The 113982-nt window shown below is 67.6% G+C and carries 96 protein-coding genes and 2 tRNA genes (2 of these 98 cut by a window edge); 48 read left to right on the forward strand and 50 right to left on the reverse strand.

Features of this window, described 5'->3' with window-relative positions; translation table 11 throughout:
• Positions 1-633, reverse strand: the 5' portion of a protein-coding gene (locus LQ564_RS12730; protein ID WP_231058463.1) for a translocation/assembly module TamB domain-containing protein. It extends 3804 nt beyond the left edge of the window; 633 of the gene's 4437 nt are visible here — the first part of the coding sequence; the start codon lies at positions 631-633; its stop codon lies beyond the left edge, outside the window.
• Positions 633-2483 (reverse strand): autotransporter assembly complex protein TamA, encoded by a 1851-nt coding sequence (locus tag LQ564_RS12735; RefSeq protein ID WP_231058464.1) that lies wholly within the window; start codon positions 2481-2483, stop codon positions 633-635. Before LQ564_RS12735 ends, LQ564_RS12730 begins: the two co-directional genes overlap by 1 nt.
• A 147-nt stretch (positions 2484-2630) precedes the next feature.
• Between LQ564_RS12735 and queC the strand changes: the two genes are divergently transcribed.
• Positions 2631-3347, forward strand: a complete 717-nt coding sequence (queC, locus tag LQ564_RS12740) for a 7-cyano-7-deazaguanine synthase QueC (protein ID WP_231058465.1) — start codon at positions 2631-2633, stop codon at positions 3345-3347.
• Here queC and LQ564_RS12745 read toward each other — a convergent pair.
• Positions 3344-3742, reverse strand: coding sequence for a RidA family protein (locus LQ564_RS12745; protein ID WP_231058466.1), 399 nt, complete (start codon positions 3740-3742; stop codon positions 3344-3346). The two genes, queC and LQ564_RS12745, sit on opposite strands and share 4 nt — an antisense overlap.
• A 109-nt stretch (positions 3743-3851) precedes the next feature.
• Between LQ564_RS12745 and LQ564_RS12750 the strand changes: the two genes are divergently transcribed.
• Positions 3852-4766, forward strand: coding sequence for a LysR family transcriptional regulator (locus LQ564_RS12750; RefSeq protein WP_231058467.1), 915 nt, complete (start codon positions 3852-3854; stop codon positions 4764-4766).
• Here the strand turns inward: LQ564_RS12750 and LQ564_RS12755 are convergent.
• Together LQ564_RS12755 and LQ564_RS12760 are read right to left on the reverse strand one after the other, a co-directional pair.
• Positions 4763-7408: a bifunctional diguanylate cyclase/phosphodiesterase gene (locus LQ564_RS12755; RefSeq protein ID WP_231058468.1), complete on the reverse strand. Its 2646-nt coding sequence runs from the start codon at positions 7406-7408 to the stop codon at positions 4763-4765. The two genes, LQ564_RS12750 and LQ564_RS12755, sit on opposite strands and share 4 nt — an antisense overlap.
• A 114-nt stretch (positions 7409-7522) precedes the next feature.
• Positions 7523-7906, reverse strand: coding sequence for a hypothetical protein (locus tag LQ564_RS12760; protein WP_231058469.1), 384 nt, complete (start codon positions 7904-7906; stop codon positions 7523-7525).
• A gap of 247 nt (positions 7907-8153) precedes the next feature.
• On the opposite strand from LQ564_RS12760, the gene LQ564_RS12765 reads away from it, so the two are divergent.
• A complete protein-coding gene (locus tag LQ564_RS12765) occupies positions 8154-8336 on the forward strand; it encodes a hypothetical protein (protein WP_231058470.1) in 183 nt (60 codons plus the stop codon).
• Between the two features lie 57 nt (positions 8337-8393).
• On the opposite strand, the gene LQ564_RS12770 is transcribed toward LQ564_RS12765, so the two are convergent.
• Positions 8394-9350, reverse strand: a complete 957-nt coding sequence (locus LQ564_RS12770) for an IS1595 family transposase (RefSeq protein ID WP_231058471.1) — start codon at positions 9348-9350, stop codon at positions 8394-8396.
• A 155-nt stretch (positions 9351-9505) separates the two neighbouring features.
• On the opposite strand from LQ564_RS12770, the gene LQ564_RS12775 reads away from it, so the two are divergent.
• Complete coding sequence (locus LQ564_RS12775; RefSeq protein WP_231058472.1) at positions 9506-10012, forward strand: hypothetical protein; 507 nt, start codon at positions 9506-9508, stop codon at positions 10010-10012.
• A gap of 91 nt (positions 10013-10103) precedes the next feature.
• Positions 10104-12041, forward strand: coding sequence for a GAF domain-containing sensor histidine kinase (locus tag LQ564_RS12780; protein WP_231058473.1), 1938 nt, complete (start codon positions 10104-10106; stop codon positions 12039-12041).
• 119 nt (positions 12042-12160) lie between these two features.
• Here LQ564_RS12780 and LQ564_RS12785 read toward each other — a convergent pair whose 3' ends face one another.
• Positions 12161-13663 (reverse strand): HD domain-containing phosphohydrolase, encoded by a 1503-nt coding sequence (locus tag LQ564_RS12785; protein ID WP_231058474.1) that lies wholly within the window; start codon positions 13661-13663, stop codon positions 12161-12163.
• A gap of 186 nt (positions 13664-13849) precedes the next feature.
• Positions 13850-14590, reverse strand: a complete 741-nt coding sequence (locus tag LQ564_RS12790) for a DNA-formamidopyrimidine glycosylase family protein (protein ID WP_231058475.1) — start codon at positions 14588-14590, stop codon at positions 13850-13852.
• Positions 14591-14740: 150 nt separating this feature from the next.
• On the opposite strand from LQ564_RS12790, the gene LQ564_RS12795 reads away from it, so the two are divergent.
• Together LQ564_RS12795 and LQ564_RS12800 are read left to right on the forward strand one after the other, a co-directional pair.
• A complete protein-coding gene (locus tag LQ564_RS12795; RefSeq protein ID WP_231058476.1) occupies positions 14741-15226 on the forward strand; it encodes a DUF3016 domain-containing protein in 486 nt (161 codons plus the stop codon).
• A 169-nt stretch (positions 15227-15395) separates the two neighbouring features.
• Positions 15396-15887 (forward strand): DUF3016 domain-containing protein, encoded by a 492-nt coding sequence (locus LQ564_RS12800; protein ID WP_231058477.1) that lies wholly within the window; start codon positions 15396-15398, stop codon positions 15885-15887.
• Between the two features lie 68 nt (positions 15888-15955).
• On the opposite strand, the gene LQ564_RS12805 is transcribed toward LQ564_RS12800, so the two are convergent.
• From LQ564_RS12805 to LQ564_RS12815, 3 genes are read right to left on the reverse strand one after another with little or no spacing between them, the layout of a single operon-like run.
• Positions 15956-17017 (reverse strand): hypothetical protein, encoded by a 1062-nt coding sequence (locus tag LQ564_RS12805; RefSeq protein ID WP_231058478.1) that lies wholly within the window; start codon positions 17015-17017, stop codon positions 15956-15958.
• Positions 17018-17049: 32 nt separating this feature from the next.
• The gene (locus tag LQ564_RS12810) at positions 17050-17547 is read right to left on the reverse strand and encodes a hypothetical protein (protein ID WP_231058479.1); all 498 of its coding nucleotides are present in this window, start codon (positions 17545-17547) and stop codon (positions 17050-17052) included.
• A 10-nt stretch (positions 17548-17557) separates the two neighbouring features.
• Positions 17558-18172, reverse strand: coding sequence for an RNA polymerase sigma factor (locus LQ564_RS12815; protein ID WP_231058480.1), 615 nt, complete (start codon positions 18170-18172; stop codon positions 17558-17560).
• 144 nt (positions 18173-18316) lie between these two features.
• On the opposite strand from LQ564_RS12815, the gene LQ564_RS12820 reads away from it, so the two are divergent.
• Positions 18317-18775, forward strand: coding sequence for a hypothetical protein (locus LQ564_RS12820; RefSeq protein WP_231058481.1), 459 nt, complete (start codon positions 18317-18319; stop codon positions 18773-18775).
• A gap of 40 nt (positions 18776-18815) precedes the next feature.
• Positions 18816-19247, forward strand: a complete 432-nt coding sequence (locus tag LQ564_RS12825; protein WP_231058482.1) for a hypothetical protein — start codon at positions 18816-18818, stop codon at positions 19245-19247.
• A 44-nt stretch (positions 19248-19291) separates the two neighbouring features.
• Here LQ564_RS12825 and LQ564_RS12830 read toward each other — a convergent pair whose 3' ends face one another.
• From LQ564_RS12830 to mepK, 6 genes are all read right to left on the reverse strand, one after another.
• Complete coding sequence (locus LQ564_RS12830; protein ID WP_231058483.1) at positions 19292-19735, reverse strand: thioesterase family protein; 444 nt, start codon at positions 19733-19735, stop codon at positions 19292-19294.
• Positions 19736-19751: 16 nt separating this feature from the next.
• A complete protein-coding gene (locus LQ564_RS12835) occupies positions 19752-21221 on the reverse strand; it encodes a PQQ-dependent sugar dehydrogenase (protein WP_231058484.1) in 1470 nt (489 codons plus the stop codon).
• A 68-nt stretch (positions 21222-21289) separates the two neighbouring features.
• Positions 21290-22585: a M20/M25/M40 family metallo-hydrolase gene (locus LQ564_RS12840; RefSeq protein ID WP_231058485.1), complete on the reverse strand. Its 1296-nt coding sequence runs from the start codon at positions 22583-22585 to the stop codon at positions 21290-21292.
• A 47-nt stretch (positions 22586-22632) separates the two neighbouring features.
• On the reverse strand, positions 22633-22929 hold the full coding sequence (locus tag LQ564_RS12845) for a hypothetical protein (RefSeq protein ID WP_231058486.1): 297 nt from the start codon (positions 22927-22929) through the stop codon (positions 22633-22635).
• A complete protein-coding gene (locus LQ564_RS12850) occupies positions 22926-23729 on the reverse strand; it encodes a hypothetical protein (protein ID WP_231058487.1) in 804 nt (267 codons plus the stop codon). Before LQ564_RS12850 ends, LQ564_RS12845 begins: the two co-directional genes overlap by 4 nt.
• Positions 23730-23733: 4 nt before the next feature.
• Positions 23734-24273: a peptidoglycan L,D-endopeptidase MepK gene (gene mepK / locus LQ564_RS12855; RefSeq protein ID WP_231058488.1), complete on the reverse strand. Its 540-nt coding sequence runs from the start codon at positions 24271-24273 to the stop codon at positions 23734-23736.
• Between the two features lie 135 nt (positions 24274-24408).
• Here mepK and LQ564_RS12860 point away from each other — a divergent pair, with 135 nt between their 5' ends.
• Complete coding sequence (locus tag LQ564_RS12860) at positions 24409-25575, forward strand: PQQ-dependent sugar dehydrogenase (RefSeq protein WP_231058489.1); 1167 nt, start codon at positions 24409-24411, stop codon at positions 25573-25575.
• A gap of 145 nt (positions 25576-25720) precedes the next feature.
• Complete coding sequence (locus tag LQ564_RS12865; protein WP_231058490.1) at positions 25721-28498, forward strand: M16 family metallopeptidase; 2778 nt, start codon at positions 25721-25723, stop codon at positions 28496-28498.
• Between the two features lie 43 nt (positions 28499-28541).
• Here the strand turns inward: LQ564_RS12865 and LQ564_RS12870 are convergent, their stop codons facing one another.
• On the reverse strand, positions 28542-29597 hold the full coding sequence (locus LQ564_RS12870; protein WP_231058491.1) for a serine hydrolase domain-containing protein: 1056 nt from the start codon (positions 29595-29597) through the stop codon (positions 28542-28544).
• 108 nt (positions 29598-29705) lie between these two features.
• Between LQ564_RS12870 and LQ564_RS12875 the strand changes: the two genes are divergently transcribed.
• Entirely contained in the window at positions 29706-30296 is a 591-nt protein-coding gene (locus tag LQ564_RS12875) for an isochorismatase family protein (RefSeq protein WP_231058492.1), read from the forward strand.
• Between the two features lie 137 nt (positions 30297-30433).
• On the opposite strand, the gene LQ564_RS12880 is transcribed toward LQ564_RS12875, so the two are convergent.
• Positions 30434-31420 carry an LLM class flavin-dependent oxidoreductase gene (locus tag LQ564_RS12880; RefSeq protein WP_231058493.1) on the reverse strand — a complete coding sequence of 329 codons (987 nt, stop codon included), beginning with the start codon at positions 31418-31420 and terminating at the stop codon, positions 30434-30436.
• A gap of 135 nt (positions 31421-31555) precedes the next feature.
• On the opposite strand from LQ564_RS12880, the gene LQ564_RS12885 reads away from it, so the two are divergent.
• The 3 genes from LQ564_RS12885 to LQ564_RS12895 all read left to right on the forward strand — a co-directional run bounded on the left by LQ564_RS12885 (position 31556) and on the right by LQ564_RS12895 (position 35242).
• Entirely contained in the window at positions 31556-32773 is a 1218-nt protein-coding gene (locus LQ564_RS12885; protein ID WP_231058494.1) for a serine hydrolase domain-containing protein, read from the forward strand.
• Between the two features lie 131 nt (positions 32774-32904).
• Complete coding sequence (locus tag LQ564_RS12890) at positions 32905-33519, forward strand: hypothetical protein (protein ID WP_231058495.1); 615 nt, start codon at positions 32905-32907, stop codon at positions 33517-33519.
• A gap of 346 nt (positions 33520-33865) precedes the next feature.
• Entirely contained in the window at positions 33866-35242 is a 1377-nt protein-coding gene (locus tag LQ564_RS12895) for an HD-GYP domain-containing protein (RefSeq protein ID WP_231058496.1), read from the forward strand.
• A 1-nt stretch (position 35243) separates the two neighbouring features.
• Here LQ564_RS12895 and LQ564_RS12900 read toward each other — a convergent pair whose 3' ends face one another.
• Complete coding sequence (locus LQ564_RS12900; RefSeq protein WP_231058497.1) at positions 35244-35891, reverse strand: choice-of-anchor J family PEP-CTERM protein; 648 nt, start codon at positions 35889-35891, stop codon at positions 35244-35246.
• Positions 35892-36211: 320 nt separating this feature from the next.
• On the opposite strand from LQ564_RS12900, the gene LQ564_RS12905 reads away from it, so the two are divergent.
• The 3 genes from LQ564_RS12905 to LQ564_RS12915 are packed head-to-tail and all read left to right on the forward strand — an operon-like array spanning position 36212 to position 42662.
• Positions 36212-38851, forward strand: coding sequence for a TonB-dependent receptor (locus LQ564_RS12905; RefSeq protein ID WP_231058498.1), 2640 nt, complete (start codon positions 36212-36214; stop codon positions 38849-38851).
• 59 nt (positions 38852-38910) lie between these two features.
• Positions 38911-41367, forward strand: coding sequence for a family 20 glycosylhydrolase (locus LQ564_RS12910; protein ID WP_231058499.1), 2457 nt, complete (start codon positions 38911-38913; stop codon positions 41365-41367).
• Positions 41364-42662 carry an MFS transporter gene (locus LQ564_RS12915; RefSeq protein WP_231058500.1) on the forward strand — a complete coding sequence of 433 codons (1299 nt, stop codon included), beginning with the start codon at positions 41364-41366 and terminating at the stop codon, positions 42660-42662. Before LQ564_RS12910 ends, LQ564_RS12915 begins: the two co-directional genes overlap by 4 nt.
• Here LQ564_RS12915 and LQ564_RS12920 read toward each other — a convergent pair.
• From LQ564_RS12920 to LQ564_RS12930, 3 genes are all read right to left on the reverse strand, one after another.
• The gene (locus tag LQ564_RS12920) at positions 42649-43572 is read right to left on the reverse strand and encodes a helix-turn-helix domain-containing protein (protein ID WP_231058501.1); all 924 of its coding nucleotides are present in this window, start codon (positions 43570-43572) and stop codon (positions 42649-42651) included. The genes LQ564_RS12915 and LQ564_RS12920 overlap by 14 nt on opposite strands.
• Before the next feature lie 156 nt (positions 43573-43728).
• Entirely contained in the window at positions 43729-48957 is a 5229-nt protein-coding gene (locus tag LQ564_RS12925; RefSeq protein WP_231058502.1) for a DUF4214 domain-containing protein, read from the reverse strand.
• A gap of 98 nt (positions 48958-49055) precedes the next feature.
• Positions 49056-52961, reverse strand: coding sequence for a DUF4214 domain-containing protein (locus tag LQ564_RS12930; protein ID WP_231058503.1), 3906 nt, complete (start codon positions 52959-52961; stop codon positions 49056-49058).
• Between the two features lie 193 nt (positions 52962-53154).
• On the opposite strand from LQ564_RS12930, the gene LQ564_RS12935 reads away from it, so the two are divergent.
• From LQ564_RS12935 to LQ564_RS12950, 4 genes are all read left to right on the forward strand, one after another.
• Positions 53155-53706, forward strand: coding sequence for a DUF2058 domain-containing protein (locus LQ564_RS12935; RefSeq protein ID WP_231058504.1), 552 nt, complete (start codon positions 53155-53157; stop codon positions 53704-53706).
• A 164-nt stretch (positions 53707-53870) separates the two neighbouring features.
• Positions 53871-54854 carry a MerR family transcriptional regulator gene (locus LQ564_RS12940; protein WP_231058505.1) on the forward strand — a complete coding sequence of 328 codons (984 nt, stop codon included), beginning with the start codon at positions 53871-53873 and terminating at the stop codon, positions 54852-54854.
• A gap of 256 nt (positions 54855-55110) precedes the next feature.
• Complete coding sequence (locus LQ564_RS12945; RefSeq protein ID WP_231058506.1) at positions 55111-57102, forward strand: PKD domain-containing protein; 1992 nt, start codon at positions 55111-55113, stop codon at positions 57100-57102.
• Positions 57103-57313: 211 nt separating this feature from the next.
• The gene (locus tag LQ564_RS12950; RefSeq protein WP_231058507.1) at positions 57314-57523 is read left to right on the forward strand and encodes a hypervirulence associated TUDOR domain-containing protein; all 210 of its coding nucleotides are present in this window, start codon (positions 57314-57316) and stop codon (positions 57521-57523) included.
• A 118-nt stretch (positions 57524-57641) separates the two neighbouring features.
• On the opposite strand, the gene LQ564_RS12955 is transcribed toward LQ564_RS12950, so the two are convergent.
• The 7 genes from LQ564_RS12955 to LQ564_RS12985 all read right to left on the reverse strand — a co-directional run bounded on the left by LQ564_RS12955 (position 57642) and on the right by LQ564_RS12985 (position 64066).
• Complete coding sequence (locus LQ564_RS12955; protein ID WP_231058508.1) at positions 57642-59162, reverse strand: efflux transporter outer membrane subunit; 1521 nt, start codon at positions 59160-59162, stop codon at positions 57642-57644.
• Between the two features lie 9 nt (positions 59163-59171).
• A complete protein-coding gene (locus tag LQ564_RS12960; protein ID WP_231058509.1) occupies positions 59172-60125 on the reverse strand; it encodes an efflux RND transporter periplasmic adaptor subunit in 954 nt (317 codons plus the stop codon).
• 1 nt (position 60126) lies between these two features.
• On the reverse strand, positions 60127-60333 hold the full coding sequence (locus tag LQ564_RS12965; RefSeq protein WP_231058510.1) for a DUF1656 domain-containing protein: 207 nt from the start codon (positions 60331-60333) through the stop codon (positions 60127-60129).
• Positions 60330-62387, reverse strand: a complete 2058-nt coding sequence (locus tag LQ564_RS12970) for an FUSC family protein (protein ID WP_231058511.1) — start codon at positions 62385-62387, stop codon at positions 60330-60332. The genes LQ564_RS12965 and LQ564_RS12970 overlap by 4 nt, the downstream gene beginning before the upstream one ends.
• Positions 62388-62389: 2 nt before the next feature.
• Complete coding sequence (locus tag LQ564_RS12975) at positions 62390-62854, reverse strand: MarR family winged helix-turn-helix transcriptional regulator (protein ID WP_231058512.1); 465 nt, start codon at positions 62852-62854, stop codon at positions 62390-62392.
• 85 nt (positions 62855-62939) lie between these two features.
• The gene (locus tag LQ564_RS12980; RefSeq protein ID WP_231058513.1) at positions 62940-63089 is read right to left on the reverse strand and encodes a DUF2256 domain-containing protein; all 150 of its coding nucleotides are present in this window, start codon (positions 63087-63089) and stop codon (positions 62940-62942) included.
• On the reverse strand, positions 63086-64066 hold the full coding sequence (locus LQ564_RS12985) for a helix-turn-helix transcriptional regulator (RefSeq protein ID WP_231058514.1): 981 nt from the start codon (positions 64064-64066) through the stop codon (positions 63086-63088). The genes LQ564_RS12980 and LQ564_RS12985 overlap by 4 nt, the downstream gene beginning before the upstream one ends.
• A gap of 113 nt (positions 64067-64179) precedes the next feature.
• Between LQ564_RS12985 and LQ564_RS12990 the strand changes: the two genes are divergently transcribed.
• Complete coding sequence (locus LQ564_RS12990; RefSeq protein ID WP_231058515.1) at positions 64180-64821, forward strand: glutathione S-transferase family protein; 642 nt, start codon at positions 64180-64182, stop codon at positions 64819-64821.
• Between the two features lie 4 nt (positions 64822-64825).
• Here the strand turns inward: LQ564_RS12990 and LQ564_RS12995 are convergent, their stop codons facing one another.
• Positions 64826-65545: a hypothetical protein gene (locus tag LQ564_RS12995; RefSeq protein ID WP_231058516.1), complete on the reverse strand. Its 720-nt coding sequence runs from the start codon at positions 65543-65545 to the stop codon at positions 64826-64828.
• Between the two features lie 178 nt (positions 65546-65723).
• Between LQ564_RS12995 and LQ564_RS13000 the strand changes: the two genes are divergently transcribed.
• Both LQ564_RS13000 and LQ564_RS13005 read left to right on the forward strand, forming a co-directional pair.
• Positions 65724-66872, forward strand: coding sequence for an MGDG synthase family glycosyltransferase (locus LQ564_RS13000; protein ID WP_443094012.1), 1149 nt, complete (start codon positions 65724-65726; stop codon positions 66870-66872).
• Positions 66872-67339: a hypothetical protein gene (locus LQ564_RS13005; protein ID WP_231058518.1), complete on the forward strand. Its 468-nt coding sequence runs from the start codon at positions 66872-66874 to the stop codon at positions 67337-67339. Before LQ564_RS13000 ends, LQ564_RS13005 begins: the two co-directional genes overlap by 1 nt.
• Here LQ564_RS13005 and LQ564_RS13010 read toward each other — a convergent pair.
• Together LQ564_RS13010 and LQ564_RS13015 are read right to left on the reverse strand one after the other, a co-directional pair.
• Entirely contained in the window at positions 67288-68028 is a 741-nt protein-coding gene (locus tag LQ564_RS13010) for an HAD family hydrolase (RefSeq protein ID WP_231058519.1), read from the reverse strand. The two genes, LQ564_RS13005 and LQ564_RS13010, sit on opposite strands and share 52 nt — an antisense overlap.
• 501 nt (positions 68029-68529) lie before the next feature.
• Entirely contained in the window at positions 68530-69372 is an 843-nt protein-coding gene (locus tag LQ564_RS13015) for a DMT family transporter (RefSeq protein WP_231058520.1), read from the reverse strand.
• 126 nt (positions 69373-69498) lie between these two features.
• On the opposite strand from LQ564_RS13015, the gene LQ564_RS13020 reads away from it, so the two are divergent.
• From LQ564_RS13020 to LQ564_RS13030, 3 genes are read left to right on the forward strand one after another with little or no spacing between them, the layout of a single operon-like run.
• Positions 69499-70632, forward strand: a complete 1134-nt coding sequence (locus LQ564_RS13020) for a toxic anion resistance protein (protein ID WP_231058521.1) — start codon at positions 69499-69501, stop codon at positions 70630-70632.
• A gap of 28 nt (positions 70633-70660) precedes the next feature.
• Positions 70661-71251 carry a TerD family protein gene (locus LQ564_RS13025; protein ID WP_231058522.1) on the forward strand — a complete coding sequence of 197 codons (591 nt, stop codon included), beginning with the start codon at positions 70661-70663 and terminating at the stop codon, positions 71249-71251.
• Between the two features lie 31 nt (positions 71252-71282).
• Positions 71283-72095, forward strand: a complete 813-nt coding sequence (locus LQ564_RS13030; RefSeq protein ID WP_231058523.1) for a hypothetical protein — start codon at positions 71283-71285, stop codon at positions 72093-72095.
• Positions 72096-72111: 16 nt separating this feature from the next.
• Here LQ564_RS13030 and LQ564_RS13035 read toward each other — a convergent pair whose 3' ends face one another.
• Positions 72112-72348: a hypothetical protein gene (locus LQ564_RS13035; protein WP_231058582.1), complete on the reverse strand. Its 237-nt coding sequence runs from the start codon at positions 72346-72348 to the stop codon at positions 72112-72114.
• Positions 72349-72468: 120 nt separating this feature from the next.
• On the opposite strand from LQ564_RS13035, the gene LQ564_RS13040 reads away from it, so the two are divergent.
• Positions 72469-73851: an aminotransferase-like domain-containing protein gene (locus LQ564_RS13040; protein WP_371873483.1), complete on the forward strand. Its 1383-nt coding sequence runs from the start codon at positions 72469-72471 to the stop codon at positions 73849-73851.
• Here the strand turns inward: LQ564_RS13040 and LQ564_RS13045 are convergent.
• Positions 73848-74768 (reverse strand): transglutaminase family protein, encoded by a 921-nt coding sequence (locus LQ564_RS13045; RefSeq protein ID WP_231058525.1) that lies wholly within the window; start codon positions 74766-74768, stop codon positions 73848-73850. The genes LQ564_RS13040 and LQ564_RS13045 overlap by 4 nt on opposite strands.
• Positions 74765-77260: a circularly permuted type 2 ATP-grasp protein gene (locus LQ564_RS13050; protein WP_231058526.1), complete on the reverse strand. Its 2496-nt coding sequence runs from the start codon at positions 77258-77260 to the stop codon at positions 74765-74767. Before LQ564_RS13050 ends, LQ564_RS13045 begins: the two co-directional genes overlap by 4 nt.
• A gap of 170 nt (positions 77261-77430) precedes the next feature.
• On the opposite strand from LQ564_RS13050, the gene LQ564_RS13055 reads away from it, so the two are divergent.
• Positions 77431-78843 carry a circularly permuted type 2 ATP-grasp protein gene (locus tag LQ564_RS13055; protein ID WP_231058527.1) on the forward strand — a complete coding sequence of 471 codons (1413 nt, stop codon included), beginning with the start codon at positions 77431-77433 and terminating at the stop codon, positions 78841-78843.
• 1 nt (position 78844) lies between these two features.
• On the forward strand, positions 78845-79855 hold the full coding sequence (locus LQ564_RS13060) for an alpha-E domain-containing protein (protein ID WP_231058528.1): 1011 nt from the start codon (positions 78845-78847) through the stop codon (positions 79853-79855).
• Positions 79856-79897: 42 nt separating this feature from the next.
• On the opposite strand, the gene LQ564_RS13065 is transcribed toward LQ564_RS13060, so the two are convergent.
• Entirely contained in the window at positions 79898-80965 is a 1068-nt protein-coding gene (locus LQ564_RS13065; RefSeq protein WP_231058529.1) for a zinc-binding metallopeptidase family protein, read from the reverse strand.
• 255 nt (positions 80966-81220) lie between these two features.
• On the opposite strand from LQ564_RS13065, the gene LQ564_RS13070 reads away from it, so the two are divergent.
• Positions 81221-82402 carry a hypothetical protein gene (locus LQ564_RS13070; protein WP_231058530.1) on the forward strand — a complete coding sequence of 394 codons (1182 nt, stop codon included), beginning with the start codon at positions 81221-81223 and terminating at the stop codon, positions 82400-82402.
• 134 nt (positions 82403-82536) lie between these two features.
• On the opposite strand, the gene LQ564_RS13075 is transcribed toward LQ564_RS13070, so the two are convergent.
• The 4 genes from LQ564_RS13075 to LQ564_RS13090 all read right to left on the reverse strand — a co-directional run bounded on the left by LQ564_RS13075 (position 82537) and on the right by LQ564_RS13090 (position 84335).
• Positions 82537-82881: a zinc ribbon domain-containing protein YjdM gene (locus LQ564_RS13075; protein WP_231058531.1), complete on the reverse strand. Its 345-nt coding sequence runs from the start codon at positions 82879-82881 to the stop codon at positions 82537-82539.
• A 203-nt stretch (positions 82882-83084) separates the two neighbouring features.
• Positions 83085-83160 (reverse strand) — tRNA-Phe (locus LQ564_RS13080).
• Positions 83161-83217: 57 nt separating this feature from the next.
• Positions 83218-83760: a lipocalin family protein gene (locus LQ564_RS13085; RefSeq protein WP_231058532.1), complete on the reverse strand. Its 543-nt coding sequence runs from the start codon at positions 83758-83760 to the stop codon at positions 83218-83220.
• An 89-nt stretch (positions 83761-83849) separates the two neighbouring features.
• On the reverse strand, positions 83850-84335 hold the full coding sequence (locus tag LQ564_RS13090) for an acyl-CoA thioesterase (RefSeq protein WP_231058533.1): 486 nt from the start codon (positions 84333-84335) through the stop codon (positions 83850-83852).
• A gap of 153 nt (positions 84336-84488) precedes the next feature.
• Between LQ564_RS13090 and epsC the strand changes: the two genes are divergently transcribed.
• Positions 84489-85406 (forward strand): serine O-acetyltransferase EpsC, encoded by a 918-nt coding sequence (gene epsC / locus LQ564_RS13095; RefSeq protein ID WP_231058534.1) that lies wholly within the window; start codon positions 84489-84491, stop codon positions 85404-85406.
• 42 nt (positions 85407-85448) lie between these two features.
• Positions 85449-86147, forward strand: a complete 699-nt coding sequence (locus tag LQ564_RS13100) for an alpha/beta fold hydrolase (RefSeq protein ID WP_231058535.1) — start codon at positions 85449-85451, stop codon at positions 86145-86147.
• Positions 86148-86234: 87 nt separating this feature from the next.
• Here the strand turns inward: LQ564_RS13100 and LQ564_RS13105 are convergent, their stop codons facing one another.
• The 3 genes from LQ564_RS13105 to LQ564_RS13115 form a co-directional block, all read right to left on the reverse strand.
• Positions 86235-87131: an apurinic/apyrimidinic endonuclease family protein gene (locus tag LQ564_RS13105; RefSeq protein ID WP_231058536.1), complete on the reverse strand. Its 897-nt coding sequence runs from the start codon at positions 87129-87131 to the stop codon at positions 86235-86237.
• Between the two features lie 115 nt (positions 87132-87246).
• Positions 87247-88104 (reverse strand): CAP domain-containing protein, encoded by an 858-nt coding sequence (locus tag LQ564_RS13110; protein WP_231058537.1) that lies wholly within the window; start codon positions 88102-88104, stop codon positions 87247-87249.
• A gap of 206 nt (positions 88105-88310) precedes the next feature.
• Complete coding sequence (locus LQ564_RS13115; RefSeq protein ID WP_231058538.1) at positions 88311-90212, reverse strand: hypothetical protein; 1902 nt, start codon at positions 90210-90212, stop codon at positions 88311-88313.
• Positions 90213-90474: 262 nt separating this feature from the next.
• Between LQ564_RS13115 and LQ564_RS13120 the strand changes: the two genes are divergently transcribed.
• Complete coding sequence (locus LQ564_RS13120) at positions 90475-91782, forward strand: GGDEF domain-containing protein (RefSeq protein WP_231058539.1); 1308 nt, start codon at positions 90475-90477, stop codon at positions 91780-91782.
• A gap of 55 nt (positions 91783-91837) precedes the next feature.
• Here the strand turns inward: LQ564_RS13120 and LQ564_RS13125 are convergent, their stop codons facing one another.
• Complete coding sequence (locus tag LQ564_RS13125; RefSeq protein ID WP_231058540.1) at positions 91838-92344, reverse strand: host attachment protein; 507 nt, start codon at positions 92342-92344, stop codon at positions 91838-91840.
• 193 nt (positions 92345-92537) lie between these two features.
• Here LQ564_RS13125 and LQ564_RS13130 point away from each other — a divergent pair, with 193 nt between their 5' ends.
• From LQ564_RS13130 to LQ564_RS13150, 5 genes are all read left to right on the forward strand, one after another.
• On the forward strand, positions 92538-93413 hold the full coding sequence (locus tag LQ564_RS13130) for a class I SAM-dependent methyltransferase (protein WP_231058541.1): 876 nt from the start codon (positions 92538-92540) through the stop codon (positions 93411-93413).
• A 112-nt stretch (positions 93414-93525) separates the two neighbouring features.
• Positions 93526-94659, forward strand: a complete 1134-nt coding sequence (locus LQ564_RS13135; protein ID WP_231058542.1) for a branched-chain amino acid ABC transporter substrate-binding protein — start codon at positions 93526-93528, stop codon at positions 94657-94659.
• A 112-nt stretch (positions 94660-94771) separates the two neighbouring features.
• Complete coding sequence (locus LQ564_RS13140) at positions 94772-96844, forward strand: M13 family metallopeptidase (RefSeq protein ID WP_231058543.1); 2073 nt, start codon at positions 94772-94774, stop codon at positions 96842-96844.
• Between the two features lie 149 nt (positions 96845-96993).
• On the forward strand, positions 96994-98064 hold the full coding sequence (locus LQ564_RS13145) for a hypothetical protein (RefSeq protein WP_231058544.1): 1071 nt from the start codon (positions 96994-96996) through the stop codon (positions 98062-98064).
• A 69-nt stretch (positions 98065-98133) separates the two neighbouring features.
• On the forward strand, positions 98134-101418 hold the full coding sequence (locus LQ564_RS13150; RefSeq protein WP_231058545.1) for a DEAD/DEAH box helicase: 3285 nt from the start codon (positions 98134-98136) through the stop codon (positions 101416-101418).
• A gap of 7 nt (positions 101419-101425) precedes the next feature.
• Here the strand turns inward: LQ564_RS13150 and LQ564_RS13155 are convergent, their stop codons facing one another.
• The gene (locus LQ564_RS13155; RefSeq protein WP_231058546.1) at positions 101426-101791 is read right to left on the reverse strand and encodes a VOC family protein; all 366 of its coding nucleotides are present in this window, start codon (positions 101789-101791) and stop codon (positions 101426-101428) included.
• Positions 101792-101907: 116 nt separating this feature from the next.
• Here LQ564_RS13155 and LQ564_RS13160 point away from each other — a divergent pair, with 116 nt between their 5' ends.
• Complete coding sequence (locus LQ564_RS13160; protein ID WP_231058547.1) at positions 101908-103557, forward strand: M28 family metallopeptidase; 1650 nt, start codon at positions 101908-101910, stop codon at positions 103555-103557.
• 77 nt (positions 103558-103634) lie between these two features.
• Here LQ564_RS13160 and LQ564_RS13165 read toward each other — a convergent pair whose 3' ends face one another.
• From LQ564_RS13165 to LQ564_RS13175, 3 genes are read right to left on the reverse strand one after another with little or no spacing between them, the layout of a single operon-like run.
• Positions 103635-105092 (reverse strand): PA domain-containing protein, encoded by a 1458-nt coding sequence (locus tag LQ564_RS13165; protein ID WP_231058548.1) that lies wholly within the window; start codon positions 105090-105092, stop codon positions 103635-103637.
• 2 nt (positions 105093-105094) lie between these two features.
• Positions 105095-105535 (reverse strand): post-PEP-CTERM-1 domain-containing protein, encoded by a 441-nt coding sequence (locus LQ564_RS13170; RefSeq protein ID WP_231058549.1) that lies wholly within the window; start codon positions 105533-105535, stop codon positions 105095-105097.
• A 58-nt stretch (positions 105536-105593) separates the two neighbouring features.
• Complete coding sequence (locus LQ564_RS13175; RefSeq protein WP_231058550.1) at positions 105594-106232, reverse strand: choice-of-anchor J family PEP-CTERM protein; 639 nt, start codon at positions 106230-106232, stop codon at positions 105594-105596.
• Positions 106233-106629: 397 nt separating this feature from the next.
• Here LQ564_RS13175 and LQ564_RS13180 point away from each other — a divergent pair, with 397 nt between their 5' ends.
• Positions 106630-107217, forward strand: a complete 588-nt coding sequence (locus LQ564_RS13180; protein ID WP_231058551.1) for a hypothetical protein — start codon at positions 106630-106632, stop codon at positions 107215-107217.
• Between the two features lie 81 nt (positions 107218-107298).
• Here LQ564_RS13180 and LQ564_RS13185 read toward each other — a convergent pair.
• Positions 107299-107374, reverse strand: a tRNA-Phe gene (locus LQ564_RS13185).
• 206 nt (positions 107375-107580) lie between these two features.
• Here LQ564_RS13185 and LQ564_RS13190 point away from each other — a divergent pair.
• The 6 genes from LQ564_RS13190 to LQ564_RS13215 all read left to right on the forward strand — a co-directional run.
• A complete protein-coding gene (locus LQ564_RS13190) occupies positions 107581-108798 on the forward strand; it encodes an FAD-dependent monooxygenase (protein ID WP_231058552.1) in 1218 nt (405 codons plus the stop codon).
• 18 nt (positions 108799-108816) lie between these two features.
• Entirely contained in the window at positions 108817-109533 is a 717-nt protein-coding gene (locus LQ564_RS13195) for a DsbC family protein (RefSeq protein ID WP_231058553.1), read from the forward strand.
• 64 nt (positions 109534-109597) lie between these two features.
• Entirely contained in the window at positions 109598-110056 is a 459-nt protein-coding gene (locus tag LQ564_RS13200; RefSeq protein WP_231058554.1) for a (2Fe-2S)-binding protein, read from the forward strand.
• 9 nt (positions 110057-110065) lie between these two features.
• Complete coding sequence (locus tag LQ564_RS13205) at positions 110066-112282, forward strand: xanthine dehydrogenase family protein molybdopterin-binding subunit (protein ID WP_231058555.1); 2217 nt, start codon at positions 110066-110068, stop codon at positions 112280-112282.
• A gap of 3 nt (positions 112283-112285) precedes the next feature.
• Positions 112286-112861, forward strand: coding sequence for a nucleotidyltransferase family protein (locus LQ564_RS13210; protein ID WP_231058556.1), 576 nt, complete (start codon positions 112286-112288; stop codon positions 112859-112861).
• 78 nt (positions 112862-112939) lie between these two features.
• Positions 112940-113982, forward strand: partial view of a M61 family metallopeptidase gene (locus LQ564_RS13215; protein WP_231058557.1) — the 5' portion only. It continues 787 nt past the right edge of the window; only the first 1043 of its 1830 coding nucleotides appear in the window; the start codon lies at positions 112940-112942; its stop codon lies beyond the right edge, outside the window.

Below are 113982 nucleotides of genomic sequence, written 5' to 3' on the forward strand. Positions count from 1 at the left end.
GGCGGTGGCGTCGAGCTTGAACGGGCGCTGGGCGCCGATGCTGCCGGTGGCCGCCACATCGCCCCAGGGCGTCGCGGCGGCGGCGTTGCGCACTTCCCAGCGCTGCTTGTTGCCTTCCACCCGCAGGCGGATATTGTCGATGCGGGTTTCGGCGCCTTTCGAGACGAACACCGCCTTCGTTAGGCGCGCGTCGTCGATCGAGACGGTGAACGGCGGCGCCAGCTTGGTCGGCATGGTGCTCTTCTCGTCGGACTCCTTGAGCGTCTCCATGCGCAGGTCGGCCGCGCGCAGTTCGTCGACCAGGATGCCGCGCGAGACGATCTGCCCGGGCGACCAGCGCAGGTCGATGTCGTTGGCCACGACCAGCTGCTCGTCGGTGCGCCAGACGATGCGGTCGATGTGCATGGCGCCGTACAGCGAGCCGCGCACACCGGTGAGGGTCAGCTTGCCGCCGGTGGAAGCCGCGACCTTTTGCGCGATCATCTGCAAGGTGGTCTCGCGGCCGAGGTACCAGAGCGTGCCGCCGATGACGGCGCCGGTCACGACGACGCCGATGGCGACGCGGCGCGGCCAGCGCCGCGGTTTGGCGACGGGCGCCGGCGTCTGGTCCGGAGTGGTGTCGTTCGTATCCATCAGAAGGTGAATCCCAGGGAGAAGTGCAGGCGCGCCTTTTTGACCGCGTGGCCATAGGCCAGGTCGACGTTGATCGGGCCGACCGGGCTGCGCCAGCGCGCACCGATGCCGTAGCCGGATTTCGGCTCCAGGTCGCCGACCTTGTCGGCGGCGTTGCCGGCGTCGTAGAAGAAGGCCACGCCCCATGGTGGACGGAACCAGTACTGGTACTCGGCGCTCGCGGTGATCATGTACTTGCCGCCGACGATGGCGTCGCCCTCGCGCACGCCCAGCTCGCGGTAGCCGTAGCCGCGCACCGACTGGTCGCCGCCGGCGCGGAACAGGAAGGTGCTCGGCACGCCCAGCTTTTCCTTGGCCGCGACGCCGCCGAATTCGCCGCGCAGCACCAGGGTGCCGGATTCGCCGAGCGGCTTGAACATCTGGCCGCGCAAATACAGGCGCAGGAATTTTTCGTCGGTCAGGATCGGCAGCAGCGCGCCGCCCAGCTGGCCCTGCACCACGTAGCCGTTGGTCGGCTGGATCAGGCTGTCGAGCTGGCGCTTGGTGATGCTGTAGGTGAGCGGCAGGCTGCGGGTGGTGGTTGGCTCCGCCGGTGGCACCTCGCGTTTCTCGGCCAGCGCTTCCAGCGTCAGGCTGCGCTCGAGCAGCGGCGTGCCCCACTGGCGCCGCGCGGCCACGGTGGCCAGCGTGGTGATCTCGCCGCGCACGTCGTTGCGCTCGACGCCGGCGCCGACGCTGTCGTTGTAACCCTTCGGCGTGGTCGGCCAGTAGAAGTCGACGCGCGCCGTCTGCCGCTTCTGTTCGTAGATGACGTCGCTCTTCATGCGCTTGCCGAACACGTTCAGGTCGTCGTAGCTGGCCTGGGCGCGCGCCCCGGTATCGGTCGAGAAGCCGAGACCCACCTCGACGTTCTTGCGCTTGTTTTCGGTCACGCGCACCAGCACCGGCAGCACCGTGGGGCCGGTGGTCGGCTCGGGCGTGGCCGGGTTGCCGTCGCTGTCGTCGTCGCCGTCCTTCAGGTCCTGGATCTCGGCATTGAGCACGGCGCGCAGGTCGGCGCTGACTTCCACGCTGCTGAAGTAGCCGGTGTCCTGCAGCCGCGATTGCAGGGCCTGCAGGGCGGCCTCGCTGTACTCGTCGCCCGGCTTGATCTGGTTCAGGTTGGTGATGACTTCGCGCGGATAGCGCTTCAGGCCGCGGATGCGCAGCTCGCCGAAGTGCATCTCGGGGCCGCTGTCGATCACCACGTGGAGCAGGGCGCGGCGCTGTTCCGGGTCGACCGTGGCGCTGGTCTCGACCAGGCGCGCGCGCGGGAAGCGGGTCTGCGCGACGTCGCGCAGCAGGGCGTTCTTGGCGCCTTCCCAGTCGGCCTGGCGGAAGCGCGCGCCCACCGGCAGCTGCCAGCGCTGGCGCAGGGCGCCGGCGTCGAAGGGCGCCGCGCCCTTGTCGATCGGGGCGAAGCCCTGCAGCACCAGGTCGACGTCGCCGACCACGGTCGGCTCGCCCGGGTCGACGATCACGCGCGCGACGGGACGGCTGCCGCTGGTATCCAGGCCGGCGGAGATCTTCGGCGAGTAGTAGCCCTCGGTGGCGATGTAGGTCTTGGCCTGGGCCGGGGCTTCCTTGACCAGGCGCTGCAGCTGTTCCATGTCCACGCGCGGGTTGCCGCGCCAGCGCATCAGGTCGAGGTTTTCCTCCAGCATGTTCTCCAGCTGGCGCGGGGCGTCGATGCGGACCTGGTAGTCGATGCCCTGGGCGTGCAGGGCGGTCGCGAACAGCAAGGCGCCTATGCCGGCGAGGAGACGGGACAGGGGACGCAGGCGGCAGGGGATCGATCTGGCAGGAAACATGGCACTCCGACGGAAAAATTCATGGCAATCTTAGCGGATTGGCAAAAATGACGACGGACGGCTGAGTTATCCGTGCGCCACAGGTGCTGCACGATTGACCCGGTTTTATGCCAGAATGCGCGGTTCTCCCGTCTTATTTTTCGGAACATGACCATGCTCGCGCCAGATACCGCCCTCGTCCTCTTCAGCGGAGGCCAGGACTCCACCACCTGCCTGGCCTGGGCGTTGCAGCGCTATGCCCGTGTCGAGACCATCGGCTTCGACTACGGCCAGCGCCACGCGATCGAGCTGGAAGTGCGTCCGACCCTGCTTTCTAAAATGCGCGCACTGAATCCGGAATGGGATGCGCGCCTGGGCGAGGATCACATGATCGATCTCGGCCTGATCTCGACGATTTCGGATACGGCGCTGACCAGCAACGTGGCCATCGCGATGCAGGAGAACGGGCTGCCGAATACCTTCGTCCCGGGGCGCAACCTCTTGTTCATGACGGTGGCGGCCACCGTCGCCTACCGCCGCGGCCTCAACGTGCTGGTGGGCGGCATGTGCGAGACCGATTTCTCCGGCTATCCGGACTGTCGCGACGACACCATGAAGGCGCTGCAGGTGGCGCTGAACCTGGGGATGGCGACCCGCCTGAAGGTCGAGACGCCGCTGATGTGGATCGACAAGGCGCAGACCTGGCAGCTGGCCGAGGATTGCGGCGGGTCGGCGCTGGTGGACCTGATCCGCTTCGATACCCATACCTGCTACCTGGGCGAACGCGGCGCGGCCCACGCCTGGGGCCACGGCTGCGGCACCTGCCCGGCCTGCGCGCTGCGGGCGCGCGGCTACGAGCAGTACGTGGCGGGTAAAACCGCTTAAACCGCGGCGGGCAGCCTGGCCACTACCTTGATCTCGAACTGGAAGCCGTACAGCCAGGTCACCCCGACCGCGGTCGCGTTCGGGTAGGGCGCCTCGCCCCAGTATTCCCGCGCCACCTCCCGGATCCGCTCGAAATGCTGCTGCGGATCGACGATGAAGACCGTCACGTCGACCACGTCGTCGAAGGTGCAGCCGGCCGCCTCCAGCACCGCGTTCAGGTTCTGGAAGGCGCGCCGCACCTGGGCGTCGAGTTCCGGCTCGGGCGAGCCGTCCTCGCGGCTGCCCACCTGGCCGGACACGAACAGGAAGCCGCCGGATTTCACCGCCGGCGAATAGCGGTTCTGTTCATAGAGGGCCTGGCGGCCCGGGGGAAATACCACGTCGCGTTTTGTCATCGCAATCTCCTGTGAATGGGTGGAAGAAGCTTAGTCGCGCCCATTGTGCAAATAAACTGACAATTCACGTCAGGACTGTTTGTACAATCCAAATAATCAAGGAGGAGACATGGACAGGTTCGATGCGATGCGCGCCTTCGTGCGGGTGGTGGAGGCGGGCAGTTTCACCAAGGCGGCCGAGACGCTGCACATGAGCCGTACCAGCGTCACCCAGCTGGTGCAGCAGCTCGAAGCCCACCTGCGCGTGAAGCTGCTGAACCGCACCACGCGCAAGGTCAACGTCACCGAGGACGGCGCGGTCTATTACGAGCGGGTGGCGCGCCTGCTGTCCGAACTGGAGGACGTCGAGATCGGGCTGCCCGGCGCCTCCGGCATCCCGCGCGGCCAGCTGCGGGTCGACGTGCCGAGCCCCTTCGCGAACATGGTGCTGGTGCCGGCGCTGCCGGCTTTCCACGCGGAGTACCCGGAAATCCAGTTCGAGATGGGCGCCAGCGACCGCAAGGTCGACCTGATCGGCGAGAACGTCGATTGCGTGGTGCGCGGGGGGGAAGTCACCGAGGGATGGCTGGTCGCGCGCAAGGTGGGCGAGCTGCGCCTGGGCGTCTACGCGGCGCCCGACTACCTCGCGCGCGCCGGCATGCCGGAGCATCCGGACCAACTGCTCGACTCGCACCACCGCATCGTGCGCTTCCGCTGGCTGGGCGGTAATGGCGGCTTCCCCTACGCCATGCGCCGGGGCGAAGAGAGGGCCAGGGTCGGCGGCCGCCACATCCTGTCGATCGACGATGGCAACGCCTATCTTACCGCCGGCCTGGCGGGCCTGGGCGTGCTGTGGCTGCCGGACTACATGGCGCGCGAGCACGTGGCGGCCGGGCGCCTGGTGCTCCTGTTCGAGGACTGGCGCATCGATCCGATGCCGCTGCACATCGCTTACGCGCAGAACCGCCACCCGAGCCGCAAGCTGCGCGTGTTCATCGACTGGGTGGTGGCGCTGATGGCGCAACACGCGCCCCTGCCCGACTAGCTCCGCATGCCGTCGAACAGCGCCGGCACCGCCTCGCGCTCGAGCGGTTTGCTGAACAGGAAGCCCTGGTATTCGTCGCAGCCCATCCCGCGCAGCACGGCGAGCTGGGTCTCGGTCTCCACGCCTTCGGCCACCACCTTGAGCTTCAGTCCACGCGCGAGGTTGACGATCGACAGCGCGATGGCGGCGCTGTCCTCGTCGCGTCCGAGGTCGCGCACGAAGGCGCGGTCGACTTTCAGGCGCGAGACCGGAAAGCGCTTCAGGTAGGCCAGGCTGGAGTAGCCGGTGCCGAAATCGTCGATCGCCAGATCGACCCCGAGCGCACGGATATCGTGCATCAGGACGTCGACTTCTTCCTCGCGGCTCATCAGGGCCGATTCGGTGATTTCCAGCTCGAGGCAGCCGCGCTCGATCCCGTACCGCGCCAGGCAGCGCCGCACCGTGTCGAGCAGCGACTTCTGGTACAGCTGGCGCGGCGCCAGGTTGACCGCCACCCTGACCTGGCGGCCGAGGCGCGCGTTCCATTCGGCCATCTGGCGGCAGGCTTCTTCCAGCGCCCAGGCGCCGATCGCGACGATCAGGCCGGTGCGCTCGGCGATCGGGATGAATTCGGCCGGCGATACCCCGCCCAGTTCCGGGCTGGTCCAGCGCAGCAGGGCCTCGAAGCCGACCACCCGCTGCTCGCTGACCGTGACCTTGGGCTGGTACACCAGGCGCAGTTCGCCGAGCTCGAGGGCGCGCCGCAGGTGCGCTTCGATGGTGAGGCGCCGGCCCAGCTCCGTGTGCGCATCGGTCGAGAAAAAGCGCACCGCCTGTTCGAGTTCGATACCGGCGCCGCTGGCGGCGCCCTGCGCATTGCGATGCAGTTCGTCGGCGCAGGCGCCGTCCTGCGGGAACAGGGCCAGGCCCAGGCGCGGTCCGAGGTAGAAGTCGCGCCCGTCGAGACGCAGCGGGCCCGACAGCAGGGCATGCAGTTCGGTGGCGAAGCGCTCCACCGCCGCCCGGCCGCCGGCGGCGTCGAGCACGAAGGCGAATTCCGCGCCGCGCACATGGGCGGGCACGACGGCATCGCCGCAGGACGCGCGCAACAGCTCGGCCACCTGGCGCAGGGCGCGGTTGCCGGCCTCGTGGCCGAGCAGGTCGACGATCTCGTGCAGGCGGTCGAGCACCAGGGTGGCGACCGCCAGCTCGCGCCCGGCCGCCGCCGCGATACGGGCCTGCAGGAGGCGCCAGAACTGGGTCTGGTTGGGCAGGCCCGTCACCGGGTCGAACTCGGCGAGCCAGGCCAGGCGCGCCTCGGCGCGTTCGCGCTCGGTGATGTCGGTCAGCACGTTGACCAGGTGGGCGGCGCCGTCCTCGCCGGCGAGGCGGCTGGTCAGCTGGATCACGGTGCGGGTTTCGCCGCTGCCGTCGCGCACCGAGCCGGCCGCATCCTGGCTGGACCCGCTGGCCAGCACCTGTGCGTAGCGGCGCTCGCGCTCGCCATCGCCGCCTTCGAACACCGCGTGCTCTTCCATGCCCTGCAGGGTGTCGCGCGGACGTCCCACCAGGCGCGCGAAGGCCTCGTTGGCGAGCACGATGCGGCGCGCGCCGTCGAGCACCCAGACCGGGGCGCCGATCGCGTTCACGAGCGCGGACAGGTAATCGAAGCGCTTGGCCAGCCGCGCCTCGCTGGCCGACACCATGTCCAGCAGGCGCGACTGGCGGCGCGCGTCGCGCGCCACGCGCCAGGCCAGCAGTGCCAGCACGGCCGACAGCAGCAGGTAGAAGCCGAGGGCGGTCCACAGGCGGCCGTACCAGCCGTCCAGGGCGATGTCGCGCGCCATGCCGGTGATGATGACCAGGTCCGCGCCCTCGACCACGTCATAGCCGTACAGGCCGGGGGCGCCGTCGATCGGGCTGGCCGCCTGGAAGGCGCCGCGGCTGGCGCGCGGCAGCTGCTCGCGGAACAGCAGAGTCTGGGTGAAGGAACGGCCGACGCCGGCTGGGTAGGCTGGCCCGCGCACCAGCATGGTGCCGTCGCGGTGCAGCAGGGTGACCGAGCCGCCGGGGCCGAGTTCGACCAGGTTATAGAGGCGCTCGAAGCGGCGCGAGTCCACCTGGGCCACCACGGTGCCCGCCAGGCGGCCGGCACGGTCGCGCACCGGGTGCGTGCAGTTCAGTACCGCGCGGCCGGTGACCCGGTCGATGTCGGACACGGTAATCCGGCGCGCCGGGTCGCCACTGGGCGGCGCCGGAAAGCCGGGCATGTCGATGCTGCCGGCGCCAGGCGTGACGGACCCGGCGAGGTGGCCGGCGGCGTCGAACAGCACCAGGCGCAGCAGGTAGGGGTGGGCCGCCTGGGCCTGCGCGTCCTCGAGGGTGGCTGCCTGCGTCCCTGTGGGGCGCGCCAGCAGCATGCGCGCCGCGGCTTGCGCCGCGCCCTCGATGCCCTGGGCCACGCCGGCCGTTTGCGCCGCGAACGCGACCGCCACGTTGCGCAGCGTCACCTGTTGTTCACGTAGCGCATCCTGGTAGCTGGCGTACAGCATCGCGGCGGTCACGAAGCCCAGCGCCGCGATCAGTCCCGCGGTCACGACCACGAGACGGGCCAGCGGATACGGCCGGACCGGCTTCAGTCGGGGAGGTGGAAGTGCTTGCATGCGCGCCGTGTCGGTGGGAGGGGGCCATGGCCTGATTCTACAGGTCGGCTCCGGAATCGCCGCGCAAAGAAAAACGGCCGGATGCGCCGGCCGTTCGTCGCAAGAGGGACTAACTCAGGCCGGCGTCTTTTCCAGCACCACGCGGTCCTTGCGCGAGCGCGCCACCAGGTACCAGATGATCGCCACCGGGATCAGCAGCGGCAGCATCAGCGGCGCGAGCGCCAGCAGCACCGCACCTGCCGCGAAGCCCAGCGCGCCGACCACGATCACGCCGACGCCGGTGAACACCACGGCCAGCAGCAGGCCCACGAACAGCATCACGATCGTGGCGATCAGCATGCCGCCGCCGGCGAACACCAGACCGACCAGCCACCCGAGCGGCCCGCCGATTTCCTCGCCATCGATGTTCACCGTCATGAAGTCGGTGGCGTCGGCGAAGACGTTCAGCAGCAGCAGGGCAAACAGGAACAGGATGATGATCTTGGCGGTCGTTTTCATGGCGGTCCTCTTGGGGTTAATGGTCAAGCGCTTGCGCGATGATTGAAGATTAAGCGCGCACGTCTGCACGCACCACGGGATTGCGACAGGCTGCATTTTTCGGCCGCCGAGCCGTGTCCGCGTACGATGAATGGTGGAAGTGAGTGGAAGAAACGTGAACGCTTTGGCATTGCTTTCGCGCCTGAGCCTCCTATACTGGCAGTCTGCTCTGTCACAGGGGGAGCCCATGCATCAGTTCATCGACACAATGGGGGACCACGCAGCCGGCAACGGTCCCAAAGGCCCACCATCGGCGCCGCCGGCGATCCCGCCGATCATCATCAACCCGTTTAATCGGGAGGCGCCCCTGCCCAGCGGCGACCCGACGCCGCGGCGGCCACCGCTGCGCCAGCCGCCCACCCCGGGCTGGCGCGTGCCGCGCATCGCCTGACGCACGTCGTCCAAAGTAAAGGCTGTGTTCGCATTAATTATGTATTCGCAGCCCCCTTCACTGAACTTGTCGTACCGCAGCACATAGCCACTGTGCTGGTGTACGCAAGGCTTGCGCGTCCAAGAGCCGGTGCCACCCGGAATAGTTCGCCAGGTAGCGGCTGGCCACGCCCTTGAAGCGCACCAGCCAGTTCTTGAAGCGGCTGTGCCAGCCGTTCACGTTCTGGATGTGGATCGCGCCGCGTGCGCGCCGGCCCGCCCGCACGTTGATGGATTCGTGCATGATTCCGGCGTCAAGGGCAAACCGGACATAGGCCGCAGCGCCATCGCTGATGAGCAGCCCGTCGCCCGGCAGCACCGGCCGCAGGCAGGTGCGCAGTTGCGCAGCGGTCACGGGACCACGTCCGGTATGGAAGTCCAGCGTCGTGCCGATGCGGTCACGCGCCACCAGCAGGCAATCATGCTCGCGGTTGATGCCGCGCCGCCGGGCCGCGCCACCACGCTTGCGCGGCGAGCGCGTCAAGGTGCGCGAACCCTTCTGTGATTCGAGGCGGTAGGTTTCGTCGGCCTCCACGATTCCCGTCAATGCTGCGGGCCGGTGCCGGGCGGCGCCCGGCGCGAATCGGTGGCGCCAGCGAAAACTCGTCGTGCGATGCACGCCGGTAACGAGCGCCGCCTCGCGCACGGTGCGTGATTCCGGCAAGCACTTGATATAAGGCAGCCAGCACTCGCGCTTGCGCAGCCGGGCCAGCGGCGTGCCGGTCAGCGCATTGAAGGAGCGGCGACAACCCAGGCAGCGATAACGCTGCAGGCCGCTGGCGAAGCCGGAGCGGTGCAAGCGCGCGCAAGCACAATGCGGACAGGGCCGGCCTGCCGCGGCCGCTTCGATGAGCGCCAGGCATTCGGCCGGGTCGCGGATGCTGTCGAGCCAGTCGCGCAGTCGGGCCAGATCAGCGCTGGACAATGGCGCAGCGGTCAGAAAAGCGAACAATTCGTCGAAGCGCAGGCCTTGCATCGTCACTCCAGATGAGTTAACTCGACGATGCGTAAGACTTCGACAACGCGATTTGGTTCACCCAGCGATCGCGAACACAGCCAAAGTAAATCGCGCTTCTTCCTGTGGTCGGTTTCCTCTATGATCTGTGCTTTGAAGCACAAGGAAACACGACCATGAACGACCATATCGACCACGACGACCACGAGGGCGAGGAAGAGGCGCTGGTGCAGGAACCGCGCCTGTGGCAAGGCAACGGCTGGACCGCGAAGGTGATCAAGAACGACGACGACGAAGGCTGGGCGGTCGCCATGTACAAGGAGGGCGAACGCGAGCCCGCGCTGGTTGGTCCCTGGACCATGGGCCGCGACAAGAAGAACCCGAAGCCGCTCGACGTCAACGCCTTCAACACCCTGATCAAGACCGCGTCCGAAGTCATCCGCCGCCACGAGCAGCACCTGCATGCCATCCTGCACAAGAACACGACCATCTCGACCGAGCAGGGCGAGCTGAAGGTCACGCTCGACATCGTGCCGGACGACGACGATCCCTATGCGATCCTGGCCGCCACCGACGAGATGGGCGAGCAGGTGGCCAAGGTGCGCGTGTCGGCCGGCTTCAAGCTGACCCCTGCCTCGGCACATGCCTGGGCCGAAAGCGGCTTCCGCGCGCCGCGCGCATAGCAGTTAAGCCACACCCTGTCATAAACCGCTTCGGCCGGCGGGAACGAACTGTTAATATTTCCCAGTTGCATTAATTACTCTTGGGGAAGCAATGGAACGTCTCGCCCGGCTGGAAGCTGTCCAGTCGATGCTGCTCGAAATCGGTGAACTCTCGACGAGCTGCAGCGACATCGTCGATTTCATCGGCGCGGTGCACCGCGCGCTCGGCCGCATCATGTATGCGGCCAACTTTTATGTGGCGCTGTCCGACCGCGAAGAGGGCACCGTGCGCTTCGTCTACTTCGTCGACGAGGCGGACGAGGGCCCCGACCCGGAACAGCCGATCCGCCTGGCCTCGCCCGACCAGTCGCCCACCGCCTGGGTGCTGCTGAACCGCCAGCACCTGACGCTCACCGCCGCCGACTTCCGGGCCAGGGCCGCCGACGGCATCCAGTGGGGCCACGGCAGCACCGCCGAACACTGGATGGGCGCGCCGCTGCTCGACCGCCACCAGCAGGCACTGGGCGCGATGGTCATCCAGAGCTATACCGAAGGCGTCACCTACAGCGCGGAAGACGAGGCGCTGTTCCTGCAGATCGCGAATCACGTCTCGAATGCGCTGCAGGGCCTGCAAAGCGTCGACCGGCTCGAGCGCGCCGTGCAGGAACGTACCGCGGCGCTGGCGCACGAAGTCGCCGAGCGCAGCCGCGCCGAGCAGGTGCAGCACGCGCTGTACCAGATCGCCAACCTCTCCGCCCAGGCGCTCGACACCGGGGCGCTGTCGGCCAGCCTGCACGAGATCATCGGCGAGCTGATGGTAGCAAAGAACTTCCTGATCGGCCTGTATCACCCGGACACCCGGGAAATCAGCATTCCCTATTTCGTCGACGAGAAGGACGCCGAGGCGCCGGTCACGCGCTTCCCCTTCGGGAAGGCGATGTGCTCCTATGTCCTGGCCAGCAAGCAGGCGCAGCTCCACGATGCGACGAGCTTCCGCCACCTGGTCGACAACGGCCTGGTCGAGGAGCCGCTGGGGAACCTCGACATCGCCAGCTGGATGGGCGCGCCGATGCTGGTGCACGAGCAGCCCTACGGCGTGCTGATCGTGCAGAGCTACGACCCCGCGACCCTGTACACCAAGGCCGACCTCGACCTGCTCGCCTTCATGGCCAGCCACGTCGCGGTGGCGATCGCACGCATGCAGGCCGACCGCAAGATCCGCAAGACCAAGGAGGCGCTGGAAGCCCAGAACGCGGCGCTGGAAGAAGCGCTGAGCCGGCTGCAGGTGGCGCAGTCGGAACTGGTGCGCCAGGAGAAGCTCGCCTCGCTCGGCGGCCTGGTGGCCGGCGTCGCGCACGAGATCAACACCCCGCTCGGCATCTGCGTCACCGCCACCAGCCACCTGGTGCAGGAACTGAAACTCACGCGCGAGGAACTGGCGGCGGGCGAGATGACCGAGGACAGCTTGAACAGCTTCCTCGACATCGTCGACCAGTCGCTGCGCATCATGACCACCAACACCCAGCGCGCGGCCAGCCTGGTGCGCAGCTTCAAGCAGGTGGCGGTCGACCAGTCCTCGGACGACATCCGCCACTTCAACCTGCGCTCCTACCTGAACGAGGTGCTGCTGTCGCTGCAGCCCAAGCTCAAGGGGCGGCCGGTGAAGGTCAACGTCGACTGCCCGCCGGACCTGGTGCTGGACAGCTTCCCGGGCGCGGTGTCGCAGGTCGTCACCAATATGGTGGTGAACTCGCTGGTGCACGGCTTCGAGCGCGAGCAGGCCGGGACCATCGCGATCACGGTGAAGGAGGCGGACGGGGAAGTGGTGTTCGACTACGCGGACGACGGCATCGGCATGGACCAGGAATCGCTGGACAAGCTGTTCGATCCCTTCTTTACCACCAAGCGCGGGAGCGGGGGGAGCGGGCTGGGGGCGCACATCCTGTTCAACCTGGTGACGGGGGCGCTGGGGGGGGCGGTGCGGGTGGAGAGTGAGCCTGGCAGAGGCTTGCGTTATCACCTGACGTTCCCGCGCTCGCGCAAGAAGTAAAACGAGGCGCCGCAGCGGCGCCTCATCATTTCTTCGTCAGCTTGTAAACGTCATCCCGGCGCAGGCCGGGATGACGGATCAGACGGTAACAATGGAAGGAGTGGAGCGAATGTGCTCCTTCAGTCCGGCCACGCCTCGTTGATCGCCAGCGCCTTGTCCATATTCTTGATGAGCAGATCCACATAGTGCGGATCCAGGTGGTGCCCCGCCACCTCGCGCAGATGTTCGGTCACCTTCGCGGCCGGCCAGGCGTCCTTGTAGCAGCGCTTGTGGCTCAGCGCGTCGAACACGTCGGCCACCGCGACGATGCGCGCGTACGGGTGGATCGCCTCGCCCTTCAAGCCCTGCGGATAGCCGGTGCCATCGTACTTCTCGTGGTGCTGGTGGGCGATCACGGCGGCGGCCTTCAGGATCGGGCGCTGGGAGCCGTCGAGGATCTGCAGCCCCACGGTCGGGTGCTGCTTCATGATTTCCCACTCGTCCTCGGTCAGCTTGCCGGGTTTGAGCAGCACCGCGTCCGGGGTGGCGATCTTGCCGACGTCGTGCATCGGCGCGGCGTGCATCAGGGTCGCGACTTCGTCTTCCGGCATGCCGGCCGCCTGGGCCAGCATGTAGCAGACCTGGGACATGCGGCGCACGTGGTTGCCGGCCTCGTAGGAGCGCGATTCGACCACGTCGCCCAAACGCAGGATCAGTTCCGCCTGGGTGTCCGTGATTTCCTGGTTCAGCAGGATGTTGTCGAAGGCGATCGCCACGCCCGAGCAGAACACCTCGAGCAGCTGGGCGTCGATCTCTGCGATCTCGTCCACGCCTTTCAGCACCAGCAGCGAAGCCTTGCCGCTGCTGTTCGGGAAGTAGCCGACATAGGTGTCGCCGTGCAGGCGCGAGATGCGGTTGTGGCGCGCGTCGTCCAGTTGCGCCACCAGTTCCGGACCGATCTCGCCGGCCAGGTCGCCGATCTGGGCCAGCACCTCGTACTGGCTCTCGCCGGTGATCACGCTGGCGCCCTTCAGGCGCAGCAGCATGCTCTGGTCGAGGCGCAGCAGCGCCACCACCTGCTGCAGCAGGCCGTTGGCGAAATCCTTCAGGTTACGCTGCTGGAAGATGTGGGTGGAGGCGGCGATCACGCGCTCCAGGCCTTCGCGGTAGGTCTGCTGGGCGCGACGCGCATCCTCGACCTTCATGATGTCGCGGTAGGCGCGCAGGGCGGCGAAGGTGGTGGTGAACAGCTTGGTGCGATCGAGCTCGGTCTTTTCCTTGTAGTCGTTGATGTCGTAGTCGACGATCACGCGCTCTTCCGGGGCCTGGCCCGGCTGGCCGGTGCGCAGCACGATGCGGGTGAACTGGTTGTCCAGGTCCTGGCGCATCCAGCGCGCGACTTCCAGGCCGCTGTCCTCGTTCTCCATCACCACGTCGAGGAACACCAGCGCGATGTCCTTTTCGCGCGCCAGCACTTCCTTGGCCTCGGCGCCGCTGTAGGCGTGCACGAAGGAGAGCGCACGGCCGTCGAGGCGGAAACGCGACAGGGTCAGCTTGGTGATGTCATGGATATCCGGTTCGTCATCGACGAGCAGCACTTTCCATGGCGCCAGCTTGGGCGCGGCGGAGGACAGGAAGGACATACGGGTTCCGTTACCTTGGTTGATCTCACTTCAGCGGCAGGTATCCAGAAAAAAGTAGCCGCAAGTCAAGTCGATTGTAGTACGGCTATTGAGGCTTAACAACAAGCAACATGAAAAGTGTTGGTTAACGATGTCATGCAGCCGCAGGCTGTGAAATCTGCATACGGCCCTGGTGCAGCGATGCACTCAGTTGTAGCGTTTCTGGCAGCGTTCGCACCAGAAACTGCGCCGGTTGCTGCGGCCGAGGTTGGCCTTGTGGAAGGGGATGTCGCAGCGCGGGCAGATGCGTTTTGCATGGGCCAGCCAGTGCTGCTTGAGGACGTACTGGCGCTTCCATTCCAGGAAGTCGAAGCTGTACTGGCGCGCCTCATCCACCAGCGCGCGCAGCTTGGGCGCACTGAGGGCGCCGACCGTGGACAGCGGGTGCACGCGGATGCGGAACAGCACTTCGTTCTTGATGATGTTGCCGACGCCGGAAAAGATGTCCTGGTCGAGCAGGGCGTCGCAGGCCAGCATGTCGGGCTGGGCGCGCAGCTTTTTGCGCGCCTTTTTCGGGTCCCAGGCATCCGACATGACGTCGGCGCTGAAGTCATAGGCTTCGTAGGTGGCGCGGTCGATTTCCTTGATGGCGCAGGCGTACAGGTTGAGTTCGTCACCCTTGGCGGTCTCGATCGACAGGCGCGGGGTCTTGTCCGGGCGCCGTTCGTTGATCCGGTAAGTCCCGAACAGCAGGAAGTGCACGCGCAGCACCAGGTCCGGCATCTCGATCAGCAGGTGCTTGCCCCAGGTGTGGATGGCCAGGATGCGCTGCCCTGGCAGGCGCGCCGGGTCGATGGCGCGCACATTGCCGTCGGCGCGCACGATGTCCTGGCCGCTGAATTCGGTCAGCAGTTCCTTGAGGATATAGAGAGAGGGTCCTTCGGGCATGGGTATCTCCTGCCGCCATTGTCTGCCGAGCCCGCCGATACGCCGGTGCGGGGCCTAACACAGGCGTACCGACCCTGACTAAAGTGATAGTAGACAGCTGTCACAAAAGGCGTATATTTCACAAAGGTAAATTTTTATAAAGGGAGAGACATGAAATCCATGGTGGGTAAAGCGGCCATTGCAGCCGTCCTCGCATTCGCAGCGAATGCCGCATCGGCTGAAGTACTGGTCAATTACATCAATCCGGAGAAGTTTGCCGACCTGCCGCAGGATGACCACCAGCGCAAGAAAACCCTGGAAGACATTGCCGCCTATTTCGTGAAACTGGGCGAAGACATGCCGAAGGACCGGGTCCTGAAACTGGATATCTACAATATCGACCTGTCCGGACAGGAAGTGCGCGGCAGCCGCGCGGGCGGGGACATCCGTTCCCGCGACGGCAAGAATGACTGGCCCCTGATCGAGCTGCAGTACAGCCTCAGCGCCAACGGCCAGGTGCTCGACAGCGGCGACGCCAAGATCAGCGACGTCGCCTATCTGCAGCGCATCATGAAACGCGCCTACGAGATGGACGAGCTGCGTTTCGAGAAGCGCATGATCCAGGAGTGGTTCAAGAAGACCATCCTCAAGAAGTAATCGTTCCGTCGCCACGCCGGAACGGGAAACGACGGCGCCGCGTGGCGCCGTCGTCGTTTTTCGCGGCTAACATCTGGATACAAAACTTCGACAAAACGGGGCTGGAAACGCGGCAGAGAGGGCGTATATTCAAAGCATGAGACCATCTGGAACAACGAAAGGGAATGCGATGAACTCCTTGATCGGCAAAGCGGCCTTCGCGGCCGTGCTCGCGCTGGGTGCCGCCGGCGCCGCCTCTGCGGGCGTGACCGTCAATTACGTGCAGTCCGACAAGTTTACGGACCTGCCGTTTACCTCTTGGGAGCGCGACGACGTGCTGCGCACCCTGTCCGAGCATTTCGCCAAGCTGGGCAAGGACTTGCCTGCCGGTCAGGAACTGACCGTGAACGTCACCGATATCGACCTGGCCGGCCGCGAATACCCGAACCGCCGCGGCGGCGAGCTGCGCGTCCTGCAGGGCAGCGCCGACTGGCCGCGCATCGAGCTGAACTACACCCTGAGCGCCAACGGCCAGGTGGTCGACAGCGGCAAGGTGCGCCTGGCCGACATGAGTTATCTGCAGCGTCCGGTGCGCGGTTTCGATACCGACGCGCTGCGCTACGAGAAGCGCATGCTCGACGAGTGGTTCAACAAGACCATCCTGCAGAAAAAGGCCAGCTGATCCGGCTGTCGCAGTGAAAATGGCGCCTCGCGAGGCGCCATTTTTTTGGGTGCCGCCGGGCTGGAACCTTACGGCGCCTTCTTCTCGATCCGGCTCGCGGCTGCGGCGAGCGGGTCGCGCACCGTGTAGTCGGACGGCACGGTGAACAGCGCGGCGGCCGGTTCCTCGCGCTTCAGCTCTTCCAGGCGCAGCACGTTGTCGCCGGCGCGCGGGTCGCTGCGCTTCTGGTAGACCACGACCTGCAGCTCGGGCGAGGTCCAGGTCTCGGTGCTGACCACGATCGGGTGGCGGTTGCCGATCTCGCCGGCCGGGATCTCGTAGCTGCGTTCGCTGCCATTCGCCTTCACGCCGTTGAATTCGCGGGTGCCCAGGTCCTTGGTTTCCCACTTGCGCTTGTCGAGGGAGCTCTCGAGCGCCGGTCCGAGCTGGGTGGCGAGCAGGGGGCCGAGGCCGGGCTGGGCGATGCGGATGCTGATGTCCCTGGACTCGCCGTCGGCGCCGCCGCTGCGCTCGATCCGCTTGACGATCACGCGTTCGCCATCGGCCAGCTTGCCGTCCCGGCGCAGCGTCTCGACATGAACGCGCGCCCCTTCGGCGGCGACCCGTGCCTGGGCCCCGGCCGCCCGCGCCGCGCCGGCGGCCACGCGCGCTTCGCCGGACGCCTCGCGCGCCTGCAGGCGGGCCGCGATCGCGGCCGCGTTCGGCGCCGCAATCCTGGTGGCGCGCTTGTCGCGCGGACGCAGGATGTAGCGCACGCCCGCGACCGGGTCGTTGATGATCACGCTCACTACCTCATTCTTGGCATTGCGGGTTTCGGTCCGGGTGCGGCCGGCGCTGTCGCGGTAGCTCATCGAGGTGGTCTTGTTGACGATCTGGTTGCCGTCGCCGAGCGTCTGGGTACGCTCGGACACCATCTCGGCGCTGTAGGGCGCATTCTTGACCAGCTTGCCCGAGCCCAGGTGCAGGAAGGCGGCGTTGCCGTCGAGGCTGATGATGTGTTCGGGCTGCAGCCCGTCGGTGCTGCGCGTCACGATACGCTGCACCTGTTCGCCGATCTCCAGCTCCTCGGCCAGGGCCGGCGCGAAGGCGCAGGCCAGCAGTACTGCAATCAGGATCTTCTTGCTTGTCATGGTTTCCTCTCGTGGGTGGGCGTTACAGGGTGTCAGTTGATCGAGCTGAGCCGCACGGCCAGCGGCTGGCCGTCGGCGGCGACCAGCATCTCGGCGCGCACGGTGTCGGCCGCGTTATCGGGGCTGAGCGGCAGGCCCAGCGGGGCCAGCGCCGTGCGCGGCACCTCGGCCTCGACCAGGCGCGCGTCCGGCTCGGCCTCGATGCGTTCGAGCGAGTCGAGGGCGACGAAGGCGCCGCCGCCCTCGATGCCGCCGATGCCGATGACTGGGGGGCCGCTGACCTCGATGGCCTGGTGCGGCGACAGCGCCAGCAGCACGGCCACCACCGTCAGCGAGCACAGCGCGCCGGCGGCGCCCCATTGCGGCAGGCTGAGAAAACCGTGCCAGGGCCGCTTCGGCGGGAACTGGCGCCCGAAGGCCTGCATCAGCTCCTTTTCGACGCAGCGCGGGGTATCGAGGCCGGCCAGTTCATCGCGCAGCGCAGCGAAGCAGGGCGCGAGCGGGTCGGGAATATTGTCCTTGGTGTCCATATCGTTTCCTTCAATGCGTGAGGCATGGCGGCCGCGCCGCGGGGGCGTGCGCCTGGAGGCGCCTGGCCAGGGCAGCGCGGCCGCGCGACAGGCGCGAGCGCACGGTGCCGATGTCGACCTGGCAGATCGCGGCGATCTCCAGGTAGGACAGCTCATGCAGTTCGAACAGGATGACCACGTCGCGGTAGTGCGGCGCCAGCTGGGCCAGCGCGCGCCGCACCTCCTCGGCGGTCTCGTTGCCGAGCAGGCGCGCCAGCGGCTCGGCGCCTTCGCAGGGCAGGTCGCGTTCCACACCTTCGCCGTCGTCCTCGCCCGGATCGGGCAAGGCCACGTGGCGTCCGCGGCCTTCTTCGACCTTCAGGATCAGCTTGCGGGCCACGCCGAACAGGAAGTGCTGCAACTGCCCGCGCAGCGGGTCGAAGTGCAGGCGCCCGGTGAGCAGGCCCATGAAGGCTTCCTGCACCACGTCGGCGGCCGTGTCGCTCGAGCCGCAGCGCATCAGGGCGTAGCGGAAGAGCGGGCCCTGGTGGCGCCGGTACAGCGCCGTGAAGGCATCGGCGCGGCCGGCATGCATCCGCTGCAGCAGTTCGGTGTCGAGGGGTTCGGTGGTGGTCATGGTCGTCATCTTTACCTGTATTCCGGCGAGACGAGCGAAAAGTTCCAGGAATGTTGAAGGACACCACCGGTGGGGGAAGTGACGGTCCACCCGTATCGCGCGCAGCGGAAGCTTTCTATACTTTTTTCTTTATAGAAATGAGTGAGTGAGATCATGACCTATCTGTGCAAGACCATCGCCGCCCTGTTGCTTTCCCTTGGCGCCACTGCCTGGGCCGGGACGGCGGATGCCCATTTCCTCCTGAGCCCGGCCCTGGTGCAGAAAACCAAGGCCGCCTATGCCACACTGGAACAGGCCGGCCTGGCGGAGCAGAGCGAGGAAGAGGAGGCGGAAGACGCCCGCTACCGCAAGAACGGCGAACTGCCGGTGGAACGGTTCATCCAGTCGGTCGAAAAACGTCCTGGCGCCAAAAGTATCGTTGCCAGGCACGGCCTGTCGACCAAGGAATTCGGCCTGGCGACCTATGCCTTGATCGACGCCTCGCTCTACCTGGCGATCGAGAAGATGTCGAGCCAGGTCGAGGCCGCCAAGACCCTGAGCAAGATGACCCGCGAGCAGCAGGCGAACATCGTGCTGGTGCGCAAGCTCGGCCCGGCGGCAGCGATGCGCTGACCGGCTCCCTCTGACAATCGATGAATGGAAACTATCAGCTATGAAATATCTTCAATGGATACTGTTGGCCCTGTGCGGATTTTTCGCCCAGCAGGAGGCCGAGGCGCAATCGCTGGAGCAGCTGCGCAGCCTGGGGAACCTGGCAAGCGGGATGGGTGGCGTGAAAGTGCCGGGCCTGGGTAGGGTGGGACGCTCGACCGCGAACAGCGCCAGCGACCCGATCTTCGGCAAGGCGCGCATCGAGGCGCGCGGCTACCTGGAAGAGGCGCCGGAATATTGGCCGTGGAAAGTGACGGACGGGTATATTGCGCGCGACAAGACCGGCTGCCCCTTCTTTTACGCGAACGGCGAGTCGCGCTTTGTGTACAGCATGGACCGCTTCGAAGAGAAGGTCGATGGCAGGTGGGTGGAGCTGGACAAGAAGAAGCTCGCGGCTGAGGTGCCGCGGCATTGCACGGGCGGTGGCGGCTGAGGTACGGGGCGCTGGGCAGATCAAGCACTGCGGCGGGTGCGGCCTCAGTCGATCCAGTTGACGCGGTCGAACTTGTTCTGGAAATCTTCCGGCATCGCCACGACCTGGCTCGACTTGTAGTTGAAGAACACGAAGCCGGACTTGGCCATCGCGATCAGCTTGCGGTCGCGCGGGCGGGTGATGCGGAAGATGATGTCGCCGCCGTACTTGTTGAAATCCATGACGCCGACTTCGAACAGCAGCTGGTCGCGCGCATGCGCTTCGGCTTTATAGGTGGTGGCCAGGTCGGTCACGATGATGCCGGTGCCGTCGCGCTCGGTCTCGGCGACGCCGAACTCGAACAGGAACCGCGCCCGCGCCTCGGAGATCATCGAGATCATCGAGTCGTTGCCGAGGTGATTCGCGGCATTGATGTCGGTGACCCGCACCGACATCGGGGTGGAGTAATAGAACTGGTCTTCGGGGAAGGAGAGCTGTAAGCGTGCCATCCCGCCATTCTAAACGCTATGGCGCGGCGCGCACGATTTTATGGACGCTGCCGCGCGAGCTCAGCAGATACAGCTCTCCCTGGCCGTCCCGCCCGAAGGAAACGACGTTGCCGATGGCGCCGATGTCCCAGTCGCGCTGCTCGGTGATGTTGCCGCCGCTGGCGAGGAAGCTCTTCAGGTAGCCGCGGCAGTAATCCGAATAGAAGTACCTGCCGGCCAGGCCGGGGATCGCGCTGCCGCGGTAGACGAAGCCGCCCGTGATCGAGCAGCCGTTGGCGTCGTTCGCGCCGTGGTCGTATTCGAAGACGGGCAGCGTAAGGCCAGTGCGGTCGCAGGTCGCCGCGTTGTAGCACAGCGTGCCCTCCATCGTGTTCCAGCCATAGTTCAGGCCTGCCGCGTCGGCACCCTGCACGTTGACCTCTTCGCGCCGGTCCTGGCCGACGTCGCTGAGGTAGAGCTGGCTGCCGTCGAAGCTGAAGCGCCACGGGTTGCGCAGGCCCGACGCCCAGATCTCGGCGCGCCGTCCGGGCTGGTTCGCATACGGGTTGCCGGCCGGGATGGCGTAGGGTTGGCCGGGGGCGGCGCCGCGCACGTCGATGCGCAGGAGTTTGCCCAGCAGCGCGTTCAGGTTCTGGCCGTTGCCGGACGGGTCGCCGGCGCCGCCCCCATCACCCGTGCCCAGGTAGAGGTAGCCGTCCGGGCCGAAGGTGACCTGCCCGCCGAAGTGGTTGGTGAAGTTCGGGTGGGCGACGCGCAGGATCACCAGGCCGGACGTCGGGTCGGCCAGGTTCGGGTTGCTGCCGGCAGTGAAGCGCTCGATGACGATGTTCTGCTGCTGGTCGGTGTAGTAGAGGTAGAAGTAGCCGTTGCTGGCGAACTGCGGGTCGAAGGCCATCGACAGCAGGCCGCCTTCGCCGCCGGTGAACACGCGCGCGCCGATGTCGAGGAAGGGAATGGCCAGGGTGCTGCCGTTCTCGACGATGCGCACGCGCCCGGGGCGCTCGAGCACGAACAGGCGCGTGTCGCCCGTGGGCGCGGTGAGCCAGGTTGGGTTGTCGAGGTTGGCCACGACTTCGCTCAGCGCGATGTTCACGTCCACGCTGCCGTAGCTGACGCTGGCGCTGACGGTGCCGCCCGCAGTGACGACCGCGCTCTGGGTGGCGGGCGAGGGCGAGTAGACGACCCGGCCGACGGTCACTGGCGCGGCGGCGACGCTATAGGTGCCGGCGGCCAGGTTCGCCAGGGTTTGCGAGCCGGTCAGGTCTTGCTGGTAGTTGTTGGGGCCGGTGACGCGGATCGAGGGCGTGGCGCCGGCAGGCAGGCCGCTGGCGACGACGGCCAGGTTGCCGGTGGTGGCTGCCGGCGGCGTGGGCGCCGGGCCGGGTGTGCCGGGGCTGCCGCCACCGCCGCCGCAGGCGGACAGCAGGGCAAGGAGCGCCAGCATCGGCACGACGATCAAGACATTGCGCATACGTTCGGACAGCATCCCGGCCTCCATCGCGTTCAACTTGTCAGGCTATTCTGCCAGCGAAGTCGTGCGCATGCACGCACGGCTCAGCGGGTCAGGCGATAGATCAGCAAGGCTGCGCGAATGGCGGAACTTTCCAGGGATTTGAGGTCCACGCGCTCGTCCGGTCCGTGGGCGCCGCTGCCGCCCGCGCCCAGGCCGTCCAGGCTGTCGATCAGCGGCGCGACGAACTGGATGTCGCCGGCGCCGCGCGATTCCGGCGGGACCATGCCCACCATACCCAGCCCGGCATCCACGCTGGCTTGCGAATACCGGGCAAGCAGCGCGAGATTCCCGGGCGTGACCGCCATCGGTGGATAGGAATCGCGGAAAGTGATCTTCGCGTCGGTCCCCGGCAGGTGCTGCTCGACGATCGCGCGCATGCGCGCCTGGGCGCGGTCGCGCTGGGCATAGTCGAGGTAGCGCAGGTCGGCGCGCACAGTGACACGGTTGGCGATGACGTTGGTCTTGCCGGCGGCCGTGCCGCTGGCATTGGCCTCGTCGAAGGCGACCTCGGTGCCGCCCAGGATCACGCCCGGGTTGAAGGTCAGGCCCGGTTCCACCACCTCGCGCCGGAAGCCGTCGAGGATGCGCGCGGCCTCGTAAATGGCGCCATAGCCGTTGACGCCGAAAACCGACATCGAATGGCCCTGGCGGCCGGTGATGTCCAGGTCGAAGCCGGCGGTGGCGCGGCGGCCGACGGTGGCCATCGGCTGGCCATCCTTGCCGAGCGCGGCTTCGAAGCTGAGGGCGACGTCGCTGCGCTTGGCCAGTTCGACCATGTCGCGCCGCGAGACTTCGCGCGGGTAGCCGGCGTCTTCCTCGTCGCCGGTGAACAGGATCGAGATCGTGGTGTCCTCGAGTAGCCCGGCCCGCTGCAGGGCGCGCAGGGCCGCGATCACGATCACGTTGCCGCCCTTCATGTCGCTGACGCCCTGGCCGCGCGCGCTGTCGCCCTCGCGCTGCCACAGCGGGCCGGGGGCGCTGCGCTCGAACACGGTGTCGAGGTGGCCGAGCAGCAGCAGGCGCTTGCCCTTCTTGCCCGTGCGCGTCGCGACCAGGTGGCCGGCGCGCCCCATCTCCTTCGGCATGTCGATCCAGGCGGTCTTGAAGCCGAGCTTGTCGAGTTCCGCGCGGAACACGTCGCCGGTGGCGCGCACGCCGGCCAGGTTCAGGGTGCCGCTGTTGATGCGGGCGCTGCGCTCGAGCAGCTCGATCGCCTGCGGCTGCCAGGCCTGGACGCCCGCCGTGATGCGCTGCTCGGTGGGCGACAGATTCTGCGCCTGTGCAGCGGCGCACAAGACAGTACTCAGGAGCAGAGGGAGGGCAAGCTTGCGCAGCATGTCGGCATCCTTGGCAATGAAGAATGCACAACTCTACTACGGATGAGTCAGGGCAGGGCGGGAGCGCGCATGCGGGTCTTGGCGACGATGCCGGCCGGATCGATCAGCACGACGAACTCGCTGAACCGGCCACCGCCGGCCGGCGCCTGGTAAACCCAGGCCTCGTAGCCGCTGTCGAACACCACGCTCTTGGTCGGCCCGAAGGCGGCCAGCAATTGCGCTTTGGTGGTCGCGCCGGCCACCACGCCCTGCTGCAAGCGTTCGAGCACCACCTGCGTGCCAGGTGGCGCCGGCGTGCTGGCGCAGCCGGCCAGCAGGAGCAAGGCGAACAGGGCGCGCTTCATTTCCCATCCTCCATATACTCGAACTCGACCAGGGTGTCGTCCGGCCAGGACGCATCCCAGATCGGCGCGTAGAAGGTGCGGTCGAGCATCACCTGGCAGTCGCAGTATTGCAGGTCGGTCTTCGACTGCTCGCCGCCGGCGTACAGCATGTTGAAGGGCAGGGTCTCGACCCGCCCGGTCTTCGCGTCGTGCAGGCGCACCGCGAAGAGCGGGCGGTCGGCGAAGTACAGGTAGTTGCCGTTCGGGCTGCCGCAGACCTGCTCGGGCGAGGTGAGGGCGTTGTTGATCCAGGCGAACAGCGGCGAGCTGTTCGATACCAGCCCGGCCTCGACGCCGACCCGGCACTCGAGGCGCATGTCGCCCAGGCGCCGGGTGCCAAGGGGCAGGCCCGGCGTGACGATCTGGGCGCGCCAGGTCATGCTGGTGGTCTTGCGGTTGGCGAGCACGGCGGCGTCCTCGCGCAGCGCGACGTCGTTGCGCGGCAGCACGAAGCTGTTGTCCTCGGCGACCGCGACCGGCACGCTGACGGTGTTGCCGGCCACGCGCAGGGTGATGCCGCGCATGTCGACGGTGGGCAGGCGCGGCAGCAGCTGGAAACGCAGCGGCGCGTTCGGCGCCATGGCACGCTCGCGCTCGAAGCGTTCCATGCCCCGGATCATTTTTCGATAAGATTTATCGACCGGATCGCGGGTCGATTGCACCGTGACGGTGGCGGGCTGGGTGGATTGCGCGAAGGCGGAAGTGGACAGGCCTGCGAGGCAGGCCAGCACGGGGATGACGCGGGTCAGGAGCCGCGTCATGGTCTTACCAGTAACGGACGCGGCCGGTGTCCATGTGGACGAATTGCGAGTCGGCATAGTAGCCGACGCCGCCGCCCTTGAGCGACATGGCCGCCTTCCGCAGCATGCGCAGGTCCTGGCCCGGCAGGCGGATGTCGATCGCCTTGGCTTCCATGTGCAGGCTGTGCTTGGCCACGCCGTTGCTGTTCGCGTGCAGCTTGGCGTTCGATTCCGGCGAGCGGTAGCCGGAAATGATGTGCAGCTCCTTGTTGTTGTCCAGCTTGCCGTTGAGCTGGCTGAGCAGCAGCATGAGTTCCGGATCCATCTCGGCCACCTTGTTGTTGCGGTGGTCGCGCAGGACCTTGTTGATGTCTTTCATGGCGTCCGGAATGAACGCGCCTTCGGCCCAGAACGTCGTGCTCAGCTTTTCGCCGGTGTGCGTGTTATACAGGCGCAGGGTACGCTCGCCGGGAGCGGCTTGTGCTGTTTTGGCAAGGGCGGGGATGCTGAGGGTGGGAGTTGCGAGGAGGAGGGAAGACTTCAGGAATGCGCGTCGTTGCATCATCGGATGGAATCCTTATGAAGGTTCAACTGAAACGATGATTCTACGCCCGTTCTTTAAAACGTGCATGGAATATGCAGGAAATCGACGAAAATAAGCCACTTTATTGACAAATTAAACAATTTTAGGAGCAATTAGATGACGAGTTATCAATCATTTGCCGTGGCTGTTGCCGTTTTGTCCACCCTGCTGGGAGCCCATGCACAGGCGCAGGGCATTGCCGTCACCGGCGAACCGCCTCAAGCCAAGGGCTGGCGCGCCGAGACCGTGGTGTCCGGCCTGCCCCAGCCATGGGGCATGGCCTGGCTGGGCGACGGCCGCATCCTCGTCACCGGCAAGGACGGCAGCCTGCACCTGGTGGACGGCAAGCGCAGCGTCGAGGTGCCGGTCGAGGGCTTGCCGCAGCTCTTCACGAGCGGCCAGGGCGGCCTGCTCGACATCGCCGTCCATCCGCAGGACAAGGGCCCGACATCGCGGGTCTACATGACGATGGCCAGCGGCACCTCGAGCGCCAACCGCACGGTGCTGGTGCAGGGCATCTTCGACGGCAAGCGCGTGCACGGCGTGAAGACCATCTTCACCGCCTCGCCGTCGAAGACCGGCGGCCAGCACTTCGGCTCGCGCATCGTGTTCCTGAAGGACGGCACCCTGTTGATGAGCATCGGCGACGGCGGCAACCCGCCCCAGCGCGTCGGCAACATGCTGGCGCGCGAGCAGGCCCAGAACCTCGGCAGCCACAACGGATCGATCCTGCGCCTGACGAGCGAGGGCCAGGCCGCGCCCGGCAATCCGCTGGCCGGCAAGCAGGGTGCGCTGCCGGAGCTGTGGAGCATCGGCCACCGCAACATCCAGGGCATCGCGGTCGACCCGGCCAGCGGACGCGTCTGGGCCAGCGAGCACGGCCCGCGCGGCGGCGACGAGATCAACCTGATCGAAGGCGGCAAGAACTACGGCTGGCCGCTGCAGAGCTACGGCGCCGACTACAGCAGCCGCGAGCCGATCGGGGTCAAGGTAGTGCCGAACATGGAGCAGCCGCTGGTGGCCTGGGTGCCGTCGCCGGCGCCGTCGGGCCTGGCCTGGTACACCGGCAAGGCCTTCCCGCAATGGCAGGGCAGCCTGTTCTCGGGCGGATTGGCCTCGAAAGATATCCGCCGCATCGCTTTCGACGCCCAGGGCAAGGCCGTGAAGCAGGAACGGCTCGACATCGGCAAGCGCGTGCGCGACGTGCGCCAGGGGCCGGACGGGCAGTTGTATGCATTGACCGACGAAGCGAAAGGCAGCCTGCTGCGCATCGTCCCGCAGTAAGAACGCACAGGACAACGCATAGGACGCATGCATGCGCGACGCATGGATTGTTCGTCATTCGTCGCATTGCCATTGTTGCCACAGGAAAAGCTGCCTAGAATGCTTCTCACCATCCATCCCGGATGATCCCTTAGGAGGAAGCAGCATGGCAGTATCCCTTCGTCGCAGCACCCGCCTGGCCGCGGCACTCGCGCTGGCCTTCGGCGTGTCCGCCGTCCAGGCCGCCCCGGCCAAGCAATCGGCCACCCCGGACATTCCGATCCCGAACGTCCCCTACACCAAGTTCACCCTGAAGAACGGCCTGACCGTGCTGGTGCACGAGGACCACAAGACCCCGGTGGTGGCGATCAATACCTGGTATCACGTGGGCTCGAAGAACGAGAAGGTCGGCAAGACCGGCTTCGCCCACCTGTTCGAACACCTGATGTTCAGCGGCAGCGACAATTTCAAGAAGACCTACCTGAACGCCATGGAAGGGATCGGCGCGACCGACCTGAACGGCACCACCAATACCGACCGCACCAACTACTTCCAGAACGTGCCGACCTCGATGCTGGACTATGCGCTGTTCGCCGAGAGCGACCGCATGGGCCACCTGCTCGGCACCGTCGACCAGAAGAAGCTCGACCTGCAGCGCGGCGTGGTGCAGAACGAGAAGCGCCAGGGCGAGAACCAGCCCTACGGCGTCGCCTACGAGCTGCTGGTCACCAACACCTACCCGGTCGGCCACCCCTATTCCTGGACCGTGATCGGCAAGATGGAAGACCTGGACGCGGCCTCGATGACCGACGTGCAGGACTGGTTCAAGAAGAACTACGGCCCGAACAATACCGTGCTGGTGCTGTCCGGCGACATCACCCCGGAAGTGGCGCGCCAGAAGGTCGAGCAGTACTACGGCCACATTCCTCCAGGCCCGCCGCTGGCCAAGCATGAAGCCTGGATCGCCAAGCGCACCGGGACGCACCGCACCAGCGTGCAGGACCGCGTGCCGCAGTCGCGCATCTACCGCACCTGGAACGTGCCGGGCGCGAACACGCCGGAAGAGGCGCAGCTGGATCTCGCGGCCCTGGTGCTGGGCGGCGGCAAGACCTCGCGCCTGTACAAGCGCCTGGTCTACAAGGACCAGATCGCGACCAGCGCGGTCGCCAGCGACGACGGTTCCGAAATCGGCGGCCAGTTCGACATGACCCTGACCGCGCGTCCGGGCGCCGACGTGGCGAAGATGGAACGCGCCGCCGACGAAGAGCTGCAGGCCCTGATGAAGAACGGCCCGACGGAAAGTGAGCTGCGCCTGGCCAAGACCACCATCCTGGCGCGCTATACCCGCATGATCGAGCGCGTCGGCGGCTTCGGCGGCAAGAGTGACCTGCTGGCGTCCTGCCAGACCTTCACCGGCAACCCGGACTGCTACAAGGTTTATCTGGAACGCATCAAGGCGGCGACCCCGGCCAGCGTGAAGAAGGCGATGAACGACTGGCTGAGCGATGGCGACTTCATCCTGCAGGTCGACCCCTACCCGACCGGCCTGATGGCCTCGAAGACGGGCCTGGACCGCAGCAAGGAACCGGCGCTCGGCAAACCAATGGCATTGAAGCTCCCGGAAATGCAGAAGGCGACCCTGTCGAACGGCCTGAAGGTGGTGCTGGCCGAGCGTCACGATGCGCCGGTGGTCAACTTCCAGCTGCTGGTGGACAGCGGCTACGCGTCGGATGCGAAGGACAAGCCGGGTGTCGCCAGCCTCGCCATGCGCATGCTGGAAGAGGGCACGAAAACCCGTAAATCGCTGGAGATCGGCGAAGCCTTCGAGAGCCTGGGCGCGCAATTCGGCGCCGGCGCCAACCTCGACAGCGGCATCGTCTACATGAACACGCTCAAGGCCACCATGCCGCAGGCGCTGGGACTGTACTCGGACCTGGTGCTGAACCCGTCCTTCCCGCAGAACGAGTTCGAGCGCCTGCAGAAGGACCGCCTGGCCGCGATCGCGCGCGAGAAAACCGTGCCGCAGCTGACCGCCCTGCGCGTGCTGCCGAGCATCCTGTACGGCCAGGACCACGTCTACGCCAAGCCCTTCACCGGCACCGGCACCGAGGACGCCGTCAAGCGCATGAGCCGCGACGACCTGGTGAAGTACCACGCTACCTGGTTCAAGCCGAACAATGCGACCCTGCTGGTGGTGGGCGACACGACGCTGGCCGAGATCAAGCCGCAGCTGGAGAAAGCCTTTGCGGGTTGGAAGGCGGGCGAGGTGCCGAAGAAGGTGCTGGCCGACGTCGCCGCGCCGGCGAAGAGCGTGGTCTACCTGGTCGACCGTCCGGGCGCGCTGCAGAGCGTGATCGTGGGCGCCCAGCTGGCCGTCCCGCGCAACAGTCCGGACGCGCTGCCGTTGGAAATCGTCAACGACCTGTTCGGCGGCAATTTCAGCTCGCGCATCAACATGAACCTGCGCGAAGACAAGCACTGGTCCTACGGTGTGCGCAGCCAGCTGCAGGCGGCCATCGGCCAGCGTCCCTTCATGAGCGTCTCGCCGGTGCAGACCGACAAGACCCGTGAAGCGATGCAGGAACTGGTGCGCGAGTACCGCGACATCGCCGGCGGCAAGCCGATCACTGCAGAAGAGCTGAAGGCGGCGGTCGACAACGGTACACTCGGCCTGCCGGGCGGCTTCGAAACCGCGGGCCAGCTGACCAGCGCCTACACCAACATCGTCCAGTACGGCCTGCCGGAAGACTACTACAACACCTACACCCAGAAGGCCCTGTCGCTCACCCCGGCGCAGGCCAATGCCCTGGCGGCGCGCAGCTTCACGCCGGACCGCCTGGTGTGGGTCGTGGTGGGCGACATGAGCAAGGTCGAGTCGGGCATCCGTTCGCTGAACATCGGCGAAGTGCGCAAGATCGACGCGGACGGCAAGCCGGTGCAGTAATCGGAGCATGGGCGGCGGCGCCGCCCATGTTTTTCATCATTCGTCACATATCGTTGAACAAGGCCGTCGCAATCTTCGCCTGCTCCGATTGCTGCATGTCGGTGTTGTTCAACAACACCACGGCCCGGCCGTCCTGCGGGTCGTAAGCCAGCAGGGTTTTATATCCACCCGTGACGCCCGTTTCCCACGCCAGGGTACGGGCGCCTTTTTTCGTGTTCACCGTTTTCACCCTGCCTCCCAGCGCATACTCTTCCGACGCCACCTGCACCGTCGAGAGCTCCTTGCGCGCCTTGTCGGACAGCAGCCTGGTGAAATACACGGTATCGGCGAGCGCCACCAGGTCGCGCGCCGTGCTGTACAGGGTGCCGCTGGCCGCCACCATCGGCGGCGCCGGCGGCGACTTGCGCTCGCCCGACGTGCCGTAGCCGACCGCCATGCCGACCGCGTCCTCGTAGCCGGTGCCGGCGAAGCTGGTGTCGCGCACGCCGCTCGGCGCCAGTACCAGTTCCTCCACCGTTTCCGTGAACGGCTTCTTGTTCGCCCGTTCGACCACGGCGCCGACCAGCACCCAGTTGGTGGGCGAATAATCCCATTTCTCGCCCGGCTTCGCGTTCAGGGCGCCGGCGCCGAAACGCAGCGCGCCTTCCACCGGGCCGATCTCCAGGTTGCGCACCGACGGATCCTTCTTGAGCGCCTCGGCCAGGCCGTTCGGGATTCCGCTGCGGTTCGACATCAGCTGGCGCAGGGTGACCGCGCCGTTGGCGGCCGGCAGCTCCGGCAGATGGCGCCCGATCGGCGCGTCGAGGTCGAGCTTGCCCATGTCCACCAGGCGCAGCACGGTCACGGCGCTGACCCATTTGGTGGCCGAGCCGATCATGAAGCGGGTGTCCTTCGTGTTCGCCTGCGCTTCCTCGCGCAGGGCCAGGCCGCGCGCCTCGACGACCAGGGGCGAGCTCTTGCTGTCGCGCACGGCAATTACGCCGCTGTAGTCCTTCGGGACGTGGCGGTCGATCAGCGGGCCTTGGGTGAGATTGGCCACGGCGGCGCAGCCGGACAGGACCAGAACGGCGGGAACGAAGAGGGTGGAACGCAGACGCATGGGAACTCCAGGTAAGGGATTGGCCTGATTGTAGCCGGTGTCCATACGCAAGGGGCGTGCGCCGGGCGCGCGCCGAATCGGGAATACTGAGCCCCTACGGAGGATGCAATGAACGGACACACCCTGAATCTGGCGCGCACCGCGCTGGTCCTGATCGACCTGCAGAACAGCAATGTGAAGCGCGAGCTGGCGCCCTACAGCGCCGAGCAGACCGTCGGCAACTGCGTGCTGCTGGCCCAGGAAATGCGCGGCCGCGGCGCGATGGTCGTCTACGTGCGCGTGCTGCTGAACGAATTGCCGACGCCGCTGGCCGACGCCCCGATGCGCCCACCCGGCGCCGCCGCGCCGCCCTACGACGCCTCCGAACTGGCCGAAATCGCCGGCGTCGAGGCCACCGACCTGGTCGTCGTCAAGCGCCAGTGGGGCGCCTTCTACGGCACCGACCTCGACCAGCAGCTGCGCCGGCGCGGGATCGACACCATCATCCTGGGCGGCATCGCCACCAACTTCGGCGTGGAGTCGACGGCGCGGGCGGCGTTCGACCGCAGTTATACGCTGGTGTTCGCGGAGGATGCGATGAGCAGCATGGACGGCGAGGCGCACGGGTTCACGTGCAAGAACATCTTCCCGAAGATGGGGCGGGTGCGGTCGACGCGGGCGGTGATCGACATGCTGCAGGCGGGAACCGGGGACGCTTGACAGCTACCAGTAGCCCGCTCCCCCGGCACGTCGCACCGGCGCAGGCCGGTGCCCAAGTTCGTTGAGCAGCCGATACGCACGCAGAAATCAGGCACCGGCCTGCGCCGGTGCGACGGTCTTTGGGCCGGAGGCCCTGATCAACCTTTGCGGTTGATCTCGGCCGTGATCTCGTACGCGCGCAGGCGTGCGGAGTGATCGAAGATCTGCGACGTAATCATCAGCTCATCCGGCTTGGTGCGCGCGATGAAGCTGCGCAGCTGGCTTTCCACCGTGGCCGGCGACCCGATCGCGGTGCAGGACAGCACCGAATCGAGCATCATGCGCTCGGCCGTGCCCAGGCTTTCCAGGTAGCCCGGCGCGGGCGGCTGCAGCTTGCCCGGACGCCCGGTGCGCAGGTTCACGAAAGCCTGCTGCATCGAGGTGGCCAGGACCGCGGCTTCCGCGTCGGTATCGGCGGCGAACACATTGAAGCCCAGCATCACGTACGGCTTGTCGAGCTGCTTCGACGGCCGGAAGGTCGAGCGGTAGATCTCGATCGCCTGCATCATCATCTGCGGCGCGAAGTGGGACGCGAACGCGTACGGCAGGCCGAGGGCCGCCGCCAGCTGGGCGCCGAACAGGCTGGAGCCGAGGATCCAGACCGGCACGTCCAGGCCCGCGCCCGGCACCGCACGGACCTGGCGCCGCGGCGAGTCGGCAAAATAATCCATCAGCTCCACCACGTCCTGCGGGAATTCGTCGGCATCCGACGCCAGGTTGCGGCGCAGGGCGCGCGCGGTGGTGTGGTCCGAACCCGGGGCGCGGCCCAGGCCGAGGTCGATCCGGCCCGGATACAGCGAAGCCAGGGTGCCGAACTGCTCGGCGATCACCAGCGGCGAGTGGTTCGGCAGCATGATGCCGCCGGCGCCGACCCGGATGGTGCTGGTGCCGGCCGCCACGTGGCTGATCAGGATGCTGGTCGCGGCGCTGGCGATGCCCGGCATGCCGTGGTGCTCGGCCAGCCAGAAGCGCTTGTAGCCCCAGCGCTCGCCGTGCTGGGCGAGGTCGAGCGAACGTTGGAAGGAGGTGGCCGCATCGCTGCCTTCGGCGATGGGCGCGAGGTCGAGTATGGAAAATGGGATCATGTGGTCATGATACGCCGATGGAAGATTTCGCGTGCGAAGCCGCCAGATTCCGCGAGGTTGCTTGCCGAAGCGTAAACATTGACCGGTGCCGGCCCCGTCCTTATGATCGGTCGGATCATCTTTCCATTTCCGACCATGCTTCGATCGCTATGCCGCCGTACCGCCATCCTCGCTGCCTTGCTGCTCGCCGGCTGCGCCCATCTACCCGGACGCGGCCCCGGCATGGACCTCGACCCTGAGCGCCTGGCCGAGCTCGACCGCGCCATCGCCGCCAGCATCGCAGGCGGCAGCCTGCCGGGCGCCGTGTTCCATCTGGAGCGCGACGGCGCGGTGTACGAAAAGGCCTTCGGCGCCTACACCTACGCGCCCGGCGCCACGGCGGTGACGCCGGACACGGTGTTCGACGCCGCCTCCCTGAGCAAGGTGCTGGCCACCGCGCCCGCCGTGCTGCTGCTGGCCGAAGAGGGCAAGCTCGACCTGGAAGCGCCGCTGGTGCGCTACTTCCCCGAATGCGCGGGCGGCGGCAAGGACGCCATCACGGTGCGCCACCTGCTGACCCATTCCTCCGGCCTGCCGGCGGGCCTGGCGGCGAAACCGGCCTGGCAGGGCAGTGAAGCCGCCCATCTGCTGGCCTGTAGCCAGAAGGTGACGCACGCGCCGGGCGCCTTCTTCCGCTACTCCGACATCAACTACATCCTGCTCGGCCAGCTGGTCGAGAAGGCCTCAGGCGATACCATCGACCGCTTCGTGCAGCAGCGCTTCTACGGGCCGCTGGGCATGCGGGACACCGGCTACCTGCCGCTCGCGCGCATGCCGGCCGGCGCGATCGCGCCGACCCAGCGCGGCGCCGAGGCCGCCGCCATCACCGCGCACGGCGATCTCGCGCCCGGCCAGCTGCTGCAAGGCGTGGTGCACGACCCGACCGTGCGCCGCATGGGCATGGTCGGCGGCTCGGCCGGCGTGTTCACCACCGCGCGCGACGTGGCGCGCTTCGCCCGCATGCTGCTGAACGGCGGCGAGCTGGACGGCGTTCGGGTGCTGGGCCGCGAGTCGGTGCGCCTGCTCACCACCGTGCAGTCGCCGCCCGGACTGGCCGCGCGCGGCATGGGCATGGACATCGATTCGCCCTATGCCCAGCGGCCGCGCGGCACGGTGTTCCCGCCCGGCTCCTATGGCCACACCGGCTACACGGGCTGCATCCTGTGGGTCGATCCGGTCTCGCGCACCTTCTACGTCTTCCTCTCGAACCGGGTCTATCCCGACGACCGGAGCAACGTGCTGCCGCTGTACACCCAGCTCGGCACCTTGTCGGCGCAGGCGGCCCATGTGCGAGCATCGGTAACTCAACAATAAAATACTTTTAGTTTTTCCTGCAGGCTACCGTGCGCCTCCCTCATTGGCAGATGACTACACTCGGAACCCTAAACAATATCTTTTTGATATTGCCGTGCAGTTTGCCCCAATGACGAATTTAGGAGATTGACATGAAAATGAACAAACTACTGAAAGGCCTGATGGGTGCTTCCTTCGCCGCCGCCATGTTCGGCGCCACCGCCGTGCACGCACAATCGAGTGACGGTACCCAGAACACCCGCGGCGCGGGCACCAGCATGAACGACCAGAGCAGCGGCAGCTCGTCGGCCAGCGCGACCAATACCGACACCTCGGGCCAGAACCGCACCAACCGTGGCGCCGACCACAGCATGACCGGCACCAGCAGCGCAGCCCAAACCGGCAGCCCGATGGGCGGCCAGGACCGCCAGAGCGGCTCGAGCAGCACCAGCGGCGCGACCGGTTCCAGCACCAGCGGCGCAACCGGTTCCAGCACCAGCGGTTCGATGGACAACAGCTCGAGCACCACGATGGGCACCGTGCGCGGTTCGGTGAACTCGACCGGCAGCCTGGGCACCGGCACCATGGATTCGACCGGCGCCAGCAGCGGCTCGACCGGCTCGATGGGTTCGACCGGTTCGATGGGCAGCAGCGGCTCCAGCAGCACCCAGGGCTGGAGCGGCTACGACAGCCAGGGCGTGGAAGCCGGCCGCACCAGCACCGGCGCATCGAGCGAACCGCCGACCCGTTCGAGCGGCAACCGCTAATCCACCGTTGTTACTCCCCCAATGCGGCCCGCGTGGCCGCATGCGACACCAGCCCGCGCGGCTGGTGTCGTCGTTTACGGCGGAAGTCCAGTGCGTGCTGCGGCCAAGCAGGCCGTTACGTGCCACCGCGCCCGCGGCGACGCGAAGCCGGCGTGGCCGTTGAAAGGCGTTTCATGGCGGCGTGTGACGTCGCCACGGTCTATCCGGAGCGCCGAGAAGCCTGAGATCGATGCATGGACTGGATGATGTGGTGCGAATGCCGCACATCATCAAAATCGACAATTTTTTTTTCAGATAGAGAAATAGTGGCGTAGAATCATCAATAATTTCCAAGAGGAATTATTCTATGCGACCCGACTTGCCCGACGTGCTGGCGCCCACCGCCATGAAACTCTCCGAACTCATGGGCGCCCTGAGCTATGCCCTCGATATCACGGAAGGCCAACCGGCCGGGCATTGCGTGCGCTGTTGCTGGATCGGGATGCATATCGGCCGCGCCGCCGGGCTGCCGGACGAGCAGTTGTGGGAGCTGTATTACACGCTGTTGCTCAAGGACCTCGGCTGCAGCAGCAACGCCGCCCGCATCTGCGAGCTGTACCTGACCGACGACCTGAATTTCAAGCGCGATTTCAAGACCGTGGGCGACAGCCTGCCCCAGGTCCTTTCCTTCGTGCTGCGCCACACCGGCCTGAATGCGGGCCTGGCCGAGCGCTTCCGCAGTGTGATGACGATCCTGCGCGACGGCCGCGAGCTCTCGCGCGAACTGGTCGCCACCCGCTGCCAGCGCGGCGCCGAGATCGCGCGCCTGCTGCGCTTTTCCGAAGGCGTGGCGGCGGGCATCTATTCGCTCGACGAACAGTTCAACGGCCAGGGCAAGCCGGCGCGCCTGGCGGGAGAGGAGATTCCGATCTATTCGCGCATCGCCCTGCTGGCGCAGGTGATCGACGTGTTCCACACGGCCGCGGGCCGCGCGGCCGCGCTGCGCGAAGTGCGCGCCCGCGCCGGCAGCTGGTTCGATCCCGCGCTGGCGGCGCATGTCGAGGAAGTGGCAAACAGCGAAGGGTTCTGGGCGATGCTGGGCGCGCCCGACATCGACCGCGCCGTGTTCGCGCTGGAGCCCGCCGGGCATGAAGTCCTGCTCGACGAAGCCTACCTGGACGACATCGCCACCGCCTTCGGCCAGGTGGTGGATGCCAAGAGCCCCTACACGAGCGGCCACAGCGGCCGGGTGGCGCTGTACACCGACATGATCGCCGAATCCCTGGGCTTGCCCGAGCAGCGCCGGCGCTGGCTGCGCCGCGGCGCGCTGCTGCACGACGTCGGCAAGCTCGGCGTCAGCAACAGCGTGCTGGACAAGGCGGGCGCGCTCGACCGCGACGAATGGGCCGCGGTGCGCGAGCACGCGGCCTATACCGAAACGATTTTGGGACGCATCGCCGCATTCGGCGAGCTGGCGGCGATCGCCGGCGCCCACCACGAACGCCTCGACGGCACCGGCTATCCGCGCGGCCTGGCGGGCGAGGCGATCAGCCTCGAGACCCGCATCATCACCACCGCCGACATTTTCGACGCCATTACCGCGGAGCGTCCCTACCGCGGTGCGATTCCGGTGCCGCAGGCGCTCGACATGATGGCGAAGACGGTGGGCAGCGCGCTCGATCCGGCCTGCTTCGCGGCCTTGCAGGACGCGCTGGTGCGGGTGCCGCTGCCGTCGGGCGTCTGACTCAGCGGCGGCGGCGGCTCGCGGCCAGGCCGGCCGCGCCGATGCCCAGGATGAGCAGGGATGCCGGTTCCGGCACGCCGGCCGGGTCTTCGAGGGTGTCGATGCGCAGGGTATCGAGGCCGACGTAGTTCGAGGTCAGCTGGGAACCGGTATGGACGAAGCCAAGGCGTCCCATGCCGGCTTGCGCGGCGATGGTGAGGGTGTAGCGGGTCCATTCGCCCGGCGCAGTGGTATCGGCGCGCGCAATGAAATCCAGCGGGTCGACGCTGCCCTCGGTATAGCCGTAGACGACCATGTCGAAGAAACCGGGATCGATCGCGCCGCGCAGCCAGAAGCTGGCTACCGCGCCCTGCTCCAGCGAGAACAGGGGCGTGAACAGGCGGTTGTCGATGAAGCCGCCGTCAGCCGCGACATTGAAGTCGGAGGCGATGTAGGCGTTGGAATTCTCGTCGTCCTGGGCGCCGAACACGCCAAGGTTGCCCTGGACCCAGCCTGGGGCTTGGCCCGGTGGCTGGCTGGCGTTCTCGAACACCCAGCCCTGGCCCGGCAGGGCAGCCACGTTGTCGAAATTCTCCACGAGCAGGACATCGGCCTGTGCCGCACCCATGGCGAAAGCGCAGTAAACGGCCAGCATCAGCTTCTTCATCATTCGTTTCTCCCTCGATGTAATCATTCGATCCGTCTTAACCCCTGTGAATAAGCACAGAGCATGCCACTTCATCAAGTGTTTGATTTCGCAAGGAAATCTTTTCTTACTCAAGTGTAAATATTGACGTTCTGTAAAAGTTTTCGACATGCTTGCCGTCGCTATCACATCGCTGTGTCAGGCCGATGAATTCGCATCCGGTTAGCAAGATTTGACAAACATGGCCGAAAAGATCACTCCACAATGCCTCCACATCAGAGACGCCGGAACGTCCATCCCGAGACGAGGGCCGAAATGAACCACCACAATGTTTTGGAGAGAACATGAACAAGTTGATGGCAAGGCAGCAGTACAAGCGCACCGCGATCGCGGCCGGCGTCGCGGTATTCCTCATCGGCCTCGGCGGCCCGGTCAAGGCGCAGGAACAGGTCGAACCCCAGACCGTGGTGGTGACCGGCGTGCGCGCCGCCCTCGAGCAGTCGCTGCGCCAGAAGCGCAATGCCGACTCGGTGGTCGAGGTCGTCACCGCCGAGGACATCGGCAAGATGCCCGATAAAAACGTGGCCGACGCGATCCAGCGCCTGCCCGGCGTGAACACCCAGTCCTCGGCCGGCGGCGAAGGCGGCTTTGGCGAGAACGACCGCGTCAGCCTGCGCGGCACCAGCCCCAGCCTGCAGCAGACCATGTTCAACGGCCACGCGATCAGCACCGGCGACTGGTTCGTGCTGAACCAGATCGGCGGCAACGTCGGCCGCTCCAGCAGCTTCTCGCTGCTGCCCTCGGAACTGGTGGGCTCGATCGTGGTGCAGAAGTCGCCGACCGCCGACCTGGTCGAGGGCGGCGTTTCCGGCGCCATCAACGTCATCACCCGCCGCCCGCTCGACTTCCGCCAGCCGCTCACCGTGGAAGGCTCGATCCAGGCCAACTACAACGACCTCTCGGACAAGGCCGAGCCCCATGTCTCGGGCCTGGTCAGCTGGAAGAACGAAGCATCCACCTTCGGCGTGCTGCTGCAGGGCTTCTCGGAAAAGGCCAGCGTGCGCCGCGACGGCCAGGAAATCCTCGGCTACACCCCGATCAGCCCGACCAGCGCGGCGGTCGCCGCCAATCCTTCCCTGCGCGGCGTGGTGATCCCGACCTTCATCGGCGCGGCCCTGTTCGAGCAGACCAAGAAGCGCCAGGGCGGCGCCTTCGACGTCGAGCTGCGTCCGCAGCGCGGCACCAGCATCGACTTCAACGGCTTCTATTCGAAGCTCGAGGCCCCGCACCAGAACACCAACTGGCTGGCCGCCCCGGCCAACTCGATCAACAGCCTCGACCTGATCCCGCAGAATCCGGTCGTCAGGAACGGCACCCTGGTCGGCGCCGCCTTTACCCGCAACGCGGGCGAGGTCGACAACATCTATCGCCCGGACGCCGGCGGCGAATCCTGGTATCTCGACCTGAACGGGAAGCACAAGGTGAATGATCAGCTGACCCTGTCCGGCAAGGTCGGCAAGACCCATGGCGTGGGCTGGGACCGCGACGACGTCTACTACCAGAACAACGTCGACGGCGGCATGGTCTACGGCCTGAACGGCCTGTCGCCGGCCAATGTCAGCTACCCCGGCGGCAACACCGCCGCGCCGGGCAGCACCGCCTGGGCCGGTGGCGGCGAATCGCAGTCGGTCGACAAGGAAAAATATGCCCAGATCGACGGCGACTGGCGCGTGCAGGAAGGGCTGGTGTCCTCGATCCGCTTCGGTGCGCGCTGGACCGACCACAGCCGCACCGCCGAGCATCCGCTCGAGACCCGTCCCGGCGCCACCGGCTTCACGGCGCCCGGCCCGGCCTGGAATGGCCAGATGTACCCGGGCGACTTCGGCAAGGACCTGGGCGGCAACATCCTGAACAACTACTTCAAGTACGATGGCGCAGCCCTCGGCGCCTGGGGCGCGGTGCCGGGCAACCGCCTGCTCGACTACGTGGTGCGCCACAACTGGACCAACGAGTTCCAGGTGGGCGAGAAGACCGCGGCGCTGTACGCGATGGCGGACTTCGGCAGCGGCGACTGGAGCGGCAACATCGGCCTGCGCGCCATCGAGACGCGCCAGACCACCATCGTCAACCTGCCGGGCGGCCCCAACGCCATCACCGGTTCGGCGTTCGGCGCCTACACCCCGACCGAATTCAAGCGCACCTACCGCGACTACCTGCCGAGCGCCAACCTGAAGTACAACGTCTCGCCCGACCTGGTGCTGCGCACCGCGCTGGCCAAGACCATCGCCCGTCCGGATTATTCCGCGCTGGGCGGCTCGGTCTCGCTCAACGACGACGCCCTGAGCGGCAGCGGCGGCAACGTCAATCTCGACCCGGTGCGCTCGACCAACTTCGACATCGGCGCCGAGTGGTACTACGCGCCGAAGGCGCTGCTGTCGGCCGGCTTCTTCTACATGGACTTCCGCTCCATCGTGGCCCAGGGCACCAGCACGGGCACCTACTTCAACAACAAGCGCAACACCCAGACCCAGTACCAGATCACCTCGCCGTACAACACCACCGGCAGCAACAAGGGGATCGAACTGAGCTGGCAGCAGCCGTTGTGGAGCAACTTCGGCACCCTGGTGAACTACACCCATGCCGACGGCAAGCTCGACGACGGCGGCGAACTGCTGAACTCCTCGAAGAACACCTGGAACGTCACCGGCTACTTCGAGAACGAGCGCTTCTCGGCGCGCCTGGCCTACAACTACCGCTCGAAGTACAAGGCCGGCGTCGACCGCGGCGCCAGCCAGCACGTCGACAGCATGCCGTCGCTGGCGGCCTCGCTCAACGTCAAGCTGAACGAGCGCTTCACCCTGACCTTCGACGCGCTGAACCTGACCAACGAGACGATCAAGATGTACGCCGAGAACGAAGACCGCCCGCGCGCCTTCTACTCGAACGGCCGTACCTTCTACGTCGGCATCCGCGGCAAGCTGTAAATCCTGCAACACGGCGGGCGCTCCCTCGCGGGTGCGCCTGCCGCCGCGCGAGCACATATATGAGCCTCACTCCGGACCGACCCGCACACGGCCCGGCGATCGCGATCGCCTGGGAATGCATCAGCAACTTCACGCGCGACGACGCGTTCACGGCGCGCCTCGTGCTGCGCAACGATACACAGGAGGCGATCGCGCCCGGCTGGGCGATCGGCTTCAACACCTGCCGCAAGGTAGTCGCCAACAGCGTCAGTCCCGGCTACGCGATCGCCCACCTGAACGGCGACCTGTTCCGGCTGACGGCACAGGGCAGCGAACCCTGGCTGCCGGGCCAGGCGCACACGATCGACTACGAAGCCCTGCACTGGGCGATCAGCATCACCGACGCGCCGCTAGGCTTCTATCTCGAACCCGGCGACGGCGGCGCCCCCATCGACCTGGGCGACCCCGAGATCGCTCCCTTCGCCCGCCCCGAGCAACGCCACCGCATGCGCGGCGACCAGCTGCCGACCGCCGACGCGGCCTGGCGCTTCGAGCAGAATACCGTCCTGTCCCTGCTGCCGCAGGAAGCGGTCGGCCGCATCACCCCGCGTCCGGTCTCGGCCCGGTTCGACGGCGGCAGCTGCCGGCTGGGATGCAATGCGCCGCTCGGCTACGCTCGCGAACTGTCGAACGAAGCCTCACTGCTGGCCGCCATGCTGGGCGCGCTGCCCGGCGGCTCGGCCGCGATCCAGCTCGAGATCGCGGAAGTGGCGTTGGCGGGGGAGGAAGCCTACCTGCTCGAGATCGATGCGAACTGGGTGCGCATCGCCGGCGCCAGCGCCCACGGCGTCTTCAACGGCATCCAGAGCCTGTTCCAGCTGCTCTCCCCAAACGGCGAACTGCCGACGGGGCGCGTGCTGGATGCGCCGCGCTTCGGCTACCGCGGCATGATGCTGGATGTGGCGCGCCACTTCGCCGGCGTGACGACGGTGCTGCGCCTGCTCGACTGCATGGCGAGCTATAAACTGAACCGCTTCCACTTCCACCTCACCGACGACGAGGGCTGGCGCCTGGCGATCGGCGCGCTGCCCGAGCTGACCGCGGTCGGCGCGCGTCGCGGCGTGACGCGCGATGGCGAAGCCTGCCTGCCGCCGTCCTTCGGTTCCGGCGCGGATACGGACGCTTCCGCCGGCAGCGGCTTCTATACGGCCGCCGAATTCATCACCATCCTGCGCCATGCGCATGCGCGCCACATCGAGGTCATCCCCGAATTCAATATGCCGGGCCACGCGCGCGCCGCCGTGGTGGCGATGCGCGAACGCCAGCGCCGCCTGCAGGCTGCCGGCGACGTGGCAGGCGCCGAAGAATACCTGTTGAGCGACCCCGAGGACACGTCCAGCTACGAGTCGGTGCAGCTATGGCACGACAACGTGATCTGCATCGCCCTGCCGTCGGTGGACCGCTTCATCGACACCGTGGTCGGCGAAGTCTGCATGCTGTACCGCGAAGCCGGCGTGCCGCTGCGCGTGATCCACACCGGCGGCGACGAAGTGCCCCTCGGCGCCTGGCTCGGTTCGCCGCGCTGCCGCGCGCTGATGGAAGAGCAGGGCTGGGACGTGCAGGCCCTGCACGACGATTTCATCGCGCGCTGCCGCGCGATCCTGGCGCGCCACGGCGTGGCCTTCGCCGGCTGGGACGAGACGGCCTTGCTGCGTGAGGGGGACAGGATGCTGCCGAATCCGCGCTTCGCCGGCCCCGACTTCCACGTCTACTGCTGGAACAATGCCTGGGGCTCGGGCCAGGAAGACTGCGCCTACCGCCTGGCCAACGCCGGCTACGACGTGGTGCTGTCGAACGCCGCCAACCTGTACTTCGACCTGGCCTATGCCAAGCATCCGCAGGAGCCGGGCTATTACTGGGCCGGCTTCGTCGGCATGCGCAAGGCCTTCGACTTCTGCCCGCTGGACGTGGGCGCGATGCCCGACCTCGATCCGATGGGCCGCCTGCTGGACGGCGGCATCCTGCAGGCCCTGCAGCCGCTCGACGGGGCGGGGCGCGGCAGGGTGAAAGGCTTGCAGGGGCAGCTGTGGGGCGAGAACGCGCGCTCGCGCGCCAGGCTCGAATACCTGGCGCTGCCGCGCCTGATCGCCCTGGCCGAACGGGCCTGGGCCGCCGACCCGGGCTGGCAGGACGTCGCCGACCCGCAGGCGCGCGCCGCCCTGGCCCTGCGCGACTGGAACGAATTCGCCAACCGCCTCGGCCAGCGCGAGCTGCCGCGCCTGGACCGCGCGCCGCGGCCCTGGAACTACCGCCTGCCGCCGCCGGGCGCGGTGGTGCAGGGCGGCCTGCTGTGGGCCAACGTCGCCCTGCCGGGGCTGGCGGTGCATTACACTGTGGACGGCTCCGACCCCTCGGTGGACAGCCCGCGCCTGGCGGCGCCGGCGCCGCTGCACGGCGCGCGCGTCGTCAAGCTGGCCACCTTCGACACCCGTGGCCGGGCCGGCCGGATCGTCACCCTCAACGTGGAACAACCATGACCGCCATGAACGACCTGACCGGCGCCGCGGCGCTCGCGCCGAAGCGCCATCCCCTGGCCTGGGTGCCGACCCTGTATCTCGCGCAAGGCCTGCCCTTCTATGCAGTGGCCCTGGTGGCGGGCCTGATGTACAAGTCGATGGGCGTGCCCAACGAGCAGATCGCGCGCTGGACCGGCCTCCTTGGCCTGGCCTGGGTGTTCAAGGCGCTGTGGAGTCCCTTCCTGGAGCTGGCGCGCAGCAAGCGCGGGGTGGTGGTGTGCTTCCAGCTGGCGGGCGGCTGCGCCCTGGGGGCGATGGCGCTGGCGCTGCAGCTGCCGGCCTGGTTCGGGCTCTCGATCGCGCTGTTCGCGGTGGTGGCGCTGGCCTCCAGCACCCACGACATCTGCGCCGACGGCATCTATATCGCCAGCCTGAGCGAGCGCCAGCAGGCCGCCTACGCCGGCTGGCAGGGCGCCTTCTTCAATGCGGCGAAATTCCTGTCGATGGGTGGCCTGGTGATGCTGGCCGGTTACCTGGAAAACCGCATGGGGCCGGGCCCGGCCTGGGCCACGGTGTTCGGCCTGCTGGGCGCGCTGATGGCGGCCCTCGGCATCTACCACCTGTGGGCGCTGCCCGACATCCGCGGCAGCGCGCCGGTCGGCAGTGGCGTGAAAGGCGTGGCCGCGACCCTGCTTGATGTCATCCGCGACTTCTTCGCCAAGCCGGGCATCTGGATGGCGATCCTGTTCATCATCCTGTTCCGCGCCGGGGAAGGGCAGATCCAGACCATCGGCCCGCTGTTCCTGCGCGACGCGCGCGCGATCGGTGGGCTCGGCTTGACCACCGCCCAGGTGGGCGCCGTATATGGCACCGCCGGCACCATCGCCTTCCTGGCCGGCAGCATCGCGGGCGGCTACTTCACCGCGGCGCTGAGCCTGAAGCGCGCCATGCCCTGGCTGATCGTCGCCATGAACCTGCCCAACGCCGTGTTCTGGTACCTGAGCGTGGCGCAGCCGGAATCGCTCGGCGTGATCGCGGTGGGCCTGGGCGTGGAGATGTTCGGCTACGGCTTCGGCTTCGTCGGCGTGATCCTGTTCATCATGCAGGTGGTGGCGAGCGGGCGCTACCAGACCGCCCACTACGCGCTCGGCACCGGCTTCATGCAGCTCGGCTTCGTGCTGTTCAAGATGGTCAGCGGCGATATCCAGGGGCTGCTCGGCTACAAGCACTTCTTCCTGTGGGTGCTGGTGGCGGCGCTGCCGGTGCTGGTGCTGAGCCGCTTCGTGCGGCTCGAGGCGCCGGTCAGCGCTTCTTGATCGGCAGCGCCAGCCAACCGCGCCACTGCCCGTCCGGGCCGCGCTCGACGCGCTGGATGTGCGGGCGCGCGCTGTCGAAGCGCCACACGGCCTGCGCCTGGCGCTCGAGCCAGTCCTCGTACATCGAGCGAAAGCGCGGCCACTCGCCATGGAAGTCGAGGCAGGCGTAGGTCCCGGCCGGCAGCACGCGCAGGCCGAGATTGGCGTCGCCGGCGTCCAGCCCGTGGCCGGCGTCGAAGCCGAAGTCGTAGCAGTATTCGCGCTCGCCGGTGAAGCCCGGGTCCTCGTCGAACACCCCGTACCAGGGCGCGCCCGGCGGCACCTCGCCGCTTTTTTCACGCTCGCAGATGAAGCCGTTGCAGGCGATCGATAGCGCCGCCCCGGACTGGCCGAAGAAGCGCTGGTAGCGCAGGGTGACGGCAGGCAGCTGGCGCACCGCGATGCGCGCCGCGATGCTGCCCGGTTCCGGCGCGCAGTAGGGCGCCAGGATGGCCTCGACGTTGCTCGGCTCGGCCACGAAGAAACTGACGTCGCTCTCGCGCCCCACCTGCTGGTCCATGTAGGCGCGCCAGCCGCCTTCGCGCCAGGCCTTGGCCGACATCGCGAACTGCTGTTTGAAGGCCTTGGCGAAGGCCGCGTTGGAGGGAAAGCCGCAGTCCTGGGCGATGCGCCCGATCGGCACGTCGGGCTCGTGGCGCAACTGGTGGGCGGCGCGGCGCAGGCGCCGCTTGCGCTGGTATTCGACCGCCGAAAAGCCGGTCAGCTCGCGGAAGATGCGGTCGAAGTGGTAGCTCGAATAGCTGGCCGACGCGGCGAGGCCGCTCAGGGCCAGCGGGTCGCCGACCGAGTCCAGCATCAGGTCCATGACCTCGTACAGGCGCGACACGCGCGTCGGGATCCGGCTGTTCATGGCAAAGGTAAGGCGCTACGACGGGACATCGGCTCAGGGGGCTTGCTGTTGTTACAGCGATTATCCGGCAAGAAGGGGCCGGCGGCGCGCCAAGAAGGATGACGTGGCGAAAGATGTGCTGCTTGCGCAACACATGCATATCGCCACGGCGCCGTGTCAGGCGAGGTAGGGCTGGTACTCGACCCCCTTGGCGATCAAGGTGGCCACCGCCGCGCGGTTCTCGGGTCCTTCGCTGAAGGCCGCCAGCACGGTGGCGAGGTCGGCTCGTTTCTCGTCGAGCACCGCCAGCCAGAAATCGTAGCCGCCCTTCTCGGGCTCGCGGTCGAGGATGTTCTGGTACAGGCGGGTGACGATTTCCGCATTGCTCGGACTGGCGCCGTAGGTCTCCTTGAATTCCGGCGAGCGGGTGAAGCCTTCCGACACCGCCTGCAGCGTGACGCCGCGGTCGAGCATCGCGATCCAGAAGCCGAGGCCGTCCTGATCCGGTTCGCGGTCGAAGGCGGCGCGGTAGAGGCGGTAGGCCTGGCCGGCATTGCCGTTTGCCGTGTCGAGGGCGACCGCGCCGTCGGCGAAGACCAGGCGCTCGACGCCGTTCAGGCGGTCCTTGCCGTCGCCGCCGCCCGCGCGCAGGTCGGAGACCAGCAGGTCCTGGGTCTGGCTGCGGGCCTGCAGGGTGTACTGGCTGCGCATGCCGCTGAAGATCGCGGTGTCGATGCCGGCCCCGCCGTGCAGCAGGTCGTTGCCGCCGTTGCCGACCAGCGTGTCGTTGCCGTCTTCGCCATATAGCGCGTCGGCCTGCGCGCCGCCTTCCAGGCGCTGCTGTCCCGCGCCGCCGTGCACTTCCGCCGGTATGCTCTGGGGAAGGTCGCCCGGCAGGTAGCCGTAGCGAAAGTTGGCGGCCGTGAGCGTGTCCTTCGCCACGTTCTGCAGCAGCACCAGGTCTTGCCAGTCGCCCGCGCCGTTGGCGCCGTCGCGGTCGACCCGCACCACGGTGTCCGCGCCGCGCTGTTCGAGCGCCACATAGCCGGCGGCGAACGGCGACTGCTGCTGCCAGCCGAGGCTCTCGAAGATGTCGAGCATGTCGCCGCCGGCGCCGGCCTGGAAATCCTCGATGCGCAGCCGGTCCGCGTACCCGAGCGCGAACAACTCGAAGGTGTCGCTGCCGGCGCCGCCGCGCATCGATACCGTCACGTCCGGATACTGGCCGGCGTCGACCCGGATACGGTCGTTGCCGTCGCCGCCGTCCAGCACCACCTGGTAGCTCGGCAGGTTCTCCGTCCACCAGCCCGGGCTATTGAGGATCAGCAGGTCGTTGCCGGCGCCGCCCAGCAGGGTATCGGCGCCCGAGGAACTCACCAGGGTGTCGTTGCCGGCGCCGCCGTCGAGCACGTCGGCGCCGCCATAGCCGGACGGCCAGGGCCGGCCGTAGGGGTCGAGCGGGATGACGCCGAGCAGGTCGCCGTCGAGATGATCGTCGCCGTCGCCGCCCTCCAGGCGGTCGCTGCCCATCGAGCCCGCCAGCACGTCGTTGCCGCCGCCGCCGCGGATGATGTCGTCGAGCCAGCTGCCGGTGAAGGTATCGGGACCGCCGCTCCCTTCGAAGAGCAGGCCGGCATCGCTGCCGTTCGGATTGAAGTTGTAGGTGAAGTTCGCGGGCGTCAGCGCATCCTTGCTGACGTTGCGCAGGACCAGCACGTCCTGCCAGGCGCCACCACCGGAGGCGCTCGTCTGCAGCACGGCGTCGGCGCCGCGCTGGAGCATCTGCATGCCGCCGCCCGGTGCGAAGGGGTTGCCGGCGCTGGGCGTGACCATGTTGATCAGGTTGATCACGTCACCGCCGGCGCCGGTGGCGAAATCGGTGATCGTCACCGTTGCGCCCGGCGACGCCATGTAGGGAACGAAGGTGTCGATGCCGGCGCCGCCGGTCAGCAGCAGGGCGCCGCTCAGGTTGCCGCCGACGAAGATGTCGAAGGTGTCCGCGCCTGCGCCGCCATCGAACAGGCCGCTGCCGCTGACGCTCAGCTTGTCGTCGCCGGCCTCGCCGTAGGCCTGGGTGTTGCCGCTGCCGGCAACCGAGAGGGTATCGTTGCCGTCGCCGCCGCGCAGGATGTTGTTGCCGTAATCGCCGGCCAGGGTGTCGTCGCCGGCGCCCCCGAGCAGTTCGTCGTCGCCCAGCTCGCCGTACAGGATGTCGTTGCCGGCGCCGCCGTCCAGGCGGTCGTTGCCCCGGCCGCCATGCAGGACGTCGTTGCCGCCTTCGCCGTAGAGCTGGTCGTTGCCGTCGTTGCCGTACAGGTCATCGTTGCCCTCGCCGCCGCGCAGCACGTCGTCGAAGGCGGCGCCTTCGAGGCGGTCGGATCCGGTGGTGCCGGCCAGGGTCAGGCCGGTGGTGCTGCCGTCCGGGCGCATGCCGTCGGGGAAATTGGCGCTTGTGAAGTCCCCGACGCGCACGTTCTCCAGCACCACCCGGGTCGCCCAGCCTTGCGATCCTGCCGTGCCGTCCGGATCGACCTGGAACAGCACGTTGGCGCCGTCCTGCACCAGGCGCGCGCGGCCGGAAGCGCCGAAGGGATTGGCGCTGCGGTCGCCGTTCACGAAGCTGAACACGTCCAGCACGTCGCCGCCGGCGCCGGTCTGGAAATCGGTGATGGTGAGCAGGGACAGGCCGCTGCTGCCGCCGAACGCGTAGGTGTCGATGCCGGCGCCGCCGGTGGCCCGGATCGGTCGGCCTTCGTCGAAGCCGGCGCGGTACCACAGGTGGTCGTTGCCGGCGCCCAGGTCGACGACGATCAGGCCGCGGTTGTCCCCGGCGGCATCGGCTTCGATCACCACCCTGTCGTTGCCGGCGCCGCCCAGGATGGCCTTGACCGGGCCGCCCGCGGTGATGCCGTCGTCGCCGTCGCCGCCGTCGAGCGTGGTGCCGGCCGGGCGTTCATGCCTGGCGCGATTGCTGGTCAGGACGTCGTCGCCGGCGCCGCCGCTCAGGTAGTCGTCGCCCTCCACGTCTTCCAGGAAGTCGCTGCCGTCGCCGCCCTCGAGCCGGTCGTTGCCGGTCCCGCCGGCGAGCCAGTCGTCGCCGCTGTCGCCGTACAGCAGGTCGTCGCCCTCGCCACCGTCGATGGTGTCGGCGCCGGCGCCGCCATGCGCGAGATCGTTGCCGGGGCCGCCGCGGATGGTGTCGCCGATGCCGATGACGCTTTCGTCGCCGCCGTACAGCTTGTCGTCGCCGGCGCCGCCGTCGATGGTGTCGGCGCCGTCGCCGCCGTCGATGGTGTCGTCGAGCACCGCACCCGCCAGGATATCGGCGCCGGGCGTGCCGCGCAGGTCCATTCCGCGGGTCGAGCCGGTCGGGTCGAAGCCGCCGGCAAACGATGCGCCCGACAGCGCGGACAGTTGCAGGTTGTCGAGTTTGGCTACCAGTTCGAAGCCCCAGGCGGCGCCGGCGGCGCCGTCGCGGTCCAGCTGGATCCAGACCTGGGAACCCTGCTGCACCGCCTGCAGGTAGCCGAGGGCGCCGAAGGGATTGCTGGCGATCGTGCCGGCCACGTACAGGTCGAGCAGGGGCCGCAGGTCGAGCCGGTCGCCCTCGGCGAAGTCGAGGATCGTGAGGTCGGTCGGCATGCGCACGACGAAGGTGTCGGCCCCGGCGCCGCCGGACGCCACTACCCTGACCGGGCGGGCGATGTAGGAAATGGTCAGGATGTCGGCGCCCTCGCCGCCCGACATGGTCACGGTATTGCTGCCGTCGCCGTTGTAGGTCAGGACGAGCCGGTCGTTGCCCTCGCCGCCAGACATGCTGCCGCCTGCGCCGTCCAGGAAGTCGTTGCCGGCGCCGCCTTCCATGACGCTGCCGCCATGCAGGGTGTCGTCTCCGTCGCCGCCGCGCAGCGTGTCGATGCCGTCGCCGCCGCGCAGTGTATCGTTGCCGGCGCCGCCGTCGAGCAGGTCGCTGCCGGGGCCGCCTTCCAGCGCATCGTCGCCGCCCAGGCCGAGCAGGGTGTCGTCGAGCGGACCGCCCACGAGAATGTCCTGGTCCTCGGTGCCGCGGATGGTCAGGCCGACGGTGCCGCCGCGCGGATCGATGCCGCCCGCGAAGTTGGCGGCGCCGAGCTGGTCCGGCTGCACGCCCGCAAGCAGCAGCAGGGTGTCGTAGCTGGACGGCTCGCCCTGCCGGCGCAATTGCAGCAGGGTGTCGGCACCGGAAGCCAGCAGCCGCAGGGCGCCGCTGGAGAACGGGTTGACGCCCGCCTGCACCCCTGACAGCGACGACACGTCGAGCACGTCGCCGCCTGCGCCGGTCGTGAAGTCGCCGACGGTCACGCCGTTGGCGTTCGGCTGGCCGAAGGTGGACAGGACGAAGGTGTCGGCGCCGCTCCCGCCCGTGATCGTGGCGCTCGCCGGCACCACGCTGTAGAAGGTGAGCCGGAACGTGTCCTTGCCGTCGCCGCCGCTGACCGTGGTCGGGCCCGCGCCCAGCACCATGAACCGGATCTCGAACAGGTCGTCGCCGTTGCCGCCGCTGTAGGCGATACCGTTCTGGCCGTACAGCCTGTCGTTGCCGTTGCCGCCATCGAGGATGCCGGTGCTGCCGATGTCGGCAATCAGGCCGTCGTCGCCCTCGCCCCCGATCAGGATGTTGTGACCGGTGCCGCCATACAGGCCGTCGTTGCCGGCGCCGCCCTCGAGCTGATCGTCTCCGTCGCCGCCCTGCAGGCTGTCGTTGCCGTCGCCACCGTAGAGCCGGTCGTTGCCGTCCTGGCCCCACAGGCGGTCGTTGCCGGACTCGCCGTAGAGGCTGTCGTTGCCGGCGCCGCCATCCAGGACGTCGTCGGCGCTGACGTACGGCGCCGCCGGCTCGCTGCCGCCACGCAGGATGTCGTCGCCGCCATAGCCCGTGATCGTATCGCCGCCGCCCAGGCCGTCGATGGTGTCGTCCAGGTCGCTGCCGTGCAGGAAGTCGTCGTTCGCGGTGCCGCTGAGGTTCAACGCTTCCGGACTGCGCCCGGACTGGAAGTCGAGGTAGAGGGCCTGGCCGTTGTTGAGGGGATTGCCGGCCAGGTCGGTGACCGCGTTCGCGCTGATCGAGATGGTGTAGCGCTCCACGAAGGCCAGGCGCTGCGGCGGGTCGAAGGTGATGGTATTGCCCGATACCGTGACGTAGGGACTGCCCGCCAGCGTTTCCGTATAGGACGCGCCGCGGCTGGTGTACAGCGAGATGGTGCCTGCGCCCAGCTTGACGGCTTCGTCGAAGGTGAACACCAGCGGGGCATCGACGCCCTGGCCGTCGCGCGGCTGGCCGGTCAGGACCGGGCCGGTGGTATCGGCGGCTGCGGCGCTGCCGGACATGGTGTCCCGCAACAGGGACTGGGATGGATGGTCGGACATGGCGGGGGCGTCGGGAATTCAAAGATCGTCAAGACATCGACTATCCCCGACTCATCCGTTTCTGTCCATGCTGCAGGGATAACTTGTCCGGCTCGCTCTCACCCCGTGAAGGGCTGGTAATCGACCCCGTTCGCGATCAGGGTGGCCACCGCGGCGCTGTTCTCGGGACCTTCACTGAAGGCCGCCAGCACGGTGGCGAGGTCGGCGCGCTTGTCGTCCAGCACCGCGACCCAGAAGTCGAAGCCTTCCTTTTCCGGCTCGCGGTGCAGGATGTTGCGGTACAGGCGGGCGACGATGTCGGCATTGGCGGGAATGGCGCCGTACATCTTGACGAATTCGGGCGAGCGGGTGAAGCCATCGGCCACCGCCTGCAGCGTGACGCCGCGGTCGAGCATCGCGATCCAGAAGCCGAGGCCGGTCTGGTCGGGTTCGCGGTCGAAGGCGGCGCGGTAGATGCGGTAGGCCTGGCCGGCGACGCCGTCGGCGCCGGTGTCGAAGGCGAGGGCATTGGCGCCGTTGCTGAAGAACAGGCGCTCGATGCCGACGAGGCGGTCGACTCCCTCGTTGAAGTCGCTGCGCAGGTCGGACAGGCGCCATTCCTGCGGCCCCTGGGCCTGCAGCCGGTACTCGGTGCGCGCGCCGCTGAGCACCACCGTGTCGACACCGCCGCCGCCATCGAGCAGGTCGTCGCCGCCATCGTTGACCAGGAAATCGTTGCCGTCGCCGCCGGACAAGGTGTCCTTGCCCTCGCCGCCGAGCAGGGTGTCGTTGCCGGCGCCGCCGTCGAGGACGTCGTCGCCCTCGTTGCCGCTTAGCAAATCGTCGCCGCCGTCACCGTACAGGCGGTCGGCGCCCAGCTTGCCGCGCAGGGTATCGTTGCCGTCGCCGCCGCGCAGGGTGTCGTCGAGCAGGCCGCCGTCGATCGTGTCGGCCCCCGGACCGCCGGTCAGGGCCAGCCCGCCGGAGCCGCCGTCGGGACGGATGCCATCGGGGAAGTTCGCACCGGTGAAATCGGCCGAGCGGGTGTTCTCGAGCACGACCCGGGTCTCCCAGCCCTGCGGACCCGCCACGCCGTCGCGGTCGACCTGGAACAGCACATTGGCGCCTTCCTGCACCAGGCGTGCATGGCCGGAGGCGCCGAAGGGGTTGCCGCCGCGCGTGCTGCTCGGCAGGAAGGAATAGACGTCCAGCAGGTCGCCGCCGGCGCCGGTCTGGAAGTCGGTGATCGTGAGCAGCGGCCACTTGTTGAAGGTGTCGGAGAAAGCGTAGGTGTCGCTGCCGGCGCCGCCGCTCACCCGCAGCGGACGCGACGCCTCCCTGGCGTCGCCGTACGAGAAGCGGTCGTTGCCTTCGCCCAGGTCGACCATCAGCGGCGCCGGGCCGCCGGCCATGCCGGAGGCCTCGACCCGCACATCGTCGTTGCCGGCGCCGCCCAGCACCAGGCTGACGGCGCCGGTCGCATACAGGAGGTCGTTGCCGTCGCCGCCGTCGAGGACGGTTCCGGCCGGCCGGTTTTCGGGGCTGCGGTCGCCCGCCAGCACGTCGTCGCCGGCGCCGCCGCTCAGGTAGTCGTCGCCTTTCGATGCGTCCAGGGTGTCGTTGCCGTCGCCACCCTCCAGCCGGTCGTTGCCGAGGCCACCATTCAGGCGGTCGTTGCCGCTGCCGCCGTACAGCTGGTCGTCGCCTTCATCGCCGAACAACATGTCGTCGCCTGCGCCGCCGTACAGCACGTCGTTGCCCAGTCCGCCGCGGATGGTGTCGCCGGTGCTGGGCGTGCTTTCGTCGCCGCCGTAGAGACGGTCGTTGCCGGCGCCGCCGTCGATGGTGTCGGCGCCGTCGCCGCCGTCGATGGTGTCGTCGAGCGCGGCGCCGAGCAGCCGATCGTCGCCCGGCGTGCCGCGCAGGTTCAGGCCGGCGGTCCCGCCGGCCGGGTCGAAGCCGCCGGCGAAGGATGAGCTCGACAGCGATGACAGCTGGGTGTTGTCGAGCTTGAGAACGAGCTCGGCCCCGCCGGCGCCGGCGGCGCCGTCGCTGTCGAGGTAGATCCAGACCTGGCTGCCTTCCTGCACCGCCTTCAGGTAGCCGAGGGCGCCGAAAGGATTGGCGCTGATCGGGCCGCGTACGCGCAGCGCCAGCAGTTCGCGCAGGTCGAGCAGGTCGTCCGCGGAAAAGTCCTGGATCGTCAGGCCGGTGATCGCGTGCACGATGAAGGTGTCGGCGCCGTCGCCGCCGGAGGCCAGCACCGTGGCCGGGAAGGAGGCCGAGCGGATGCGGATGATGTCGTCGCCCGCGTCGCCCGAGACGACGACGGTATTCCCGGCGCGTCCTTGTATGCCCGGATCGACCAGTTCCAGCTCGTCGTTGCCCTCGCCCCCGGACAGGCGGTCGCTGCCGTAATGGCTGCGCAGGGTGTCCTTGCCCGCTCCGCCTTCCATGAGAGTGGCGCCGGTATTGCCACCGATAAGTATGTCGTTGCCGTCACCGCCGCGCAGCGTGTTGTCGCCATCGCCCCCGCCGAGATAATCGTCGCCGGCGCCGCCGTCGAGCACGTCGTTGCCGTCGCCGCCATACAGGCTGTCCTTGCCCGCGTGGCCAGACAGCACGTCGTCGCCCGGCCCGCCCTCGAGCACGTCGTCGCCCGCGCCGCCGCTGAAAGTCAGGCCGAGCATGCCGCTGTGTGGATCCAGGCCGCCGCTGAAGTTGGCGCCGCTCAGCTGTTCCGGACGCACGCCTTTCAGGGTGAGGACCGTGTAGTAGATCGTCCTGGTGCGGTCGTGCGCATCGCGCAGCTGCACCAGGGTATCGCCGCCGGAGGCCACCAGCCGCGTCACCCCGTTGAAGAAGGAGTTGCCTTCGCCGCGGACGTTGTACAGCGCCAGCAGGTCGATCAGGTCGCCGCCGGCGCCGGCCTTGAAATCGGTGACGACGAGGCCGGCGGCGCCCTCCATATTGGTGGGCTGGCTCTCGATGCGGTAGGTGTCGACGCCATCCCCGCCGGTGATGGTGGCGACCGCCTGCGCGAAGTGGAGCAGCTTGAGCAAGATCACATCGTTGCCGCTGCCGCCGCTCACGATGGCCGGGCCCGGGTTCATCGTCGTGAAGCTGATGGCGATCTGGTCGTCGCCATCGCCGCCGGCGAAGTCGGTGCCCTGGAAGCCGCGCAGCACGTCGTTCCCGGCGCCGCCGTCCAGCAGGCCGCTGCTGCCCGTTTCCGCGTCCAGGATGTCGTCGCCGGCGCCGCCGAACAGCATGTTGCGGCCGGCGCCGCCCTCGAGGCGGTCGTTGCCGGCGCCGCCGTCGAGGTGGTCGTCCCCCGCGCCGCCGTAGAGCCAGTCGTCGTCTTCGCCGAACAGGCGGTCGTCGCCGTCGTCGCCCTGCAGGTGGTCGGCGCCGGCGCCGCCGTAGACGATGTCGTTCCCGGCGCCGCCGATGAGCGTGTCGCCGAGGCCGCCCACCGAGGTCGCGCGGTCTTCGTCGCCGCCGCGCAGGACATCGTTGCCGTCGTAGCCGAAGATGGTATCGGCATCGGCCAGGCCGGAAATCGTATCGTCCAGGTCGCTGCCGTGCAGGGTGTCGGGCGCGGCGCTGCCGGTCAGGTTCAGCGTCACCAGGCTGCGCCCGGAAGTGAAACTGGCGTAGAACGTGCTGCCGTCGCTGAAAGGATTGCCGGCGAGGTCGGTGATCGCACCGGCACTGATCATGACCGTATGCCACACGACGGGCGCGAGCTGTTGCGGCGGGGTGAAGGTGATGGTGTTGCCTGAAACGGTCAGGTAAGGGTTGCCGATCAATTGCCCGCTGTAGACCTGGCCCATCGGTATGCCGGACAGCGTGATCGTGCCGGCGCCCAGCCGCACCGCTTCATTAAATGTGAGCACGATCGGGGCATCGATGCGCTGGCCGTTCGGCGGATCGTTTGCCAGCACCGGTCCGCTTGTATCGGTCGAGACCGGCTGGCCGGGCGTGTTGCCGTCGCGGACGGGCGTGGTGTGCTGGATGGGCATGATGGGGCGGGCGAAAGTCGGACGATTGTCGACTATCTCCGACTCATCGGTTCATGTCCATACGAAATGCATATCCATGCGCCTTGCATACGGCGGTGTCGGATTTGCACCAGCCGCGATCGCCGTCGGTTTGCTATGCTAACGGCTTTACGCGCGCCGGCGCCGTGCCGGGCGCCCTCGAAGGAGCAGAACAATGGTCTCGCTGCAGGAGCAGTTGCTGAAAGCCGGCCTGGTGGACAAGAAGAAGGTCCAGAAGGTCAACCAGGACAAGAGCAAGCAAATGAAGATCGAGCGCCGCACCGGCGCCGAGTCGGTCAACGAATCGCGCGAGGCCGCGCTGGAAGCGCAGCGCAAGAACGCCGAGCGGGCGCGCGAGCTCAATGCCCAGCGCGACGCGCAGGCGGCGCAGAAGGCGGTGCGGGCCCAGATCGCCCAGCTGGTCCAGCAGAACCGCCAGCCGCGCGCTAAAAGCGGCAAGGGCGACATCGCCTATAACTTCACCCATGGCAGCAAGATCGAGCGGATCTATGTGTCGGAACAGGTGCAGCAGCACCTGATCTCGGGCCGCCTGGTGATCGTGTTCCTGAACGGGAACTACGAGCTGGTGCCGAAGGTCATCGGCGAAAAGATCGCCGAGCGCGACGCGGACAGCGTGATCCAGCTGAAGAAAGCCGAGACCGCGCCGCAGGGCGAGGAAGACGATCCCTATGCGGACTTTAAGATTCCGGACGACTTCACCTGGTAAGCGCGGCGTGCCGCCGGCTTCCGACGCCACCCTTGCGGTGGCGTTTTTGCTTGTAACTATCTGAAACGAATCGTTGTTGAGTTGACATTCTCGCTGCGCTACACTGGTACTGTCTCGGTTTTGTAACGAGACTTGCATAGACAACTGGTTCAAGGGCGGGTCGTATGAACGCAAGAAAAAACGCACAGGAAATGGAAGAGCAGGGCAGCCGGCAAGTAACCTACCGTAGCGGCGTGGCCGCGCGGCTGGCCGGCTTGCCGGTGGAGACGCTGCGGGTCTGGGAGCGCCGCTATGCGCTGTCGGAAACCCAGCGCTCGGCGCATGGGCAGCGGCTGTACACGGCCGAGCAGGTGCGCCGTCTCGGCCTGCTCAAGCAGCTGGTCGACCTCGGCCATCCGATCGGCGTGCTGACCGGCTTGCCGGTGGAACGCCTGGAAGAAATGATCGCGCCGGATCCTGCGCGCGCGCACGAAGTCAGCGGCCCGATGCGGGTGCTGGTGGTGGGCGACAGCCTGGCGCGGCGCATCGCGGCCAGCGGACGCGACGGGCGTGCGCTGCAGCTGCAGCGTCAGCACGCGCGGCTCGACCAGGTGGCGGCGAACGGCGATGGCGCGGCCATCGACGTGCTGCTGATCGAAGCGTCGGAGCTCGACGACGCCCCGCTGGAGCAAGTCGTGGCGGCGCGCGCGGCCGTGCAGCCGGCGGCCACCGTGGTGCTGTACCGCTTCGGCGGCAGCGCCGCCATCCGCGCCCTGCGCGCCGAAGGCTGCCTGGTGGCGCGCGTCCCGGCCGAGATCGGCGAGCTGGTGCTGCTGTGCCGCTCGGCGCTGGCGGGGCAGGGCTTGCCGGCGGCCGACCCCGCGCACGAGCCGGTGGCTCCGCGCCGCCTCGACGACGCCGCGCTGGCGGCGATCTCGGCGGCCGGCAACCGCCTGAGCTGCGAATGCCCGCGCCACCTGTCCGACATCCTGATGATGGTCGGCAGCTTCGAACGCTACAGCGCCCAGTGCGCCGCGCGCAACCAGGAAGATGCGCGCCTGCACCGCGACCTCGAACTGGCCTCGGGCCGGGCGCGCGTGGTGCTGGAAGAGGCGATGATCCGGCTGGCGCTGGCGGAAGGCTTGCCGCTGCCGGGCAAGGACGGCTGAGTTCGCGGTCGCTGCGCAAACGGGCCCGGCTGCGTGCCGGGCTTTTTTTCGTCCGTAGCAAATGCATGCCTGGCCGACATTTCTGCACATAAAGCAGAGAAGGCTTTTGGCGCTGGCGCAAAGGCGCGTTTGATCCATCCCACACCAAGGCGCGATACTGGCCTGGGTCCAACCGTGCGCGTCTCGCACGGCCCATGATGACCGAGGCCGCCCGGATCGACCGGTCGGGCGGTGTTCATTTTCATGGGAGAAACGTATGCGCGTGCATGGAAACGGCAGGTGGAACACGAGCGTGGCGTGGCGGCTGCCCTGCCTGCTGCTCGCGCTGGCGATGGGCGGATCGGCGCTGGCGGGGCCGGCCGGGGCGCCAGTCCTCGACGATGGCAAGCATGGCCCGGCGCCGGCCGGCTACCGCGTCGTCAATCTCGGTTCGGGCGACCTCAGCGCGCTGCCGAAGATCAACGCCAAGGGGCAGGTGGCGTTCTCGCTGTGGGACGGCGCTGCTTCGCACGGCTATTTCTTCGACGGTGAGCGGGTGCGCGACATCGGCACGCTGGGCGGCAGCGATACCGTGGCGCTCGGCCTGAACGACGCGGGCCAGGTCGCCGGCGGCTCCTTCACCGCCGCGGGCGGCGAGCGCGCCTTTGTGTGGAGCGCGGGCGGCGGCATGCTCGACCTCGGCGTCCTGCCCGGCGCCGGCAATTCGCGCGCGCAGGCGATCAACCGGCATGGCGTCGTCACCGGCTATGCCGAAGGCGTGCCGAGCACCCCGCCGCTGGCGTTCCGCTGGAGCCGCACCGACGGCATGACGAGTCTCGGCGCGCTCGCGCCGGACGCCGGCGGCGCCTCCTTCGGCGCGGCGCTGAACGACGCCGGCCTGATCGCGGGCGCCGCCGACACCGCCAGTTTCGACCGCCATGCCTTCGCCTGGACCGCCACGCGCGGCCTGGCCGATATCGATACCCTTGGCAGCAGCTTTTCCGACGTCGTCGCCGTCGGCGCCAGGGGCGAAGTGGCCGGCAGCCGGGTGCCGGCCGGCAATGCACTGCTGTACCGCGCCTTCCTGTGGACGCCGGGCGGCGGCATGCGCGACCTCGGCGCCGCCGGCGCCGCCGAATCCTTCGCCCTCGCCATGAGCCCGGGCGCGCGGATCGCCGGCCTGGTCAACCTCGCCGGCGGCGACCAGCGCGCCATGACCTGGACCCGCGCGGAGGGCATGCGCGTGCTCGGCACCTTCGGCGGCGCCAACTCGCGCGCGATCCAGGCCAACGACCGCGGCCAGGTGGTCGGCTACGCCACCGACCGTACGCAGGACTTCCGCGCCTTCCTGTGGTCGGCCAGGTCCGGCCTGGTCGACCTGAACACCCGCCTGCGCCAGGCGCCGCCGGGGCTGGTGCTGGACGACGCGCTCGCCATCAACGACGACGGCGCCATCGTGGCCAGTTCCAACGCCGGCCTGGTGCTGCTCACGCCCGGAGCGGGAGCGGCGGACGGCCACGTGGTCGGGCCCGTCGTTGCGCCCGACGTGGTCCCGGCCGGCACCGCCTTCGCCGCCACGGTGGCCTGGGTCGACCCCGGCCGGGTCGGCACGCGGGGCGTGCGCTGGTCGTGGGGCGATGGCAGCGGCGTGCAGGCAGGCAGGGTGCGCGAAGGGGGCAGCGAGGCAGGCGTGGGCAGCGCCCGCGCCTCTCACCATTTCGCCCGGCCTGGCGTGTACCGGGTCGCGGCCACTGTGCTCGACAGCAAGGGCCGCGGCACCACCGTCAGCCACACGGTGGTCGCCGCCGCCGCTGGCGCAGGCACGGTCGCGGCGAAGGGCAGCGTGCTGTCGCCGCGCGGCGCCTGGCGCAAGGCGCCGGCCTGGGTCGGCAAGGCCGGCTTCAGCCTGGTGGCGCCGGTCGCCGGGACTGTGCCGGCGGCGCAGTCGGCGCAGTCGGCCACCGTGCCCGCGCAGCTGCGTTTCGACCTGCCGGGGCTGCGCTTTTACAGCGCCAGCCTGCGTTTCCTCGGCCGGCAGGGCGCGCAGCGCGTGTTCGAGGGCGAGGGCACAATCAACGGCGCCGGCAGCTACCGCGCCCGGCTCGCGACCACGCTGGGCCTGGCCGGCGCCGCGCCCGGGCGGTTCGCACTGAAGATCTGGCAGTCGGGGGCGGCCCCGGGCAACGAGGTGGTCCACTACGACAACAGCGGCACGTTACCGGGAGCGGTGGCGGCGCCGCTCGTGGACGCCCGCATCGTGACGGAATAGGAGCACGCGGACCAGGAAGGCGAGGTCGAGGAGCGAAGCCGAGCGGGGGAAGCACAGCGGCGGAGCAGGGCGGCGGCCATGAACCCGCCTCCTGGCGTGCAGGCTGCGATGGCGATCTGTGCTTCAATGACCATCCCGGTTCGCGGATGCGCCGAGGCGGTTCAAGCTCGGGGCATCGCGGCCGTCCTTTCGACTATTCCCAGGAGGTCATATGGCAGACGGATTCAAGGCTGGCGACAAGGTGCAGTGGCAATCGTCCCAGGGCACGGTGCATGGAACCGTCAAGAAGAAGCTGACCGCGCCCACCGACATCAAGGGCCACCACGTGGCCGCCTCGAAAGAGCACCCGGAATACCTGGTGGTCAGCGACAAAACCGGAGCCGAAGCGGCGCACAAGGCGGACGCACTCAAGAAAGCCTGAGACGGCCTCCCTTGCAAGGCGGGCTAGGACAAGCCAGGACCTGATGGGGACAGGCCCCGGCACGTCGGAAGAAAGCGCCTGGCAGGGCGCAGGCAGGCCGTTTGCCCCTTGTTGCCCCTCAGGGCGCCGCGCGCTTCTCGTGGCCATTTTCGCCGTGCCCAGCGCCGCCATGTGCGGCGGCATGCTGCTCGCCCTGTGCCGCATGCGTCCTTTCCCAGCCGCCGCCGAGCGCCAGGAACAGCTGCGCCTGGTCCTCCGCCAGCTTCGCGCTGGACGCCGCGAGGACGCTCTCGGCGCTCGCGAGCGTGCGGTCGGCGTCGAGGGCGCTGAGGAAGTCGGTGCGGCCGAACTGGTACAGCCTGGCCGTCTGCATCGCGGCCAGTGCGCTCTGGTCGCGCGCGGCGCGCAGGGCGGCGTTGCGGTCGAGTTCGCGCGCGTAGACCGTGAGCGCGCTTTCCGTTTCGCGCAGCGCGTTCAGCACCACCGAGTCGAAGCGCGCCAGCGCGCCCTTGGTCGCGATTTCGGCCTGGGCGATGTGCACGCGTGCCGGGCTGAGCGCCGGCAGGTTCCATGAGATCAGCGGCCCGAGCGAAAACTTCCAGGTGCTGGCGTCGCCGAATTCGTCCATGATGCCGACCCCGCCGAAGGAGGCGCCCAGGCTGATGTTCGGGTACAGCTCGGCGGTGGCGACGCCGATGCGCGCCGTCGCTCCCGCCAGCAGGCGTTCGGCCTGGCGCACGTCCGGACGGCGGCGCAGCAGGGCCGCGCCGTCGCCGACCGGAATCGCCGCGGCCACGCGCGGCGGCGTGTCGCATCCCGCGACCTTCGCCGGGAAGCGGCTCGGCGCCTCGCCGGTCAGCACCGCCAGCCGGTACAGCGCGGTGCGGCGGCTGGCTTCGAGCGGCGGCAGGTTGGCGCGCAGCAGTTCGAGCTGGGCCTGGGCGCGGCTGCTGTCGATCGCGATGCCCCGGCCGCGCCGGATGCGCTCGGCGGTCAGCTTGACGAACTGCTGTTGCAGCGCGACCGATTGCTGCGCCACCTTCAGCTGGTAGCCGCTCGAGCAGGCCTGGGCATAAGCGCGCGTGGTGTCGGCCGCCACCATCACGTGGGCCAGGTCGCTGGCCGCCTGGGCGGCTTCCTGGTCGGCGTGCGCGGCCTCGATGGCGCGCCGGATGCGGCCCCACAGGTCGACCTGGTAGGCCACCTTGATGTCGCCTTCATAGATGCCGGTGCGCGGCAGCTGTTCCGGCAGGCCGAGCGAGGCGCCGGCGATGCGCCCGTACATCGGCGCCGCCTCCATCTCGACTTCGGGGCGTTTCTTCTCTTCGACTTCTTCCAGCACCGCATGGGCGCGCGCCAGGTTGGCCGCGGCCACGCGCAGGTCGGCATTGGCGCCGAAAGCCTTGGCGATCAATGTATCCAGCACCGGGTCCTGGTACAGGCGCCACCAGTCGCCCGGCAGCGGGTCCGGGGTGAACGGCGTTTCGGCCGCGCCCATCAGGGGCGCCTGCGCCTCTTCGCGCTGGATGGCGGCCTCCTTCGGCAGCCGGTAGTCGGGGCCGACGGTGGTGCAGGCGGCGAGCACGGCCAGCGTACTCACGGTCAGCGCCTTGCCGGCGATAAAACGGATGCGGTGCATGATCCCTCCTCAGTGGGCCGCCCTGGCGCCGGGCGCGGCCGCAACGGCGCGCGCCGCAGGTGCGGCAGGGGCGGTGGAATGCGGGGCCGTCGCACCAGGCAGCACCTCGACGGTCGCGGTTTGTCCCGCCACCAGGCGCACCCCGGCCGGCACGCGGTCGATCGCGATGCGCACCGGAATGCGCTGGGCCAGGCGCACCCAGTTGAAGGTCGGGTTCACGTTCGGCAGCATGTTGGCGCCGGTGCTGCGGTCGCGGTCGGTGATGCCCTCGGCGAAGCTTTCGACGTGGCCCTGGATCGGCTGGCGCGTGCCCATCAGGGTCACTTCGACCTGGTCGCCGACGTCGATGGCGGGCAGCTTGGTTTCTTCAAAATAGCCTTCGACATAGAAGGTGTTGCGGTCGATCAGCGCCATCACCGGACGCGCGGCGGTCGCATACGACCCTTCGCGCAGGTCGAGGTTGGTGACGATGCCGTCCACCGCCGACACCACGTGCGAGCGTTCCAGGTTCAGCCGGGCCGTATCGCGGTTGACGACGGCCTGGGCCAGCGCCGCGCGGGCCTGGTCGGTGCGCATCAATCCCTGTTCGCGGGTCTCGGCCGACACCAGGTCGTCCAGCTCGGTGTTGCGCTTGTTCTCGCGCTGGGCCTGGACCAGGGCCGCCTGGGCCGCCGTCACCTGCGCCTCGGCCTGGCGCAAGGCGAGGGCGAAGCGCGCGCGGTCGATCTCGAACAGCGGCTCGCCGGCGGCGACGCGCTGGTTGTCGTGCACGTAGACCTTGGTGACCTGGCCGGTCACGTCCGGCGCCACCTGCACCACATAGGCTTTCACGCGGCCGTCGCGGGTCCAGGGCGCCAGCTCGTAGTGGCGCCACAAGTGCCAGCCGGCGTAGAGCGCGCCGGCGCCGGCCAGCAGGGTGATGCCTACCCGGCCCAGTGCCGGAAGAATGTTGTTGGTAGCCATGTCAGGACCAGTTGCGTGTGAAGTAGGCCAACGTGCCGAGCACGATGACGAACAGGGAAAAATCGAACAGCGCCGGATGCCATACCAGGCGGTAGAAGCCGGTGCGCGCCAGCGCCAGGTTCAACACCCGGCACAGGACCAGCGCCGCCAGCGTCAGGAGCAAGAGCGGCGGCACGTAGAGGCCGTAGATGCTGACTTCGCCGATCATCGGATCTCCTTGGAAAGATTGGGCAGGTGGGCCGGCACATAGGCCGGCGCCCCCGGGAACAGGTCGCGGCGCATGCCGGTGAGGGCCGCGAGGGCCTCGCGCCGGGCCGCATCCGCGGCGCCGCGGCAAACCGCGCGCAGCGCATTGTCGAGCGCCTCCAGCAGCTGCGCCTCGGCGTCAGGGGCGAGCGCCGGCAGGCGCGCGAAGCGGCGCGCCAGTTGCGTCATCAGGGTGGCCACGGCGGCGTCCGCGCGGCCGATGGCGGGTCGCACCGACTGCAGCATCGTCATGTTCAGGCCGACGCGCAGGTCGCGCAGCGCGTCGACCGCCTGCAGGTCTGCGCGCGCGCCCGCCAGGGCCAGGCGCGGCGTGAGCAGGCCGACGCGGTCGACCATGCGCGCCGAGAATTCGGCCAGCGAGGTCACGCGCTCGCCGCTCCCGAGGCGCGCCAGCTCCTGCCAGCCGGCCTTGAGCAGGCGGCGCGCGGTCCAGCCGGCGCCGACGCTGCGCAGCACGCGGGTGAACAGGGCGGCCGCGGCCAGGCCCATGATCTGCGCCAGCATGCCGTTGGTGAACGAGACGATGTCGGCGCTGTGGGTGTCGATCATGGCCAGGGCGCCGCAGATGCCGAACAGGAAGGGCATGGCGCGCCCGAAGGTCGCGGGCCGCGCCACCAGCACGCCCAGTACCAAAAAGGTCGGCGCGCAGGCCAGCACCAGCGACTCGAAGCCGTGCACCGCCGGCAGGATCGCCAGCAGGTACAGCGCCGCCACCGGGATCGAATACACGGTATAGGCAAGAAAACCCTGGATGAAGGGCGCCGGGTCGTCCTGGCCGGCGAAGAAGCAGCACAGCACCGCCGCCATCATCGGCGCGGCCGCGCCGGCCGGCCAGCCGCTCAGGATCCAGAACGCGCAGCAGGCCAGCACCGCGCTCACGGCCGCGAAGGCCGACAGCAGGGCCATGCCGCGGTCCTGGTGCAGGCTGCTCGCCGCCACGCCCGGCAGGTGGCGCACCGCCTCGGGCAGGCGGCCGTGCACGCCGGCGTCGATGTGCCGGCGCAGCAGGCGCGTTTCCAGCACCAGGTCGACCAGCATGTGCAGGCGCGCCGCCAGGTTCAGTTCGAGCAGGCCGCACCAATCGAGTTCACGGCTGCCCTGCGGGGCCAGCGCATCGATGCGCGCGTGCAAGGCCGCGCCCTGGACCGCGAGCGGCGTGTCCTTCGGGGTGTCGGTCAGCGCCGTCACGTCCGCCAGCAGGGCCGCCCAGCGCGCCGAGACGGCGGCCGCGTCCTGCTGGCGCAGCGCCGCCAGGCGGTCCTCGATGCCCGACACGATCGGCACGAACTGGGCCAGGCGTTCCTGCAGGGCATTGACCGCCCCTTCGGTCCAGCGCAGGTGCGAGGTGTCGAAGGGCAGGTGGGTGCTCATCAGGCGCAGCTCGGTGATGTCGCCGGCCAGCTTGCGGCGCTCGCCCGCGCTGTTGGCGTCGCCGCCGATCTTGAGCGCATCGCGGATCCAGGCCCCGGCGTCGCGCGCCGCGCCGTCCAGGCGCGCCAGCAGCACCGGCGCGAAGCTCTGCGGCAGCACCAGGGTGTGGACCAGGGTCGCGCAGCTCATGCCGAGCACGATCTCCTCGACCCGCGCCAGGGCGATGTCGAAGATCGCGCCCGGCTCGCCCACCGCCGGAAAGCCGATCAGGCCGGCCGTGTAGCCGGCCAGCATCAGCACATACGAGCGCGGGGTGCGGTCCAGCAGCGAGAAGTACAGGCAGCCGCCGATCCACAGCGCCAGCGCCAGCGACAGCAGTTCGGGCGAGTTGGCCAGCCGCGGCACCAGGAACACCACCGCGATGGCGCCCAGCACGGTGCCGCCGGCCCGGTACATGCCCTTGGAGCGGGTCGGCCCGGCGAAGGGGGCGGAGACGATATACGCCGTCATCATCGCCCAGAAAGGACGCGGCAGTCCGATGCGCATCGATACATAGATCGAGAGCATCGCTGCCGCGAATGACTTGATGGAGAACAGCATCTCCGACCGACTTGCCAAGCGCATGATTACTTGCCGTCTGCCCCGTCGGTAATGCTGGCGATCGCCGCCGGCAGGCCGGACAGCACGCGCAGGCAGGCCTCGACGTCGCCCGGCTCGAATCCGCCGAACAGCTTGCGGCGGAACGGACGCAGCGCCTGGTCCATCTGCTCGGCCGCCTGGCGGCCCTCGTCGGTCAGGCGCAGGATCCTGGCGCGGCGGTCGGCCGGATCCTCGTGGCGCTCGACCAGCTTCGAGGCGATCAGGCAATCGACCACCCGCACCAGCGACGACGCTTCCAGGCCGAGGGCCATGGCCAGCACGCCGGGACGCACGCCGTCCTCGCCGAAGCGGCTGATCACCAGCACCGGCAGCCCGGTGGCCTGCGACAGGCCGTAGTCGGCCGCGATCTTGTCGGCGGCGGCGCGGTAGGCGCGCGAAGCATAGCTCAGGGCGGCAGTGAGGCTGCCGAGGGTCTGGTCGGAAATGCTCATTTAGTTGGTATCAACATTGTTCTCATGCGAAAGCTTAGCATGCGAAGTAGTTTCTTTCAACTAAGGGTCCGTTTTTGCCGATGCGTCAGTTGGATGGTTTGCCGGCGCGGCGGCAGCGTTCGGAGCAGTATTTCACCTGTTCCCAGTCGCGCTCCCACTTCTTGCGCCAGGTGAAGGGCAGCCCGCAGTGCGCGCACTGCTTCGTTGGAAGATCCGATTTCTTGCGCATTTTCATGGGGCCATGTCCTGCGTCGCCACATAGCGCTGCGCCAGGCTTGCCACGAGCCGGCCGATCTGTTCGCGCAGCGCTTCCGGCGCCAGCACTTCCGCGTCGGCGCCGAAACGCAGCAGCTCGTGGCCGGCGTGGCATGCCGGTCCGACCGGAAAGGTGGCGGTGCGCCAGCCATCCTCGGCGGCGTCGCCGATCGTGGCGTTGGCGATGGCATACGGCGGCAGGAAGGCTTCCATCATCTTGATGCCCCAGGGCGACAGCCGCACGGTGGCCCGCTCCGGATGCTGCTCCTGTTCGAAGCGGCGCGCATTCTCGTTCCAGTAGGCCGGCAGGTCGAAGTCGGAGCAGCTGGCGATGCCGCTCTCGAGGACGCGCAGATCGAGGATGCGCGACACGCGGTAGGTGCGCACGCTGGCGTCGATCCTGGCCACCAGATACCAGGCGCCGCCCTTGAGCACGAGGCCGAGCGGATCGAGCACGCGCTCCTTCTCGCCCTTCCAGCTGCGGTAGCGGACGCCTATCTGTCGTTCGCCCCAGACCGCCTGCGCCAGTTCGGGCAGGCAGGCCGGACGTTCGCCCGCTTCGAACCAGCCGGGCACGTCCAGGTGGAAGCGCGGACGCATGCGGCCGGCACCTTCGCGCACGTCGGCGGGCAGGGCGGCGAGCAGCTTGTCTCGCGCGCTGGCGCAGGTGGCGTCCAGGCCGAGTTCGGCCGCCTGGCCCGACAGGCCGCTCAGGAACAGCACTTCCGCCTCCAGCGCCGACATGCCGTTCAGGCGCGTGCGGTAGCCGTCCAGCAGGCGGTAGCCGCCCTGGTTGCCGCGTTCGCTGTAGATCGGGATGCCGGCGGCGCTCAGGGCGTCGACGTCGCGGTAGATGGTGCGCAGCGATACCCCGTACTCGTCGGCCAGCGCACGCGCGCTCGCGCGGCCCCGGGCCTGCAGGGTGGTGAGGATGAAGAGGAGTCGGCTGGCGCGCATCGGGCTAGTGTAACGCAGGTATACCTGACACAGGATGTCAGCTTGCCGGGCCTACCATGCCTGCAGTCGACCGCGGATCGGCCTCACCGACAACCAACCATCCAGGGCATACCATGAACGCACAGCACAGCATCACCTTCTTCCACTCGCCGCACACCCGCTCCTCCAGCACCTATACCCTGCTCGAAGAACTCGGCGCGCCTTTCGACCTGCGGGTCCTGAACATGAAGGCCGGCGAACAGCGCCAGCCGGCCTACCTGGCGATCAACCCCCTGGGCAAGGTGCCGGCCATCCTCGACGGCGACACCGTCGTCACCGAGCAGGTGGCGATCTTCATCCACCTGGCCGACCGCTTTCCCGAGGTGGGCCTGGCGCCGTCGCTCGACGATCCGCGCCGCGGCGCCTACCTGCGCTGGCTGGTCTACTACGCCGCCTGCTTCGAGCCGGCGCTGATGGACCGCAGCATGGAGCGCGCACCGGCTCCGCACATGAGCTCGCCCTACGGCGACTTCGACGCCATGCTCGGCGTGATCGACGCCCAGCTGCAGCGCGCGCCCTGGCTGTTGGGCGACACCATGTCGGCCGCCGACGTCCTGTGGGGTTCGGCCCTGGGCTGGGGCATCGCCTACGCCGGCGTACCGCGCCTGCCGGCGCTGGTCGAGTATGCCGAGCGTTGCGCGGCGCGCCCGGCGTCGCTCAAGGTGGCGCAGCGCGACCTAGCGCTGATGGCGGAGCACGAAGCGGCGGCCGCCTAGGACATCAGGGAGCGTACTCTTCCTCGATGTTTGCGTAGTCTCCGCTCGGATCGTCGAAGCGCTCCCCGTTCCAGACGAAGACGATGGTGCGCTCGGCTGCGTCGCCCGCCTTGACGTGGTAGGCGAAGGCGGGCGCGCCGTCGCGCGTGGCCGGTTCGACCCGCGCCGCCAGCTTCTGCGGCGGCGGACCGTTGCCTTCTTCGCGGTCGCGCTCGGTGATCACGCTGAAGATCTCCTGCAGCTCTTCGCCCGCGATGCGGTAGACCGTGTACCGGCCCAGCAGCCCTTCGCCGCGCATCAGCCACTGGCTGCCGGCAACGACGATCTGCTCGCGCGCTTCATCGGGAAGCAGGCGGGCCAGCGCGAAGGTGTCGGCCTGGTCGAAGATGATGTTCGACAGGTCGCCCGGTTCCGACCCCGGCGCGCGGAAGAACCGGACCGGCTTGCCGTCGTCCATGGTGATCTCCAGGTCACGATAGCGGTCATTGCCGTTGACGGTGACGCGCAGCGTGAAATCCGCGCCCTTGAGCGACTGGGTGACTTCGCCTGCCGACGGGGCGCGGGCAGGGTCCGCATCGTGCTGCGTCTCCTCGGGCGCCGCGGCGACCGCCTGGACCGGCGCCGCGCTGCGCCCCGGAGGAGGCGCAGCCTGGCGCTGCTGAAACGCTACCACGGCGGCGATGAGCCCGATGGCCACGGCGGCGCCGACCAATTTCTTGCGCATGACATTCCTGTTCGTAGAAAAGCGACTCGGCAATGGTACGTCATCGGCGAGTCATATTCCGCGCTTACATTGCCCCCATATCCTTGCAGGGGACTGGCATGAACGAGCGTGAAGCAGTGAGCACGATGGCGTGCGCCGGAAGGATGGCGCCATGAAGGAAGGCGAACTCCAGCGCGGCATGGCCGGGAAGACCATCCTCGTGCTCAGCGTGCCGGCCGGCGCCGGCCATACCCGCGTGGCCGACGCCATCCGCAGCTGCGCCGCCGAGGAATACGGCGGCGCGCGGGTGATCCACCTCGATGCGATGGCCTTCGCCACGCCGCGCCTGCGCACGGTCTATACGAGCCTCTACCTGGGTCTGATCCGGCGCGCCCCCGGCCTGTGGCGCCACGTCTACCGCTACACCAACGAGGCGGAGCCAGGCGGCTGGTTCAACCGGCTGCGGCGCTGGATCGAGGCGCGCGACTGCCGCAAGCTGGTGGCGCAAATCGCCGCGCTGGCCCCGAGCGCCGTGATCTGCACCCATTTCCAGCCGGCCGAACTGCTGTCGCGGCAGATCGCGGCCGGCCAGCTCGACTGCCCGGTCTGGGTCCAGGTCACCGACTTCGACCTGCACCGCATGTGGCTGCATCCGCACATTGCCGGCTACTTCGCCGGCAACGAGGAAGTCGCCTTCCTGCTGCGCGAGCAGGGCATCGCGGCAGGCGCGGTCCACGTCGCCGGGATCCCGACCATGCCGGCCTTTTCGCGCCGCCACGACCGCGCCGAATGCGCCCGCGAACTCGGTCTCGACCCGGGCCGCAGCACCTTGCTCCTGATGGGCGGCGGCGCCGGCCTGGGCGGCTTGTCGCGCATCGCGCGGGAGCTGCTGGCGATTCCCGGCGACTTCCAGCTGATCGTCCTGGCCGGCAAGAACCAGGCGGAACTGGCCGTGCTGCAAACCCTGGCCGCCCGGTTCCCGGGCCGGCTGGCGCCCCAGGGCTATACGGACCGGGTCGAGCGCCTGATGGCCTGCGCCGACCTTGTGATCACCAAGCCCGGCGGCGCGACCACGGCCGAATGCCTGGCGATGGGACTGCCGATGATCGTCAACGCGCCGATTCCCGGGCAGGAAGAGCACAACGCCAACTTCCTGCTCGAGCAGGGCGCGGCGCTGAAGGCGTCCGACCTGCCGACCCTGGCTTACCGCGTGCGCCAGCTGCTGGCGCATCCGGTCCAGCTGGAGGAGATGGCTACCCGGGCCCGCATGCTGGGGCGTCCGCATGCCGCAAGGCAGGTGCTCGAAACCGTGCTGTACCGCTGCGAACACGCGGCCGAAAGGATCTGATGCTGGTGTTGTCGGAGATGGGCCGCCTGGCGGCATTGGTGGCTTCGGTACTGGCGCTGGCGTATCTGTTCGCGCGGGTGGAAGTGGAAATCGAGGGCGAGGCCGGCTGGGCGGCGAACCTGCCGACCTGGCGCATCGAACAGCATCCGCTGCTCGATCTCTTCATGGGCGGCCGGGCGCTGACCGGCTACCACCTGTGGATGTTCGCCTTCATCGGCCTGGTGTTCCACTTCCCGCTGTTCCTGATCGGCCGCTGGACCCTGCAGCTGGAAGCGTCGATCATGGCGTCGATCATGCTGTTCTGGATCGTCGAGGATTATCTCTGGTTCGTCGTCAACCCGGCCTTCGGCTGGCGCCGCTTCAAGCAGGCGCTGGTGCCCTGGCACAAGCACTGGGCCTTCGGCGCGCCGGTCGACTACTGGGTCTTCGGCGCCATCAGCATGCTGCTGTTCTGGTACGGGGCCTGAGCCAGCACGCCCAGGTCGAGGGCATGGCGGATGCGGCGGCCCAGTTCCGCCGGGGTACGTGAAATCAATTCCTGCGGGATCTCGTACTTGCTGGTGAGCCGGTCATGGTCTTCGAAGCCGTAGGAGACCATGAAGGGATGCATGCCGGTGTTGACCGCCGCGGTGAAATCCTTGTGCTCGTCGCCGCAGATGTAGGCGCGCGCCGGGTTGACGCCGAAGCGCTCGCGCATGGCGCGAAACGCGGCGGTCTTCTTTTCCTTGAGCGGGATGTGGACCAGGAAGTCCAGTTCGCCGATGTCGATGTCGTGGCGGCGGAACAGCCGGCGCAGGGTTTCCAGCGGCTCGATGGTGACGTTGCGCGTCACGATGCCGACCGTGATGTCGGGCGCGGCGATCAGTTCGCGGATCAGGTCGGCGATGCCCTCGTACAGGCTGGCCTCTTCGCGGTAGATGCCGGTGAGGGTGTCGACCAGCCGGGCGCGGCTGTTCTTGCGCAGGTTCTTGCGGATGATCGAGGGGAATTCCTTCAGGCCGCCCACATATTTCAACAGGTGGTGCCGTTTCTGGAAGTCGGTTTCCTCGCCGAGCGCCAGGCCGTGGCGGGCGAAGGCCGCTTCGATGGCGGAGAACGCGTCGATGGTGGTGCCGTCCGCGTCGAGGATCAAGAGCCGTTTGTCGCTTGTGTACATTGGAAATCCGTTCCTCCAAACTTACGCAAAGCTGCCCAATGGTGCTTAAGGCTTGCCATACAGTTGGATTCCTGCTTCGCAGGGGCTGGTTTCACCTTGCGCCCAGGCACAAGGCCAGCGCCTTCCCCTCCACAGGCAGTCACGGTGGAACTCACCGCGATGCTTCTCAAGTCGCTTCTCGTATGGGCTGTCACTTTTCCCCTTACGTAAAACGAATTGAAGCTGCTTTTGTATGACAGCTAAGATATGAACAAGTTTCGCGCGAACTGTAAAAACCCTTCTGGACGCCGTTGGCCGGTCCGGCAGGGACAACGCGCCGGAGCTCGTTTTTATCGATCATCCGGCGCTGTCATGACGGGCGTATGACAGAAGGGAAGGTGTGGACGGTGCGCGACAGCGGAAGATTGTCAATGGGCGCTGACGGCTGGGTGGGCGGTTCTCCGCCCACGCGTCCAGGCAGCCGATGAGCAGCCGTTTCGTCAGTTCCAGATTGACGCAAGCTCAGGCTTTTTGGGGCTTCAGGATCACCAGCGCGATGCCGCCAATGATGGCGCCGGAGGCGGCGAGCAGGCGCAGGTCCAGGGGTTCGCCGAGGAAGGCGACAGCGCCCAGCGCCGCCAGCACGGGCACGCTCAGCTGCACGGCCGCGGCGCTGGTCGAGGCCAGGTGCGGCAGCGCGGTGTACCAGATGGCATAGCCGAGGCCGGAGGTGAGCGCGCCGGACAGGAAGGCGTACCAGACGCCCATCGGGTCGGGGATGGCGTCGCGCCAGCACAGCACGCTCAAGGCGAGTGCGATCGGCACGGCGTGCAGGAAATTGCCGGAGGTGACCTTCAGCGGGTCGCCCGCGCCCTTGCCGCGCAGCGAATAAACGCCCCAGGCCATGCCCGCCCCCAGCATGAGCAGGCTGCTTTCCAATGGCGGCGCGGACAGCCCGGGCAGCAGCAGGCCGACCAGGCCGGCGCAGGCCAGCAGCAGGCCCGCCAGTTGCAGGAGACGCAGGCGCTCGCCCGAGCGCAGGCCCCAGGCGATCATCGTCGCCTGCACCGCGCCGAACAGGATCAGGGCGCCGCTTGCGGCGGGCAGGCGCAGGTAGGCGAAGGAAAAGCTGGCGGCGTAGGCGAACAGGGCCAGGGCGGACAGCCAGTTGCCCCGTCCGGCATCATCGCGACGGCGCAGCGCGACCAGCAGCCACAGCACCAGCGCGCCGGACATCAGGCGCACCGTCGTGAAGCTGGCGGCGTCGATCTGCGTACGGATGAGCGCTGCCCGGCACAGCAGCGAATTGCCGGCGAATGCGGCCAGGGCCAGGATCGTCAGTGCGGCGGTGCGTGCATATGACATCGAATGTCCTCCATGCGAAGATCATAATCGTTTCACGCGCATGGACGAGATGCGGATTGGCTCGCGCTGCCGGATTGTCCAGTGGTAAGCTAATGCCGTTGTCACGTCAACCCTTGAAGGAATGTTATGAAACCGCTGTTCTCCTCCGACGAAGAAGCGAACGCAGCACCCACGCCGCCCGTGGCGGCCCCGGCGCCGTTTCCGTCCCTGACGATTCCGGCAAGCTCTTCGGACATGCTGCCGGCGGCGCCGGTCCAGGCGAGCCCGGCGCCGATCGCGCCGGTCGTGCGGGTCGACATTTCCGGCATCGACGACAAGGCCATCGAGTCGCTCGGCGGCTCCACCGGCGCCGGCGTGGCCAAGGTCTCGGCCAAGCTGCTCGGCACCGTGCGCGCCTCCGACGCGGACGTGTTCGGCACCCAGCTGAACGAACTGATCGCCACCTCCAAGGGCCTGGACCCGGCCAAGCTGAAGTCCGGCGGCCTGCTGTCGCGCGTGACGGGCATGTTCGGCTCGGTCAAGGAAAAGATGCTGTCGCAGTACCAGATGGTCGAATCGCGGATGGACACATTGATTGGCGAAATGACGCGCCATGCAAACGTGCACCGCGCCCGCATCCAGGACTTTGACGATATGTACAAGGGCCTGGAGCAGTACTACCAGGGCCTGGACACCGACGTGAAGAAGGGCGAGGCCTGGGCCGAGAAACTGCGCCAGGCGGTGGCCCAGCAGGGCGCCGCCGGCAACGCCTTCGAAGCCCAGCAGGCGACCGAACTCAAGCGCCGCCTGGAGCGCCTGGAAAAGCGCATCGACGACCTGCGCCGCGCCATGCTGATGGCGACCCAGATGGTGCCGCAGATCCGCTTGTCGCAGGACAATGCGCGCGCACTCACCGACACCTTCACCGACATCGTCAACGTGTCGATTCCGGCCTGGCGCAACGTGTTCTCGCTCTACCTGCTGCAGCTGGAAGCCAAGCAGAGCGCGGCGGTGGCGAACGCCGCCTACGACGCCACCGACGCCGCCTTCCGCGCCCAGGCCGACATGCTGCTGGAGAATACCGAGACCGTGGCGCGCGCCAAGCAGCGCTCCCTGGTCAGCCTGGAAACCGCCCAGCACGTGCAGACCCAGCTGGTCACCGCCTTCGACAAGCTCGAGCAGATCTCGAACGAAGGCCAGCAGCGCCGCCGCGACGAGCTGCCGAAACTGCAGCAGCTGGAGCGCGAGCTGATCGAGCGCTTCTCGCCGGCCAAGGGCTGAACCTTATTTTTTTGAAAGAAGACACCTCATGTCGACGACGCTCCAAACCGGCCACCGCATCAACCTCGAGAAATCCGCTCCGGGCTTGACGCGTGTCCGCATCGGCCTCGGCTGGAAGGTCAACGCGGCTGCGGGCCACGCCTTCGACCTCGACTCCTCGGTCTTCCTGTGCAGGAAGGATGCGAGCGACAACCCGGTCATGATCAGCAACGCCCACTTCGTCTACTACAACCACACCACATCGCCGGACGGCGCAGTGGTGCACTCGGGCGACAACCGCACCGGCGACAAGGACGGCGACGACGAAGTCATCACCGTCGACCTGGGCCGGGTCGAGGCCGAGGTGATGGAGATGCCGATCGTCGTGACCATCCACGACGCCGACGTGCGCAAGCAGACCTTCGGCAGCGTCACCGATGCGTATGTGAAGGTGTACAACGACGAGACCGGCGAAACCATCGCGGAATACGACTTGGACGAGGATTACTCGGACAAGACCGCGCTGCAATTCGGCTCGCTGTACCGCAAGGATGGCGAATGGCGCTTCCACGCCGTCGGCGCCGGCTTCAAGCTGAACCTGGCGACCTTCATCCGCAAGCTCGGCGGCACCGTCGACTAAGGGCCGGGCGTTTGTTTCGGGCGAGCCTTCCATGACGAACACGCCCAGGGCCTTCGATTTCGGCGAGGACGAGGCGGCGCCCCCAAGCCAGGATGGGCCGCCCAAGGCGTTCTCCTTCGACGACCTGCCGCCGGTGACGGCCGGCGCCAGCGCGACCGCGAAAGCCGGGCCGGCGCCGCTGTTCGACAGCGACGACCATCCGGCCGTGCGCGACGCCCTGTCGTTTGCCCGCGCCGACTATCCGCAATTGGTCGCCCAGGCCGAACAGCGCCTGGCGGCCCTGTTCCGGCGCCTGCTCCCGGTGCGCCTTGGCCTGGTCACCGAATGGGCCGAGGCGCCGCTGCGCGAGCAGGCCGCGCTGCTGCAGCCGATCACCGAGCTGGTCCTGATGTTCACCCGCATGGCCGTGCCCGCGCAGCTCGAGGCCGCGCTCGCGTGCAGCAAGCCGCCGGAAGGCATGTTCGGCAAGCTGTTCCGGCGCCAGCTGCCGCTGGCCCAGCACAAGGCGCTGCTCACCGCTTCCCGCGAGGGGCTGGTCAAGCTCCTGGCCGACAGCGAAGGGGCGACCCGCAACCTGGAAGAATCGGCGCAGAACCTCAGCCTGCATGCGGCCGCGCTGGCCGTGGTGGCGAAACTGGCGGGCGGGGCGATGGATGCGACCCTGTCGGACGCGATCACCCAGCGCCGCACGCTCATCCAGCAGGCGGTGCGCCAGGCCGAGCTGTCGATCATGCAGATGGGGCAAGTGCGCCAGCAGGCGGCCGACCTGATCGGGCAGATTTCATCTTTCCTGACGGTTACCCTGCCGGCGCTCGAGATGGCGCAGGCGCAGGGCGGCAACTAGCGCGCCCGGCGCCGGGTCATGGCATGGACAAGTCCAGGCCGAGCCTGGTGGCAAGGTAGTAGGTCGCGAACCCCAGGGCCACGAGCAAGAGCACGAAGAGCAGGGCGATCGTGCCGCCCGCGCGCAGCACCGCGCGCCGCTCCATCTGCTTCCCCTTCTTCCCCTGGTCGTAATGCCACTTGACGGCGAAGAACATGCCGATGGCCAGCACGACAGCCTTGAAGGTGAAGAAGACGACGGGGAACCATTCCATGTCCATGATGTGTATTTCCAGCCTATCACGTGAAACTTTTTAACGTGAGGATCACGTTCTGGGGCATTCTACTGAAAAGCAAAATCCATACATCGAGACAAAATGTCCCAGTTGAAATCCATGCAAGATGCCGATCCGCCAGGCTGGATGCCGCGCCTGGCCGCACATGGTGGGCCGCGTTTCCTGCAGATTGCGGACGCCTTGCAGGCGGCCGTGGCGGACGGGTCCCTGAGAGCGGGCGACCGCCTGCCTCCGCAGCGCCTGCTGGCGGCGCAACTCGATGTCGACCTGACCACGGTCACCCGTGCCTATGACGAAGCCCGGCGCCGCAGCCTGCTGGAGGGCCGCGGCGCGCGCGGCACCTATGTGGCGGCGCCGAAAGTCGAGTTGAACCCGGTGCTCGACCTGAGCATGAACACCCCGCCGCCGCCGGAGGGCGTGGACTTCGACGACCTGCTGAAACAGGGCCTGTCCCAGGTGCTGATGCGGGCCGATAACGAATTGCTGATGACCTATCACCTGGGCGGCGGCAGCGACGCCGACCGCAAGGCCGGGGCCAGGTGGCTGGCGCCGATGTTCGGGCAGCTGGACGCCGCGCAGGTCCTGGTGTGTCCGGGGGCGCAGGCGGCGATCGCCGCACTGATCCTGGCGCTGACCGAGCCCGGCGACGTCATCCTGGCCGAGCCGGCGAGTTACCCCGGCTTGCGCGCCGCGGCGACCCAGTTCGGGCGGCGCATCGTCGCCGTGGGCGCGGACCGGCACGGCATGCTGCCCGAGCTGCTCGAAGAAGCATGCCGCGCGCACCAGCCGGCGCTGGTCTACCTGAATCCGACCTTGCAGAACCCGACCGCGGTCACCATGCCGGCACGCCGTCGCCAGGAACTTGCCGCCATCGCACAGCGCTGCGATGTGCGCATCGTCGAAGACGATCCTTATTGGCTCCTGGCGGAGGACCCGCCACCGCCCATTGCCACCTTCGGCCCCGGCAATGTCTACTACATCTCGACCCTGTCGAAATGCCTGACGCCCGGCTTGCGTGTCGCCTTCGTGCTGGTGCGCGACCCGCGGGAGCGGGAACGTTTCCTGGCCGCGCTCCGCTCGTTTGCGCTGATGGCCGCCCCGCTGACGGCGGCGCTGGCCACGCAGTGGATCCTCGACGGTTCGGCCGAGGCATTACTGGCGGGCGTGTGCAAGGAGGCGCGCCTGCGCCACGCCATGGCGCGCGACATTCTTGCCGGACGCTACAGCGGCGCGGGAGACGGGCTGCATGTCTGGCTCGAGTTGCCGGCATACTGGAACGCCTCCCAGCTTGCGCATGCGGCCGGCAGCGAGGGCATCGCGGTCACGCCGGCGGAGGCATTCGCAACCGATGGTGCTTCCGTGAATGCGATCCGGATATCCTTGGGCAGCATCAAGGACCGGGGACGCTTGCGGGCCGGCCTCCAGCGGCTGTCGCAGCTGCTGGCGCGGCGCCCCGAGCCTTTCAGTGCGGCTGTGGTCTAGCCGATGCCCGGCAAGGGGAGTGGGGTGACCGTCACCCGCACATCGAGTTCCTGCCTGCCCCCACCAAGCACGATACCGCGCAGCGGCGTGACGTCGCTGAAGTCGCGCCCCCAGCCCAGGGTGATGTGCTCGTGCTGCACCAGGCAGCGGTTGGTCGGATCGAAATCGATCCAGCCCAGCAGCGGGCAGAACACCGACACCCAGGCATGCGAGGCATCCGCTCCGACCAGGCGCGGCTGGCCCTCCGGCGGATGGTTCAGGATATAGCCGCTCACGTAGCGCGCCGGCAGCTTGAGGCTGCGCAGGCAGCCGATCATCAGCTGGGCGAAGTCCTGGCACACGCCGCGGCGGCCGCGCATCACCTGTTCCAGCGGCGTCGCGATGTCGGTGGCGCTGGCGTCGAAGGCGAAGTCGGCGAAGATCCGGTGGGTCAGGTCGAGCGCGGCATCGAGCTGCGGCCGGCCGGGCGTGAAGCTGGTGCGCGCGTACGCTTCCAGTTCGGGGAAGACGCCGACGTGGGGCGACTCGTGGAGGTAGCGGCAGGCTTCCAGCGTCGCCTCGCTGCGATCGAGGTTCATCCTGTCGCGCACGTGTTCCCACGGCAGCGAGCCCGCGATCGCGGCCAGGCCGGGACGCGCATGCAATGCGACCGTCGATTCGGCCTGCACCAGCAGGCTGTCGTGCGGCGCGGTGAGCCCGACGTGGCGGGTGATATTGCCGAAGAAGTCGACGCCCTCACGGCTATCGTCGACGCCTGGATCGATCAGGATGCGGTGCGCCTCGATCTGCTGGTACGCAAAGGCGCGCGGCGTCAGGTGCAGGTATTGCTGCGACAGGGTGACCGTGCCGCCGTAGCGGTAGCGCGTCTCGTGCAGCACGCGATAGCGCGCGCATGCGGTGGTGGTCGGGGTCGTCATGTGCTGCGGTTCCCTTGCCGGGCCTGGTCGGAATAGCTGAAAAACTGCACGCCGATCCGCTCGGACAGCGCCGCGCTGGCGCGTCCGATCCGTTCCAGCAGCGCGGGCAGCGCCGCATTCCCGTGCCGCAGTTCGGTGTCGGGATCGAGCGCCAGCAATTCTTCCTGCAGCGGCGCCAGCAGCTCCGCGCCGCAGGCGCCGTGGGCCTGGGCGATATCGTCCAGCGACATCAGGATGCCGCGCAGCTGGAATGCGATCGAGCGCGGATTGGTCGTGTCGAGCAGCAGCAGGTCGAGGGTCGGCAGCCACTCGGGCTGGGCGCGGTAGCGGGCGCGGTAGGTGACGATGCTGTCGGACAGTTCGAGCAGCCAGTCGAGGCTGCCGTTCGCTTCCATCACGAGGGCGCGCTGCAGCACCACGCTCTGGAACTGCAGGCGCTCCAGGCGGCGGCCGATCGTCATGAAGCGCCAGCCGAGGTCGCGCGTCATGCCATCCAGCGCGAAGCCGGTCAGGGTCATCAGGGAGGCGGTGGCGTCGTCGAGGATGGCCATCACTTCCGATTGCGCGGGCCGTGCTCCAGGCGACGCCATGCGGTTCAGGGCGCGCCAGTTGTCGACCGAAAAGCGTTCGTGCAGCTGGGCGGCGATGCGGTGCAGTTCCTGCCGCTGGCGCGCCAGGCCGGGGACGACTGGCGAGGACATCGCCGTCAACAGGGCCGACTCCAGTTCGGCGTCGAGGCGGGACTGGCCCTGCGCGTCGATCAGGCCCAGTCCGATGCACAAGGACTCGACCGTCCACCAATCCGCGCCGCGCTGCTCGACCGGGACGTTCAACAGGAAGCCGAAGGCGACCCGCAGCAAGCGGCAGACGTTCTCGCAGCGTTCGGCATGGCGCCCGAACCACAGCAGGTTTTCCGCCGTACGGCTGGACAGGTTGCTGTCTTCGCGCACGAGGTCGCGGGCCGTGACCCGGGACTGCTGCGCGCGGTGCGCCTCGGCGCCGGCGCGCGCCTGGACCCAGGTGTCCTTGCTGGCGCCACCCATCTGCATGGTCAGCACGCGCGCGTCGAGGCCGCTGCCGATGCGGGTCAGGCCGCCCGGCATCACGACATAGCCGTTCGGCGTGGCGCAGGCGAACACGCGCAGCGCCACCGCGCGCGGCTGCAGGCCGGGTTCAGGGCTGTCGCACCACTCGGGCGACTGCGACAGCCGCACCACTTCCTGGGCGATGTAGTGCTCGGGCCGCGCGCGCAGCTGCGCGGCTAGGGCCGCGCGCGCTCCCGCATCGAGGTCCTGGCCGAACACCGGTTCCTGCGGCCGCTGCGGGAAGGCGGGCTTGATCACCAGCCGGTCCAGGCCCGCGACCACGTTCTCCAGGGCCGCCGGCTCGCCGCACCACCAGGTCGCCACCGACGGCATCTTCAAGGGCTCGCCCAACAGCCGCTCGGAGAGCCCCGGCAGGTAGCCGAGCAGGGCGCCCGATTCGAGCAGGCCGGAACCGAGGCCGTTGGCCACCAGCACGTTGCCGCGGCGGGCGGCCTGGGTCAGTCCCGGCACGCCGAAGGCCGCATCCGGCAGCTCGAGCGGGTCGCAGCAATCGTCGTCGACCCGGCGCACGATCACGTGCACCCGCTGCAGGCCGGCCAGGGTCTTGAGGTAGACCACGCCGTCGCGCACCGTCAGGTCGCCGCACTCGACCAGCGGCAGACCGAGGTGGCGCGCCAGGTAGGCCTGCTCATAGTAGCTCTCGGAGCGCGGGCCTGGGGTGAGCAGGACGATACGCGGCATTTCGCCGCCGCGCAGCGGCGCCGGCGCATCGCCCTGCGCCGCGCACAGGCGGCCCCAGTGCACCAGGCTGTCGTGCATGCTGCGGAAGAACCCGCCCAGCGGCCGCACCTTCAGCTCGCGCAGCAGCTCGGGGAAGGCGGGGGCGATGATGGCGCGGTTTTCCAGCGCATAGCCGGCGCCGGACGGCGCCTGGGTGCGGTCGGCCAGCACCCACCAGCATCCGTCCGGCCCGCGCGCCAGGTCGGCCGCATAGAAATGCAGGGCCACGCCGTCAATGTGGCGCAGGCCGTGGCAGGGACGCAGGAAGCCGCCGTGGCCGTGCACCAGTGCCGGCGGCAGCAGGCCTTCGTGCAGCATTTCCTGCTTGCCGTAGATGTCGCCGAGGATCGTGTTCAGCAGGGTGGCGCGTTGCGTGACCCCGGCTTCGATGCCGCGCCATTCCTCGTGCGGCAGGATCAGGGGCAGCAGGTTCAGGTCCCAGGAACGCGGCTTGCGGCCGGCGTCGGCCAGCACGTTGTAGCTGACGCCGTTCTCGCGCACTTGCCGCCGCACCGTCTCGCGGCGCTGGCGCATCGCCTCGGGCGCTTCCTGCTGCAGGTTATCCAGCAGGGCGCGCCAGTGCGCGCGCGGGTGTCCGAGCGGATCAAACATTTCGTCGAAACCGGTAGGGGCGGCTGGGTAATGGGCGAGGAATGGGGTGGACATCAGGCGTTACTTTACGCAGAGAAACAAGACGATAGGGTAAATCCCCGGTCAATGCAAATGGTGTATTCAAGTGTGTTTAAGCATGTTTCATTCCCACAATATACTTGCCAGACGTGCAGGGCGGCGCGCTGGCACGTTTCTTGAATGCATCGAAGGGACAGGAGGAAGCGATGCCCAATTTTTATAACGAAATGTACTCCGATGCGGCAAACGTACGGCCTCACTACAACGCGTTCGCGCAATGGCTCGCTGAACAATCGCCCCAGCACATCGAACAGAAGCGGGCGGAAGCCGAGCTGAATTTCCAGCGGGTCGGCATCACCTTTGCCGTGTATGGCGACAACGCCGGCAAGGAAAGGCTGATCCCCTTCGACATCATCCCGCGGGTGATCAACGCCGCCGAATGGGCCACCCTGCAGGCCGGCCTGGTGCAAAGGGTGACGGCGCTGAACCGCTTCCTGCACGACGTCTACCACCACCAGGAAATCCTGAAGGCAGGCATCATCCCGGCCGAACAGATCCTCGACAATGCCCAGTACCGCCCCGTGATGCGCGGCATCCAGCTGCCGTCCGACGTCTATGCCCACATCGCCGGCGTCGACATCGTGCGCGCGGGCGAAGGCGAGTTCTACGTGCTCGAGGATAACCTGCGCGTGCCCTCGGGTGTCTCTTACATGCTGGAAAACCGCAAGATGATGATGCGGCTGTTCCCGGCGCTGTTCGCGCGCAACCGGGTGGCGCCGGTCGACCATTACCCTGACCTGCTGCTCGACAACCTGCGCAGTGCGGCCCCTGGCGGCGTGCTCGATCCGACCGTGGTCGTGCTCACGCCGGGCATGTACAACTCGGCCTATTTCGAGCACGCCTTCCTGGCCCAGCAGATGGGCGTGGCCCTGGTGCAGGGGCAAGACCTGTATGTCGCCAACAACACCGTCTATATGCGCACCACGCGCGGGCCGAAGCAGGTCGACGTGATCTACCGCCGCATCGACGACGACTACCTCGACCCGCGCGCCTTCCGCCCCGAATCGACCCTGGGCGTGCCGGGCCTGCTGGACGCGGTGCGCGCCGGCCGGGTCGGCCTGGCCAATGCGATCGGCACCGGCGTCGCCGACGACAAATCGATCTACCCCTACGTGCCGGACATGATCGAGTTCTACCTCGGCGAAAAACCGATCCTGAACAACGTGCCGACTTACCAGTGCCGTAAGAAAGAAGACCTGGCGTATACGCTGGCGAATCTGCCCGAGCTGGTAGTGAAGGAAGTGCACGGCGCCGGCGGCTACGGCATGCTGGTCGGGCCGGCCTCGACCCAGGCCGAGATCGAAGCCTTCCGCCAGCGCCTGCTGGCCAAGCCCGACGGCTACATCGCCCAGCCGACCCTGGCGCTGTCAGCCTGCCCGACCTATGTCGAATCGGGCGTGGCGCCGCGCCACATCGACCTGCGTCCCTTCGTGTTGTCGGGCAAGACCGTGTCGATGGTGCCGGGCGGCCTGACCCGGGTGGCGCTGCAGGAAGGTTCGCTCGTCGTCAATTCCTCGCAAGGCGGCGGCACCAAGGACACCTGGATACTGGAGAACTGATATGTTGAGCCGTACCGCAGACCACTTGTTCTGGATGGCCCGCTATACCGAGCGGGCGGAAAATGCCGCGCGCATGCTCGACGTCCGCATCCAATATGCGCTGATGCCGCAATCGGCCCAGGCCGAGCAGCAGGGCTGGCGCACCATGCTCGAAGTGAACGAACTGGAACGCCAGTTCGAGACCCGTTATTCCGAATTGAGCCAGAAGAACGTGATCGACTTCATGGTGCGCGATCCGGACCATCCCTCGTCGATCGTCAATTGCCTGCGCGCCGCGCGCGAAAATGCGCGCGCCGTGCGCGGGACCCTGCCGACCGAGGTGTGGGAAACCGAGAACACCACCTGGCTGACGCTGCAGCAGCACCTCCACAACCGCCTGTACGAGACCAATCCGGGCCAGTTCCTGGAATGGGTCAAGTACCGCTCGCACATGTCGCGCGGCGTCACGATCGGCACCATGTTCCAGGACGAAGCCTTCAACTTCATCCGCCTCGGCACCTTCCTGGAACGGGCCGACAACACGGCGCGCATCCTCGACGTCAAGTTCAGGTCGCTGGACACGGACACCGAACAGGGCGGGGCGCAGGGCGAGTTCTACTACCTGGCGGCCCTGCTGCGCTCGGTATCGGCCTTCGAGACCTATCGCAAGGTGTACCGCGACGCCATCACGCCGACCCGGGTGGCGGAACTCCTGATCCTGCAGCCAAGGATGCCGCGCTCGCTGATCGCCTGCGTGGCGGCCGTGGTGGAGAACCTGCAGGCAGTGCGCAACGAGGTCTCGCGCGGCACCGAGCGCCAGGCCCAGAAGCTGCATGCGATGCTGCAATCGGTCGACATCGACGAGATCCTGGAGCGCGGCCTGCACGAATTCCTGACAAGCTTCCTGGCCGCGATCGCGGAAATCGGCCACGGCATCAGCCGAGACTTCCTGATGCCGCCGGCGCCGAGCGTGGAGGAAAGCGCGCCATTGCAATCGCAAACGCAGACGCAAACGCAGACCCGGACACGATGAAGCACGGACGCACCACGATGTGATGCGCCGGCCCGGCTTGCATCATCGTGGTGCGCCGTGCGCCCGCACCACCTTGTGCACGAAGGCCAGCTTTTCCAGCACCGGCGGGCTGAGCGTGAAGGGATAGGAATCCGGCATCCCGATGCTGCGGTTCAGGCTATTGAGCACATAGGTCAGCGCGAACCAGTCGTGCAGGGTGTCGCCGAAGGAATCGGTCCGGGTCGGCAGGGTGACGCCGTCCAGGGTCGGCTCGCCCGGGGTGGCGGGCTTGAGCGACAGGCCACAGGCATGCGCCGTTTCCAGGGTGTCGATCATGTGCAGGTAGTGGGCCCAGGTCTCGGCCCAGTCTTCCCACGGGTGAGAGCTGGCGTAGCTGCTGACGAAGCGCGCCTCCCAGTCGGCCACCGGGCCTGCGCCATAGTGGCGCTTGAGGGCTTCGCCGTAATCCTGGCGCTCGTCGCCGAACAGGGCGCGGTATTCGTCGATCCAGGGGCTGCCCACCACCAGGCGGTCGAAATAATAGTGGCCGCTTTCGTGACGGAAGTGGCCCAGCAGCGTACGGTAACGCTCGTGCATCTGCTCGCGCGTGCGCTCGCGTTCGGCCGGGTCGGCCTCGGCGATGTTCAGGGTGATCACGCCATTGGCGTGGCCGGTCATCACGCACTGGTCGGAGACGCCGTCTTCCAGGAACTGGAAAGCCAGACCGGTCTCGGGCTCCTGTTCCTTGCTGGCCGGCGTCAGGTCGAGCGCGGCCAGGGTGAACAGCAGGCGGCGCTTGGCCGCCTCGAGGCGCGACCAGAGGACGCGGTTCTTTTCCGAGCCCAGGGCAGGGATGACGACGGTCAGCTGGCAGGATTCGCACAGATCGTGCGGGTCGTCCGCGGGCAGCATCCAGTTGCAGACATTGTGCTGCACGTAGTTGGCGCATTGCTTGTAGAGCTTGCCCTCGTCCTTCTGGTTCAGGCTGCGCCACAGGCCGTCTCCGGTCTGCTCGAAGCTGTCGAGGGTGCGCCGGGCCGGCTGGTAGCCCAGCATGCTGCTGCAACGGAAGCAGAGCGTGTTTTCAAAGAAGATCTGCTGCGAACATTTATCGCAATGGAAGGTTTTCATCGTGGACGGAGTACGGGGATTGTTGGTTTTCAGCTGCCGCTAATCTAGCAGTAAATCGGAACTCCGCAGGCACGTGTCGGACAACGCCTCATATCGTGTGCGGGTTAGATCTTGTGAGCACTTGGCTGCGGAAAAGCCGATTGGTCCAGCACAAATGCGGGCGTTACGCCTGATCGCGCTCGGGTAGGTCTTTCCGTCGCCGGGCATGATGAAGTCCGCTGCCGCTGGGGCAGGTCAGACTTCTTTGGAGAAAACATGGAATTGTTTCGACAAGGGCTGCGGCATCTGATGTTGCTGCTGCTGGCGATAAGCGGTGCGGCGATGGCGCAGACGGTCGCGCCTTCCGGCCAGGAAGCGGGCAGGGCCGGCGGGGCGCAGGTTCGATATGAGGTGGTGGAGCTGCTGCCCGGGACGATTGGGAGCTATCCGCGCATCAACGCGGCCGGGCAGGTCGCCGTGTCGATGGTGATCGGCGGGCGCACAAAGGGCTTCTTTTATGACGGCGCCGCGCTGCGGCAGCTCGGCTTTCCCGGCGGCGGCGCGGTCTATGCGAACGGCCTGAACGATGCGGGACAGGTCGCCGGCACGGCGCTGAACAAGGCCGGGGTCGAACGCGCCTTTGTCTGGAGCGCGCGCGGCGGCATGCGCGACCTGGCCGCAGGCAAGGACAGCGGATCGTCGTATGGCATGGCGATCAATGGGCGTGGCGTCGTGACCGGTTCTTTCCAGGGCGGCACGCGGCCCTTCCGCTGGAGCGCGGCTGGCGGCCTGCAGGATCTGGGCAGCACACCCGCGCCGTCGGGTGGCCGGGTGCTCAACGATGGCGGCGTGATCGCGGGCGTCAGCACCATCGACGACGAGACGACCCGGGTATTCGCCTGGACGCGGGAACGCGGCCTGATCGATATCGACACGCTCGGCAGCATCGAATCGAGCCCCGTGGCGGTCGGGGCGGGCGGCGAGGTGGCCGGCAACCGGCTCGCGTCCTGGGACGACGGCGGCGACCGCCCCTTCCTGTGGACGCAGGCGGGCGGCATGCGCGACCTCGGCATCGGCCGCGGCAGCACGGCGTGGGTGAATGCGATGACGCCCGGCCTGCACATCGCCGGCGCCATCGGCTATCCGGATGGCCGCCAGCGCGCCATGTCCTGGACCCGCCGCGGCGGCATGCGCGAACTCGGCGCCCTGGGCGGCCGCACCTCGGTCGCGCGCGCCGTCAACGCCAGGGGCCAGATCGTCGGCTTCGCCGAGAACGGGGCCGGCGCCATGCGCGCCTTCGTCTGGAGCGAGAGGAATGGGATGCTCGACCTGAACCGGCTGCTGCGGCGGACGCCGCCGGGATTGGTGCTGGAGCAAGCGCTGGCGATCAACGACAGCGGCGTGATCGTCGCCAGCGCGAACACTGGGCTGGTGCTGCTCAAGCCAAGCAGTTTGTAGGGTGGGCGGTCCTCCGCCCACGCGTTCAACGACACTGTGAAATAAGGCGCATCGTCCATTCTCACGCTGCTTGAACCCGTGGGCGCGGGAGCGTCCACCCTACAACAGCATAAGTGGCCGATATACCAGCCAACTCAGCTCTTGCGAACGAATTCCGTCTTCAAGCTCATCGCGCCGAACCCTTCGATCTTGCAATCGATATCGTGGTCACCCTCGACCAGGCGGATGTTCTTGACCTTGGTGCCCTGCTTGACCACACCGCCACCGCCCTTGAGCTTGAGGTCCTTGATGACGGTCACCGAATCGCCGTCCTGCAGCACATTGCCGGCCGCGTCGCGCCAGACACGCGCAGTATCCTCGGCCTCTGCCTCGCCCGCGACCGGCCACTCGTGCGCGCATTCGGGGCAAACATAGTTGCCGGAGCCGTCCTCGTAGGTCAGCGTGGAGGAGCAAACGGGGCAGGACGGCAGGGAAGTCATGGTGATCAATGAAGGACGAAGACGAAAAATAGGAAGGTAAAACGTTCTATTGTACGCTGAAGGCGCCAGGGAGCAGCAAGTCGCAGATTCCAGTAAGGGCAGCGGCAAATAAAAACGCCAACCTGAATGGGTTGGCGTTCGAAACAGCTTTCAGCGCATACAAAAACGCCAACCGCATGGGTTGGCGTGATGCAAAATCTTCTTGGTGGCCCGGGGCGGAATCGAACCACCGACACAAGGATTTTCAATCCTCTGCTCTACCAACTGAGCTACCAGGCCAAGGGCTTGCATTCTAGCACAAGCATTGAAGTGGCGGAAGACCCTGAGGAAACTTGATCAAGGGGCCTGCCTGGTCGGCACCAGGCGTTTCATGTCCAGCCCTTGCGCCGCCAGCCGTTTCAACAGGGCGTCGTAGGCAGCCGGATCGACCGTGGGCGTGCGCGACAGGATCCACAGGTACTCGCGCTTCGGCTCGCTGACCGCGGCCAGGGTGTAGCCGGCGTCCAGGTCGATCACCCAGTAGTCGCCCCAGACCATCGGCAGGAAGGACATGATCGCGGGCGCGAAGCGCACTTCCAGCTTGGGCGAGGCGGGTCCTTCCGGCTGACGCGCCACGCCCTCGGCGACCTCGTTGTCGCCATCCTTGCGGCGGCAGCGGTTGACGACGTCGACGCGGCCGTCCGGGCGCGCGCTGTAGGTGGCGGTGGTGTAGCCGACGCACTTGTCCTGGAACGAATTCGGGAACTTGGCGATCTCGTACCAAGTGCCGGCGTAGCGCTTGAGGTCGAGGGAAGGGATGGTGGCGAGCGGTTCGGCGGCGCAGGCCTGGGCGGAGAGAAGCAGGGCCAGTGCCGGCGCTGCGAACAAGGCGGTCTTCATGGGTGCTCCCGGAAATGGTCGAGCACCTATCCTAGCGGTCCGGCCCGCCGCGCGCCGCACGCCAGCAAGCCGGGCGGCAGACTACGCGCCTAGCCGCGCGCCGCCGCCCGCTCCGCATGCTGGCGCTCGAGCGCCAGGCGCGCCGCCTTGCGGCCCTTGGCTTCCTCGTGGCGGCGTTCCTCGTCCGGCGTCGACGGGGTCAGTGGCGGCACCGCCACCGGCTTGCGGTCGTCGTCCACCGCGACCATCGTGAAGAAGCAGCTGTTCACATGGCGCACCACCTTCGAGCGGATGTCCTCGGCGATCACTTTGATGCCGATCTCCATCGAGCTGCGGCCGGCGTAGTTCACGGAGGCCAGGAAGGTCACCAGCTCGCCCACGTGGATCGGCTGGCGGAAGGTCACCTGGTCGACGCTCATGGTCACCACGTAGCGGCCGGCGTAGCGGCTGGCGCAGGCGTAGGCGACCTGGTCGAGCAGTTTCAGGATGGTGCCGCCGTGGACGTTACCGGAAAAGTTGGCAGTGTCCGGGGTCATCAGGACCGTCATCGACAGCTGGTGGGAGGGCAGGTTCATGCGGGACTCGTCGAGAAATAAGGATCGATTCTATGCTGCGCCAAAAACTTCCGCTCAGCAATAACAGTGATCGCATGTCTAACGATGTTTTTCTTATATCGAAGTGTGATCTGAATCGTTCCCAGTCGCGCGAAGCTGGGATAGGCTCGGCCCATGAACAGCGAACTCCCCACCCCGAGCGGCTCCGTGCACTGGCACCTGGGCCCGATCATCGACGCGCTGCGCACCTCGCGCGAGTCGACCCACAACATCCGCCACCATGGCCGCGTGCGCGAACTGCCGTCGCGCGAGGTCCTGATGCAAGTAGTCAACGGCGTCTCCGCGGCGCTGTTTCCGACCCATTACGGACGGCCCGACCTGAACGACGAGAGCATCGACTATTTTGTCGGCGACACCCTCCACGTCACGCTCGACCGCCTGGTGGAGCAGGTGCGGCGCGCACTGCGCTTCTCGCCGCAGTTCACGGACGCGGACGAAGGGGGGCTGGCGGAACGCGCGCAAGCGATCACGCGCGCGTTCGCGGCCAGCCTGCCGGGCATCCGCGCCCTGCTGGTGTCGGACGTGCAGGCGGCGATGGCAGGCGACCCGGCGGCCAGTTCGGTGGCCGAGATCATGCTGTGCTATCCCGGCACCATCGCCATCCTCTACCACCGCCTGGCGCACTGCCTGCACCGCCTCGGCGTGCCGTTCCTGGCGCGCCTGGCGGCCGACATCGCGCACTCGCTGACCGGCATCGACATCCACCCGGCGGCAACCATCGGCGGCAGCTTCTTCATCGACCACGGCACCGGCGTCGTCATCGGCGAGACCGCCGTGCTGGGCGAGCGCGTGCGCCTGTACCAGGCGGTGACCCTGGGCGCCAAGCGCTTCCCGGTGGACGCGAGCGGCGCCCTGGTGAAGGGCACGCCGCGCCACCCGATCGTCGAGGACGACGTCGTCATCTACGCCGGCGCCACCATCCTGGGACGCATCACGGTGGGCGCCGGCTCGACCATCGGCGGCAATGTCTGGCTGACCCAGAGCGTGCCGCCAGGGAGCAATGTGTCGCAGGCGCAGATGCGCAATACATGACGCAAGGTATATGACGCGGCGGCGCGCTGCTATCATGGCGCGATGTCCATCTTCCTTGTACCCGGCTATATGGCCGACGAAGCACTCTGGGACGACATGGCCGATGGCCTGGCGCCCTTCGGGCCCACGGTCCATGCCGACCTGCGTCACGATCCGACCATCGAGGCGATGGCGCAGCGCGCCGTGGCCGATGCGCCGGACAGCTTCATCCTGGTCGGTTTTTCGATGGGCGGCTACGTCGCCCGCGAGATCGCGCGGCTGGCGCCGGAGCGCGTGCGCGCGCTGGTGCTGATCGCGACGTCGTCGCGCGCGGATACGCCGTCATTGCGCAAGAGCCGCGGCACGGTCGGCGCCGCCGCGGCGTCGGTGTCCTTTTCGGGCTTGAGCCGCACGGCGATCGCCACCTCCCTGCATCCGGACCAGGCGCACAACGAGGCGCTGATCGAGCGCGTGCGCGCCATGGGCGTGCGCCTGGGCGGCGAGGTGTTCCGGCGCCAGTCAGCCATCGTGCGTGCGGGCGACGGCGAGCGATTGGGCGAGATTCGCTGCCCGACGCTGGTGATCGCGGCGGGGCATGACCGGCTGCGCAGCCGGGAGGAATCGGAGGAACTGCGGGTGGGGATTCCGGGGGCGGAGCTCGCGGTGATCGAGGACAGCGGGCACATGGTGCCGATCGAGGCGCCGGAGGCGCTGCTCGATGTCATGGCGCCGTGGCTGGAACGGGTGACGGCTGCGCGTTGAGCAGTCTGGACGCGGACAGAAATTGGGCACTGGCCTCCGCCGGTGCGACGGTCTTCTGGTCAACAATGGAATGACGTTGACGCGGGATCAGGCGCGTGCCTCGGCTGTCGCGGCCCAGCTGCGCAGGCCACGGATTGCTTCCTCTTTCATCTTCGCTTCGATCTCGATGTAGGGCGCGCTCAGGTAGGATGACGGCATCACCTCGATCAGGTCCGAATGCTGACGGTCGTTGAACCCTTCGCGCCCGTTCGAGATATGCACCAGCTGGTGCGCGGGATTGAGCCAGGTTTCGCGCGCCTTCAGCACCATCTCCCCCACGCTTGGATGCTCGTAGCTGTCGAGCTTGTCGTGCACCACGTGGTGGTGGGCGTCGAACACCATCGGCACGCCGGCGCGCATGCAGATGTCGTGGATCTCGTCGGCGCCGTAGGCGTATTCGTCGTTCTCCAGCCCCAGGCGGCAGCGGATGCCGTCCGGCAGCTCGGCGATGCGCTCGACCAGGGCGTCGGCGCGGTTTCCCTTGCCGCCGTGGATTTCCAGCAGCGCCCAGCCCGAACGCGGCTGCTCCAGCAAGTCCATGATGTCGGCGTGCATCTGCAGGATCTTGACGCTGTTCGCCACCACCCCGTCCGAATCCGAGCTGAGCACCACGAACTGGTCCGGATGCATCACCAGCCGGATGCCGCGCTCGGTCGCGCGCCGGCCCGAACGCGCCAGCGTCGCGGCGAACGGCGCCAGCACCTCGCGTCCAATGTCCTCGTCGGCGAAGGGAAAGATCGAGGAGGGCAGGCGGTACAGGCCGATGCCTTCGGCCTCGCAGTAGCGCATGGCGTTGTCGAAGGTGTGGATATTGTCGCGGTACAGGTCTTCCAGCAGCTTGCGCTGGGCGTCGAGGCTGTGTTCGAGGAGGCGCTTGCGGGTCACCGTGCGGTAGCGGACGTCCTTCGACGCGGTGATGCACACGAGTCCGAGATGTGGTTGCATGGTCTGCTCTTCCTTGCGGTTTGCTGTCGGGCCAGTCTAGCGCAGGGTGGATTTTCGAGCGGTACGGCACGCCTCGCTGTGCGGGTCGGAAACGGGACGCGGGCTTTACGCCGGCTCAGCGCGGCGCGGCGAACACCTGGGTCCAGTAGACCAGGCCGCTGCGCCGCTCGGCCGCGATGCCATAGGCGGCGCCCATCTCGGTGAAGCCGGGGTTCATGATGTTGGCGCAATGGCCCGGACTCTCCAGCCAGCCGGCCACGGCCTCGGCCGGCGAGCTCTGGCCGAACGCGATGTTCTCGCCGACCCGGCCCCACTGGTAGCCTGCGCGCGTGGCGCGTTGGGCGACCTGGCTGCCGTCCTTCGCCTTGTGGTTGAAGTAGCGCTTGGCCGCCATGTCGCGGCTGTGGCCGAGCGCGGCCTGGCCCAGGGCCGGGTTCCAGCGCACCGGCGGGGCCGGCCCGAAGCGCTGCTCACCGCAGCTGCGCGCGCTGGCGCGGGCCGCGTTGACGCCCGCCAGGATCGCCTGGCCCGCATCCTGCCAGTCGGGGAAGGTTTCGGTCGGCAACGGCGGCGCAGCGCGCGCCAGCACCACGGTCCATTCATTGCCTTCGCGGTAGCTGCCGACGGCCGAAAAGCCGGGGCTGAGCAGGGTGCTGCAGTATTTTTCCTGCAGCACGGTCATGGCTTCCTGGGCGGTGTGCGGACCGGTGACGCTGATCGCTTCGGCATGGTCGGCCGCGAAGCCGGCGCGTTCCAGCGCCAGTTCGATGAAGGCGCCCGGCCCGATGCGCACGCGCGACAGGGCCACCGGCTCGGCCAGCAGGGCCGCGGGCGTGGCCGGACCGCCGCGGCAGGCGCCGGGCGCGGCGCGGTAGGCATTCACCATGGCGCCCAGTTCGCTGGCCTGGACCGGCGCCGCACTCGCGCCGGCGGCGGACAGCAGCAGGAGGGCGGTCGACAGATGTGCTTGCAAGATGGTGCTTCCTCGTCGGGCATGGCCATCGCCATGCTGAATATGAAATTGACAGGAAAGAAAGACGTGTAGAAAGCAAAAACGCCGACCGGCAAGGTCAGCGTTCTTGATGGCCGGTAGAGCATCTGCTCGACTACCGGAATGCGTTCACTATAGCAGCGCCACAGCCTGCTGCAAAGCGCCATGCTGTAACAAGGCGCAACAGGTTAATCGATGCGGAAACGGACGATGCGCGTGAATGCACGCGTGATTTGAACGCGTGGGCGGAGGACCGCCCACCCTACAAAACCAGCGATCACAGCCGCGCCAGGGCCGGCCCTCCGCGTTCTCCCAGCCAGGTGGTCTCGAAGCGCTTCTGCGCCGCCGCCAGCGCCGCGGCATCGCCGCGCTGGCGGTAGACCTCGACCAGGCCGCGCAGCGCCCAGCCATTGCTCGGCGTGCGCGCCAGCGAGTCGCGGAACACCTGTTCGGCGGCGTCCAGCTGGCCGCTGCGCAGCAGCACCACGCCGAGCGACTGGCGCACCGGATAGTACCAGTAGGGCGGTTCCATGTACGGCAGCTTGTCCTGCAACGCGATCGCTTCGCGGTAGGCGGCCGCCGCAGCCGGCAGGTCGCCGCCGGCGTCCAGCAGCCGCCCGCGGGCGACGGCGCGCGCCGTCCGCACGATCTCGCGCGCCGGCACGCCCCAGGCGGCGATCGGGGTGAAATCGGCGGTCCGCTCGATGCGGTCGAGCGCCGCGACTTCGCGCCGGCCTTCGCTCAGCAAGCCCTTGCGCGCATAGCCGACCGCGCGCGTAATGCCACATGGCCTTGACCAGCACGAAATCCGGCCCCGGGTCGGGCAGGGCCAGCAGCACGTCGGGCGGGCTGAACTGCACGTGCGAGAAATAGGGTGCGGACTTGACCGGCTGCAGCCCGGCGAAGCCCTTCAGCAGCTCGGCCGGGACGGCCTTGTCGAGCTTGTTCGCCGCATCGAGCGCGACGTCGCCCCGCCCGCCCATCAGGGCCGACACCATCACGAAGTGGATGTTGTGCGGGTAATACGCGCCCTTGTAGACCGGGTCGCTGGGCGAGCCGCCGAAATACCGTTCGTCGGTCGCGATGGCGTCGATGTTCGATTGCAGGGCTTTGCGGTACATGCCGAGCCGGTAATAGATGTGCGAGGGCATGTGCACGATGTGGCCGGCGCCCGGGATCTGGCGCGCCAGCACCTGGGCCGAGGGCAGGGCGCGTTCCGGATGGGTCGAGGCTTCCACCGCATGGATGTAGTAGTGCGCCGCGCCCGGATGGCTGGGGTTGCGCTCCAGCACGCGCTCGAGGGCGGCCAGCATGGCGACGCTGTCCGGCTTGGGCCGGGCGCCGCCGGCTTCCCAGTAATCCCAGGGCGCCAGGTCCATCAGCGATTCGGCGTACAGCACCTGGATGGTGTCGTTGTTGGGGAAGCTGCGCGCCGCCTCGGCCATCGCCTCGGCATAGGCCTTGTCGAGCGGCGCGCGGTCCGCCGGTGGATCGGCGGCGTAGCGCTTGGCGACCGCGCGGATCAGGGCCTGCTCGGCCGGCGTGGTCTTGCCGGCGAGCGCCAGCGCCCGGCCCGCCGCGGCGTGGGCCGGCGCTGCGGCTTCCGGGAACATCGGCGCATTGATGTTCGGCCCCAGCACCAGCGCCTCGCCCCAGTGGCACATGGCGCAGTCCGGGTCGAGCTGGCGCGCGGCGCGGAAGGCGCGTCCGGCTTCGGCGTGGTTGAAGGCGAAGGTCAGGCGCAGCCCCTGGTCGAAATAGGCCTGCGCCTTCGGCACGCCGGTGGTGACCTGCACGTGCAGGGCGCCGAGGTTGGTGTAGAGCGGCGGCGCCGTTTCGCTGGGCGGCGCCGGCCGCTGCTGGCCCGGCTTGAATGGGGTGGTCTCGGCCTGGGCCAGCAGCAGCGTGTCGAGCAGGGGCGGGCGTCCGGCCCGGACGGGCGCGCACTGGGCGCCGGCGAACAGGGGATCGAAGGCGGGTGCGGTGGCCTTGGCCCTGGCCGGCTGCGGCGGCGAAGAGACGGCGGGGAGGGCGGCCACGGCCGCCACGGCCGTCGCCCCGAGCGCTGCCAGGAGGTAGTGAAAGTTCATGGAATCCTCCGTTCGGTGGACGCCGGACGCGCCGTCCGGCTCACCGTTGGAGCCGCGCGGACGCCTCCTGGTTCGGCACCGCCAGCGCAACCGTTTTATGGCTTGCGCTGGATCAGATTTTTCTGAATTCCTTATGACATCCGACAAGTTTCTCTAATTGATGCGAATGCAACACGCATGTAGTTGCTTTTTGTCACAGTCCGTCCGACAATTGTCCTGCAATTCCCGGCCCAGCCGAAACGCCAACAGGAATCGTCGAAACATGCCAAGTGCTGCGCCGCTCTACAGGAATCACGTGCTGGTCCTGTCGCAAAGTTTTTTCATCAAGGACAACCGGTCCGAGCTGCTGCTGCACGCCCACAAATACGATTTCGACATCCTGTTCTTCGACGAGGTCAGCCGCTTCGTCGAGGCGGTGGCGCGGGACGACGGCGACAACCTCTACCTGATCGACCTCGACGCCCTGCACAATATGCAGGCCGACATGGGCGACGGCCGCCGTACCCTGATGCTGGGCGAACTGCTGCAGCGCCTGCCGGCCGACCACAGCTATATCTACCTGCAGAGCGCGCGCCAGGGCGGCCGCTTCCTGCTGCAGCAGCGCCTGGTCGACAGCAATTGCCTGGCCTATGCGGAAAAGCCGATCGCCAACGACGTGCTGGTCGACAAGCTGTTCAACCTGTTCGTGCAGAAGAAGCGCGGCGACCTGGTGCGGGTGGCGGTGCTGGGCGAGGTGGCCGGGCTGGACGCGGCCGCCCTGTTGCAGCGGCGTGTCGAACTCATCCAGCATGCCGACCCCTATACCCTGCACGTGCGCGTGAAGGAGCTCCAGCCGGACCTGGTGCTGGTCACCGACAGCGAATACGCGCGCACCGACGCCATCGTCCGCGTGCTCAAGCGCAATATCGAAGCCGACCCGGTGCGCGAGACCGCGCTCCTGCAGCGCCGGCCGGACCCGGCGCTGGCGCGGCGCGCGCTGGCCGACGGTTTCGACGCGGTGCTCGACATGGCCGACCCGGCGCTGCTGGAAGCCCAGCTGCTCAACCGGGCGAATAAAATCCGCATCAACAAGGACCTGATCGGCAAGGACCGCGCCACCGGCCTCTTGAACAAGGTCGGGCTGCGCAAGAAGGCGCAGGACCTGATCCGCCAGGCGGCGCAGGAAGGCCGTCCGCTGGCCTACGGCGTGATCGACATCGACAAGTTCAAGACCATCAACGATACCTGGGGCCATTCCTTCGGCGACATCGTGATCAAGCGCCTGTCGCTGACCCTGGCGGCGAAGCTGGGCGAGCACGACCTGCTCAGCCGTTTCGGCGGCGAGGAATTCGTGCTGGTGTTCTGGGATTGTTCGCTGGACGAGGGCCGGCGCAAGCTGGACCTGCTGCGCCAGGCCTTCTGCGCGATTCCGTTCGAGGTCGGGCCGGCCGAGATCCGCCAGTTTTCCTTCAGCGGCGGGGTGGCCGCCTATCCGCACCAGCGCAGCGAGAACGAGCTGTTCCTGCGCGCCGACGCCATGCTGTACGAGGCCAAGCAGGGCGGGCGCAACCGCATCTGCGCGCAGGCCTGAAAAAAAACGCCAGGCGCGCGGCCTGGCGTTCACCCCTTCACCTTGGGAAACCCGTTTATTCCGACTTGGCCGCGTGCGCTTGCAATTGCTCGCGCAGCTGCTGGGCGCTGGAATGCGTGTAGTCCTTGTTGACCTCGGTCTTGATCGCCCCCTGGACCGCCGGATTGAGCTTGGTGCGCAGCACGCCCAGGAATTCGGGCGAGGCGGCCAGCACCAGCTGCTGGTAGCGGCCTTCGTTGTGGGCCTTGAGCAGGTATTCGGCCACGTCCTTCGCGAACAGGTCGGCGGCGTGCTGGTCCGGCGTCTGGGCCGGCTGGTACAGCTTGTTCGGCGCCCCGGCCTTGGCGTTGTGGGCCATGCCGGCGCCCTCGTTGCCGCCGATGTTGTGCCGGGTTCCCGACGCGGCGGTCGGGCTGAGCTTATCGGTTTCGGTGTCTTCCGTGCGCAGTTGCGCCGCGGGACTGACCATGTCCTCGAGTTCCTGCAACGGTTCCTTGGAATCGGCCTCGGCGAAGAATCGTACACGGCCCGCATTGGCCGCAATAATCCAGGTTGTTGGCATACTTACCCCCTGTCAATGATGAGTTGTTGGCGATCGTGTCCAGCTCGATCAGGTGTCGGCCCAGTATAGCTTTGCTTCCCGAAGCCCGGCGCACCGACGCCGCCTGGCGTGTGCGGGCTGGCGCCGACAGCGAATCTTTTCCGCTGCCGTCCGGTCTAACGAGGTTCCCTGGTTGTTTTGAAGGAGAGCGAAGATGAGTCAACCCATTCCTTCCACACCGCCGCCGCGCCAGGCGCCGGACGCCATCGGGCCGGACTACGCGGCCATCAAGCAGCGCCAGCAGGCCACCTGGGCCAGCGGCGACTTCGCCGTGGTCGGCGTCACCCTGCAGATCGTCGGCGAGACGCTGGCCGAGGCGGCCGACATCCGCGCCGGCGAGCGCGTCATCGACATCGCCGCCGGCAACGGCAACGCCAGCCTGGCCGCGGCGCACCGCTTCGCGCGCGTGACCTCGACCGACTACGTCCCGGCCCTGCTCGAGAAGGGCCGGGCCCGCGCCGCCGCCGAGGGCCTGCAGATCGACTTCCGCGAGGCCGACGCCGAAGCGCTGCCCTTCGGGGACGCCAGCTTCGACGTCGCGCTGTCCACCTTCGGCGTCATGTTCGCGCCCGACCATGCGCGCTGCGCACGCGAGATGATGCGGGTGGTGCGGCCCGGCGGGCGGATCGGCATCGCCAACTGGACCGCCGACGGCCTGATCGGCCAGCTGTTCAAGACCCTGGGACGCTACGTGGCGCCGCCGGCCGGCCTGGCGCCGCCCTCGATGTGGGGCAGCGAGGATTACCTGCGCCAGCTGTTCGGGCCCGACGCCGCCAGCATCCGCGCCGCGCCCCGCATCTTCAACTTCCGCTACGCCTCGCCGGCGCACTGGATCCAGGTGTTCCGCGATTACTACGGCCCCTTGAACAAGGCCTTCGCCGCGCTCGATCCGGACGGCCAGCAGGCGCTGGAGAACGACATCGGCGCCATGCTCGAACGCTTCAACGTGGCCGGCGACGCTTCGCTGGTGGCGCCCGCCGAGTACCTGGAGGCGGTGATCGTCAAGCGCCTGCCTGAAGTCCTGCATTGACCTTGCCGCGGCGGGCCGCCCGGCCTGCCGCACTGTTCGCGGCGCACGCTTGCGCTGGCTGCATATCTTTCCTGGCATTACAATCGGAGCCATTCATTCGAGAAAGGCTGCCATGCGCTTGTCCGCACTGTTGTCGTTACTCTGCCTGGCCGCGCCGGCCACTGCCCAGGTCGACGTCATCATCGGTACCGCCTCGCCGCTGTCCGGCCCCGGCGCCCACCAGGGCAAGGACATCGAGGACGGCGCCCGCATGGCGATCGACGAATTGAACGCGAAGGGCATCGTGCTCGGCGGCCAGAAAGTACGCTGGCGCCTGATGGCGGAAGACGACGCCAGCGACCCGAAGACCGGCACCGCGGTGGCCCAGAAGCTGGTCGACGCCAAGGTGGCCGCCGTGGTCGGGCACCTGAATTCCGGCCCCACGGTGCCGGCCTCGAAGATCTACGCCAGCGCCGGCGTGCCGCAGATCTCGCCGGCGGCTACCACCCCGGTCTATACCCGACAGGGTTATAAAACCGCGTTCCGGGTGGTGGCCGACGACAGCCTGATCGGCCGCACCCTGGCCGGCTACGCCCTGAACAAGCTGAAGGCGAAGCGCATCGCCGTGATCGACGACCGCACCGCCTTCGGCCAGGGCCTGGCCGACGAATTCCTGAAGGAGGTGCGCAAGCACGGCGGCGCCAGTGTCGTCAGCCGCCAGTTCACCCACGACAAGGCCACCGATTTCAGCGCCATCCTGACCCAGATCCGCGGGAAGAAGCCGGACGTGATCTTCTACGGCGGCATGGATGCGGTGGCCGGCCCCATGCTCAAGCAGATGAAGACCCTCGGGGTGAACGCCGCCTTCGTCGCCGGCGACGGCGTGTGCTCGGAAAAGCTGCCGCTGCTGGCGGGCGACGCGCTGGCCGACGGCAAGGTGGTGTGCGCGGTGGCCGGCGGCGTCGAGGGCGCGCGCGAGGCGAATTACACCGCCTTCCTCGAACGCTTCCGCCGGCGCTACGGGCACCCGGTCGAGACCTATGCGCCGTACGCCTACGATGCGGTGATGGTGTTCGCCGCCGCGATCCAGAAGGCCGGGTCGGCCCAGCCGGCGCGTTTCCTGCCGCAGCTCGCGCAAGTGCGCCACGAGGGCGTGACCGGCGCCATCGCCTTCGACGCCAAGGGCGACCTGCGCGACGCCGCGATGACCCTGTACACCTACCGCCAGGGCAAGAAGGTCAAGCTGCAGGTAGTGCGTGGCAAGTGATTTCCTGTATTGACGAGTGTATGTAACAACGCTTGTACAAAAATGGCCTTGGCACGCCTCTTCCAGTTGGATTAGGATCGTTTGATTCCTAACACCAACAATGGAGAAAGAGATGAAGCGTAGCCTGTGCAGCAGTGTGATCGCGGGATTGTTCGTCGTTGCCGCCCCTGCGTTCGCGCACGACGGGGCTGCAGCCGCCACCACCGCGCCGTCGAGCGCCGCGGCCGCGACGGCTTCGGGCATCGACGTGGCGGCGATCGACCGCGAAGTGCGTCCCCAGGACGACTTCTTCCGCTACACCCAGGGCAAGTGGCTGAAGGACGTCGACATTCCGTCGGACCGTTCCAGCTGGAGCGCCTTCAGCATCGCCCAGGAGCGCGTCGAAGGCCAGATCAGCGCCATCATCGAAGAGGCGGCCGCCCAGAAGAACGCGAAGGCCGGCTCGGAAGCCCAGAAGATCGGCGACCTCTACACCAGCTACGTCGACCAGGCGCGCCGCGACCAGCTCGGCCTGGCCCCATTGAAGGCGGAACTGGCGCGCGTCCAGGCGCTGAAGGACAAGCGCGGCCTGGCGGCCCTGATGGCGCACCTCGACCGCATCGGCGTCGACGGCCCGTTCGGCATGGGCGTCGGCCAGGACAACAAGGATTCGACCCGCTACGTGGTCAGCATCGGCCAGTCCGGCATCGGCATGCCGGACCGCGACTACTACCTGAACGACAAGGACGCGCGCCTGAAGGAGATCCGCGCCAAGTACCAGGCCCACGTCGAGAAGATGCTGGCCCTGGCCGGCCACCAGGACGCGGCCGCCAAGGCCCAGCAGATCGTGGCGCTGGAAACCGAGATCGCGCGCATCCAGTGGACCAAGGTCGAGAACCGCGACCCGGTCAAGCGCTACAACAAGAAGTCCCTGGCCGAGCTGCGCGCGCTGGCTCCGGGCATCGACTGGGACAGCTACCTGAAGGGCACCGGCGTCGGCAAGGCGACCTCGGTCATCGTCAGCCAACCGTCCTACCTGGAAGGCCTGGACAAGCTGGTCGGTGCGACCCCGGTCGACACCTGGAAGTCCTACTTCGAGTTCCGCATGCTGAGCTCCTACGCTTCCTACCTGTCGCAGCCCTTCGTGGACGAGAGCTTCGCCTTCCGCGGCGCCGTGCTGTCGGGCCAGAAGGAAAACCGTCCGCTGGACAAGCGCGCGATCGCCGAAGTCAACCGCACCCTGAGCGAAGTCGTCGGCAAGGCCTACGTGACCCAGCACTTCCCGGCCGAGCGCAAGCAGCAGGTGCTGGACATGGCGAAGAACTTCATCACCGCCTTCGGCGAAGGCATCGACCAGCTCGAATGGATGTCGCCGGAGACCAAGAAGCAGGCCCACGCCAAGCTGGCCAAGATCAACGTCAAGATCGGCTATCCGGACAAATGGCGCGACTACTCGAAGCTGAAGATCGTGCGCGGCGACCTGGTCGGCAACATGATGCGTGCGCGCGAGTTCGGCCATGACTACATGGTGAACCGCCTCGGCAAGCCGGTCGACCGCAGCGTGTGGGGCATGTCGCCGCAGACCGTCAACGCCTACTACAGCCCGACCCTGAACGAAGTCGTGTTCCCGGCCGCGCGCCTGCAGTATCCGCTGTACGACGCCAACGCCGAACCGGCGGTCAACTACGGCTCGGTCGGCATCTCGATCGGCCACGAGATCAGCCACGCCTTCGATGACAAGGGTTCGCAGTACGACGGCGACGGCAACCTGCGCAACTGGTGGACCGAGGAAGACGCCAGGCAGTTCGCGGCGCGCGGCAAGGTGCTGGTCGACCAGTACGCCGGCTACAGCCCGCTGCCGGGCTACAACCTGAACGGCGAGCTGACCCTGGGCGAGAACATCGCGGACAACGCCGGCGCCATCATGGCCAGCCGCGCCTACAAGATCTACCTGAAGGGCAAGCCGGGTCCGGTGATCGACGGCTTCACCGCCGAGCAGCGCATCTTCATGGGCCTGTCGCAGGCGCGCAAGGGCAAGGCGCGCGACGCCGCGCTGATCTCGCAGGTCAAGACCGACCCGCACTCGCCGTCGGAATTCCGCGTGAACGGCAGCCTGCGCAACCACCCGGGCTTCTATGAAGCCTTCGACGTGAAGGCGGGCGACAAGATGTACCTGGAGCCGAAGGATCGTGTGATCTTCTGGTAATCGCCTGGTGACAAGGTGCCGTTTTCTTAGGCGCCATTGACCGACGAACGCCACCTTCGGGTGGCGTTCGTCGTTAACGACTGGATCAAATCGGCGCGGGTGCGGATTGTTAGACTGGCCGGCTCCTCCACCATCTGTTTGACGCCATCATGTCCAGGAAAAAACATGCCGCGCATCGCCAGGCCAGGCCGGGCGCTGTGCAGGGTTCGCGCGCCCGCAAGCAGTGCGAAGCGCTCGGCGCGAGACTGAGCGCCGTCGACGCCGACATGCTGGCCTGGGAAGCGGCGAGTGAAAAAGCGAGCGAACTGTACCGAAGCAGCCTGATCCCTCTGGACGAGTCGGTCCGGCGCGGTCTGCGCGAACTGGTCCTGCTGCTCGACCGCATGCACGCGGAGGCGGCGCTGGATGACGAGGAGCGCGAGATCCTGTCGGACATTCTCGCCAATATGGCGGCCGGCCTGCTCGACGCAGATGCGCAGGACGAGGAGGCTGATGATGACATCGTCATCGACGATCCCGAACTGGCCGCGATCTACGAGCGTCACCGGGATGACGAGGTGGAACCGGTCACGGCCTTCGAGCAACTCGTCGTGCAGGTCCAGGGCATCGACCTGGACCGCCTGCCGACCAGGGAGTCGCTGCGCGTCGTGGTCGCGGCAGAAGCGGAAACCGCACTCGCGCAGCTGGCCCGAACCGCGGACAAGTTCGAACAGCTGGCGGCACGGCGCCATGCGAACCTGGTGCAGCTGCAGCAGGCGGAGGACGCGCTGGCCGCAGAACTGACGGCGGCGCTGCACGGCGCGCAGGCCATGGACGAGACAACGCGGCTGGCGCACCTGCGGCGCATCGATGCCGCGCGAGCGCGGACCACACTGGCGGACCTGCTGGCGGTCGGCTTCGAGCTTGAACAGGGCGGCTTCATCGGGCACTTTTCCGAGAAACGCATTACCGGCTACAAGCAGCTACTGAACGAGGTGCTGCAGCTCACCGAACAGGAATTCATTGTCGGCAAGGGCTTGATCCTGGCCGAGCTGGAACTGGAAGTCGAGCCGGAGCAGGTCCCGGCGCTGACGGCGGCCGACTTGCTGGCGATGATGGGCATCATGGCCGACACCTTGCGCAAGGAACTTGCCGAGGTGGAGCGCGACCTGGTCGAACTGCGCGATCCTCGCCAGCTGAAGACCTGGCTGCGCACGGCGAGTGTGCGCGAAGCTTGGTGAGCGCCAGCGCCGATGCGGCGCTGCGGAATTGCTACACTGTCGGACTTCGCCCGCCATTCTTGCCGCCTCATGAACTTCACCGCCGCTGACATCGCCCGCAACTTCGACCACGGCACCTTCGCACGCGGCGAGGACTATGCGCGCAGGGGCAAGGTCATCGCTGCAAGCTTCGTCTCCGACCGCGACATCGAAGGCAAGGTTTCCGGCAGCGGTGGCCAGATCTACTACCAGACGATCGGGCTCAAGCAGCTCAAGGCCGGCATCTACGTCGAGGGCGATTGCACCTGCCCGATGGACTACAACTGCAAGCACGTCGTGGCCGTGCTGCTGGCCAGCCTGGAACAACTGCGCCATGTCGCGCCTGGCGCGCTGGACCGGCGCGCCGAAGCCTGGCTCCAGCAGCTGGCAGCGGTGCAATCGCACATGCGGATCGCCGCGCCCGTGGATGCGGTCCCTGACCGGCAGTTCGCCGCCCTCCTGATGCCGGACCCGAACACCGGCGTACCCCGCCTGCACCTGATACGCCTGCGTTTTCACGCGGACGGCAATATCAAAGGCGCCGGCGTCGACAGCGACCTGCGGGGCTTGCTGGCGCCCCCGTCCCGGCTCGGGACAGAGGACGAGGAACTGGTACGGCAGCTGGCAAGCCTGCGCGCCGGCGCATACCAGCAGGAAGACGGCCTGGCCGGACCATTCGGCGCCCGCGTGCTGACCAGGCTGTGCGCGGCCGGGAGTCTGTGGTGGGCGGACTCGTTCGCCAAACTCAAACGCGGCGTCATGCACCTCTTGCAGCCTGGTCCCGTACGGCGGGCGCAGCTGGGCTGGCATGCGGACATTCCCGGCGAGGAAACCGTACGCCTGGGCTGGCGTTTCGATGGCGGTGCGGTGCTGTCCCATGTCCTGCCGGTCGAGCCGATGCATTACCTGCAGGGCGATATCCTGGGCGAATTGGCCGTGCCCGAAGCGCTCGCGTCCTTCAGTCCCGCCGGCCTGCTGTCGCTGGTGCGCCAGGCGCCCGCCTTGCAGCCGGAGCAGCGCGGCGAGATGGCGCGCCGGCTGGCGGCGCAGGGTCTGGATCGCGTGCTGCCGGCGCCGCAAGCCCTGGAGACGCGCCAGCGCGACGACATTGCGCCGGTGCCGCAATTGCTGCTCGACAGCGTCATGGTGGGGCGCGGAAAGCTGCAATGGCACGACTATGCGCTGCTGACCTTCGATTACGATGGCCTGCAGCCGGAAGGCGATGAGCCGGCCCTGAGCAGGATGAATGGCGATGCGGTCGAACTGGTGGTGCGCAACCTCAAGGCCGAAGCTGCGGCGCTGAAGGCCCTGGCCAAGTACGGCTTCGCGCCGGCGGGAGCGCATCCCGTGTTCGCCGATGCCGACGGCGCCTTGCTGCTGCCGGGTGAGGAGGCATGGGTAGCGTTCGCGCGCCAGTCGCTCGGCCGCCTGCAGGCCAAGGGCTGGCAGATCGAGTTCGGCGGCAATTATCGCTACGAGCTGGTCGAAGCCCAGGAGTGGTATGCCGAACTGAACGAGGAAGGGGAGGGAGCAGGCGACTGGTTCGCGCTCGAACTCGGGGTGCTGGTCGATGGCCGCCGCCATGCGCTGTTGCCGATGCTGGTGGAAATGATCCGCAAGGCGCCCCGCGAATTCGATGCCGCTACCCTGGCCGCGCGCGACGACGACAGCGCCCTGTTGATCGAGCTGCCCGATTCGACCAGGCTGGTGCTGCCCTGGGGCCGCGTCAAGCCGATCCTGCTCACCTTGGGCGAACTGTTCTCCGCCGAGCATCGCGGCGATGCGCTGCGCCTGCCGGTGCTGGACGCCGCCCGTCTCGCCGAACTGGAACGCGCCGCCCAGCTGCGCTGGATGGGCGGTGAGCGCCTGCGTGAACTGGGCAGCAGGATGGATGATTTCGCCGGCATCCGCCAGGTCGCCGCGCCCGCCGGCCTGCAGGCGACCTTGCGCCCCTACCAGCAGGCCGGATTGTCCTGGATGCAGTTCCTGCGAGAATACGGTTTCGGCGGCATCCTGGCCGACGACATGGGCTTGGGTAAAACCATCCAGACCCTGGCCCACATCCTGTGCGAAAAGGAAGCCGGCCGGCTCGATGCCCCGGCGCTGGTAGTGGCGCCGACCAGCCTGATGGGCAACTGGCAGGCCGAGGCGGCGCGCTTCGCGCCCGGCCTGAGGGTGCTGCTCCTGCACGGCAAGGACCGCGCCGCCTCCTTTGGCCAGGTTGCCGACGCCGACCTGGTGCTGACCACCTATCCGCTGCTGGGGCGCGACGAGGAGGCGCTGCGCGCGCAACGCTTCCACCTCTTGATCCTGGACGAGGCCCAATACATCAAGAACAGCCGCTCGCGCGCCGCGCAAGTCGCCTGCCTGCTGGAAGCCCGGCACCGCCTGTGCCTGACCGGCACGCCGGTGCAGAACCACTTGGGCGAGCTATGGTCGCAGTTCCATTTCCTGATGCCGGGACTGCTGGGGGACGACAAGGCATTCAACAAGCATTTCCGCAAGCCGATCGAGCAGCAGGGCGACAGCCTGCGCAAGGAGGGGCTGGTGCGCCGCATCCGGCCCTTCATGCTGCGGCGGACCAAGGACAAGGTGGCGACCGAGCTGCCGCCCAAGACCGAAATCGTGCTCCCGGTCGATTTCGCTCCCGCCCAGCGCGACCTGTACGAGACCGTGCGCCTGGCCATGGACCGCAAGGTGCGCGACGAGATCGACCGCAAGGGCCTGGCGCGCAGCCAGATCGTGATCCTCGACGCCCTCCTGAAGCTGCGCCAGGTCTGCTGCGACCCGCGCCTGCTCAAGCCGGCCAGGGACGCCGGATCGGCCAAGCTCGACGCACTGATGGATCTGCTGGAAACCTTGCTGAGCGAAGGCCGCAAGGTGCTGGTGTTTTCGCAGTTCACCAGCATGCTGGCCATCATCGAGGCGGAACTCGCGGCGCGCGCCGTCGATTTCGTGCTGCTGACCGGCGACACGGTCGATCGTCAGGCGCCGATCGCGGCGTTCCAGGAAGGCAGCGCCCAGGTATTCCTGATCAGTCTCAAGGCGGGCGGCGTGGGCCTGAACCTGACCGCGGCCGACACCGTCATCCATTACGACCCGTGGTGGAACCCCGCCAGCGAAAACCAGGCCACCGACCGCGCCTGGCGCATCGGCCAGGAACAGCCGGTATTCGTCTACAAGCTGCTGGCGCGGGGCACGCTGGAAGAGAAGATCCAGGACATGCAGCGCCGCAAGGGCGAGCTGGCGCATGCCGTGCTGGATGCGGGCGCCGCGTCTTCGCCGGCGATCGGCATGGAGGATCTGCAGGCGATCTTCGCCCCTTTGTCTGCCTGACGGTTCGTCAGGCGGCCGCGATCAGCTCCACCCGGTTGCCGAACGGATCCTCGATCCCCGCGCGGCGCCGCCCATAGACCTGCGCTTCCTCGCGCACCGCCACGCCGCGCTCACGCAGCAGCGCGCAATACTCATCGAACTCCTCGACCACGAAGGCCGGATGCGCCTTCTTGTTCGGCGCGAAGCCCTGTTCGGCGCCGATGTGCAGCTGGCTCGTCCCGAGCTGGAACCACACGCCGCCTGACGCGTTCAGCGGCGCCGGCTTCGGCACTTCCTGCAGGCCCAGCACGCCGCCATAGAAGGCGCGCGCGGCATCGTCGGCTCCCGGCGGGATGGCGACTTGCACGTGGTCGATATCGGCGATATGGGGCATGGCATTCTCCGCGGGCGGGTAGTGGTCGAGCCGGCATTATCGCACCGCTCTGGAACAGCGCCGGATTGCGTGATAGTGTTTGCGCCTTGCCACTTTGTTCATGAAGGAGCGCCCCATTGAAAAACCTCACTCTTCTCTTCGTCGGCCTGGCCGCAGCGAGCGCGCACGCGGCGGACGCCCCCACATTCGATCCCAAGCGCCTGTCCCAGGACGTGAAGGTACTGGCCTCGGACGAATTCGAGGGCCGCGGCCCGAACACCGCCGGTGAAACGAAAACCGTGGACTACCTGGTCCAGCAGTTCAAGGCGGCCGGCCTGCAGCCGGGCGGCGACCTCGCCAATGGCAAGCGCGCCTGGACCCAGGACGTGCCGCTGGGCCGCTTCGAGATCAAGGGGCCGGTCAGCCTGAAGCTGACCCAGGCCGGCAAGAGCCGCAGCCTGGTGCAGGGCGAGGACATGGCGGTGCGCGCCTCGATGAGCGGCATGAAGCAGGTGGCCTTCAAGAATGCGCCGCTGGTGTTCGTCGGCTACGGCGTCACCGCGCCGGAGCGCAAGTGGGATGACTTCAAGGGCATGGACCTGAAGGGCAAGCTGGCCGTGGTCTTGATCAACGACCCGGACTTCGAAACCGGCCAGGGTGAATTCGGCGGCAAGGCGATGACCTATTACGGCCGCTGGACCTACAAGTTCGAGGAGATGGCGCGGCGCGGGGCGCTGGGCACGATCATCGTGCACGAGACCGCGCCGGCGTCCTATGGCTGGGCGACGGTGAAGAATTCCAACACCAACGTGATGTACGACGTGGTGCGCAAGGAGCCGCTCAAGTCGCACGCGCCGATGGAAGCCTGGATCCAGCGCGACCTTGCCGCCGGCCTCTTCAAAGCAGCCGGGCTCGACTTCGAAGCGCTGAAAAAGCAGGCGCAAACGCGCGGCTTCAAGCCGGTCGAGCTCAAGGGCGTGACCCTGTCGGCCGAGTACGCGGTCGATGCCCAGGTCATCAAGTCGAAGAACGTGGTCGCGATCCGTCCGGGCAGCAAACAGCCGGGCCAGGTCGTGGTCTACAGCGGCCACTGGGACCACCTCGGCGTGGGCCTGCCGGATGCGAAGGGCGACAAGATCTATAACGGCGCGGTCGACAACGCCACCGGCATCGCCGCCATGCTGGAACTGGCGCGCGCCTATGGCAAGGCGCCGGCGCCGGCGCGCAGCGTCGTGTTCCTGGCGGTGACTGCGGAAGAAAAGGGCCTGCTCGGCTCGGAATACTATGCGTCGAACCCGCTGTATCCGCTGGCCTCGACCGTGGCGGTGATCAATATGGACGCGCTCAGCCCCTACGGCCCGGCGCACAACTTCACCATCTCGGGCAGCGCCAAGCTGGAACTGCTGGACCAGCTGGTCGACAAGGCCAAGGGCTGGAAGATGGTGTATTCGGCGGATCCGAAGCCGGAAGCGGGCTACTTCTTCCGCTCCGACCACTTCCCCTTCGCCAAGCGCGGCGTGCCGGCGATTTCCTTCGGCTCGGGCAGCGACTGGGCCGAGGGCGGGGTCAAGGCGGGCAAGGCATCGGAAGCGGCCTATACGGAGAAGAACTACCACCAGCCGTCGGACAGCTTCGATCCCAGCTGGCCCTTCACCGGCATGGCGCGCGACCTCGAGCTGCTATACGCACTGGGCAATGACCTGGCCAACTCGAACACGTGGCCGAACTGGGCGTCCGACTCGGAGTTCCGTGCGGCGCGCGACGGCTCGGCGTCGCTGCGCAAATAATGTAAAAGGGCGGGCAGCTCGCGCTGCCCGCCCGTTCGCGGAACCACGGCGTTTGCGCGCCGTGGATCAGGCCAGGATTACCAGCCCAGGTCTTTCAGCAGCGGCAGCGTCAGGTCCTTCGGCGGGTTCACATCCAGCGTCAGGTCGTTGTTGATGCTCGGTTCCATCAGCAGGTTCGGGGACGCCGACACGTCGAAGTGCGAAACCGAGGAACCTGACACCAGCGGGTTCGGCGTGTACAGCAGCGGACGACCGAACCTGTCGGCGCCGGCCTTGCGGTTCGGGTCGATGGCGAGCGAGGCAGTCACCTCGCCCGGCTGGCTGCGCGAACCATAGGGCTTGGCCGCAGCCACGGCTGACTTCAGCGTGGCGCCGTCTTCGCGGGTGATGCCGACCGACGGAATGCGGATCGAGGAATCGGCGCCGCCCGGTGCGAAGGAACCGCCCGCATTGTTGACCAGGACCACGCCCACGGCGCCCGCGTCCTGCGCATTCTTCACCTTCACAGCGAAGTTACAGCCGCCGCGGTCGATGATCGGCACCTTGCCTTTGGTCGCTGCGGCATTGGCCGCATTGAACGGCGAGCAGCCCGGGCCGGCTTCGCCGGCCTGGGTGGCGATGACCGCCAGGGCGCCGAGCTTGCCGTTGCTCGGCACGGCCGGACCGAACAGCGACGCGGTGTACGGCGCGGTCGCGATCTTGCCGGCAGGGCTGGCCGACTGCACCACCGGCTGCGGATTCAGCATGCTGGCGCCGGCGACGGTGTTCGGGCCGATCCAGGCCAGTTGCTCCGGATTGATCGCGGACGCTTTGCGCTCGGCATTGCTCATCTGCAGCCAGGTCTTCTTGGCCGTGTTGTCGTACATGAAGCGTTCCCAGATGCTCGGATAGCCGCCCGAACGCGCGCCGGTATTGTTGTTCACGCCGAGCACCGAGAAGCCCAGGCCGTGGCCCAGCTCGTGCAGCAGGGTGGCCGCGAAGTCGACTTCGTCGCCTTCGTTGCCGTCCAGGCCGAGGTAGAAAGGACTGCCGTCGAGGCAACCCGGCTGGCCGAGGCGGGCGTTGAACTGGGTCTTGATGTCGACATTGCCGTAGCCGGTGCCGTCGTCCGGCGTCTCTCCGGACAGGTTGAAGCCGAGCAGCTTGTTGGCGAGGGCCTGCGGGTAGATCGTCGGCAGCTGGCCGGTCTCGGTGAGGATCCAGGCGTTCCAGGCGCCGGCGCTGCCAAGGGTGGCGGAGGTCGCGGTGCAGGCCAGGTTTTCCCAGCCGGCCGAGACGGTGATCTCGACGTCGCTTTGCAGATTTTTTTCCCAGATATCGGCGACGTGGCGATACACGTTCCAGCGCTGTTCGCCGAGCGTGGTGCCCATATTGCCACCGACCGGCTTCACCGGGGTCTTGTCGTTGAAGCCGTAGCCTGGCGCATCGCGGCTGGTGATCGTGATCTTGGCGGCTTGCGCGCTCAGGCAGGTCAGGGCGACCGCGGCGGCAATCAGCGAACGCGCGACGGTGCGCGAAGTTGGTTTCATCTGCATGGTTACTCCGTGACGGCCTGGTTGGTATGGACGTGGCCCTTGGCCACCGCGTCGGCGCCGGCGCCGTGCGAGTCGAAGCACTGGCGCTCGATGCTGCCGTCGGTCTTGCGCACGGCGACCGAGGTGCTCATCGATTCATCGTTGAGGCGGAAACCGCGGATGCCGCTGCTGTGGGACTTGTTCAGGACAAAACCGGGCGTGGCCGTGCGCGCTACCGCGCTCCGGGCGGCGGGCGCCTGGGCCTTCAGCGCAGCCACTTCTTCAGCGGTCGGGGCGCGCAGCTTGCCGGTCTGGGCGTCCTTGACGACGGTCAGCGCCTCGGCCTGGGGGGCAGCGTCCTGATTTTCTTGCGCAAATGCGCTCTGGGCACCCAGGCCCAGCAGGGCCAGGGTGATGCCGGCGGCGCACAGCAGGCGCTGGCCGGAGTGGTGTTTCTGGGACATGGAATTCTCCTGAATTTGGGAAGGTGAAGCGTGATGCTGGTGCTTGCGGATGCGTGCCTCAGCCGCGCTTGCGGCGGCGAGCTGCGACCAGGCCCATGACGCCGGCGCCCAGGATCAGCATGCTCGACGGCTCAGGGATCTCGCTGATCGAGAGGCGGTCCAGGCCGATGTAGCTGGAAGTGTCTGCAGCACCCGTGTACTGCAGGGCAAAGCGGGCATTGCCGGTTGCCGCGCCCTTGTCGATGCGCGCCGTGTAGCGCATCCAGCCATCCGACGACACCGTCGTGGCCGCGGTCAACGCGAAGGCTGCGAGGTCGGTGCTGCCGTTACTGAATCCGAAGGCGATGTTGTCGGTGAATCCGGGATCGTCGGCCGCGCGCAGCCAGAACGACACGATGGCGCCTTCGGCCAGAGAGAATTCGGGGGTGATCAGCCAGTTGGAGATGGTCCCGCCTGCAGGCGCGTTGTAGTAATTCGCGGCGATATAGCTGTTGGGTGCACCGTCGAGCGAGCGGAAAATATTCTCGGCGCCCTGGTACCAGCCGGTGGTGCCGCCCGGGGTGCTGGCGTTGGTCATCACCCAGCCTTTGCCGTTGAGGGTGCTGACGTCGTCGAAACCTTCATTGAGAAGATGGCCGGCTTGGGCCGACACCATCATCCCCGACATGACCAGTGCAGCAAGTGCTTTTTTCATCATTGAATGCGCTCCAGAGAGTTGGACAGCGGGCAGCGCGCTTGTGGCGGCGACAGTCCCGAATAACGGCGGCGAGATAAGAAATTGCCGATAACGTCTGTTAGGCATTTAACGTGCCAGCTCCGTATGTATTTGATTTCGTTAAAGAATATTGATTTAGCTTAAGTCTTACTTAAGTAAGTGTAAGAATATTCGACAAAAACAGATATTTTCTTACAATTTGCACCATAAAAGTGCAGTATATCGAATGTTTTTAATGCAACATTTCTTCGGGATAATGATGGTGCAGTGCGGTTCGTACAATGGAGAAAAGGGTGAAAAGCCAAGGATGAAGCCAGTGCCTTGCACTGCATCATGATGGGGCGGCGTCGCGGCTGGGCAGGCGTCGGAAAACCTGACAGTGAGGAAGGCGATCGACGTCGAAGTTTCGGAGAAGCCAGCGTATGCAACTGCTGTTAGAATTTGTGATCTTCTTTCACGCCAAGGGCAGGAGTACCAAATCCTACGTTTTCTTGTCACTGCAGCGATACGCCGGCCGAGGCAGGCGGCGGCTGTCTCCCTGGTCCTGCTGGCAGCATTAGCCGGCGCGATGACGTATTCCGCGTTCCTGCTGGTCGGGGTGTTGGCCGACTACCTCGGCACGGGCCGGGTTGTCGCTGGCCTGCTGCTCGGAGCTGTCCTCGCAAGGTTCCCCTGGATCGGCCAGGGCAGGCTGCGCCTCGTCGGCCTGTTGCCCAAGCCTGTCCGCCGGCCACTCGTTGCCGGCATGTTCGCGCTGTGCATGGTGCACTTCCTGGCGCGCGGAGACTACGTGTCTGCGGCGTTCACGGGATTTGCGGCAGGCTTCATCGTGGTCATGCCGTGGCTGAGGCGCGCCGCGTTCGACCGGGTGACCTCGTCCATGTCCGCGTTCGGGCGCAACCCGTTCAAACGCGCACGCAGCGACGGCATGGTGATCGATGGAGAATTCAGGGAGAGGAAGGACTGACCATCGGTCGCGAGGAAAGCGACCTTGCAAAACAAAAACGCCAACCTGCATGGGTTGGCGTTTCGTTTGCTGCTGAATTCTTGGTGGCCCGGGGCGGAATCGAACCACCGACACAAGGATTTTCAATCCTCTGCTCTACCAACTGAGCTACCAGGCCAAGAGAGGCATGATTATAGCCAGCGTTTTTCATCCGCGCAAGCCCGAGGGTGTGAAAAAACGCCCATGGCTGCGTTGCCTCGCCTCGCCGTACTAGCGTACTGTCTTCGACTCGGCGCCTTGCCCTGGCCGCTTTTTAACACCCTCTAGAGTGTGGCGTGTCACAACGCCCGGGCACGCCATTGGCATCTCGCTATAATGTGTTTCATGACTACCACCACCGCCCAGCACCGCAGCGACGTCTGCATCGTCGGCAATGGCGCCATCGCCAAGACCGCCGCCCTCGGTTTCGCCCAGTCGGGGTACAGCGTCACCCTGCTGGTGCCGCCCGCGCGCCCGGCGCCGGAATCGGCCATGTCCTCGGCCGCGGAAAAACCGTGGGACGTGCGGGTGTACGCCCTGAACCACACCGCGCACGATCTGCTCGCCGGCCTGAAAGTCTGGGGCGCGCTCGACCTGGCGCGGGTGCAGGCGGTCGATGCGATGGACATCCATGGCGACGGCCAGCAGGGCGGCAACCTCGGTTTCGACGCCTTCGGCGCCCACGTCGGCACCCTGGCCTGGATCGTCGAGGACAGCAACCTGAACGGCGCGCTGGACGCGGCCCTGAAATTCGCGGCGAACGTGCAGATCGTGTCCGGCTGCGCGGTCGACCTCAGCTGCAGCGAAGCGGGCGCCGGCGTCACGCTGGAAAACGGGTCGAAAATCGCCTGCGAGCTGGTGGTCGGCGCCGACGGGCGCGAATCCTGGGTGCGCGGGCAGTGCGACATCGGGGTCGACTACCGCATGTATCACCAGCGCGCCATCGTCACCAATTTCGCCTGCGAGAAGCCGCACCACGGCGTCGCCCACCAGTGGTTCACCTGCGCCGACGGCATCGTCGCGCTGCTGCCGCTGCCGGGAAACCGGGTGTCGCTGGTCTGGTCGGCGCCGGAAACGCTGGCCGACACCCTGATGAACGAGTCGCTCGGCGAGCTGGCGATCCGCCTCGGCGCCTACGCCGACGAGAAGCTGGGCCCCTTGCGCCCGCTGCAGCCGGAAGCCGTCAAGGCGGTGCCGCTGGCGCTGGTGCGGCCGCACGCGCTGGTGGCGCCGCGGGTGGCGCTGGTGGGCGACGCCGCCCACGCCGTGCATCCGCTGGCCGGCCATGGCATGAACCTGGGCTTCGGCGACATCCACGACCTGTTGCAGGTGCTGCGCGAACGCGAAGACCGGCGCGGCATCGCCGACGAACGGGTGCTGGCGCGCTATGCCCGCAAGCGCAAGGAAGACGTGCTGCTCATGCAATGGGCGACCGACGGCCTGGAGCGGCTGTTCGGCGCCAACCTCGAGCCGGTACGCATGGTCCGCAATTTCGGATTAAACTTGCTCGATAAGTTGCCTATGGTTAAGCGTCGCCTGATGTCGCACGCGATGGGCAAGTAAAACCTCAAGGAATACACCATGTTGAAAACCAAAGTCGCCGTCCTGCTGGCGACGGGCCTGCTCGCATCCTGCGTCGAGGCGCAGAACACCGAAGCCACCATCAAGAAGGCGCTCGAGCCGAAACTCGGCGGCGCCAAGATCGAATCGGTGCGCGAAACGCCGTATGGCGGCCTGTACGAAGTGCGGGTCGCCGGCGACATCCTGTATACGGACAAGAAGGGCGACTACCTGTTCATCGGCCACGTCTACGACACCAAGACCTCGACCGACCTGACCCGCGCCCGCATCGACGAGATCAACAAGATCAAGTTCTCCGACCTGCCGCTGGAGATGGCCCTGAAGCAGGTCAAGGGCAACGGCAAGCGCACCATCGCCGTGTTCGAGGATCCGAACTGCGGCTACTGCAAGCGCCTGCGCCAGACCACGCTCAAGGAACTCGACAACGTCACCATCTACACCTTCATGTACAACATCCTGTCCGAGGATTCCTTCGTGAAGTCGAAGAACATCTGGTGCGCGCCGGACCGCGTGAAGGCCTGGGACGACTGGATGATCGACGGCAAGCTGCCACCGAACGCGCCGGCCGCCTGTGAAACGCCGAACGACCAGGTCGTCGCCCTCGGCCACAAACTCAAGATCCAGGGCACGCCGGCGATCTTCTTCACCGACGGTTCGCGCATTCCGGGCGCGGTGGATTTGAAGTCGCTGGAAGCCAAGCTGCAATCGTTGAAGTAATAACGTCGGGTGGGCGGGGAACCCGCCCACCCGACAAAAACAAAACCAGAACCAGGGGTAGTACATGGTGACCTTGAACATCAACGGGCGCGACCTGCAGGTCGACGCCGATCCTTCCACGCCCATCCTCTGGGCGCTGCGCGACAATCTCAACATGACCGGCACCAAGTTCGGCTGCGGCGCGGCCCTGTGCGGCGCCTGCACCGTGCACCTGGACGGCAACCCGATCCGCTCCTGCATCACGCCGATCGCGAGCGCGCAGGGCATGAAGATCACCACCATCGAGGCGATGGAAAACGACACCGTCGGCAAGGCGGTGCAGGACGCCTGGGTCAAGCACGACGTGCCGCAATGCGGCTACTGCCAGAGCGGCCAGGTGATGAGCGCCGTCGCCCTGCTGCGCACCAACAAGCGCCCGCTTGATGCCGACATCGACAATGCGATGAGCGGGAATATCTGCCGCTGCGGCACCTACCAACGGATCCGTGCGGCCATCAAGGATGCCGCCACGACCCTGGCATAAGGAGCCGCCATGTACATCGACTGGATCGACCGCGCGGCGCTGAGCCGCGCCATCGGCAGCGGCCTGTCGCGCCGCGGCTTCCTGAAAACCGGGGCGCTGGCCACCGGCGGCCTGGTGCTGGGCTTCGTCCTGCCGGGATCGAACCGCTTCGCCCTGGCGCAGGACGCCGGCAAGACCTACGCTCCCAACGCCTTCCTGCGCATCGCGCCCGACAACACCGTCACCGTGATCGTCAACCGGCTGGAATTCGGCCAGGGCGTGCACACGGCGCTGCCGATGCTGATCGCCGAGGAGCTCGACGCCGACTGGTTGCAGATGCGCGGCGAGCTGGCGCCGGCCGGTGAACCGTACAAGGACCCGGCCTTCGGCATCCAGATCACCGGCGGCTCGGGCAGCATCGCGCGCGGCTTTACCCAGTACCGCGAGATCGGCGCCCGTGCCCGCGCCATGCTGGTGGCGGCCGCCGCCGAGCAGTGGAAAGTCCAACCCGGCCAGTGCCGCACCGAGAAGGGCGTCGTCATCGGCCCGGCCGGCCAAAAGGCGAGCTATGGTGCGCTGGCGGAAGCCGCGATGAGGCAGCCCGTCCCGGCCACCGTCGTGCTCAAGGAGCCGAAGGCCTTCCGCTACATCGGCAAGCCGATGCGCCGCATCGATGCGCGCGCCAAGTCGAGCGGCCGCCAGCAGTTCGGCATCGATTTCACGCCGGAGAACGCGGTCACCGTGGTGGTGGCGCGGCCGCCGGTGTTCGGCGCGAAGGTGGCGAAGTTCGACGCCGCCGCGGCGCGCGCCGTGCAGGGCGTGCGCGCCGTGCTGGAAGTGGAGCTGGACCGCGGCGCCCGTGGCGTGGCCGTGTTCGCGAGCGGCTACTGGCCGGCCAGGCAGGGCCGCGACGCGCTGAACGCCGAGTGGAACACGAATGATCTCGAGAAGGTGAGCAGCGCGCAGCAGCTGGCGCGCTATCGCGAGCTGGCGCAGGCGCCCGGCGGCGCGGTCGCCCGCAAAGCCGACGTGTCGACGCTGGCCGGCGCGCCGCACCGCATCTCGGCCGTGTACGAGTTCCCCTATCTGGCGCATGCGCCGATGGAGCCGCTCAACTGCGTGGTCGAGCTGCAGGAGAACGGCTGCACCATCTGGGCCGGCACCCAGTTCCAGACCGTGGACCAGGGCGCGGCGGCGGCGCTGCTGGGCTTGAAACCCGAGCAGGTCACGATCAACACCATGATGGCGGGCGGCGGCTTCGGCCGGCGCGGCGTGCCGGCTTCCGACTGGGTCGGCGACGCCGTGCGCATCGCCAAGGCCTATAAAGCCGCCGGCCACACGGGTGCGGTCAAGGTGGTGTGGAGCCGCGAAGACGACATCCGCGGCGGCTACTACCGCCCGTCCTATGTGCACCGCGCCGACATCGGCATCGACGCCAAGGGCGACATCATCGCCTGGGACCACAAGGTGGTGGGCCAGTCGATCATGGCCGGCACCCTGTTCGAGGCCGGCATGGTCAAGGACGGCGTCGACGGCACCACGGTCGAAGGCCTGGGCGAACCGTACGCCGTGCCGCTGAACCTGAGCGTGGACAGCGTGAAGCAGAACGTGCCGGTGCTGTGGTGGCGCTCGGTCGGCTCGACCCACACCGCCTTCGTGATGGAGACCCTGATCGATGAGGCGGCCCATCTCGCCAAGGTCGATCCGGTCGCCTACCGCAAGACGCTGATGGGCGAGAAGCATGCGCGCCATCGCGCCGCGCTGGACCTCGCGGTGGCGAAGTCCGGCTACGGCAAGAAGGCGCTGCCGAAGGGACGCGCCTGGGGCGTGGCGGTGCACGAGTCCTTCGGCTCGGTGGTCGCCTATGTGGTCGAGGCCTCGGTGGTCGATGGCGTTCCGAAGCTGCACCGCGCGGTCGCCGGCGTGCACTGCAACCAGCCGGTGAACCCGCTGTCGATCGAGGCGCAGATCCAGGGCGCGGCGCTGATGGGATTGGGCATGACCCTGCCGGGCGCCGCGATCACGCTCAAGGACGGCGTGGTGGAGCAGCAGAACTTCGGCGACTACGTGGTGGCGCGCCACCACGAGATGCCGCAGGTCGAGGTGCACATCGTGCCGTCGAACGATCCGCCGACCGGCATCGGCGAGCCGGGCCTGCCGCCGCTGGCGCCGGCCTTTGCCAACGCCGTGTTCCGCCTGACTGGCAAGCGGCTGCGCAAGCTGCCGTTCGACCTGGCGTCGGCGTAAGCCATGACGGCCTTGACCGGCATCCTGTTGGCGGCCGGGCGGGGCCGGCGCTTCGATCCGCAGGGCGCGCGCAACAAGCTGCTGCAGGCGCTGCCGGGCGGCGACCTCGTGGTCGCGGCCAGCGCGCGCCATCTCCTCGCCTGCCTGCCGCGCGTGGTGGCGGTGGTGCCGCCGGATGACGGCGGGGTAGGCGACATCCTGCGCGGTCTCGGCTGCGAGGTCACGGTGTGTCCGGACGCCGACACCGGGATGGGCGCCTCGCTCGTGCACGCGGTGCGCCATGCATTGCCGGCCGCGGGCTGGGTGGTGGCGCTGGGCGACATGCCCTTCGTCGAGCACGCCACCCTGGCCGCCCTGCGCGACGCAGTCGTGGATGGGGCCGGCATCGCCGTGCCCGTCCATGAAGGCCGGCGCGGCAACCCGGTCGCGTTCGGCGCCTGTCACCGCGACGCGCTGCTGGAGACGACGGGCGACCAGGGCGCGCGCCGCCTGCTGCTGGCGCATCCCGTGACCGAGATCGCGGTGGCGGACCCCGGCATCCTGCGCGACATCGACCTGCCGTCCGACCTGGCTGTATGACATATGCATGTCAATGTTTCCAGGAGTGATCGAATCCGATTACACTAGGGAGTATTCCGGCCGCCTGTCCATACAACTATGAAAAAACCTTCCCAGCGCAAGCAAGCTTCGTCACCTGCCGTCCAGTACACCATCGTGCCCAAGGACCTGGCGGGCCACCTGTTCAACGTCACTGTCACGGTCGCGGCCCCGGACCCCGAGGGACAGGTCTTCGCACTGCCGGCATGGATCCCGGGCAGCTACATGATCCGCGAGTTCGCCCGCAACATCGTGCGCATCCGCGCCGAGAGCGCCGGGACGGACGTGGCGCTGACCAAGCTGGACAAGCATTCCTGGCGCGCGGCCAGGGTTTCCGGTCCACTCACCCTGCACTACGAGGTCTACGCCTGGGACCTGTCGGTGCGCGCCGCCCACCTCGACCAGACACACGGCTTCTTCAACGGCACCAGCGTGTTCCTGCGCGTGGTGGGCCAGGAAGCGCTGACGCAGCAGGTCGACATCCAGCGCCCGGGCGACCCGGCGGCCAAGACCTGGCGCGTCGCCACCGCGATGAAGGAACTGGGCGCCAAGCGCTACGGCTTCGGCACCTATGTGGCGGCCAACTACGACGAGCTGATCGACCACCCGGTCGAGATGGGCGACTTCGAACTGGCCACCTTCAAGTCGCACGGCATCCCGCACGACATCGTCATCACCGGCCGCGTGCCGAACCTCGACATGGCGCGCCTGCAGGCCGATCTGAAGGCCATCTGCGACACCCAGATCGCCTTCTTCGAGCCAACGACGAAGCGGGCGCCGATGGACCGCTACGTGTTCATGACGATGGCGGTCGGCGACGGCTACGGCGGCCTGGAGCACCGCGCCTCGACCGCGCTGATCGCCGCGCGCGCCGACCTGCCGAGCCTCGCCGCGCCCAAGACCGCCGAGCCGGGCGAGGGCTACCTGCGCTTCCTCGGCCTGTGCAGCCACGAGTACTTCCACACCTGGAACGTCAAGCGCATCAAGCCGGCCGTGTTCGCGCCCTACGACCTGCAGGTCGAGAACTACACGCCGCTCTTGTGGCTGTTCGAAGGTTTCACCAGTTACTACGATGACCTGATGCTGGTGCGCGCCGGGATCAT

Source organism: Massilia phyllostachyos (assembly GCF_021044825.1).
GTDB lineage: Bacteria > Pseudomonadota > Gammaproteobacteria > Burkholderiales > Burkholderiaceae_D > Telluria > Telluria phyllostachyos.

Coding starts and splice junctions, on each gene's coding strand:
- LQ564_RS13005 (WP_231058518.1), top strand. CDS start 66,872: ATGCTGGTGTTGTCGGAGATGGGCCGCCTGGCGGCATTGGTGGCTTCG.
- LQ564_RS13145 (WP_231058544.1), top strand. CDS start 96,994: ATGTCCAGGAAAAAACATGCCGCGCATCGCCAGGCCAGGCCGGGCGCT.
- LQ564_RS12815 (WP_231058480.1), bottom strand. CDS start 18,172: ATGACGACCATGACCACCACCGAACCCCTCGACACCGAACTGCTGCAG.
- LQ564_RS12840 (WP_231058485.1), bottom strand. CDS start 22,585: ATGCTGCGCAAGCTTGCCCTCCCTCTGCTCCTGAGTACTGTCTTGTGC.
- LQ564_RS12885 (WP_231058494.1), top strand. CDS start 31,556: ATGCTTCGATCGCTATGCCGCCGTACCGCCATCCTCGCTGCCTTGCTG.
- LQ564_RS12805 (WP_231058478.1), bottom strand. CDS start 17,017: ATGACAAGCAAGAAGATCCTGATTGCAGTACTGCTGGCCTGCGCCTTC.
- LQ564_RS12770 (WP_231058471.1), bottom strand. CDS start 9,350: ATGCAAGGCCTGCGCTTCGACGAATTGTTCGCTTTTCTGACCGCTGCG.
- LQ564_RS13165 (WP_231058548.1), bottom strand. CDS start 105,092: ATGCAGATGAAACCAACTTCGCGCACCGTCGCGCGTTCGCTGATTGCC.
- LQ564_RS12995 (WP_231058516.1), bottom strand. CDS start 65,545: ATGCGCAAGAAATTGGTCGGCGCCGCCGTGGCCATCGGGCTCATCGCC.
- LQ564_RS12810 (WP_231058479.1), bottom strand. CDS start 17,547: ATGGACACCAAGGACAATATTCCCGACCCGCTCGCGCCCTGCTTCGCT.
- LQ564_RS12835 (WP_231058484.1), bottom strand. CDS start 21,221: ATGCTGTCCGAACGTATGCGCAATGTCTTGATCGTCGTGCCGATGCTG.
- LQ564_RS12875 (WP_231058492.1), top strand. CDS start 29,706: ATGAACGGACACACCCTGAATCTGGCGCGCACCGCGCTGGTCCTGATC.
- LQ564_RS12735 (WP_231058464.1), bottom strand. CDS start 2,483: ATGTTTCCTGCCAGATCGATCCCCTGCCGCCTGCGTCCCCTGTCCCGT.
- LQ564_RS13015 (WP_231058520.1), bottom strand. CDS start 69,372: ATGTCATATGCACGCACCGCCGCACTGACGATCCTGGCCCTGGCCGCA.
- LQ564_RS13070 (WP_231058530.1), top strand. CDS start 81,221: ATGGAATTGTTTCGACAAGGGCTGCGGCATCTGATGTTGCTGCTGCTG.
- LQ564_RS13205 (WP_231058555.1), top strand. CDS start 110,066: ATGTACATCGACTGGATCGACCGCGCGGCGCTGAGCCGCGCCATCGGC.
- mepK (WP_231058488.1), bottom strand. CDS start 24,273: ATGATGCAACGACGCGCATTCCTGAAGTCTTCCCTCCTCCTCGCAACT.
- LQ564_RS12935 (WP_231058504.1), top strand. CDS start 53,155: ATGGTCTCGCTGCAGGAGCAGTTGCTGAAAGCCGGCCTGGTGGACAAG.
- LQ564_RS13030 (WP_231058523.1), top strand. CDS start 71,283: ATGACGAACACGCCCAGGGCCTTCGATTTCGGCGAGGACGAGGCGGCG.
- LQ564_RS13150 (WP_231058545.1), top strand. CDS start 98,134: ATGAACTTCACCGCCGCTGACATCGCCCGCAACTTCGACCACGGCACC.
- LQ564_RS13090 (WP_231058533.1), bottom strand. CDS start 84,335: ATGAACCTGCCCTCCCACCAGCTGTCGATGACGGTCCTGATGACCCCG.
- LQ564_RS12785 (WP_231058474.1), bottom strand. CDS start 13,663: ATGTCCTTCCTGTCCTCCGCCGCGCCCAAGCTGGCGCCATGGAAAGTG.
- LQ564_RS12850 (WP_231058487.1), bottom strand. CDS start 23,729: ATGACGCGGCTCCTGACCCGCGTCATCCCCGTGCTGGCCTGCCTCGCA.
- LQ564_RS12760 (WP_231058469.1), bottom strand. CDS start 7,906: ATGAAAACGACCGCCAAGATCATCATCCTGTTCCTGTTTGCCCTGCTG.
- LQ564_RS12985 (WP_231058514.1), bottom strand. CDS start 64,066: ATGCGCGCCAGCCGACTCCTCTTCATCCTCACCACCCTGCAGGCCCGG.
- LQ564_RS13135 (WP_231058542.1), top strand. CDS start 93,526: ATGCGCTTGTCCGCACTGTTGTCGTTACTCTGCCTGGCCGCGCCGGCC.
- LQ564_RS12910 (WP_231058499.1), top strand. CDS start 38,911: ATGAGCCTCACTCCGGACCGACCCGCACACGGCCCGGCGATCGCGATC.
- epsC (WP_231058534.1), top strand. CDS start 84,489: ATGAACAGCGAACTCCCCACCCCGAGCGGCTCCGTGCACTGGCACCTG.
- LQ564_RS12830 (WP_231058483.1), bottom strand. CDS start 19,735: ATGGCACGCTTACAGCTCTCCTTCCCCGAAGACCAGTTCTATTACTCC.
- LQ564_RS13170 (WP_231058549.1), bottom strand. CDS start 105,535: ATGTCCCAGAAACACCACTCCGGCCAGCGCCTGCTGTGCGCCGCCGGC.
- LQ564_RS12865 (WP_231058490.1), top strand. CDS start 25,721: ATGGCAGTATCCCTTCGTCGCAGCACCCGCCTGGCCGCGGCACTCGCG.
- LQ564_RS12990 (WP_231058515.1), top strand. CDS start 64,180: ATGAACGCACAGCACAGCATCACCTTCTTCCACTCGCCGCACACCCGC.
- LQ564_RS12890 (WP_231058495.1), top strand. CDS start 32,905: ATGAAAATGAACAAACTACTGAAAGGCCTGATGGGTGCTTCCTTCGCC.
- LQ564_RS12755 (WP_231058468.1), bottom strand. CDS start 7,408: ATGCAAGCACTTCCACCTCCCCGACTGAAGCCGGTCCGGCCGTATCCG.
- LQ564_RS12750 (WP_231058467.1), top strand. CDS start 3,852: ATGGACAGGTTCGATGCGATGCGCGCCTTCGTGCGGGTGGTGGAGGCG.
- LQ564_RS12980 (WP_231058513.1), bottom strand. CDS start 63,089: ATGAAAATGCGCAAGAAATCGGATCTTCCAACGAAGCAGTGCGCGCAC.
- LQ564_RS12930 (WP_231058503.1), bottom strand. CDS start 52,961: ATGCCCATCCAGCACACCACGCCCGTCCGCGACGGCAACACGCCCGGC.
- LQ564_RS13040 (WP_371873483.1), top strand. CDS start 72,469: ATGCAAGATGCCGATCCGCCAGGCTGGATGCCGCGCCTGGCCGCACAT.
- LQ564_RS12860 (WP_231058489.1), top strand. CDS start 24,409: ATGACGAGTTATCAATCATTTGCCGTGGCTGTTGCCGTTTTGTCCACC.
- queC (WP_231058465.1), top strand. CDS start 2,631: ATGACCATGCTCGCGCCAGATACCGCCCTCGTCCTCTTCAGCGGAGGC.
- LQ564_RS12970 (WP_231058511.1), bottom strand. CDS start 62,387: ATGCGCTTGGCAAGTCGGTCGGAGATGCTGTTCTCCATCAAGTCATTC.
- LQ564_RS12900 (WP_231058497.1), bottom strand. CDS start 35,891: ATGATGAAGAAGCTGATGCTGGCCGTTTACTGCGCTTTCGCCATGGGT.
- LQ564_RS12780 (WP_231058473.1), top strand. CDS start 10,104: ATGGAACGTCTCGCCCGGCTGGAAGCTGTCCAGTCGATGCTGCTCGAA.
- LQ564_RS12745 (WP_231058466.1), bottom strand. CDS start 3,742: ATGACAAAACGCGACGTGGTATTTCCCCCGGGCCGCCAGGCCCTCTAT.
- LQ564_RS12825 (WP_231058482.1), top strand. CDS start 18,816: ATGAAATATCTTCAATGGATACTGTTGGCCCTGTGCGGATTTTTCGCC.
- LQ564_RS12765 (WP_231058470.1), top strand. CDS start 8,154: ATGGGGGACCACGCAGCCGGCAACGGTCCCAAAGGCCCACCATCGGCG.
- LQ564_RS13035 (WP_231058582.1), bottom strand. CDS start 72,348: ATGGAATGGTTCCCCGTCGTCTTCTTCACCTTCAAGGCTGTCGTGCTG.
- LQ564_RS13020 (WP_231058521.1), top strand. CDS start 69,499: ATGAAACCGCTGTTCTCCTCCGACGAAGAAGCGAACGCAGCACCCACG.
- LQ564_RS12925 (WP_231058502.1), bottom strand. CDS start 48,957: ATGTCCGACCATCCATCCCAGTCCCTGTTGCGGGACACCATGTCCGGC.
- LQ564_RS13060 (WP_231058528.1), top strand. CDS start 78,845: ATGTTGAGCCGTACCGCAGACCACTTGTTCTGGATGGCCCGCTATACC.
- LQ564_RS12870 (WP_231058491.1), bottom strand. CDS start 29,597: ATGCGTCTGCGTTCCACCCTCTTCGTTCCCGCCGTTCTGGTCCTGTCC.
- LQ564_RS13105 (WP_231058536.1), bottom strand. CDS start 87,131: ATGCAACCACATCTCGGACTCGTGTGCATCACCGCGTCGAAGGACGTC.
- LQ564_RS13195 (WP_231058553.1), top strand. CDS start 108,817: ATGTTGAAAACCAAAGTCGCCGTCCTGCTGGCGACGGGCCTGCTCGCA.
- LQ564_RS12895 (WP_231058496.1), top strand. CDS start 33,866: ATGCGACCCGACTTGCCCGACGTGCTGGCGCCCACCGCCATGAAACTC.
- LQ564_RS12950 (WP_231058507.1), top strand. CDS start 57,314: ATGGCAGACGGATTCAAGGCTGGCGACAAGGTGCAGTGGCAATCGTCC.
- LQ564_RS13075 (WP_231058531.1), bottom strand. CDS start 82,881: ATGACTTCCCTGCCGTCCTGCCCCGTTTGCTCCTCCACGCTGACCTAC.
- LQ564_RS13175 (WP_231058550.1), bottom strand. CDS start 106,232: ATGATGAAAAAAGCACTTGCTGCACTGGTCATGTCGGGGATGATGGTG.
- LQ564_RS12775 (WP_231058472.1), top strand. CDS start 9,506: ATGAACGACCATATCGACCACGACGACCACGAGGGCGAGGAAGAGGCG.
- LQ564_RS13120 (WP_231058539.1), top strand. CDS start 90,475: ATGCCAAGTGCTGCGCCGCTCTACAGGAATCACGTGCTGGTCCTGTCG.
- LQ564_RS13050 (WP_231058526.1), bottom strand. CDS start 77,260: ATGTCCACCCCATTCCTCGCCCATTACCCAGCCGCCCCTACCGGTTTC.
- LQ564_RS13190 (WP_231058552.1), top strand. CDS start 107,581: ATGACTACCACCACCGCCCAGCACCGCAGCGACGTCTGCATCGTCGGC.
- LQ564_RS12940 (WP_231058505.1), top strand. CDS start 53,871: ATGAACGCAAGAAAAAACGCACAGGAAATGGAAGAGCAGGGCAGCCGG.
- LQ564_RS13210 (WP_231058556.1), top strand. CDS start 112,286: ATGACGGCCTTGACCGGCATCCTGTTGGCGGCCGGGCGGGGCCGGCGC.
- LQ564_RS12965 (WP_231058510.1), bottom strand. CDS start 60,333: ATGATCGGCGAAGTCAGCATCTACGGCCTCTACGTGCCGCCGCTCTTG.
- LQ564_RS13065 (WP_231058529.1), bottom strand. CDS start 80,965: ATGAAAACCTTCCATTGCGATAAATGTTCGCAGCAGATCTTCTTTGAA.
- LQ564_RS12960 (WP_231058509.1), bottom strand. CDS start 60,125: ATGGCTACCAACAACATTCTTCCGGCACTGGGCCGGGTAGGCATCACC.
- LQ564_RS12845 (WP_231058486.1), bottom strand. CDS start 22,929: ATGAAGCGCGCCCTGTTCGCCTTGCTCCTGCTGGCCGGCTGCGCCAGC.
- LQ564_RS12790 (WP_231058475.1), bottom strand. CDS start 14,590: ATGCCCGAAGGACCCTCTCTCTATATCCTCAAGGAACTGCTGACCGAA.
- LQ564_RS12945 (WP_231058506.1), top strand. CDS start 55,111: ATGCGCGTGCATGGAAACGGCAGGTGGAACACGAGCGTGGCGTGGCGG.
- LQ564_RS13155 (WP_231058546.1), bottom strand. CDS start 101,791: ATGCCCCATATCGCCGATATCGACCACGTGCAAGTCGCCATCCCGCCG.
- LQ564_RS13000 (WP_443094012.1), top strand. CDS start 65,724: ATGGCCGGGAAGACCATCCTCGTGCTCAGCGTGCCGGCCGGCGCCGGC.
- LQ564_RS13055 (WP_231058527.1), top strand. CDS start 77,431: ATGCCCAATTTTTATAACGAAATGTACTCCGATGCGGCAAACGTACGG.
- LQ564_RS13115 (WP_231058538.1), bottom strand. CDS start 90,212: ATGAACTTTCACTACCTCCTGGCAGCGCTCGGGGCGACGGCCGTGGCG.
- LQ564_RS13085 (WP_231058532.1), bottom strand. CDS start 83,760: ATGAAGACCGCCTTGTTCGCAGCGCCGGCACTGGCCCTGCTTCTCTCC.
- LQ564_RS13140 (WP_231058543.1), top strand. CDS start 94,772: ATGAAGCGTAGCCTGTGCAGCAGTGTGATCGCGGGATTGTTCGTCGTT.
- LQ564_RS12955 (WP_231058508.1), bottom strand. CDS start 59,162: ATGCACCGCATCCGTTTTATCGCCGGCAAGGCGCTGACCGTGAGTACG.
- LQ564_RS12915 (WP_231058500.1), top strand. CDS start 41,364: ATGACCGCCATGAACGACCTGACCGGCGCCGCGGCGCTCGCGCCGAAG.
- LQ564_RS13130 (WP_231058541.1), top strand. CDS start 92,538: ATGAGTCAACCCATTCCTTCCACACCGCCGCCGCGCCAGGCGCCGGAC.
- LQ564_RS13125 (WP_231058540.1), bottom strand. CDS start 92,344: ATGCCAACAACCTGGATTATTGCGGCCAATGCGGGCCGTGTACGATTC.
- LQ564_RS12975 (WP_231058512.1), bottom strand. CDS start 62,854: ATGAGCATTTCCGACCAGACCCTCGGCAGCCTCACTGCCGCCCTGAGC.
- LQ564_RS12800 (WP_231058477.1), top strand. CDS start 15,396: ATGAACTCCTTGATCGGCAAAGCGGCCTTCGCGGCCGTGCTCGCGCTG.
- LQ564_RS12880 (WP_231058493.1), bottom strand. CDS start 31,420: ATGATCCCATTTTCCATACTCGACCTCGCGCCCATCGCCGAAGGCAGC.
- LQ564_RS12920 (WP_231058501.1), bottom strand. CDS start 43,572: ATGAACAGCCGGATCCCGACGCGCGTGTCGCGCCTGTACGAGGTCATG.
- LQ564_RS13010 (WP_231058519.1), bottom strand. CDS start 68,028: ATGTACACAAGCGACAAACGGCTCTTGATCCTCGACGCGGACGGCACC.
- LQ564_RS12795 (WP_231058476.1), top strand. CDS start 14,741: ATGAAATCCATGGTGGGTAAAGCGGCCATTGCAGCCGTCCTCGCATTC.
- LQ564_RS12905 (WP_231058498.1), top strand. CDS start 36,212: ATGAACAAGTTGATGGCAAGGCAGCAGTACAAGCGCACCGCGATCGCG.
- LQ564_RS12820 (WP_231058481.1), top strand. CDS start 18,317: ATGACCTATCTGTGCAAGACCATCGCCGCCCTGTTGCTTTCCCTTGGC.
- LQ564_RS13045 (WP_231058525.1), bottom strand. CDS start 74,768: ATGACGACCCCGACCACCACCGCATGCGCGCGCTATCGCGTGCTGCAC.
- LQ564_RS13025 (WP_231058522.1), top strand. CDS start 70,661: ATGTCGACGACGCTCCAAACCGGCCACCGCATCAACCTCGAGAAATCC.
- LQ564_RS13200 (WP_231058554.1), top strand. CDS start 109,598: ATGGTGACCTTGAACATCAACGGGCGCGACCTGCAGGTCGACGCCGAT.
- LQ564_RS13100 (WP_231058535.1), top strand. CDS start 85,449: ATGTCCATCTTCCTTGTACCCGGCTATATGGCCGACGAAGCACTCTGG.